This window comes from Polaromonas sp. YR568, from assembly GCF_900116715.1.
Taxonomy (GTDB): Bacteria; Pseudomonadota; Gammaproteobacteria; order Burkholderiales; family Burkholderiaceae_C; genus Polaromonas.
Genome location: NZ_FPBM01000004.1, coordinates 225,335 through 335,866, shown reverse-complemented (window position 1 = coordinate 335,866; position 110,532 = coordinate 225,335). Strand labels below are relative to the sequence as shown.

The 110,532-nt window shown below is 64.4% G+C and carries 108 protein-coding genes and 1 riboswitch (2 of these 109 only partly in view); of the genes, 45 read left to right on the top strand and 63 right to left on the bottom strand.

The annotated features are described in order from the left end of the window. Both BM408_RS11570 and alr read right to left on the bottom strand, forming a co-directional pair. On the bottom strand, nt 1–608 hold the 5' portion of the coding sequence (locus BM408_RS11570; protein WP_092129998.1) for a hypothetical protein. It extends 220 nt beyond the left edge of the window; 608 of the gene's 828 nt are visible here — the first part of the coding sequence; it begins with the start codon at nt 606–608; its stop codon lies beyond the left edge, outside the window. Beyond that, nucleotides 605–1,699, bottom strand: coding sequence for an alanine racemase (gene alr / locus BM408_RS11565; RefSeq protein WP_092130090.1), 1,095 nt, complete (start codon nt 1,697–1,699; stop codon nt 605–607). Before alr ends, BM408_RS11570 begins: the two co-directional genes overlap by 4 nt. Nucleotides 1,700–1,888: 189 nt before the next feature. Here alr and lplT point away from each other — a divergent pair, with 189 nt between their 5' ends. From lplT to BM408_RS11550, 3 genes are all read left to right on the top strand, one after another. Continuing rightward, the gene (gene lplT / locus BM408_RS11560) at nt 1,889–3,169 is read left to right on the top strand and encodes a lysophospholipid transporter LplT (RefSeq protein ID WP_092129997.1); all 1,281 of its coding nucleotides are present in this window, start codon (nt 1,889–1,891) and stop codon (nt 3,167–3,169) included. Beyond that, nucleotides 3,169–4,077 (top strand): DMT family transporter, encoded by a 909-nt coding sequence (locus BM408_RS11555; RefSeq protein ID WP_092129996.1) that lies wholly within the window; start codon nt 3,169–3,171, stop codon nt 4,075–4,077. The genes lplT and BM408_RS11555 overlap by 1 nt, the downstream gene beginning before the upstream one ends. A 109-nt stretch (nt 4,078–4,186) precedes the next feature. Then, the gene (locus BM408_RS11550; RefSeq protein WP_092129995.1) at nt 4,187–4,672 is read left to right on the top strand and encodes a glutathione peroxidase; all 486 of its coding nucleotides are present in this window, start codon (nt 4,187–4,189) and stop codon (nt 4,670–4,672) included. Nucleotides 4,673–4,768: 96 nt separating this feature from the next. Here the strand turns inward: BM408_RS11550 and BM408_RS11545 are convergent, their stop codons facing one another. Further along, nucleotides 4,769–5,455, bottom strand: a complete 687-nt coding sequence (locus tag BM408_RS11545) for a helix-turn-helix transcriptional regulator (RefSeq protein WP_092129994.1) — start codon at nt 5,453–5,455, stop codon at nt 4,769–4,771. 224 nt (nt 5,456–5,679) lie between these two features. On the opposite strand from BM408_RS11545, the gene BM408_RS22735 reads away from it, so the two are divergent. The 6 genes from BM408_RS22735 to BM408_RS11520 all read left to right on the top strand — a co-directional run bounded on the left by BM408_RS22735 (nt 5,680) and on the right by BM408_RS11520 (nt 9,229). Continuing rightward, nucleotides 5,680–6,240 (top strand): hypothetical protein, encoded by a 561-nt coding sequence (locus tag BM408_RS22735; RefSeq protein ID WP_139237336.1) that lies wholly within the window; start codon nt 5,680–5,682, stop codon nt 6,238–6,240. Nucleotides 6,241–6,270: 30 nt separating this feature from the next. Next, nucleotides 6,271–6,849, top strand: a complete 579-nt coding sequence (locus tag BM408_RS11540; protein WP_092129993.1) for a GNAT family N-acetyltransferase — start codon at nt 6,271–6,273, stop codon at nt 6,847–6,849. Nucleotides 6,850–6,864: 15 nt separating this feature from the next. Then, nucleotides 6,865–7,221 carry a hypothetical protein gene (locus BM408_RS11535; RefSeq protein ID WP_092129992.1) on the top strand — a complete coding sequence of 119 codons (357 nt, stop codon included), beginning with the start codon at nt 6,865–6,867 and terminating at the stop codon, nt 7,219–7,221. 93 nt (nt 7,222–7,314) lie between these two features. Next, the gene (locus tag BM408_RS11530) at nt 7,315–8,022 is read left to right on the top strand and encodes an aminoglycoside 3'-phosphotransferase (protein WP_217649428.1); all 708 of its coding nucleotides are present in this window, start codon (nt 7,315–7,317) and stop codon (nt 8,020–8,022) included. A gap of 74 nt (nt 8,023–8,096) precedes the next feature. Next, nucleotides 8,097–8,693: a helix-turn-helix domain-containing protein gene (locus BM408_RS11525; protein WP_092129990.1), complete on the top strand. Its 597-nt coding sequence runs from the start codon at nt 8,097–8,099 to the stop codon at nt 8,691–8,693. Then, complete coding sequence (locus BM408_RS11520; protein WP_092129989.1) at nt 8,690–9,229, top strand: GNAT family N-acetyltransferase; 540 nt, start codon at nt 8,690–8,692, stop codon at nt 9,227–9,229. The genes BM408_RS11525 and BM408_RS11520 overlap by 4 nt, the downstream gene beginning before the upstream one ends. Nucleotides 9,230–9,236: 7 nt before the next feature. On the opposite strand, the gene BM408_RS11515 is transcribed toward BM408_RS11520, so the two are convergent. Further along, nucleotides 9,237–9,929, bottom strand: coding sequence for a winged helix-turn-helix transcriptional regulator (locus tag BM408_RS11515; RefSeq protein WP_092129988.1), 693 nt, complete (start codon nt 9,927–9,929; stop codon nt 9,237–9,239). A gap of 209 nt (nt 9,930–10,138) precedes the next feature. Between BM408_RS11515 and BM408_RS11510 the strand changes: the two genes are divergently transcribed. Continuing rightward, nucleotides 10,139–10,465 carry a DUF1330 domain-containing protein gene (locus BM408_RS11510; protein WP_092129987.1) on the top strand — a complete coding sequence of 109 codons (327 nt, stop codon included), beginning with the start codon at nt 10,139–10,141 and terminating at the stop codon, nt 10,463–10,465. Here BM408_RS11510 and BM408_RS11505 read toward each other — a convergent pair. The 7 genes from BM408_RS11505 to glnK all read right to left on the bottom strand — a co-directional run bounded on the left by BM408_RS11505 (nt 10,452) and on the right by glnK (nt 16,927). Continuing rightward, nucleotides 10,452–10,985 (bottom strand): EVE domain-containing protein, encoded by a 534-nt coding sequence (locus BM408_RS11505; protein WP_092129986.1) that lies wholly within the window; start codon nt 10,983–10,985, stop codon nt 10,452–10,454. The genes BM408_RS11510 and BM408_RS11505 overlap by 14 nt on opposite strands. Beyond that, entirely contained in the window at nt 10,982–11,368 is a 387-nt protein-coding gene (locus tag BM408_RS11500) for a VOC family protein (RefSeq protein ID WP_092129985.1), read from the bottom strand. Before BM408_RS11500 ends, BM408_RS11505 begins: the two co-directional genes overlap by 4 nt. Nucleotides 11,369–11,448: 80 nt before the next feature. Continuing rightward, nucleotides 11,449–12,672 (bottom strand): glycolate oxidase subunit GlcF, encoded by a 1,224-nt coding sequence (gene glcF / locus BM408_RS11495; RefSeq protein WP_092129984.1) that lies wholly within the window; start codon nt 12,670–12,672, stop codon nt 11,449–11,451. Between the two features lie 8 nt (nt 12,673–12,680). Further along, nucleotides 12,681–13,781 (bottom strand): glycolate oxidase subunit GlcE, encoded by a 1,101-nt coding sequence (glcE, locus tag BM408_RS11490; RefSeq protein ID WP_092129983.1) that lies wholly within the window; start codon nt 13,779–13,781, stop codon nt 12,681–12,683. A gap of 92 nt (nt 13,782–13,873) precedes the next feature. Further along, entirely contained in the window at nt 13,874–14,800 is a 927-nt protein-coding gene (locus tag BM408_RS11485; RefSeq protein WP_092129982.1) for an SMP-30/gluconolactonase/LRE family protein, read from the bottom strand. A gap of 206 nt (nt 14,801–15,006) precedes the next feature. Next, complete coding sequence (gene amt / locus BM408_RS11480) at nt 15,007–16,548, bottom strand: ammonium transporter (RefSeq protein ID WP_092129981.1); 1,542 nt, start codon at nt 16,546–16,548, stop codon at nt 15,007–15,009. A 40-nt stretch (nt 16,549–16,588) separates the two neighbouring features. Next, the gene (gene glnK, locus BM408_RS11475; RefSeq protein WP_007873831.1) at nt 16,589–16,927 is read right to left on the bottom strand and encodes a P-II family nitrogen regulator; all 339 of its coding nucleotides are present in this window, start codon (nt 16,925–16,927) and stop codon (nt 16,589–16,591) included. A gap of 296 nt (nt 16,928–17,223) precedes the next feature. Here glnK and BM408_RS11470 point away from each other — a divergent pair, with 296 nt between their 5' ends. Beyond that, the gene (locus BM408_RS11470; protein WP_092129980.1) at nt 17,224–18,786 is read left to right on the top strand and encodes a YifB family Mg chelatase-like AAA ATPase; all 1,563 of its coding nucleotides are present in this window, start codon (nt 17,224–17,226) and stop codon (nt 18,784–18,786) included. A gap of 48 nt (nt 18,787–18,834) precedes the next feature. Here the strand turns inward: BM408_RS11470 and BM408_RS11465 are convergent, their stop codons facing one another. From BM408_RS11465 to BM408_RS11440, 6 genes are all read right to left on the bottom strand, one after another. Continuing rightward, nucleotides 18,835–20,151 carry an HdeD family acid-resistance protein gene (locus BM408_RS11465; protein WP_139237335.1) on the bottom strand — a complete coding sequence of 439 codons (1,317 nt, stop codon included), beginning with the start codon at nt 20,149–20,151 and terminating at the stop codon, nt 18,835–18,837. 40 nt (nt 20,152–20,191) lie between these two features. Continuing rightward, nucleotides 20,192–21,412 carry a M23 family metallopeptidase gene (locus tag BM408_RS11460; protein ID WP_175541762.1) on the bottom strand — a complete coding sequence of 407 codons (1,221 nt, stop codon included), beginning with the start codon at nt 21,410–21,412 and terminating at the stop codon, nt 20,192–20,194. Between the two features lie 148 nt (nt 21,413–21,560). Beyond that, the gene (locus BM408_RS11455) at nt 21,561–22,361 is read right to left on the bottom strand and encodes an outer membrane lipoprotein (protein ID WP_092129977.1); all 801 of its coding nucleotides are present in this window, start codon (nt 22,359–22,361) and stop codon (nt 21,561–21,563) included. Between the two features lie 239 nt (nt 22,362–22,600). Beyond that, nucleotides 22,601–25,354: a methionine synthase gene (gene metH / locus BM408_RS11450; protein WP_092130089.1), complete on the bottom strand. Its 2,754-nt coding sequence runs from the start codon at nt 25,352–25,354 to the stop codon at nt 22,601–22,603. A gap of 17 nt (nt 25,355–25,371) precedes the next feature. Next, nucleotides 25,372–25,474: riboswitch (S-adenosyl-L-homocysteine riboswitch) on the bottom strand. Between the two features lie 62 nt (nt 25,475–25,536). Next, complete coding sequence (locus BM408_RS11445; RefSeq protein WP_139237334.1) at nt 25,537–25,794, bottom strand: hypothetical protein; 258 nt, start codon at nt 25,792–25,794, stop codon at nt 25,537–25,539. 56 nt (nt 25,795–25,850) lie between these two features. Beyond that, entirely contained in the window at nt 25,851–26,897 is a 1,047-nt protein-coding gene (locus BM408_RS11440) for a homocysteine S-methyltransferase family protein (RefSeq protein WP_092129975.1), read from the bottom strand. Between the two features lie 68 nt (nt 26,898–26,965). Between BM408_RS11440 and BM408_RS11435 the strand changes: the two genes are divergently transcribed. From BM408_RS11435 to BM408_RS11405, 7 genes are all read left to right on the top strand, one after another. Next, nucleotides 26,966–27,358, top strand: coding sequence for a rhodanese-like domain-containing protein (locus BM408_RS11435; RefSeq protein ID WP_092129974.1), 393 nt, complete (start codon nt 26,966–26,968; stop codon nt 27,356–27,358). 208 nt (nt 27,359–27,566) lie between these two features. Next, complete coding sequence (gene recQ, locus BM408_RS11430; RefSeq protein WP_092129973.1) at nt 27,567–29,450, top strand: DNA helicase RecQ; 1,884 nt, start codon at nt 27,567–27,569, stop codon at nt 29,448–29,450. Nucleotides 29,451–29,879: 429 nt separating this feature from the next. After that, the gene (locus BM408_RS11425; protein WP_092130088.1) at nt 29,880–30,854 is read left to right on the top strand and encodes an amino acid ABC transporter substrate-binding protein; all 975 of its coding nucleotides are present in this window, start codon (nt 29,880–29,882) and stop codon (nt 30,852–30,854) included. A gap of 86 nt (nt 30,855–30,940) precedes the next feature. Further along, nucleotides 30,941–32,143, top strand: coding sequence for an amino acid ABC transporter permease (locus BM408_RS11420; RefSeq protein ID WP_092130087.1), 1,203 nt, complete (start codon nt 30,941–30,943; stop codon nt 32,141–32,143). Between the two features lie 16 nt (nt 32,144–32,159). Further along, nucleotides 32,160–33,263: an amino acid ABC transporter permease gene (locus BM408_RS11415; protein ID WP_092129972.1), complete on the top strand. Its 1,104-nt coding sequence runs from the start codon at nt 32,160–32,162 to the stop codon at nt 33,261–33,263. A 14-nt stretch (nt 33,264–33,277) separates the two neighbouring features. Further along, a complete protein-coding gene (locus tag BM408_RS11410) occupies nt 33,278–34,021 on the top strand; it encodes an amino acid ABC transporter ATP-binding protein (protein WP_092129971.1) in 744 nt (247 codons plus the stop codon). A 9-nt stretch (nt 34,022–34,030) separates the two neighbouring features. Next, the gene (locus BM408_RS11405; protein ID WP_092129970.1) at nt 34,031–34,864 is read left to right on the top strand and encodes a class II glutamine amidotransferase; all 834 of its coding nucleotides are present in this window, start codon (nt 34,031–34,033) and stop codon (nt 34,862–34,864) included. Here the strand turns inward: BM408_RS11405 and BM408_RS11400 are convergent. The 4 genes from BM408_RS11400 to BM408_RS11385 form a co-directional block, all read right to left on the bottom strand. Next, nucleotides 34,861–35,877: an ABC transporter substrate-binding protein gene (locus tag BM408_RS11400; protein ID WP_092129969.1), complete on the bottom strand. Its 1,017-nt coding sequence runs from the start codon at nt 35,875–35,877 to the stop codon at nt 34,861–34,863. The two genes, BM408_RS11405 and BM408_RS11400, sit on opposite strands and share 4 nt — an antisense overlap. An 18-nt stretch (nt 35,878–35,895) precedes the next feature. Continuing rightward, nucleotides 35,896–36,225: a 4Fe-4S dicluster domain-containing protein gene (locus tag BM408_RS11395; RefSeq protein WP_092129968.1), complete on the bottom strand. Its 330-nt coding sequence runs from the start codon at nt 36,223–36,225 to the stop codon at nt 35,896–35,898. Then, nucleotides 36,222–37,874 (bottom strand): FAD-binding protein, encoded by a 1,653-nt coding sequence (locus BM408_RS11390; protein WP_092129967.1) that lies wholly within the window; start codon nt 37,872–37,874, stop codon nt 36,222–36,224. Before BM408_RS11390 ends, BM408_RS11395 begins: the two co-directional genes overlap by 4 nt. Nucleotides 37,875–38,037: 163 nt before the next feature. Beyond that, nucleotides 38,038–40,401 (bottom strand): ATP-binding protein, encoded by a 2,364-nt coding sequence (locus BM408_RS11385; RefSeq protein ID WP_092129966.1) that lies wholly within the window; start codon nt 40,399–40,401, stop codon nt 38,038–38,040. A gap of 263 nt (nt 40,402–40,664) precedes the next feature. Between BM408_RS11385 and BM408_RS11380 the strand changes: the two genes are divergently transcribed. Then, nucleotides 40,665–41,867, top strand: a complete 1,203-nt coding sequence (locus BM408_RS11380; RefSeq protein ID WP_092129965.1) for a threonine ammonia-lyase — start codon at nt 40,665–40,667, stop codon at nt 41,865–41,867. Between the two features lie 20 nt (nt 41,868–41,887). Here the strand turns inward: BM408_RS11380 and BM408_RS11375 are convergent, their stop codons facing one another. Beyond that, nucleotides 41,888–42,370 (bottom strand): glycine zipper family protein, encoded by a 483-nt coding sequence (locus tag BM408_RS11375; protein ID WP_092129964.1) that lies wholly within the window; start codon nt 42,368–42,370, stop codon nt 41,888–41,890. Between the two features lie 147 nt (nt 42,371–42,517). Between BM408_RS11375 and BM408_RS22905 the strand changes: the two genes are divergently transcribed. Beyond that, a complete protein-coding gene (locus BM408_RS22905) occupies nt 42,518–42,682 on the top strand; it encodes a hypothetical protein (RefSeq protein WP_175541761.1) in 165 nt (54 codons plus the stop codon). Nucleotides 42,683–43,178: 496 nt separating this feature from the next. Then, complete coding sequence (locus BM408_RS11370) at nt 43,179–45,071, top strand: phosphoenolpyruvate carboxykinase (GTP) (protein ID WP_092130086.1); 1,893 nt, start codon at nt 43,179–43,181, stop codon at nt 45,069–45,071. Nucleotides 45,072–45,218: 147 nt separating this feature from the next. Here BM408_RS11370 and BM408_RS11365 read toward each other — a convergent pair whose 3' ends face one another. Further along, entirely contained in the window at nt 45,219–45,878 is a 660-nt protein-coding gene (locus BM408_RS11365) for a hypothetical protein (RefSeq protein ID WP_254774782.1), read from the bottom strand. Between the two features lie 191 nt (nt 45,879–46,069). On the opposite strand from BM408_RS11365, the gene BM408_RS11360 reads away from it, so the two are divergent. Then, entirely contained in the window at nt 46,070–47,026 is a 957-nt protein-coding gene (locus BM408_RS11360) for a LysR family transcriptional regulator (protein ID WP_092129963.1), read from the top strand. A 42-nt stretch (nt 47,027–47,068) separates the two neighbouring features. Here the strand turns inward: BM408_RS11360 and BM408_RS22900 are convergent, their stop codons facing one another. Then, nucleotides 47,069–47,242 carry an HU family DNA-binding protein gene (locus BM408_RS22900; RefSeq protein WP_175541760.1) on the bottom strand — a complete coding sequence of 58 codons (174 nt, stop codon included), beginning with the start codon at nt 47,240–47,242 and terminating at the stop codon, nt 47,069–47,071. Between the two features lie 257 nt (nt 47,243–47,499). Between BM408_RS22900 and BM408_RS11355 the strand changes: the two genes are divergently transcribed. Beyond that, nucleotides 47,500–49,008 carry a sensor histidine kinase gene (locus tag BM408_RS11355; RefSeq protein ID WP_092129962.1) on the top strand — a complete coding sequence of 503 codons (1,509 nt, stop codon included), beginning with the start codon at nt 47,500–47,502 and terminating at the stop codon, nt 49,006–49,008. Nucleotides 49,009–49,023: 15 nt separating this feature from the next. Here the strand turns inward: BM408_RS11355 and BM408_RS11350 are convergent, their stop codons facing one another. Continuing rightward, complete coding sequence (locus BM408_RS11350; protein WP_092129961.1) at nt 49,024–49,446, bottom strand: VOC family protein; 423 nt, start codon at nt 49,444–49,446, stop codon at nt 49,024–49,026. Next, nucleotides 49,443–49,862 carry a DUF1801 domain-containing protein gene (locus BM408_RS11345; RefSeq protein WP_092129960.1) on the bottom strand — a complete coding sequence of 140 codons (420 nt, stop codon included), beginning with the start codon at nt 49,860–49,862 and terminating at the stop codon, nt 49,443–49,445. Before BM408_RS11345 ends, BM408_RS11350 begins: the two co-directional genes overlap by 4 nt. Nucleotides 49,863–49,969: 107 nt before the next feature. Here BM408_RS11345 and BM408_RS11340 point away from each other — a divergent pair, with 107 nt between their 5' ends. Together BM408_RS11340 and BM408_RS11335 are read left to right on the top strand one after the other, a co-directional pair. Then, nucleotides 49,970–50,821: a metallophosphoesterase gene (locus tag BM408_RS11340; RefSeq protein WP_092129959.1), complete on the top strand. Its 852-nt coding sequence runs from the start codon at nt 49,970–49,972 to the stop codon at nt 50,819–50,821. Between the two features lie 301 nt (nt 50,822–51,122). Beyond that, the gene (locus BM408_RS11335) at nt 51,123–51,674 is read left to right on the top strand and encodes a hypothetical protein (RefSeq protein ID WP_092129958.1); all 552 of its coding nucleotides are present in this window, start codon (nt 51,123–51,125) and stop codon (nt 51,672–51,674) included. 135 nt (nt 51,675–51,809) lie between these two features. Here BM408_RS11335 and BM408_RS11330 read toward each other — a convergent pair whose 3' ends face one another. The 3 genes from BM408_RS11330 to BM408_RS11320 all read right to left on the bottom strand — a co-directional run bounded on the left by BM408_RS11330 (nt 51,810) and on the right by BM408_RS11320 (nt 58,043). Further along, nucleotides 51,810–55,511, bottom strand: a complete 3,702-nt coding sequence (locus tag BM408_RS11330) for a GAF domain-containing protein (RefSeq protein WP_092129957.1) — start codon at nt 55,509–55,511, stop codon at nt 51,810–51,812. Nucleotides 55,512–55,696: 185 nt separating this feature from the next. Further along, nucleotides 55,697–56,941, bottom strand: a complete 1,245-nt coding sequence (locus tag BM408_RS11325; RefSeq protein WP_092129956.1) for an ABC transporter substrate-binding protein — start codon at nt 56,939–56,941, stop codon at nt 55,697–55,699. 157 nt (nt 56,942–57,098) lie between these two features. After that, nucleotides 57,099–58,043, bottom strand: coding sequence for a LysR family transcriptional regulator ArgP (locus tag BM408_RS11320; RefSeq protein ID WP_092129955.1), 945 nt, complete (start codon nt 58,041–58,043; stop codon nt 57,099–57,101). A gap of 129 nt (nt 58,044–58,172) precedes the next feature. On the opposite strand from BM408_RS11320, the gene BM408_RS11315 reads away from it, so the two are divergent. Then, nucleotides 58,173–59,522, top strand: a complete 1,350-nt coding sequence (locus BM408_RS11315) for a D-amino acid dehydrogenase (protein ID WP_092129954.1) — start codon at nt 58,173–58,175, stop codon at nt 59,520–59,522. 17 nt (nt 59,523–59,539) lie between these two features. On the opposite strand, the gene BM408_RS11310 is transcribed toward BM408_RS11315, so the two are convergent. Then, nucleotides 59,540–60,490, bottom strand: a complete 951-nt coding sequence (locus BM408_RS11310; protein ID WP_092129953.1) for a helix-turn-helix transcriptional regulator — start codon at nt 60,488–60,490, stop codon at nt 59,540–59,542. Nucleotides 60,491–60,604: 114 nt separating this feature from the next. On the opposite strand from BM408_RS11310, the gene BM408_RS11305 reads away from it, so the two are divergent. Both BM408_RS11305 and BM408_RS11300 read left to right on the top strand, forming a co-directional pair. Continuing rightward, nucleotides 60,605–61,135 (top strand): hypothetical protein, encoded by a 531-nt coding sequence (locus BM408_RS11305; RefSeq protein WP_092130085.1) that lies wholly within the window; start codon nt 60,605–60,607, stop codon nt 61,133–61,135. Nucleotides 61,136–61,160: 25 nt separating this feature from the next. After that, entirely contained in the window at nt 61,161–61,796 is a 636-nt protein-coding gene (locus BM408_RS11300) for a LysE family translocator (RefSeq protein ID WP_092129952.1), read from the top strand. On the opposite strand, the gene BM408_RS11295 is transcribed toward BM408_RS11300, so the two are convergent. Next, nucleotides 61,793–62,215, bottom strand: coding sequence for a VOC family protein (locus tag BM408_RS11295; RefSeq protein ID WP_092129951.1), 423 nt, complete (start codon nt 62,213–62,215; stop codon nt 61,793–61,795). The two genes, BM408_RS11300 and BM408_RS11295, sit on opposite strands and share 4 nt — an antisense overlap. A 92-nt stretch (nt 62,216–62,307) precedes the next feature. Between BM408_RS11295 and BM408_RS11290 the strand changes: the two genes are divergently transcribed. Continuing rightward, entirely contained in the window at nt 62,308–62,874 is a 567-nt protein-coding gene (locus BM408_RS11290; RefSeq protein WP_092129950.1) for a flavodoxin family protein, read from the top strand. On the opposite strand, the gene BM408_RS11285 is transcribed toward BM408_RS11290, so the two are convergent. The 8 genes from BM408_RS11285 to BM408_RS11250 form a co-directional block, all read right to left on the bottom strand. Beyond that, nucleotides 62,871–63,875, bottom strand: a complete 1,005-nt coding sequence (locus tag BM408_RS11285) for a Bug family tripartite tricarboxylate transporter substrate binding protein (protein WP_254774781.1) — start codon at nt 63,873–63,875, stop codon at nt 62,871–62,873. The two genes, BM408_RS11290 and BM408_RS11285, sit on opposite strands and share 4 nt — an antisense overlap. A 38-nt stretch (nt 63,876–63,913) precedes the next feature. Continuing rightward, nucleotides 63,914–65,359 (bottom strand): amidohydrolase family protein, encoded by a 1,446-nt coding sequence (locus BM408_RS11280; RefSeq protein ID WP_092129949.1) that lies wholly within the window; start codon nt 65,357–65,359, stop codon nt 63,914–63,916. Further along, the gene (locus BM408_RS11275; protein ID WP_175541759.1) at nt 65,356–66,360 is read right to left on the bottom strand and encodes an ABC transporter ATP-binding protein; all 1,005 of its coding nucleotides are present in this window, start codon (nt 66,358–66,360) and stop codon (nt 65,356–65,358) included. Before BM408_RS11275 ends, BM408_RS11280 begins: the two co-directional genes overlap by 4 nt. After that, the gene (locus BM408_RS11270) at nt 66,357–67,370 is read right to left on the bottom strand and encodes an ABC transporter ATP-binding protein (protein WP_092129947.1); all 1,014 of its coding nucleotides are present in this window, start codon (nt 67,368–67,370) and stop codon (nt 66,357–66,359) included. The genes BM408_RS11275 and BM408_RS11270 overlap by 4 nt, the downstream gene beginning before the upstream one ends. Before the next feature lie 2 nt (nt 67,371–67,372). Next, nucleotides 67,373–68,296: an ABC transporter permease gene (locus tag BM408_RS11265; RefSeq protein ID WP_092129946.1), complete on the bottom strand. Its 924-nt coding sequence runs from the start codon at nt 68,294–68,296 to the stop codon at nt 67,373–67,375. Nucleotides 68,297–68,305: 9 nt separating this feature from the next. Continuing rightward, the gene (locus tag BM408_RS11260; protein WP_092130083.1) at nt 68,306–69,274 is read right to left on the bottom strand and encodes an ABC transporter permease; all 969 of its coding nucleotides are present in this window, start codon (nt 69,272–69,274) and stop codon (nt 68,306–68,308) included. A gap of 61 nt (nt 69,275–69,335) precedes the next feature. After that, nucleotides 69,336–70,922, bottom strand: coding sequence for an ABC transporter substrate-binding protein (locus tag BM408_RS11255; protein ID WP_092129945.1), 1,587 nt, complete (start codon nt 70,920–70,922; stop codon nt 69,336–69,338). A gap of 83 nt (nt 70,923–71,005) precedes the next feature. After that, complete coding sequence (locus BM408_RS11250) at nt 71,006–71,743, bottom strand: aspartate/glutamate racemase family protein (RefSeq protein WP_092130082.1); 738 nt, start codon at nt 71,741–71,743, stop codon at nt 71,006–71,008. 189 nt (nt 71,744–71,932) lie between these two features. Here BM408_RS11250 and BM408_RS11245 point away from each other — a divergent pair, with 189 nt between their 5' ends. From BM408_RS11245 to BM408_RS11235, 3 genes are all read left to right on the top strand, one after another. Continuing rightward, entirely contained in the window at nt 71,933–72,673 is a 741-nt protein-coding gene (locus BM408_RS11245) for a GntR family transcriptional regulator (RefSeq protein WP_092129944.1), read from the top strand. A gap of 11 nt (nt 72,674–72,684) precedes the next feature. Beyond that, nucleotides 72,685–73,866: a YbfB/YjiJ family MFS transporter gene (locus BM408_RS11240; protein WP_092129943.1), complete on the top strand. Its 1,182-nt coding sequence runs from the start codon at nt 72,685–72,687 to the stop codon at nt 73,864–73,866. A 66-nt stretch (nt 73,867–73,932) separates the two neighbouring features. After that, on the top strand, nt 73,933–74,220 hold the full coding sequence (locus BM408_RS11235; protein WP_092129942.1) for a hypothetical protein: 288 nt from the start codon (nt 73,933–73,935) through the stop codon (nt 74,218–74,220). A gap of 41 nt (nt 74,221–74,261) precedes the next feature. Here BM408_RS11235 and BM408_RS11230 read toward each other — a convergent pair whose 3' ends face one another. Continuing rightward, nucleotides 74,262–75,134, bottom strand: coding sequence for a M14 family zinc carboxypeptidase (locus BM408_RS11230; RefSeq protein ID WP_254774780.1), 873 nt, complete (start codon nt 75,132–75,134; stop codon nt 74,262–74,264). Nucleotides 75,135–75,306: 172 nt separating this feature from the next. Here BM408_RS11230 and BM408_RS11225 point away from each other — a divergent pair, with 172 nt between their 5' ends. Genes BM408_RS11225 through BM408_RS11215 form a run of 3 tightly spaced genes read left to right on the top strand, consistent with a single transcriptional unit; the run spans nt 75,307 to nt 77,910 of the window. Continuing rightward, the gene (locus BM408_RS11225) at nt 75,307–75,750 is read left to right on the top strand and encodes a flavin reductase family protein (protein WP_371327003.1); all 444 of its coding nucleotides are present in this window, start codon (nt 75,307–75,309) and stop codon (nt 75,748–75,750) included. Nucleotides 75,751–75,810: 60 nt separating this feature from the next. After that, entirely contained in the window at nt 75,811–76,707 is an 897-nt protein-coding gene (locus BM408_RS11220; protein ID WP_092129940.1) for a DMT family transporter, read from the top strand. Between the two features lie 9 nt (nt 76,708–76,716). Continuing rightward, nucleotides 76,717–77,910: a pyridoxal-phosphate-dependent aminotransferase family protein gene (locus BM408_RS11215; RefSeq protein WP_254774778.1), complete on the top strand. Its 1,194-nt coding sequence runs from the start codon at nt 76,717–76,719 to the stop codon at nt 77,908–77,910. Nucleotides 77,911–77,913: 3 nt separating this feature from the next. Here BM408_RS11215 and BM408_RS11210 read toward each other — a convergent pair whose 3' ends face one another. Genes BM408_RS11210 through BM408_RS11175 form a run of 8 tightly spaced genes read right to left on the bottom strand, consistent with a single transcriptional unit; the run spans nt 77,914 to nt 87,040 of the window. Further along, complete coding sequence (locus BM408_RS11210; RefSeq protein WP_092129939.1) at nt 77,914–78,723, bottom strand: SDR family NAD(P)-dependent oxidoreductase; 810 nt, start codon at nt 78,721–78,723, stop codon at nt 77,914–77,916. Nucleotides 78,724–78,777: 54 nt separating this feature from the next. Beyond that, nucleotides 78,778–79,521 carry an SDR family NAD(P)-dependent oxidoreductase gene (locus BM408_RS11205; protein ID WP_092129938.1) on the bottom strand — a complete coding sequence of 248 codons (744 nt, stop codon included), beginning with the start codon at nt 79,519–79,521 and terminating at the stop codon, nt 78,778–78,780. 37 nt (nt 79,522–79,558) lie between these two features. Then, complete coding sequence (locus BM408_RS11200) at nt 79,559–80,488, bottom strand: branched-chain amino acid ABC transporter permease (RefSeq protein WP_175541758.1); 930 nt, start codon at nt 80,486–80,488, stop codon at nt 79,559–79,561. A 30-nt stretch (nt 80,489–80,518) separates the two neighbouring features. Next, nucleotides 80,519–81,829: an ABC transporter substrate-binding protein gene (locus BM408_RS11195; protein WP_175541757.1), complete on the bottom strand. Its 1,311-nt coding sequence runs from the start codon at nt 81,827–81,829 to the stop codon at nt 80,519–80,521. A gap of 16 nt (nt 81,830–81,845) precedes the next feature. Then, nucleotides 81,846–83,210 carry an ABC transporter substrate-binding protein gene (locus BM408_RS11190; protein WP_175541756.1) on the bottom strand — a complete coding sequence of 455 codons (1,365 nt, stop codon included), beginning with the start codon at nt 83,208–83,210 and terminating at the stop codon, nt 81,846–81,848. A 41-nt stretch (nt 83,211–83,251) separates the two neighbouring features. Further along, nucleotides 83,252–84,154, bottom strand: coding sequence for an NAD(P)-dependent oxidoreductase (locus tag BM408_RS11185; RefSeq protein ID WP_092129937.1), 903 nt, complete (start codon nt 84,152–84,154; stop codon nt 83,252–83,254). 46 nt (nt 84,155–84,200) lie between these two features. Beyond that, nucleotides 84,201–86,144: a bifunctional 5-dehydro-2-deoxygluconokinase/5-dehydro-2-deoxyphosphogluconate aldolase gene (gene iolC, locus BM408_RS11180; protein ID WP_092129936.1), complete on the bottom strand. Its 1,944-nt coding sequence runs from the start codon at nt 86,142–86,144 to the stop codon at nt 84,201–84,203. After that, nucleotides 86,141–87,040, bottom strand: coding sequence for a MurR/RpiR family transcriptional regulator (locus BM408_RS11175; RefSeq protein WP_254774777.1), 900 nt, complete (start codon nt 87,038–87,040; stop codon nt 86,141–86,143). Before BM408_RS11175 ends, iolC begins: the two co-directional genes overlap by 4 nt. A 183-nt stretch (nt 87,041–87,223) precedes the next feature. Here BM408_RS11175 and BM408_RS11170 point away from each other — a divergent pair, with 183 nt between their 5' ends. Genes BM408_RS11170 through BM408_RS11155 form a run of 4 tightly spaced genes read left to right on the top strand, consistent with a single transcriptional unit; the run spans nt 87,224 to nt 90,353 of the window. Then, a complete protein-coding gene (locus BM408_RS11170) occupies nt 87,224–88,243 on the top strand; it encodes a branched-chain amino acid ABC transporter permease (RefSeq protein ID WP_092129934.1) in 1,020 nt (339 codons plus the stop codon). After that, nucleotides 88,240–88,983 carry an ABC transporter ATP-binding protein gene (locus tag BM408_RS11165; protein ID WP_092129933.1) on the top strand — a complete coding sequence of 248 codons (744 nt, stop codon included), beginning with the start codon at nt 88,240–88,242 and terminating at the stop codon, nt 88,981–88,983. Before BM408_RS11170 ends, BM408_RS11165 begins: the two co-directional genes overlap by 4 nt. Further along, complete coding sequence (locus tag BM408_RS11160; RefSeq protein WP_254774776.1) at nt 88,980–89,726, top strand: ABC transporter ATP-binding protein; 747 nt, start codon at nt 88,980–88,982, stop codon at nt 89,724–89,726. Before BM408_RS11165 ends, BM408_RS11160 begins: the two co-directional genes overlap by 4 nt. A gap of 6 nt (nt 89,727–89,732) precedes the next feature. After that, the gene (locus tag BM408_RS11155) at nt 89,733–90,353 is read left to right on the top strand and encodes an ATP-binding cassette domain-containing protein (RefSeq protein WP_092129932.1); all 621 of its coding nucleotides are present in this window, start codon (nt 89,733–89,735) and stop codon (nt 90,351–90,353) included. A gap of 26 nt (nt 90,354–90,379) precedes the next feature. Here BM408_RS11155 and BM408_RS11150 read toward each other — a convergent pair whose 3' ends face one another. The 9 genes from BM408_RS11150 to BM408_RS11110 all read right to left on the bottom strand — a co-directional run bounded on the left by BM408_RS11150 (nt 90,380) and on the right by BM408_RS11110 (nt 98,332). After that, nucleotides 90,380–91,366 (bottom strand): Bug family tripartite tricarboxylate transporter substrate binding protein, encoded by a 987-nt coding sequence (locus tag BM408_RS11150; RefSeq protein WP_092129931.1) that lies wholly within the window; start codon nt 91,364–91,366, stop codon nt 90,380–90,382. A gap of 75 nt (nt 91,367–91,441) precedes the next feature. Continuing rightward, nucleotides 91,442–92,509, bottom strand: a complete 1,068-nt coding sequence (gene dmpG, locus BM408_RS11145; protein WP_092129930.1) for a 4-hydroxy-2-oxovalerate aldolase — start codon at nt 92,507–92,509, stop codon at nt 91,442–91,444. Nucleotides 92,510–92,523: 14 nt separating this feature from the next. Beyond that, the gene (locus tag BM408_RS11140) at nt 92,524–93,474 is read right to left on the bottom strand and encodes an acetaldehyde dehydrogenase (acetylating) (protein WP_175541755.1); all 951 of its coding nucleotides are present in this window, start codon (nt 93,472–93,474) and stop codon (nt 92,524–92,526) included. A gap of 33 nt (nt 93,475–93,507) precedes the next feature. Then, the gene (locus tag BM408_RS11135) at nt 93,508–93,687 is read right to left on the bottom strand and encodes a 4-oxalocrotonate tautomerase (RefSeq protein ID WP_092129928.1); all 180 of its coding nucleotides are present in this window, start codon (nt 93,685–93,687) and stop codon (nt 93,508–93,510) included. Nucleotides 93,688–93,690: 3 nt separating this feature from the next. Beyond that, the gene (locus BM408_RS11130) at nt 93,691–94,458 is read right to left on the bottom strand and encodes a 2-keto-4-pentenoate hydratase (protein ID WP_092129927.1); all 768 of its coding nucleotides are present in this window, start codon (nt 94,456–94,458) and stop codon (nt 93,691–93,693) included. Next, nucleotides 94,455–95,246 carry a 2-keto-4-pentenoate hydratase gene (gene mhpD, locus BM408_RS11125; protein WP_092129926.1) on the bottom strand — a complete coding sequence of 264 codons (792 nt, stop codon included), beginning with the start codon at nt 95,244–95,246 and terminating at the stop codon, nt 94,455–94,457. Before mhpD ends, BM408_RS11130 begins: the two co-directional genes overlap by 4 nt. Continuing rightward, entirely contained in the window at nt 95,243–96,727 is a 1,485-nt protein-coding gene (locus BM408_RS11120; protein WP_092129925.1) for a 2-hydroxymuconic semialdehyde dehydrogenase, read from the bottom strand. Before BM408_RS11120 ends, mhpD begins: the two co-directional genes overlap by 4 nt. A 29-nt stretch (nt 96,728–96,756) precedes the next feature. Continuing rightward, nucleotides 96,757–97,467, bottom strand: coding sequence for a class II aldolase/adducin family protein (locus tag BM408_RS11115; protein WP_092129924.1), 711 nt, complete (start codon nt 97,465–97,467; stop codon nt 96,757–96,759). Nucleotide 97,468: 1 nt separating this feature from the next. Continuing rightward, nucleotides 97,469–98,332 carry a VOC family protein gene (locus BM408_RS11110; RefSeq protein WP_092129923.1) on the bottom strand — a complete coding sequence of 288 codons (864 nt, stop codon included), beginning with the start codon at nt 98,330–98,332 and terminating at the stop codon, nt 97,469–97,471. 152 nt (nt 98,333–98,484) lie between these two features. On the opposite strand from BM408_RS11110, the gene BM408_RS11105 reads away from it, so the two are divergent. Next, a complete protein-coding gene (locus BM408_RS11105; RefSeq protein ID WP_092129922.1) occupies nt 98,485–99,420 on the top strand; it encodes a LysR family transcriptional regulator in 936 nt (311 codons plus the stop codon). 6 nt (nt 99,421–99,426) lie between these two features. Here the strand turns inward: BM408_RS11105 and BM408_RS11100 are convergent, their stop codons facing one another. Further along, nucleotides 99,427–101,472, bottom strand: a complete 2,046-nt coding sequence (locus tag BM408_RS11100; protein ID WP_092129921.1) for an acetoacetate--CoA ligase — start codon at nt 101,470–101,472, stop codon at nt 99,427–99,429. A 55-nt stretch (nt 101,473–101,527) separates the two neighbouring features. Further along, nucleotides 101,528–102,373: an NAD(P)H-binding protein gene (locus BM408_RS11095; RefSeq protein WP_092129920.1), complete on the bottom strand. Its 846-nt coding sequence runs from the start codon at nt 102,371–102,373 to the stop codon at nt 101,528–101,530. 109 nt (nt 102,374–102,482) lie between these two features. On the opposite strand from BM408_RS11095, the gene BM408_RS11090 reads away from it, so the two are divergent. Further along, entirely contained in the window at nt 102,483–103,421 is a 939-nt protein-coding gene (locus tag BM408_RS11090) for a LysR family transcriptional regulator (protein WP_092129919.1), read from the top strand. A gap of 9 nt (nt 103,422–103,430) precedes the next feature. Continuing rightward, a complete protein-coding gene (locus BM408_RS11085; protein WP_092129918.1) occupies nt 103,431–103,874 on the top strand; it encodes a ribonuclease HI family protein in 444 nt (147 codons plus the stop codon). A 14-nt stretch (nt 103,875–103,888) separates the two neighbouring features. Here BM408_RS11085 and BM408_RS11080 read toward each other — a convergent pair whose 3' ends face one another. Continuing rightward, on the bottom strand, nt 103,889–104,665 hold the full coding sequence (locus BM408_RS11080) for a hypothetical protein (RefSeq protein ID WP_092129917.1): 777 nt from the start codon (nt 104,663–104,665) through the stop codon (nt 103,889–103,891). A 165-nt stretch (nt 104,666–104,830) separates the two neighbouring features. On the opposite strand from BM408_RS11080, the gene BM408_RS11075 reads away from it, so the two are divergent. The 3 genes from BM408_RS11075 to BM408_RS11065 all read left to right on the top strand — a co-directional run bounded on the left by BM408_RS11075 (nt 104,831) and on the right by BM408_RS11065 (nt 107,922). Then, the gene (locus tag BM408_RS11075; protein WP_092129916.1) at nt 104,831–105,451 is read left to right on the top strand and encodes a TetR/AcrR family transcriptional regulator; all 621 of its coding nucleotides are present in this window, start codon (nt 104,831–104,833) and stop codon (nt 105,449–105,451) included. Between the two features lie 229 nt (nt 105,452–105,680). Continuing rightward, a complete protein-coding gene (locus tag BM408_RS11070; protein ID WP_092129915.1) occupies nt 105,681–106,565 on the top strand; it encodes an alpha/beta hydrolase in 885 nt (294 codons plus the stop codon). A 70-nt stretch (nt 106,566–106,635) separates the two neighbouring features. Continuing rightward, nucleotides 106,636–107,922: a solute carrier family 23 protein gene (locus tag BM408_RS11065; protein WP_092129914.1), complete on the top strand. Its 1,287-nt coding sequence runs from the start codon at nt 106,636–106,638 to the stop codon at nt 107,920–107,922. A 92-nt stretch (nt 107,923–108,014) separates the two neighbouring features. Here the strand turns inward: BM408_RS11065 and BM408_RS11060 are convergent, their stop codons facing one another. The 3 genes from BM408_RS11060 to BM408_RS11050 form a co-directional block, all read right to left on the bottom strand. Beyond that, nucleotides 108,015–109,166, bottom strand: a complete 1,152-nt coding sequence (locus tag BM408_RS11060; RefSeq protein WP_092129913.1) for an ABC transporter substrate-binding protein — start codon at nt 109,164–109,166, stop codon at nt 108,015–108,017. Nucleotides 109,167–109,385: 219 nt separating this feature from the next. Then, a complete protein-coding gene (locus BM408_RS11055) occupies nt 109,386–109,718 on the bottom strand; it encodes a hypothetical protein (RefSeq protein WP_092129912.1) in 333 nt (110 codons plus the stop codon). 161 nt (nt 109,719–109,879) lie between these two features. Beyond that, nucleotides 109,880–110,532, bottom strand: the 3' portion of a protein-coding gene (locus BM408_RS11050) for an AsmA family protein (RefSeq protein ID WP_092129911.1). 673 nt of this gene lie beyond the right edge of the window; 653 of the gene's 1,326 nt are visible here — the last part of the coding sequence; its start codon lies beyond the right edge, outside the window; it ends in the stop codon at nt 109,880–109,882.

The following is a 110,532-nucleotide window of genomic DNA, read 5'->3' as shown; positions in this document are numbered from 1 at the left end:
ATGGCCACCGTCAACAGCACTTCCCACCCGAAGAACATCAGCATGAGGGCTCCCGCGCCAAAAAACACTGCAACGCCGATCAGGAAGATGGCCAGCACCGGGATGACCACCACCGCCCCTTCATCCGCGCCGCCAACGGCATCGAGCGCGCCGCTGGCAACGTCGCCCAGCCCGCCGCCCACATCGCCCACACTGAAGTCTCCGCTTGCGCCGCCCCCGCCAAAATCGCCGCCGCCACCTGACTGAAAGTGCGGCGAACTGCCGCCTCCGCCGCCGCCCTGAAAGTCGGGCAGGTTGCTGAAGAGATCAGGCACGTCACCCCCGCCATCGGCCGACGACGACCGCTTGTCACGGCCTAGCAGCTGCGCGGCCCACAGGCGGATCACCAGCAGGTAGGCCAGGTAGCCGGACCCGAGCGTGATCAGGTAGCGCCAGGCCAGCGACTCCATGCCCATGACCATTTGCAGGTGCGACACGCCCCACATCAGGCCCATCGTGACAAGCCCGATACACAGACCATGCAGACGCAGGCTGTGACGCCGGCGAAGCTCGCGCTCGATGCGGCCTTCCAGCACGCGAACCGAGCGCCAGTTCGACAGGTTCTTCATTCCACCTGGAAAGGAACGCGCTGGGCCACGGCACACATCAGTTCATAACCAACGGTGCCGCCGGCTTGTGCCACCTCATCGATGGGCATCAAGGCGCCGCTTGAGGCCTTGCCCCACAGCGTCACCTCGGTGCCTATACCCGCCGTGGGCACGGGCGTGAGGTCGACGGTGAGCATGTCCATGCTGACCCGGCCCACCATGCGGGTGCGCACGCCGCCCACCAGCATCGGCGTGCCTGTGCTGCAGTGGCGCGGGTAGCCGTCGCCATAGCCGCAGGCCACGATGCCGATGCGCATGGGGCCGTCGGCGGTGAAGCTGGAGCCGTAGCCCACGGTGTCGCCGGCCTTGAGCTCCTGCAAGCCGATGATTCTGGAGGACAGCGTCATGGTGGGCTGCAAGTCCCAATGGACCGCGCTGTGCTCGGGGAAGTCCGGCGCGCTGCCGTACACCAGGATGCCGGGCCGTATCCAGTCGGAGCGGCCGGCCAGCACGCTGCCGTGGCGCAGGCTGGCCGCGCTGTTGCTGAGGGTGCGCTCGCCTGGCAGGTCGTGTGTGACGGCATCAAAGGCCTTGAGCGCCGCGGCGATGCCTTTGGGGCCGTCGGCGTCGGAGAAGTGCGTCATCAGCGAAATCTCATCGACCTGCGGCAGCGCGTTCAGCCGCGTCCAGGCGGCGCGGTAACGCTCGGGGGTGAAGCCGAGCCGGTTCATGCCCGAGTTCATCTTGAGGAAGACGCGGTGCGGCAGCTGGGTCTTGTGGGCGGCCAGCATGTCGATCTGCTCATTGCAGTGAATGGTGTGCCACAGGCCTAGGCGCGAGCACAGCTCCAGGTCGCGCGCCTCAAAACAGCCCTCCAGCAGCAAAATCGGGCCGCGCCAGTCCAGCGCGCGCAGGCGCTGGGCCTCGGCAAAGTCCAGCAGGGCAAAGCCGTCGGCGCTGCGCAGGGGGTCAAAAACACGCTCGATGCCATGGCCGTAGGCATTGGCCTTGACGACCGCCCAGATGCGCGCATCAGGCGCGGCGGCTCGGGCGCGAGCCAGGTTATGGGCAAGCGCAGCGGTGTGGACGGTGGCGAGAATGGGACGTGGCATGGCGCAATGGAGGTTGGTGGTGGCGGCCAGCAATCGGTGCCCAATGCGGCCCGCCGGTGGCATATCGAGGGTCTTTAGGGATTCTGGCATCAGCCCCCATGCTATAAACCGGAATCGTCTGGAGACATTCACCTATATCTTGCCGCATCAGATTTGCTGATGCATTGATGCAGTGACAACAACAGTTTAATGAAGCGCGGTTTTTACACCATCATGGCAGCCCAGTTTTTCAGCTCGCTGGCTGATAACGCGCTGTTTGTAGCCGCCGTGGAGCTGCTCAAAACCAGCGGGGCGCCCAAGTGGCAGCCGGCGGCGCTGGTGCCCATGTTTGCCCTGTTTTATGTGGTGCTGGCCCCCTTTGTGGGGGCTTTTGCCGATGCCCGGCCCAAGGGCAACGTCATGTTTGTCAGCAACGCCATCAAGGTGGTGGGCTGCCTGATGATGCTGTTCGGCTCGCACCCGCTGCTGGCCTACGCCATCGTCGGGCTCGGGGCCGCCGCCTATTCACCCGCCAAATACGGCATCCTGACCGAACTCCTGCCGGCCTCGCAGCTCGTCAAGGCCAATGGCTGGATCGAAGGCCTCACGATTTCCTCCATCATCCTGGGCGTGCTGCTGGGCGGCCAGCTGGTCGGGCATTCGGTGTCGTCGCTGCTGCTGTCGTTTGATTTCCCCATCATCACCACCGGCATCGACACCGCCCCCGAAGCGGCGATCACCGTGCTGATACTGCTCTACATCATTGCGGCCTGGTTCAACACCCGCATTCCCGACACCGGCGTTGAAATGCGGCCCATGCCGCGCAACAAGCTGGAGCTGCTGCCCGATTTCTGGAACTGCAATTCCGCGCTGTGGCGCGACAAGCTCGGCCAGATCTCGCTGGCCACCACCACCTTGTTCTGGGGCGTGTCGGGCAACCTGCGCTACATCGTGCTGGCCTGGAGCGCCGCGGCGCTGGGCTACAGCACCACGCAGGCGTCTTCCCTGGTGGGCGTGGTGGCCATCGGCACTGCGGTGGGCGCGGTGCTGGCCTCCATGCGCATGCGGCTGGACCAGGCCACCAGCGTGATGCCGCTGGGCATCGCCATGGGCCTGCTGGTCATCTTGATGAACTTCATCGGCAATGTCTGGGTGGCGGCGCCCTTCCTGATCTTGCTGGGCGGCCTGGGCGGCTTCCTGGTGGTGCCCATGAATGCGCTGCTGCAGCACCGCGGCCACAACCTCATGGGCGCGGGTCGCTCCATCGCGGTGCAGAACTTCAACGAACAGGCCTGCATCCTGAGCCTGGGCGCCTTCTACAGTCTTTCCACCGGCCTGGGCCTCTCGGCCTTCGGCGCCATCACCGCCTTTGGCATTGTGGTGGCCGGCTTCATGTGGCTGATCCAGCGCTGGCACAAGAGCAACTGCATCAAACACAAAGAGCAGGTGGATCACCTGTTGAGCATCGCACGCAGCGATAAATCTCACTGATGGTGGATGCGACGACACACGGTGCCGCTCCACGCGACACCTCCAAAGCCGTTCTGGCGCTCACACTCAACGCCTTCATCTGGGGTGTGTCCTGGTGGCCGCTGCGCCAGCTGCACGGCCATGGCCTGCACCCGCTATGGGCCACAGCGCTGGTTTATGCGGTCGTCGTTACCGGCCTGCTGACGCTGCGCCCCACCGCCTGGCGCGGCTTTGTGGCCAATCCGCAGCTGTGGTTCCTGGCCGCAGCTTCGGGCATGACCAATGTCGGCTTCAACTGGGCCGTGACGGTGGGCGACGTGGTGCGTGTGGTGCTGCTGTTTTACCTGATGCCCGCGTGGTCGGTGCTGGTGGCCTGGGTCATGCTGGGCGAAAAGCCTTCGGCCGCTTCGCTGCTGCGCCTGCTGCTGGCCATGGCCGGCGTGTTGATTGTGCTGAAGGCGCCTGAGTCGCCCTGGCCGGTGCCGCAGGGCGCCGCCGACTGGCTGGCACTTATGGGCGGCTTCAGTTTTGCGGTTACGAACTCGGTGCTGCGCAAGTACAACCACACACCCAGCGAGTCGCGCATGCTGGCCATGTTTGGCGGCAGCGGCCTGATGGCGGCGGCCGCCGCGCTGGTCGGCATGACGCAGGCCGTGGTGCCGGGGCCCGCGCTGGCCGCGGCCGGCATTCCGGTGGTGCTGGCGCTCAGCCTGGCCTTTATGGCCAGCAACGCCGGTCTGCAATACGGCGCGGCGCGCCTGGCCGCAGGCACCACCGCCATCGTGATGCTGACCGAAATCCTGTTTGCCAGCCTGTCATCGGCTGCGCTGGGCGCCGCCGAACTCACGCCGCGCGTACTGTTGGGCGGCAGCCTGATCGTGCTGGCCGCGGTGCTGGCGGCCATCGCCCCCAACGCGAAGGCGCATTAGCGCCGCGGCGGCCCGGATTCCGCCCCGAGATTGCCCCCATTGACCACACCGGCCCGCCGTGGTCCCATATCCCATAGCGCCATAGCAGACAGACACCAGGAGACACACCATGAGCACCGTCTACGACTTCCACGCCCTCCAGATCAACGGCAAAGACATTTCCCTGTCGGAGTTCAAAGGCAAGGTCATGCTGATCGTCAACACCGCCAGCAAATGCGGCTTCACACCCCAGTTCGCCGGTCTGGAAGAGCTGTACAAACAATATGCCGGCAAAGGCCTGGCGGTGCTGGGCTTTCCCAGCAACCAGTTTCTCTCGCAAGACCCGGGCAGCGACGACCAGATTGCAGAGTTCTGCCAGGTCAACTACGGCGTGAGCTTTCCGATGATGTCCAAGATCGACGTCAACGGCCCCAGCGCGCACCCGCTGTACCAGTGGCTGGCAGCCGAAGCGCCCGGCCTGCTCGGCATCAAGTCCATCAAATGGAACTTCACCAAATTTCTGGTCGGCAAAGACGGCAAAGTCATACGGCGCTACGCCCCCAGCGACAAGCCGGCGGACCTGGCCAAAGACATCGAGGCGGCGCTGGCAGCTTGAGGGCGGCAATCCTGGCCAGCAAAGTTCTAGAACAAAAAGAGGCTGCGAAGCCCGAATGACGGGCGTAAGCAGCTCCCGAATCAATAGCAGAGGTTTTTAGCAGTCGCGTGACTTCATCACGCGCAGGTAGTCGGCCAGCGTGCGCCCCGCTTCGTGGCCGACCCGTGCATCCAGCACCTGCACAGAGGTCATGCGGTCCACGCGGAAGTTGCGAAAGTCATCGCGCACTTCACACCAGGCGCCCAGCGTCCAGACCTTTCCCCAGTAAAAGCAGCCCAAGGGCCACAGCACACGCTGGGTTTCGCGCTCCTCAACATCGCGGTAATGCACCTTGACCTTGCGGCGCGCATGCACCGCTTCGCGCAGCAATTGCAGGCTGCGCTGCGTGGCCGTGTCAGGCGCAAGCACCATCGCATACAGCGGCACACCCTCGGCCGCCGCACGCGCCGCCGGCGGCAGCACTGAAAAAATCTTGCCCCAGGCCGCCTCCGCATCACCGGCCATGGCCGGGTCCAGCCAGGCCTGCGCCAGCCGCACCGAAGCCGCCAGCGCATTGGCCTCCTGCTGCGTGAACATCAGCGGCGGCAAATCAAAACCCGCCCCCAACCGGTAACCCACACCCGTCTCACCTTCAATCGGCACGCCCTGGTGCTGAAGGTCCGCCACATCGCGGTAAATGGTGCGCTCCGACACCTCCAGCCGTTTGGCCAAAAATTCAGCCGTGCTGAGACGCCGGCCGCGAATCAGCTGGACAAGATGGAAGAGGCGGTCGGCGCGGCGCATGGTGTGTGGAATGGGGTTTGAATGGCAGCAGCTTACCGCGCCAAAGCAGCCAAAATTTTCGTCTCGCAGCTATAGTGCAAACATCGATTCGCGCTCGAGTACTTGTCGGCGGGAAAACTTGAAAGCAAATAAGCCAGCCACTCCCCAGAGGAAGTCATGATCGATTTAACCCATCGCGCCCAGCCTAAACCACAGGTTTTACGTCCCCACGAGGTTAGCAGCTGATGGGTCTATCTTTTGCCATCGTCTGGATAGGCTTCCTTCTGGTGGTTGCCTTTTTCTTGTTAATGGTGATAGTCAAATCTCTCAAATGGGGATTCTCGACGGAGGCGGGTCAAAGCAAAACGGCAGGACGCAGATTCGCCGCACTGTTGCTAGCACTCTTGGCCGCCGGTCCCTTTGTATATCCGTTCGCGCGTGATGGATATCGCGATGCACTGTGCCGTTCGGAGCCGCGAATACAGGTATTTGTTTCACCCGAGAATTGGGTCCCGACCTCAAAAAACACGCCCAAAGTTCACAGCTCGCAGCGCATTGGCGAAACGATGCGCGTTGTTATAGCGCCGGGATTAGCGGAGGACCATAGCCAGAACGCAAGAGGATTTGGTGTCTATGAACAGTCCTACACTTTTCTTGATGCCACCTCGGGGCAAAAACTGGCAACTACCACGACCTTTCATTCGCGTTTTGGCGAGCTGATTCCTCTCGGGTATGCGGCCGCTGTTGAATGCGATATTTCCAATACTCTTCCGCTTCGCTTTCAGTACATGGCGAAGAGTCGGTGAGATACCTTCACAGAGTGGTAGGTCGACCCCATGAAGCTCACCGTCCGCCCCCTCACGCCCGAGCGCTGGCCTGACCTGGAAGCGCTGTTCAATGCCAAAGGCTGTTCGGTGGCGCGTGGTTGCTGGTGCATGTTTTACCGGCGAAGCGGTGCTCGCGGGCCGCTGCCTTCGGGCACCACGGCCGCCCAGGCCAATCGTGCGGACCTGAAGAAACTCGTCAATGCCGGCACACCGCCCGGCCTGATCGGCTACCGCGGCAAGGTTCCGGTCGGCTGGGTGTCGCTGGGGCCGCGTGAAGACTACGCCAAGCTCAAGCGCTCGCCGGTGATGAAGCCTGTGGACGACAAACCCGTATGGTCGGTGATCTGCTTTGTGGTGCCGGCAGAGCATCGCGGTCAGGGCGTTGCGCGGGCCTTGCTGGATGGCGCGATCGCTTATGCCAAAAAGCAGGGCGCTACGCTGCTGGAGGCCTACCCTGTCGATAAACCCGGCCGGTCCCATGATGACTTCATGTGGTTCGGCGCCAAGTCCATGTACGACGATGCCGGCTTTGCAGAAGTCGCGCGACGCAAGCCGCAGCGGCCTGTCGTGCGCATCAAGCCCGCCTGAAATGCTCACCACACCATGGCCTACACCTATCTATTCTTTGAACCCACACGCCTGCCGCTGATCTCGCACGAATTGGGCGAAGCTACGGTGCGCACGCTGAACGATGCAGACGCCGTAAAGGCGACGCTTGCGCGAATCTTTCCCGCCATCGAGTGGGCCGACGCAGACGGCCGCCTGCTAGGCCGCACGCAGGTCGAGGCCGGTCCGGTTGAGTTCTGGCTGCCGGCGCCCGGCCACACATTGAGCATGCGGTGTTCGCTGCGGGCGGACTATTCAGCGGATGTTCAGCACCTGTGCGACCAGTCGGGCTGGCTGGCGTTTGACGAACGGCCTATGTGCTTGCAACCTGGGCAAGCACCCATACCTGCCTGATTGCGCCGCTGGCGTGTGGCGGTATCTCCGCACACCGCAGTTACAGGTAATCACTTCACTTTTCGCACAGGCACCATGGAGCACTCCGGCACTTTGACTCAACACCCCGTTCCACCCCTCGTACGCCAGCTCTCCGGCAGCAATGAACCACAACTCGTCTGGGCCAACGAACGCGGCGGCACTACCTTTCGCGCCGGCGACCGCTTTATCAAATGGAACCCGCATGGCTCGGGGCTGGACCTGGACGGTGAGCGCTTGCGGATGGAATGGGCCGTTCGCTGGCATGCCGTGCCGCGGGTGCTGGACTGGGGTGTTACCGATGAGGCGCAGTGGCTGGTCACGGCGGCGCTACCGGGTGATGGCGCCGTCACACCGGCGTGGATAGACCGGCCGGTAGAGGCCGCCCATGCCATAGGCCGGGGGCTGCGCATCCTGCATGAGGCATTGCCCGTGGCGCAATGCCCCTTCGACTGGTCGCCTGAAAAGCGCACCGGCTATCGCGTACCTGCCGACCGCCTGGGTATTCCGCCCATAGACAAACTGGTGGTCTGCCACGGCGACCCCTGCTCACCCAACACCATCATCGCGCCGGACGGCAGCCCGGCCGGCCATGTGGACCTGGGCTCGCTGGGTGTGGCCGACCGCTGGGCGGACCTGGCCGTGGCGAGCATGAACCTGGACTACAACTATGGCCCGGGCTGGGAGGACGAGTTCTTCAAGGCCTACGGCATTGCGCGCGATGAGGAGCGCATTGCTTTTTACCGCCACCTCTGGGACAACGAAGACAGCATAGGCGCCTGAGCCAAGGCCTCCTCACTTCGGTCCAGTTGGGGCACTGGACATCAATTCCAATATGATGGAAAATTAATTCCATCATGAAAGAACCCCTCCTCGACCTCAATCAGCGCATCGCCGAACGCGTGCGCGAGCTGCGCGCTGCCAAAGGCCTGTCGCTGGAGGCACTTGCCGCCCACAGCGGTGTGAGCCGCTCGATGATCTCGCTGATCGAGCGCGGTGAAAGCAGCCCCACCGCCGTGGTGCTGGAAAAGCTCGCCACTGCGCTGGGCGTGATGCTGGCCTCGCTGTTCGACGCCCCCACCGCCACCCAGACGCCCATCAGCCCGGTGGCGCGGCGTGCCGAGCAGACACAGTGGCAAGACCCGGCTTCCGGCTACCTGCGGCGCAACATCTCGCCGGCCGGCGTGCCGCAGCCGATGCAGATTGTTGAAGTGCATTTCCCGCCGGGCGGACGTGTGGCCTTTGAAACCGGCGCGCGCGATGCGCGTGTGCACCAGCAGGTGTGGGTGCTTGAAGGCGCGATCGACATCACGGTGGGCAATGCGCGCCACGCCCTGCGCGAAGGCGACTGCCTGGCCATGCAGCTGGATAGCCCCACCATGTTCCACAACCCCACGCGAAAGCCCGCACGTTATGCGGTGGTGATCGCGTCTGAAACCACCGGCAAACGATGAACACTTCTTCCAAACCCACCTGGAGCTTGCGGCGCCTGCACGCATTGACCGCCGCGCAAATTAACGAACTCGCCGGCGTGCTGGTTGATTGCGTCGAAGGTGGCGCGTCGGTGAGTTTTATGCACCCGCTGACGCACGAGCGCGCCGCAGCGTTCTGGCGCGGTGTGGCGCAAGGCGTGGCCGCGGGCGAACGCGCACTGCTGGTTGCCGAAGACGCGCAAGGCATTTGTGGCACGGTGCAGCTGGTGCTGGCCCAGGCCGAGAACCAGCCGCACCGCGCCGACCTGGCCAAGATGCTGGTGCACCGCCGCATGCGCAGCCAGGGCCTGGGAGAGGCTTTGATGCGCGGCGCAGAAACCCTGGCGCGGGATTGCGGCAAGACGCTGCTGGTGCTGGACACCATCACCGGCAGCACGGCCGACCGCCTCTACGAGCGCCTGGGCTGGGTGCGTGTGGGCGAGATTCCGGATTACGCATTGATGCCACGGGGCGGGCTGCGCGGCACGACGGTGTTTTACCGCCTGCTGGCGTCCTGACCTGAAATCACGCCGCCAGCTTCTTGATACGCGCAAACGGGCTCAGCCCCAGCCAGGATTGCATGGACTTGATGATGTCCTGCGGGCCGGATAGCTTGAGTCTGGCGCGCTCCTCGGCGACGGACGTCAGTCCCATCCAGATCGAAGTCATGGTGCGCAAATCCGTCGTCACATAAAGGCTGACCTCAAACCCCGGGTCGGCCCAGCACAGGTCGACCTCGCCTTTGGGCTCCACCACCAGCCACCAGTGGCTCTGGGTAGACGGCAGGTCGGCGTAGACGAACTGGATCACCGTGCGCTGGCGCGGCAAGGGCAGCGGGTTGAGGTTGCGCCGCATGTCCCACATCAGCAGGCTGGGGTCCAGGTGCTTGAGCGTCGCATCGGTGCTGACCCACTTCTGGCCCCAGGAACCGAGCGCTTCCACCACGCCAGCAAGCTCGCGCCCAGCCACCGTCAGGTGGTATTCAAAAACATCCTTCTCGGTAGGGATGCGCTTGCGCTCGACGACGCCGGAGGCCTCGAGTTCTTTGAGGCGCTGCGAAAGCAGCGTGGGCGACATCTTGGGCACGCCGCGCCGCAGGTCGTTAAACCGCGTGGAGCCGGCGATCAGCTCGCGCACCAGGACCAAGGTCCAGCGCGTGCACAGCACTTCGGCCGCCATGGCGAGGGGGCAAAACTGTTTGTAGCTGGCTTGTGTCATGGGTTTGCGTCCTTGGAGTCCAGGGACAGCATAGGCGCACCGCCGCGCAAAGGCCAGTCATAAAACTGTACTGGCCGCTCCAGTTCCGTGACTGGATGCGATCGCGCCATCGCCAGATACTTCAAAAAGAGGTGTGCAGACAGACCCGCCACTCTCCTGTTGTGCCGGCCTGCCGGCGCTTCAATTTTTCCTGAAAGACGCCAATTCCCATGAGTGCATTTTTAATCGCCGAAGTCAAAATCACCAACGACGCCTGGGTGCCCGACTACGCCACCCACGTCCACAAACTGGTCGCCAAACAAGGCGGAAAGTATTTGTCACGCAGCGGCAACATCACGTCGCTGGAAGGCAAGGGGCCGGACTACAGCCTGTCGGCCGTTATCCAGTTTCCGAACAAAGCTGCGCTGCAGGCCTTCGTCAATGACCCTGACTACCAGCCGTACGCCAAAGCGCGGCAGGCGGGCAGCGTCAGCCAGCTTTACATGATTGACGACACCGACGTCGCCGGAACCATTCCTTACCTCACGAAAGGCTAAGGCTCGCTTGCCGTAGGGAGGATGCGCCCGCGGTTTGCGCCGCGGGCGTTCTGGACAGCCTGAGCCGGGTCTCCAGGCCCAGCGCCGCCAGGTCGGCCCGCATGGCGCGCGCGATCATCCGTATGTCGTGATCGCTGATGTCAAAAAGGCCGAAGCGAAACTTGTAGCCCCAGCGCTGCGGATCTTCGACAAAATCGAACTGTTCGAGTAACGGCAGGATGGAGACTTCTTCAGCCGCCACATAAGCCACATCACGGCGAAAAGCCTTGAAGCCGTCGCCCATGTCCAGGGCATAGGGCGCACCCGGCTGGACCACGCCCAGCGAGACAAAGGCTTGCAGCCTGTCGCCGCCGCCCATGCGCTGCGTGGGTGCGTAGTAAGCCACAAGATCACCCGGCGACACGCGCTGCAGCGGCGCGCACTTGCCATGGCAAACCTGCATGAATCCGTTGAGCGGTTCAGCAGAGCCGCGCCGGGCGTGCTCGGCGCTGGCGACTGCAATCCAGTTCTTGCGGCTCATGCCAGTGCGTGCAAACCGACGCGGTTGCCGTCCAGGTCAAGAATGTGCGCAAAGAAACCCAGGCCGGGCGGCAGCGCCTGGCGCGGCAAGGCGATCTTGCCGCCGGCCTTGACCGCACGGGCCAGCGCGGCGTCGAGCGACGGCGAGGCATCGAGGTAGACCAGCGTGCCGGCGGCAGCGGGCGTTGCGGCCGTGGGCCCTGCGATGAGCGCGCCGCCGACGCCGGCATCGCTACCCTCGCCTTCCTGGTACGGAAAGATCGCGCCTTCAGACGGACCCATGGGTTCGCGGCGCAGTTTGCAGATCAGCACCGCTTCGTAAAAGGCCTGGGCCTTGTCCAGCTGGGTGCTGGGGATTTCAAACCAGGTGATGGCGTTTTTCATGGAAGGCTCTCTTTGTGTGAAGAAGCCTTGATGGTGCGGACCTGCTACTGACAACGTGATGTCAGTAGCTTGCTGAACACCTAGTTGAGCGCAGCGTCCAGCACTTCAACCCAGTGCCGCACCGGCGTTGCAGTGCCGCTTTGCAGGTGGGTGATGCAGCCGATGTTGGCGGAGATGATGGTTTCGGGCGCAGTAGCTTGCAGGTTGCCTAGCTTGCGGTCGCGCAGCTGGTAGGCGATGTCGGGGTTGAGCACCGAATACGTGCCAGCCGAGCCGCAGCACAGGTGCGATTCACTGGCGGCCAGCTTTACCTCAAAGCCCAGCGCGGCCATCAGCGTCTCCACCCCACCGCGCAGCTTCTGGCCGTGTTGCAGTGTGCACGGCGGGTGAAACACCATGGCCCCGGCGCGCGCCGTGACCTTGCCCTGCAGCTCGCCGACCAGCTCGGGCATCAGCTCGCTCAGGTCGCGCGTGAGGGCGCTGATACGCGCTGCCTTGGCGGCATAGGCCGGGTCGTCTTTCAGGATATGGCCGTATTCCTTGACGGTGACACCGCAGCCCGAGGCGTTCATGATGATGGCCTCTACCTCTTGGCCTTCCACATGCGGCCACCAGGCGTTGATATTGCGCCGCATTTCGGCCTTGCCGCCGTCCTGGTCGTTAAGGTGGAATTTGACGGCGCCGCAGCAACCTGCCTTGGGCGCAACGACGGTTTGAATGCCTGCCGCATCCAGGACACGCGCGGTCGCGGCGTTGATGTTGGGCATCATGGCCGGCTGCACGCAGCCTTCTAGCATCAGCATCTTGCGCGCATGCGTGCGCTGCGGCCACGCGCCAGTCGTTTGCTTGGCCGGCACCTTGTTCTGCAGCGCTGAAGGCAGCAGGCCGCGCAGCGCCTGGCCGGCCTTCATGGCGGGCGCAAACAGCGGTGACGGCAGACCTTCCTTAAGCGCCCAGCGCAAAGCGTTTTCACCCACCGGGCGTGGCACGCGCTCGTCGACCAGCTTGCGACCTATGTCGACCAGGTGGCCGTATTCAACGCCGCTGGGGCAGGTGCTTTCGCAGTTGCGGCAGGTCAGGCACCTGTCCAGGTGCATCTGGGTTTTTCGTGTGGGTGCTTCGCCTTCGAGCACCTGCTTGATGAGGTAGATGCGGCCGCGCGGGCCGTCAAGCTCATCACCCAGCAATTGATAAGTGGGGCAGGTGGCCGTGCAAAAGCCGCAGTGCACGCACTTGCGCAGAATCGCTTCGGCCTCCAGGCCGTCGGTGGTGTTTTTGAATTCGGGGGCGAGATGGGTTTGCATGGCTTGGCTTAGAAGTCTGCGTACATGCGGTGCGGGTTGAACACACCTGCCGGGTCAAACTGCTTTTTGAGTTCGCGGTGAATGCGGTCCAGCGGAGGCACCAGCGCAGAAAACACCGGCACGGATTTGCGGGCCGAGCGAAACAGGGTGGCGTGGCCTGAAGCTTGTTCAGCCGCTTTACGGATAAGCCCTGCGTCGCCGTCGGGCCGCTTGATCCAGCGCTGCGCACCGCCCCACTCCACCAGTGTTTCGCCCAAGTTAAGCGGGGGTGCGGTGTCGGGCACGCTGAGCCGCCACAGCGATTCATCAGCTTGCAGTGCAAAGAAGGGCTGGGCCTGCTCGCGCAGGGCAGTCCAGTGCCTGGCCGCGTCGCTGTCCAGAACTTCTCCACCCATGGATTTTTGCGCGGCGGCAACAGCTGCCTTCGCGCCACGCAAACGAACGTACAAGCGATCCTCCCGCCAGCAGGAGGCGTTGACGGGCAGCGGCATGGTGCCCCAGCGGTTGAGTTGTTGCAGGGCCGCCGCCTCGTCCATGTCGAAGACCAGCGTGGCCTCCATGGGCGCCACGGGCAGGACCTTGAGCGACACCTCCAGCAGCACGCCCAGCGTGCCGAGCGAGCCGGCCATTAGCCGCGAGACGTCGTAACCAGCCACGTTTTTCATCACCTGGCCGCCAAAGACCAGCCGCTCGCCCTTGCCGTTGAGCAGCACCACGCCCAGCATGTAGTCGCGCACGGCGCCCACGCTGGCACGGGCCGGGCCGTTCAGGCCGCCGGCGACCATGCCGCCCACCGTGGCGCGCGCACCGCCGCCGCCAAAATGCGGCGGTTCAAAGGGCAGGCATTGGCCTTGCGCGGCGAGCAGCGCCTCCAGCTCCGCCAACGGGGTGCCGGCGCGCACGGTGACGACGAGTTCGCTGGGCTCATAGCTGACGATGCCGGTGTAGGCCGTCATGTCCAGGATATCGCCCTCCAGGGCCTGCCCATAAAAGTCTTTGCTGCCGCCGCCGCGAATGCGCAGGGGGGTGCAGGCCGCGGCGGCGTTTCGCACGCGGGCAGCCAGGGAAGCGGTCACATCGTCAGTCTCAGAATCGATCTCTAAAGCCATGTGCGCGATGGTACGCGGCTCTTCCCGGCCGGTGTTTGATCTTTTTGCATGCGGCCTGTTCGGTTTTTTGCAGCGGCCGCTGGCCTGCCCGATCAGTCAGTGAAGAAATTGACCGGCAGGCCGGGCACATCCACCTGCATGGAGAACACGCAGCCCGAGTACGGATAGGCCGCCAGCTCGGTGGCGGGCCGGTTGTAGCGCGCGGTGGTGATGTAGAGCGTGCGCAGGTCGTCCCCGCCAAAGCAGGGCATGGTGGGGCACTGCGCCGGCACGGCGATGTCGGCCAGCAGCTCACCGGCCGGCGACAGTTTGAGAAGCCGCGCGCCTTCAAACATGGCCACCCAGTAATTGCCCTGCACGTCGACCGCCGCGCCGTCGGGCCGCCCGCCGTAGCCGCTCATGCCGAACTGCCAGCCCGCCGGTTTGCCCGGCCACTGGTGGAACACGCGGCGATTGGTCATGGCGTTGCTTTCGCGGTCCCAGTCCCAGGCGTGGGTGGTGTGCGTGGGTGTGTCCGTCCAGTAGACGGTGGCCGCGTCGGGCGACCAGGCCAGGCCGTTGGCGATGATGGCGCCACCGGCCTTGCGCTCGACCACCGGTGCAAGGCTGCTGCGGCAGTCGATGGAAAAAAGCTCGGCGACGGACTTGTCGCGCGGCTCATACATGGTGCCGGCCCAGAAGCGGCCCACCGGGTCGGCCTTGCCGTCGTTGAACCGGGTGGTGGCGGTGTCGTGCCCGGCCTTCATGAGCGGCTGCAGCTCGGCGCCCCACTCGCGGGCGCGGTAGATGCCGTCCCGCAATGAGATCACCAGCCCGCTGTTGTCGCTTCCTGTGCGGGCGGGCGCGATGCTGCCGGGCTCGGACGGCATGGCCCAGCTTTCCACCGTGCCCATGAAGACGTTGCAGCGGTGAATGTGTTTGCCCGGAATGTCGACCCAGTAGAGCATCTGCTCGTCGGGGTGCCAGAACGGCGACTCGCCCAGTTCGCTGGGCTGGGAGACAACGGTTTGCCAGGTCATGAGGCTTCCTTGGGTTGCTGAGGTGGATCAGCGCCCAAGGTTAGCACCGGTGGCGCCGCAGCCTGTGAAAGCCAAAAAAAAGCCCACCTGCTTGCGCCGGTGGGCTGAACATCCAAAGGAGACTCTCAGTAAAAAATTCAGTGCCGGTCAAACCCGGCGATAAGACCCGGCGGGAGCTGCTTCTTGCGAGCAGCCCCTCAACCCTTTTATCGGTTGTAAGCGGTTTCGCCGTGGGACGTGATGTCCAGGCCTTCGCGTTCGTCTTCTTCGCTGACACGCAGACCGATGGTCAGGTCAACAATCTTGTAGGCGATGAAGGACACGACACCCGACCACACCACGGTGATCAGCACAGCCTTGGCCTGGATCCAGACCTGGCCTGCGATGGAGTACGCATCGGGCGCCACCATGGCGACGGTGGTCCAGTCAGCAACAGCGCTGGGGCCGCCCAGGCTTGGCGAATTGAACACGCCGGTGAGCAGGGCGCCCAAAATACCGCAGACACCGTGCACGCCGAACACGTCCAGCGAGTCGTCAGCGCCCAGCAGTTTCTTCAGGCCGTTCACGCCCCAGAGGCCGGCGAAACCAGCGATCAGGCCGATGATGAGGCCGCCGCCGATGCCGACGTTGCCGGCTGCGGGAGTGATGGCCACCAGGCCGGCAACAGCGCCGGATGCAGCGCCCAGCATGGAAGCCTTGCCGCGCATCAGCGCCTCACCGATGCACCATGCCAGCACGGCAGCAGCAGTAGCACCCAGCGTGTTGATGAAGGCCAGAGCTGCGAAACCATTGGCCTCGAGTGCGGAGCCGGCGTTGAAACCGAACCAGCCCACCCACAGCAGTGCGGCACCGACCATGGTCAGCGTCAGGCTGTGAGGCGCCATGGCTTCCTTGCCGTAGCCGATGCGCTTGCCCACCATGTAGGCGCCGACGAGGCCCGCGACAGCGGCGTTGATGTGAACCACCGTGCCGCCTGCGAAATCAAGCGCGCCCATTTGCCAGATGTAGCCGGCCTTGCCGTTCATCGCGTCGACCACTTCCTTGCCGGTGTAGGCGTCAGGACCCATCCAGAACCAGACCATGTGGGCCATCGGTGCGTAGCTGAAGGTGAACCAGATCACCATGAACAGCAGCACGGCGGAGAACTTGATGCGTTCGGCAAAGGCGCCGACGATCAGCGCGCAGGTGATACCGGCGAAGGTGGCCTGGAAGGCGGCGAACACGATCTCGGGAATCACGACACCCTTGCTGAAGGTGGCGCCGTTGGCGAAAGTGCCCGCGACGTTGTCCCAGATGCCCTTCATGAAGAGCCGGTCAAAGCCGCCGAAGAAGGCGTTGCCCTCGGTGAAGGCCAGGCTGTAGCCGTAGATGAACCACAGCACGACGATCATCGAGAAGGTCACCATGACCTGCATCAGGACCGACAGCATGTTCTTGCTGCGCACCAGGCCGCCGTAGAACAAGGCCAGGCCGGGAATCGTCATCAGGATCACCAGGATGGTGGAGACCATCATCCAGCCGGTGTCGCCTTTGTTGGGCACGGGCGCTGGTGCGGCGGCCGCGGCGGGTGCCGAAGCTGCTGCTGCGGCAGCGGGGGCCGCTGCGGCGGCGGCCGGTGCGGCTGCTTCAGCCGGTTTGGCTTCTGCGGCGGCGGAAGCTGCGGGTGCTGCCGCAGGGGCCTGCGCCATGACGGCGCCGGTTGTCAGCAGGCTCAATCCCAGGACAAGGGAAGCGAGTAGTTTTTTCATGTCGATGTTCTCTTTATGTGGCTGTTAGATAGGAAGCGCCTTACAGCGCCTCCTTGCCCGTTTCACCCGTGCGGATGCGCACAACCTGCTCGAGGTTGTAGACAAAGACCTTGCCGTCACCGATCTTGCCGGTGCGGGCAGCGCCCTCTACCGCTTCGATCACGCGGTCCACGAGGTCGTCGGAGACGGCTGCCTCGATCTTGACCTTGGGCAGAAAGTCCACCACATACTCCGCGCCGCGGTAGAGCTCGGTGTGGCCCTTCTGGCGGCCGAAGCCCTTGACTTCAGTCACGGTGATGCCTTGCACGCCAATACCGGACAGCGCTTCGCGCACTTCGTCCAGCTTGAACGGTTTGATGATGGCCGTTACGAGTTTCATTTTCAGGTTTCCTCCAAGGATGAAAAAAGAGGCTGCCTCTCGGGGCCGCCCCAGCTGCTTACAGGGTTCTGGTGAGCGTCACTCTCGTCATGAATGCTCCAGGGATGCCGGGAAAGGGTTGTTAAATCCAACGGAGTCTCCATAGCACGTACCGTGCCAAAGTAGCCGGCCTTATCGGCGGCAAGTCCACCTGTTCCCTGTCTTGCACGTTAGGCAGCTGTCATCTAAAACATGAGAAGCACCAGATTGGGGCGCGCATTGCGCACAACTTTGGAGCATCAACAGGGAGTTAGTCAATGAGCTTGTCTTTAGTGCGCAGCCGCGCCCTTTTGGGTCTGGAGGCGCGTCCGGTGCAGGTTGAAGTGCACCTGGCCAACGGCCTGCCCAGCTTCACGCTGGTGGGGCTGGCCGAAACCGAAGTGAAAGAAGCCCGCGAACGCGTGCGCTCGGCCATCCAGAACACCGGGCTGGAATTTCCCGCTAATAAAAGAATCACCGTCAACCTCGCGCCAGCCGACCTGCCCAAGGATTCCGGGCGCTTCGACTTGCCGATCGCCCTGGGCATCCTGGCGGCCAGCGGCCAGGTGGACGCCCGCAAGCTCGAAGGTTATGAATTTGCCGGGGAGCTGTCTTTGGGCGGCGACCTGCGGCCCGTGCGGGGCGCCCTGGCCATGAGCCTGGCGCTGGCGCGGCCTCATCACCGTGACCGCCCGGACCGCCCCGTAGCCGAAAAACTGCCCAAACTGGTGCTGCCCGAAGCCAGTGCGCAAGAGGCGGCCCTGGTCCCCGGCGCCGAAATCTTCCGGGCGCACCACCTGCTCGACGTCGTCCGGCAGTTTTTGCCGGGCGATGCCGCCGTGGAGGCCCTGGACGGCTGGGCGCAAGTCAAACCGCTGGCCCTGCCGACGCAATCGGCCTACCCTGACCTAGCCGATGTGAAAGGCCAGGCCGCCGCCCGGCGCGCCCTGGAGATCGCGGCAGCCGGCGGGCACAGCGTGCTCATGATGGGCTCCCCCGGCTCGGGCAAGTCCATGCTGGCGCAGCGATTTGCCGGTCTTTTGCCCGCCATGACGACCGAGGAGGCGCTTGAAAGCGCGGCCGTCGCCTCACTGGGCGGCCGGTTTTCGATGGACAAATGGGCGCTGCGGCCTACCTGCGCACCGCACCATACGGCCAGCGCGGTGGCCCTGGTCGGCGGGGGCTCGCCGCCGCGTCCGGGTGAGATCTCGCTGGCGCATCGCGGTGTTCTTTTCCTTGACGAACTGCCGGAGTTCCCGCGCGCGGCGCTGGAGGCCCTGCGCGAGCCACTGGAGTCCGGCGCCATCACCATCGCGCGCGCGGCCCAGCGCGCCGAGTTTCCGGCGCGCTTTCAGCTGATCGCGGCCATGAACCCCTGCCCCTGCGGTTACCTCGGCTCCCCTTTGCGCGCCTGCCGCTGCTCACCCGACCAGATCTCGCGCTACCAGGGCAAGCTGAGCGGCCCGCTGCTGGACCGCATCGACCTGCATGTGGAAGTCGGCGCGATGGCGGCCGATGAACTGGTGAACACGCCGCCCGGCGAGGCAACCGACGCCATCCGGGCCCGCGTCATCACCGCACGCGGACGCGCCATTGCCCGCCAGGGCGGCACCAACCAGGCGCTGGAAGGCCAGGCCATCGACACCCAGTGCCGGCTTGACGACGCTGCCGTCAAATTCCTCAACACGGCCGCCGCCCGGCTGGGCTGGTCCGGCCGCAGCATCCACCGCTGCCTGAAAGTGGCGCGCACGATTGCCGACCTGGCCGGCGCGCAGGAAGTCGCCGTGCCCCATGTGGCAGAGGCGGTGCAGTACCGCCGGGCGCTGAAGGCGGCGCATTAGGGCCGGCGCCGGGCGCGGCCACGGCTTTTTGCAATCAGCAGCGGCGTCTCAGTGCACGTGGCGCTTGCGCGTCCTGCGCGCCTTCCACCAGCGCGACAGGTGCACCTTCAGGTCTTGCCGCGGATGGGTGATGCGGCGAATGGCGCTGACGTAGTCGAGCGCAAGGCCGGGCGTCCAGGCGATGGACTCGGCGCGCACCCGGATGCTGCCGGCCAGCCACATGTCGGGGTGAAACGCCAGGCGCAGCAGCGTGCGCCAAAAGGGCTTGCCGGCAAACACGCCTTCCATGGCGGCGTCGATGGCTTCGGTGACGACCACTGAGCAGTTGCGGTGGGTGAGGTTGTAGGTGTCGTCTTGCCGGTAGGCCTCCCAGAACGACTGCAGGTGGCTGCGGTTGAACTGGCGAAAGCGGATGCGAAAGGTGGAGGGGCGCGTGGCGCCGGCCTCCTGCTCATACGACGGCAGCCACATGCCCGGGTGGTCGTTGCTTTCGGTGGCGCGTATCTGGTCGATGAGGTTGTGCTGGGTGATGGTGAGCCGCACGCGCGGGTGGTGGCTGATGTAGAGCTCGGGCCCGCACGCGAGCGCGACATGGCCGGTGGTGACGCTGCCCTTGCGTGACAAGGCCGCGATGTAGCGGTCTATCAGCGGCAGCCGGATGCGCTCTTCGCTCTGGTCGATGGCGGTCCAGACGTGTACCACCATCTGTTCGGCGGAGGGGCCTGCGCCCGTGGGCTGAACGAGCGGTGGCCGGGTGGTACCCATCTCGCGCTGCCTTTTATACAGCTCGATGGCCGCCAGCCGGGAGCCCGGCGGCAGGCGGTGCAGGCGCAAGGCCCCGCGCATCACCAGATAGCCGCCGGCCATCATCGCCATACCGGTGCAAAAAGACACGTTCATGCCCGAAGGCACGGGCCAGCTGGTGACCAGTAGCAACGCCATGACCAGGTAGCCCCAACCGATGGCGTTGGACATGCGCCAGTTGGGGTAGCGAATCAACAGGCTGGAGACGATGCGGATCAGCCCGTTGAAGGTAAAGGCCGCGGCAAACAGAACGCCCGCGGCAATCGAGTTGTCCCAGGGAAAGTCCAGCAGCAGGCAGGCAAACACCACCATGGCCGCGCCGCGCAGCATTTCAAAGCGCCGGCGCGCTCGCGTATGGGTGGCGCCTATGGCCAGCTCGACCAGGCCCTGCAACAGCAGCACGGCGCCGAACACCCAGCCGGCCATGTCGGCCACTCCGTCGAGCAGGTCGCCCAGCACCACGGCGCCCAGCAGCAACACAAGCAGGCCCGCCCCAAAAAAAATCTTCCAGCGCTTCACGAGCGCGTCGCCGCCAAAAAGAGTTAACGCAAGTCTGAACATATTGCTAGGGTTGCCGGCCGGGGCGCGCGGCGCTGGGGCTTCACTTCAATGAGGGGAAATCAACTACATAGCCGTTCATCGGCAGGGTGGCGCGCTGCACGGCCTGCTGCTGCGGCAGCGCCGTCCACATCACCTTGCCTTGCTCGGTCACGTCGTTGGCCACACCCCTGGCGGTGAACGCATCGATCACATAGGGCACGCCCTGCGATGACAAGGGGCCGATGCCGTCGGACACATGGAAGTGCAGATGCGGCGCGGTGGTGTTGCCGGAGTTGCCGAGCAGCGCCAGCACCTGGCCTCGCTTGACGCGGTCGCCCACGCGCACCTTGAGCGAGCCGGGTTGCAGGTGCGCATAAAACGCGTAGTAGCCGCGCCCCAGGTCCAGGATCACGTGGTTGCCTGTGACGTTCTGCATGGTGGTGTCGGGCGGCAAGGCGTTGGGCACGCGCTCGGGCAGGCCGTCGAGCACGGACACCACTTTGGCGTCCATCACCGCAATGGCCTTTTGGCCGTAGGTGGGCCAGTTTTCGTTTTTATTGCTGTCGCCGTTGCTTTGCTGCGAGTTCGCGTCGATCTTGATCCAGTCGATGGCAAAACGCTGGCTGACAAAAAGAACACCGTTGACCGGAATGCCGGCGCGGCGGTGTGGCACGTCTTTGCAGCAGCCATTGAAGGCCACCCAGCCCGTGCCTTCCAGCGGCGGGCCGATCAGCGGGGCGGGCCGGGTGCTGACGGAGACATTGCCGCCGGTTTGTGTGGTCTGGACGCTCCCATCGCCGGAGGTTTTGACGGCCGCCGTGAGTTTGACTTCCGGCCCGGAGCTCACTACGCGGTGCGACAGGACTTTCGGGATGGCCTGGCCGGGCTCCAGCACCACATCGATCCAGAAGAAGCCGGCTTGCGCGGGGCCTACGCTGTCGCCGGCGGCGCCGCCCAGCAATGAAAAGGTGGCCGCGATATCCGCGCCGGAGACGGTGGAGAGCACCTTGCCGGAAGCGGCATCAAGGACCTCGAGCGACACCAGCTTGACCGGCACGGCGCGCGCGTTGGTAACCTGCAGCTCGTAGTCGATATGCACACGGCCATCAGCGCCGCGAAAGGGGATGGGGCGCGAGGCGGCGCTGAGCAATACGGGGGTGTTCTGGTCGCGGGCGCCGGCGAATTCGAGATTGTCCAGCCCGGCTTTGGGGCCGGCCGCGAAGGCCTGAGAGCTGCCGGCAAACATGAGCGGGGCCAGCAGGAGCATGAAAAAGCGCCGCATGCGATCCTCCTTGTGATGGGCCGGATGATCATAGCGCCAAGCCGCCGCAGCGGCACTGGCTGAAAGGCCGCCGGCCAGAGGCAAAAAGCCCCGCAACGCGAGGGCCGGCGTTGCGGGGCTTTGGGGGATTCGGTGAAAAAACGAGCGCTTAGCGGCCGCCGCTGTAGTAAGGCGAAGGCGCTGGCTGGGTGGCGACCGGCGCTGGCGGAGGTTTGGGGCCATATACCGCGCCGTCATGGCTGCGCAGCACATTGCCTTCGACCGTCACGCGGCTGCCGACGGCCGGGGCCTGGGCGACTTCGACCAGACGCTGCGAGCCGTCTTCCATGCGCACACCGACCTGGTAGACGGTTTCCTTACGCACATGGCCTTCAATCGCGTTGCCGGCAAAGCCGCCACCGACGGCGCCCAGGATGGTGGCTGCCGTGCGGCCGCCGCCATGGCCGATCTGGTTGCCGAGCACCGCGCCCAGCACGCCGCCGGCCACAGTGCCGATGCCGACACCGGCGGGCTTGGTGGAGCGCTCGATCGGCGTGACCGACTCAATCGCGCCGCAGGAATGGCAGACCGCCATGGGAACGGGTGCGGGATACGGTGCAGGTGCGGGCGAAACGCCTGCATAGCTGGGTGCGGGCACCGGCTTGGGCGTGGGTTTGACCACCTTCTTGGCGGGCACCGGCGCGGGTTTGGCGGGTGCGGCGGTTGGCTTTTCGGCCAGGTCGTCGGCCGCTGTGGCGGCGGCCGCTGCGGGCGGCGTTACTGGGGCCGTAGCCTGCGGGCTGGCCAGTGCGACCGGCGCCGCTGCCGCGGGCGGGTTGCGCATCTGGTAAATCATGGTGGCGCCCATGGCCAGGACGGCCACGCCCAAAATGCCGACGGCGGCCCACAAGGGCTTGCTGGCCGACGAGGCCTGCTGGCCGGGCTGGAGAGTTTCGGTGGATGTATTCATGTCAATTCCCCTCTGGTGAAATCAGTTTTGTGGCTTGATGCCGGTTCAGCGCCGGCCTGACGACTGGCTACTACCAGTTAACGTTTCCCATGCCGCAAAGGTAAACACGCTCTTGAAGGCGGCTGTGTATTTATGTGAACGCAGGTTATTTTCCGGCAAAGTCGCCGTAAACGCGAATTACAACGGTAACCCGGGAATTTGGGGTTCCCGGGGCCGCTCAGAGACCCGGCGAAGCGGTCTCAAAGGTTGGGCGCGAGGAGGCGCTGCAACTCTTCGGCCTTGAGGCCGCGCCGTTTGGCCAGGTCCTGCAGCTGGTCGTCGCCGATCTTGCCGACGTTGAAATACGTGCTTTCGGGGTGGCTCAGGTAGAAACCGCTGACGCTGGCGGCCGGCGTCATGGCCAGGCTTTCAGTCAGGGCCATGCCGATGTCACCGGCCTTGAGCAGCTCGAACATCTCTTTCTTGACGCTGTGGTCCGGGCAGGCCGGGTAGCCGGGCGCGGGGCGTATGCCCTGGTACTTCTCGGCGATCAGCGCGTCGCTGTCCAGCGCCTCGGCCGGCACATAGCCCCACAAGTCCTTGCGCACCCGCTGGTGCAGGCTTTCGGCAAAGGCCTCGGCCAGGCGGTCGGCCAGGGCCTTGAGCATGATGGACGAGTAGTCGTCATGGTCGTCGAGAAAGTACTTTTCCTTTTTCTCGGCGCCTATGCCGGCCGTCACGGCAAAAACGCCGATGTAGTCGGCAATGCCCTTGGGCGCGACGAAATCGGCCAGGCACCGGCTGGGGCGCATCACGCCTTCGACCGCGGTTTTTTCGGTTTGCTGGCGCAGGCCGAACCAGGTCATGGCCACTTCGCTGCGCGACTCGTCGGTGTAGATCTCGATGTCGTCGCCCACGCTGTTGGCGGGGTAGAGAGCCATCACGCCGTTGGCGGTGAGCCAGCGGCCTTCGACCAGGCGCTTGAGCATGCGCTGCGCATCGGCATACACACGCACGGCCTCGGTGCCGACGACCTCGTCTTTCAAAATGGCTGGGAAGGGCCCGGCCAAGTCCCAGGTCTGGAAGAAGGGGCCCCAGTCGATGTACTGGGCCAGCTCCGTGAGGTCGAAGTTCTTGAACACGCGCCGGCCGGTGAACTTGGGTACAGGCGGTGTGTAGCCATCCCACTTCATGGGCGTGGCGTTGGCGCGCGCCTTGGCCAGCGGCCACATCGGCACCTGCTTTTTGTTGGCGTGCTGGGTGCGCACCTTGTCGTAGTCGGCGTAAAGCTCGTCGATGTATTTGGCGGCCTGGTCGGACAGCAGGCTTTGCGCCACGCTCACGCTGCGGGAAGCATCAGGCACGTAGACCACCGGGCCTTCGTAGTGCGGCGAAATCTTCACGGCCGTGTGCACGCGGCTGGTGGTGGCGCCGCCTATGAGCAGCGGGATCTTCCTGATGCGGAAATGGTCGTCCTTCTGCATCTCGGCGGCGACGTACTGCATTTCTTCCAGGCTGGGAGTGATGAGGCCGGAGAGGCCGACGATGTCTGCCCCCTCGACCTTGGCCATGGCAAGGATTTCATGGCAGGGCACCATCACGCCCATGTTGACGACTTCAAAGTTGTTGCATTGCAAGACCACGGTGACGATGTTCTTGCCGATGTCGTGCACATCGCCTTTGACGGTGGCGATGATGATCTTGCCTTTGGTCTTGACGTCGCCGCCGGCCGCCTCGAGCAGCAGTTTTTCGGCCTCAATATAAGGCAGCAAATGCGCCACGGCCTGCTTCATCACCCGGGCGCTTTTGACCACCTGGGGCAAAAACATCTTGCCCTGGCCGAACAGGTCGCCGACGATGTTCATGCCGTCCATCAACGGGCCTTCAATCACGTGCAGCGGCCGGCCGCCTTCGGCCAGGATCTCCTGGTAGACCTCTTCGGTGTCGGTCACGATGTGCTCGTTCATGCCGTGCACCAGCGCATGCGACAGGCGCTGGCGCACCGGCAGGGCGCGCCATTCGTTCTTCTTGCTGTCGTCCTTGGCGCCGCTTTTTGCGGTTTCAGCGACTTCGATCAGGCGCTCACTCGGCGTGAGCTCGGGCTCGCCGGGTTTGTAGACCGGCGTGCGGTTGAGCACCACGTCCTCGACACGCTCGCGCAGCACCGGGTCCAGGTCGTCGTACACGCCGACCATGCCGGCGTTGACGATGCCCATGTCCATGCCCGCCTGGATCGCGTGGTACAGGAACACGGTGTGGATGGCTTCGCGCACCGGGTCGTTGCCGCGAAAGCTGAAGGACACGTTGGACACGCCGCCCGAGACCTTGGCGCCGGGCAGGTTCTGCTTGATCCAGCGCGTCGCGTTGATGAAGTCGACCGCGTAGTTGTTGTGCTCTTCGATGCCGGTGGCAATCGCAAAGATGTTGGGGTCGAAGATGATGTCTTCGGGCGGGAAGTCCAGCTCGTCGACCAGCACGCGGTAGGCGCGCTCGCAGATCTCGACCTTGCGCTCGTAGGTGTCGGCCTGGCCTTTTTCGTCAAACGCCATCACCACCGCCGCCGCGCCGTAGCGCTTGAGCAGCTTGGCCTGGTGCTTGAAAGGCTCCAGGCCCTCTTTCATCGAGATCGAGTTGACGATGCCCTTGCCCTGGATGCAGCGCAGGCCGGCTTCGATGACGCTCCACTTGGAGCTGTCGATCATGATGGGTACGCGGGCGATGTCGGGCTCGCTGGCGATCAGGTTCAGGAAGCGCACCATGGCGGCCTGGCTGTCCAGCATGGCCTCGTCCATGTTGATGTCGATGATTTGCGCGCCGTTTTCCACCTGCTGGCGGGCCACGGCCAGCGCCTGCTCGTACTCGCCGTTGAGGATCATGCGGGCGAAGGCTTTGGAGCCGGTGACGTTGGTGCGCTCGCCGATGTTGACAAAAAGCGTGCCCTCGCCGACCTGCACCGGCTCCAGGCCGGACAGCTTCATTGGGGGGACAGTGACGGGATTTTCGATTTCTGGCATGCGCTTCACCTTCGGGGGCAAGGTGAGCGTCGTTGCAAAAAGTCTGCCGTGGGGGGCAAGAATCTTGAAAACCCAAGCCTGACGAAACCAGACGGCTTCGCTGCAACGCTCCTTGGGGATGGCACTATTTTAAGCGCTCGCGCCGCTCTGCGCCTTTCCTGGCCGGAAATTTCCGGCGGAGCTCAGGGGTCGCGCAGCTCCAGCAGCATTTGCTCGACCGCATAGCTGCAATCTTTGGGGCCGCGCAGGCAGTGCTGGGCTATAGGCGCCACTTCGACGTTTTTAGACGGCATGCCGGGCCGGTCGACCTTGAGTTGGCCCGGAGCGGGCACCGTCACCGTGTAATTGGGGTACTGGCCGGTGATCTTGCCGGACAGCAAGACATCCCAGGACGGCGGGCTTTGCCCACAGCCTGCGAGCAGAGCCAGACAGGCGAGCAACAGCCAGGAGCAGGTACGGGCCGCCTTTGCCGCAAGGCAAGGCGCCCCTCGGGCTCTCACGCCGCCTCGCGGTAGAAGAATTTGGTGGCCACCGCACGCGAAGCCACGGGCGCCACGGCGTTGGCAATCGCCTGGATGTGGTCGGGCGTGGTGCCGCAGCAGCCGCCCACAATATTGACCAGGCCTTCGTCGGCAAACTCGCGCAGCAGGCGCGAGGTCACATCGGGCGTCTCGTCAAAGCCGGTGTCGCTCATGGGGTTGGGCAGGCCGGCATTGGGATAGCAGCTGATAAAGGTGTCACCGGCCACGCGGGCCAGCTCCTGGATATAGGGGCGCATCAAGGTCGCGCCCAGCGCGCAGTTCAGGCCGATGGCCAGCGGCGCGGCGTGGCGCACGCTGTGCCAGAAGGCAGTGACGGTCTGGCCGCTCAGGATGCGGCCGGAGGCGTCGGTCACGGTGCCGCTGATGATGAGGGGCAGGCGCTCGCCCGAGTTGTCGAAGTATTCGTCGATGGCGAACAGCGCAGCCTTGGCGTTGAGCGTGTCGAAAATCGTCTCGACCAGCAGTACGTCGCTGCCACCCTTGACCAGCGCCTCGGTCTGCTCGTAATAAGCCTTGCGCAGCTCTTCAAAGCTGGTGTTTCGCGCGCCGGGGTCGTTCACGTCGGGGCTGATGCTGGCCGTCTTGGGCGTGGGGCCCAGGGCGCCAACCACAAAGCGGGGTTTGTCGGGGGTGGAGAACTTGTCGCAGGCGGCGCGCGCGATGCGGGCCGACTCGTAGTTCATCTCGATGGCGAGGTCGGCCATGTCGTAGTCGGCCTGGGCCACGGTGGTCGCGCCAAAGGTGTTGGTCTCGATCATGTCGGCGCCGGCCGCCAGGTAGCCTTCATGGATGTCGCGGATCACATCGGGCCGCGTGAGGCTGAGCAATTCGTTGTTGCCTTTCACATCCTTGTGAAAGTCCTTGAAGCGCTCGCCGCGGTACTGGGCTTCGTTCAGCTTGAAGCGCTGGATCATGGTGCCCATCGCGCCGTCAAGGATGGCGATGCGTTTTTCCAGGATGGCAGGCAGTTGTTGCCCGCGGGTGTAGGTGATCGGCTTCATGACGCCATTTTAAGAGGGGCTCCGTTTTGCGGCAGACTTTCCTCGACAATAGGGGTATTGACTGCATCATGAAAAATTTTCAACCCAAAGAAGCCTGGACCTGGCTGCAAGCGCACCCCGACGCCCTGTTTGTGGACGTGCGCATGGAGATCGAGTCGCTGTATGTAGGCCGCCCGCCGGGCGTGGTCAATGTGCCGTGGTACGAATACCCCGACCTGCAGCCCGACGCGCAGAAGTTCGCCAATGCCGTGGCGCGTGAAGCCGCGGCCAAGACGCAGCCGGTGCTGCTGATCTGCCGCTCGGGCAAACGCACGCTGGACGCCGGCAAGGCGCTGGAGGCGGCGGGCTTCTCGGATGTGCAGCATGTGGTGCACGGTTTTGAGGGTGAGCTGGATGAGCAGTTCCAGCGCTCCACGCTGTCGGGCTGGCGTTTTGACGGCCTGCCCTGGGAGCAGATGTAAAGCCAGCTTGACACAAGCGCCTTGCGGCCCGCCAGCGCGCGGTAGAGGCCTGTTTCAGGCATCAAATTGGCCTCCAGCCCAATAAGCACGAGCGCAAGCAGCTCCTGATTTCATAGTAGCAAGCCTGGGCCTTTTCAGCGCCCTTCCGCTCTTACCGGCTTCTCTCTTACTATCGGCCCTACCGCTTTCCGACCTTCCGGCACACCCCTTGTCTTCATTACCCGTTTCTTCCCCTTCCACCCCTTTGCATGTTCTTGGCGAGGTGTTCGGCTACGACAGCTTCCGCGGCCCGCAAGAGGCCATCGTGGACCACGTGGTGCGCGGGGGCGACGCGCTGGTGCTGATGCCCACGGGCGGCGGCAAGTCGCTGTGCTATCAGATCCCGGCCATCGTGCGGCAGCAGGCCGGCCATGGCGTGACGGTGGTGATCTCGCCGCTGATCGCGCTGATGCACGACCAGGTCGGCGCGCTGCATGAGGCCGGCGTGTCGGCGGCCTTTCTCAATTCCACGCAGACTTTTGACGAGAGCAGCCAGCTCGAAAAGCAGTTGCTGCGCAACGAGCTGACGCTGCTGTACGCCGCGCCCGAGCGCATCAACACGCCGCGCATGAAGGGCCTGCTGGCGTCGCTGCACGAGCGCGGCCTGCTCAGCCTGTTTGCGATTGACGAGGCGCACTGCGTGAGCCAGTGGGGCCACGACTTCCGGCCCGAGTACCGGTCGCTCAGCCTGCTGCACGAGACCTTTCCGGACGTGCCGCGCATGGCGCTGACGGCCACGGCCGACGCGCTGACGCGGCAGGACATGATCGAGCGGCTCAGGCTGGAAGACGCCCGCCAGTTCGTCAGCAGCTTTGACCGGCCCAACATCCGCTACACCATCGTCGAGAAGACCGACCCGACGCGCCAGCTGCTGCGCTTTATCGAGACCGAGCACGAGGGCGAAGCCGGCATCGTGTATTGCCAGTCGCGCAAACGGGTGGAAGAAATCGCCGACATGCTGCAGGACGCCGGCCTGAAGGCGCTGGCTTATCACGCAGGCCTTGACTCCGGCCTGCGCCAGCAGCGGCAGGACCGCTTTCTGCGCGAAGACGGCATCGTCATGGTGGCCACGATTGCCTTCGGCATGGGCATCGACAAACCCGATGTGCGCTTTGTGGCGCACCTGGACATGCCGAAAAACATTGAAGGCTATTACCAGGAGACGGGCCGCGCGGGCCGCGACGGCCAGAGCGCCGACGCCTGGATGGTCTACGGCCTGCAGGACGTGGTGAACCAGCGCCGCATGATTGACACCAGCGAAGCGGCGAGCGAAGAGTTCAAGCAGGTGATGCGCGGCAAGCTCGACGCCCTGCTGACGCTGGCCGAAGACACGCGCTGCCGCCGCGTCAGCCTCCTGGGCTATTTTGGTGAAGACAGCCAGCCTTGCGGCAACTGCGATAACTGTTTGAACCCGCCGGCGGTATGGGACGCCACCGAAGCCGCGCGCAAGATGCTCAGCTGCATTTACCGCGTGCAGCAGGCCAGCGGCATCAGCTTTGGCGCGGGCCACATCATGGACATCCTGCGCGGCAAAACGACCGAGAAGATGACCCAGTACGGGCACGACAAGCTCAGCACCTTCGGCATAGGCGCCGACCTGGCCGAGGCGCAGTGGCGCGGCGTGCTGCGCCAGCTGATTGCCCGCAACATGGTGCGTGTGGATGCCGAGGCCTTCAGCACCCTGCAGCTGATGCCCGATGCGCGCCAGGTGCTCAAGGGCGAAGTCAGCGTGGTGCTGCGCGAGCAGGCCGCAGGCGCCAAAGCCGGCAGCCGCAGCAAGCGTGTGACCAAGACCTCGGTCAAGGGCCTGGCGGAAGCCGCGCTCAATGCCGGCGCGCTCGAACGCCTGGCCCGCCTGAAGGCCTGGCGCGCCGAGGTAGCGCGCGAGCACAACCTGCCGGCCTTTGTCATCTTTCATGATGCGACGCTGCGCGCCATCGCCGAACGGGCACCCGAAACCCTGGCCGACCTGGACGGCGTCAGCGGCATCGGCGTGAAAAAAAGCGAAGCCTATGGCGCCGAAGTGCTTCGGGTGTGCGCGGCGACCAGCTGATCCTGGGACCAGGCTCAGGGTTATCCCTTGTAATGCGGCATCTCGAGATGGTGCGCGCGACTGTTTCGCGGGCACGCAGCGCCCGGCTTTGGGGCATTCCCTCCATCGCTGACCCTCGGCTGAACTGCGGCTAAACGCAGCAACAGCACCCGCTGCCAGCTTTCACACCAGAGTTCAAGCGCCCTCTCATGCCGCCCCGGCATACCGAACAATGGTTAAGCTCATGACCCGTTTTTCGCAAGGGTTTATCCCGAGCGAATAAGCATCTTCCTTTACTTTGTGTAAGTGCACCTTCGGTTAGCATTCCCGACGCTGGCACGCATCGTGCTGGACATCGGAACGTACATTGACTGGAGAACTCCCGTGATCACATTCGCAAAGAAACATGGACTTGCCACGCTGGCAGTTGCCGGCCTCACCCTCGCAACCATGGCGCCCGCCCATGCCGGCAAGACGCTGGATGCCATCAAGGCCCGCGGCCAGGTCATTTGCGGCGTCAACGTCGGGCTGGCGGGCTTTTCGGCGGCTGACAGCGCCGGCGCCTGGACCGGTCTGGACGTGGATACCTGCAAGGCCATCGCCGCCAGCGTGCTGGGCGACGCCAACAAGGTCAAATGGGTTCCCCTGAACGCCCAGCAGCGTTTCACGGCGCTTCAGTCCGGTGAAGTCGACATCCTGGCGCGCAACACCACCTTTTCGCTGACCCGCGATGCATCGCTGGGCCTGCACATGACCGCCGTCACCTATTACGACGGCCAGGGCTTCATGGTCCCCGTCAAGAGCAAGATCAAAAGCGCCAAGGCGCTGAAGAACGCCACGGTCTGCGTGCAGTCCGGCACCACGACCGAGAAAAACCTGACCGACTTCTCCAAAGCCAACAACCTGGGCATCAAGCCTGTGGTGTTTGAAAAGCAGGAAGCCGTTAACGCCGCCTACTTCTCCGGCCGCTGCCAGGCTTACACCACGGACGCCTCCGGCCTGGCTTCCGTTCGCAACAAGGAAGCCAAGGTTCCAGCCGACCACCTGATCCTGCCCGAGCTGATTTCCAAAGAGCCGTTGGGCCCCATGGTTCGCCGCGGTGACGACGAATGGTTCGCCATCACCAAATGGGTGGTCTACGGCCTGATCGAAGCTGAAGAGTACGGCGTGACCCAGGCCAACGTCGATGCCATGACCAAGGACAGCAAGGACCCTGTGGTCATGCGCCTGACCGGCAGCGGCGAAGACACCGGCAAGCTGCTGGGCCTGGAAAAAGACTGGCTGGTGCGCGCCATCAAGGCGGTGGGCAACTACGGCGAGATTTTTGAACGCAATGTCGGCCCCAAGACGCCTCTGGCACTACCACGCGGCCAGAACAACCAGTGGAACAAGGGCGGCCAGATGTACGCCATGCCAGTGCGCTAATCGCCTGATTCCGATGCGATGAACGCAACGGGCCGCTCGCAACTCTGCGTTGCCGTGTGGCCCGTTTTTTTTGGGTGACCGCCGTTATGTCTGAGCAATCCCTGATTCCCCCGCGCCCAGCGCCTGCCCAGCGCCGCAAGGTGTTTTCCTGGCGCAGCAAGCAGGCGCGCGCCATCGTCTACCAGATACTGGCCGTCGGCCTGATCGTCTTCCTGATCTGGCTACTGGTGAGCAACACCATGGCCAACATGAAAACCCGCGGCATCCAGAGCGGGTTTGACTTTCTGATGCAGCCCGCGGGCTTTGACATCGGCGAGGGCTGGCTCCACTACGACTCGATCGACCCTTACTGGAAAGCATTCCTGGTGGGGCTGGTCAACACGCTGCGGGTGGCGGTGGTAGGCATTGTGCTGACGACTATCCTCGGCACGCTGCTGGGCATAGGCCGCTTCTCGCGCAATGCGCTGGTACGGGGCCTGTGCTACGGCTATGTCGAGACCTTTCGCAACATCCCGGTACTGCTGCAGCTGCTGATGTGGTACCTGCTTTTTACCGAGTACCTGCCCGCCATTGATGAAGCGCTGCATATCGGCAGCCTGGTCTATGTGAGCAAAAACGGCGTGTCTTACCCGACACCGGTGTGGCAGCTGGGGCAGACGCTTGCCCTGGTAGGCGCGCTGATCGGCCTGGCGGGCAGCTTCATTTATGCCGCACGCGCACGCCGCGCTTTTGACCTGACTGGCCAACCGCGCCCGGTGCTGTGGGTGTCGGCGGGCCTGGTGCTGGGTGGCGCCTTGGCTGGCTGGCTGGCCGGCGGTGCGCCGTCGGAATGGAACCTGCCCAAGCTGACGGAAGTGCAGGTTGAAGGCGGCGGCGCGTTGAGCCCCGAATACCTTGCCGTGCTGCTGGGGCTGGTGCTCTATACCTCGGCCTTTGTGGCCGAAGTGGTGCGCGCCGGCATTGCCTCGGTGTCACTGGGCCAGCATGAAGCCAGCGCGTCGCTGGGCCTGTCGCGAGGCCATTCGATGCGCCTGGTGGTGTTGCCGCAGGCGCTGCGGGTCATCATCCCGCCGCTGACCAACCAGTACCTGAACCTGACAAAAAATTCCTCGCTCGCGGTGGCCGTGGGTTACCCCGACCTGGTGTCGATTGCCAACACCTCGCTCAATCAGACCGGCCGCGCCGTGGAATGCATCGCCATCATCATGCTGATTTACCTGACCACTTCGCTGGCGACTTCAGCGTTGATGAACTGGTTCAACAGCCGCGCGGCCATCAAGGAACGCTGAACGTGGACGCCCACTCATGACACAAAATTTCGTCCCCATCGCACCACGCTCCGCCCCCGTCAAGATGGAGGGTGTGGGCCCCTGGCTGCGCAACAACCTGTTCTCCAGCGTCGGCAACTCCGTGGTGTCGCTGCTGGTGGTGGCCCTTTTATTGTGGGTGGCCACCTCGGCTTTTCACTGGGCGGTGCTCAATGCCGTCACCGCGGCCAACGCCGATGCCTGCCAGGCCGTGCGCGGCACCGGTGCCTGCTGGGGCGTGATCAATGAAAAGGCCCGCATCATCCTGCTGGGCCGCTACCCGCAGGGCGAGCACTGGCGCGCCGAGCTGGCGACCTTCCTGCTGCTGGGCCTGGTCGTTGCGAGTTGCAGCCGCTGGCTCTGGAAGCCCTGGCTGCCGCTGCTCTGGCTGGTGGTGCTGAGCGCTTTCTTCACGCTGATGAGCGGCGGCATTCTCGGGCTGGCCAAGGTGACCACCGACCAGTGGGGCGGTTTGCCGCTGACGGTCATGCTGACGGTGATTTCCATGACGGCGGCCTTTCCGATTGCGGTGGCCGTGGCGCTGGGACGGCGCTCCCACATGCCGGCCATCCGCACGCTCTGCGTGATTTATGTCGAGCTGATACGCGGCGTGCCGCTGATCTCGGTGCTGTTCATGGCCAGCTTCATGTTCCCGCTGTTCATGCCCATCGGCAAATCGCCCGACGTGCTGCTGCGCGTGATTGTTGGTATCACGCTTTTTGCGGCGGCTTATATGGCGGAAATCGTTCGCGGCGGCCTGCAGTCTCTCTCCAAAGGCCAGACCGAGGCGGCGGCCAGCCTGGGGCTGGGTTACTGGCAAACGCAGATCAAAATCGTGCTGCCCCAGGCGCTGGGCACCGTGGTGCCCAGCATCATGAACAACTTCATTTCGCTGTTCAAAGACACGTCCCTGGTGACCATCGTGTCGCTGTATGAACTGACGGGCGCGCTGTCTCTTGCCGTCGGCTCGGACCCGAACTGGCGGCCCTTCAAGATTGAAGCCTATATTTTTATTGCCGCGATTTACTTCACCTGCTGCTTCGCGATGTCGCGCTACAGCCTGTGGATTGAACGCCGTCTCGCCGTGGGCAAAGCCCGTTGAACAGGAAGAAGAACATGAGTGATCCCTCCATCCGCTTTGACAAGGTCAACAAATGGTATGGCAACAATTTCCACGTACTGCGCGACATTGACCTGGAAGTGAAGCAGGGCGAGCGCCTGGTGATCTGCGGGCCTTCGGGCTCGGGCAAGTCCACCATGATCCGCTGCATCAATGCGCTGGAAGACTACCAGGAAGGCAAGCTCACCGTGGCCGGGTCTGTGCTGGGTGACGACATCAAGGCGATTGACGCGGTGCGCCGCCAGGTCGGCATGGTGTTCCAGCAGTTCAACCTCTTCCCCCACCTGACGGTGCTGGAAAACCTGACGCTCTCGCCGACCTGGGTGGCGGGCCTCTCCAAAAAAGACGCCATCGAGCGCGCCATGCACCAGCTTGAGCGCGTGCGCATTGCCGAGCAGGCGCAGAAGTATCCGCTGCAGCTGTCGGGCGGGCAGCAGCAGCGCGTGGCGATTGCCCGCGCGCTGTGCCTCACGCCCAAGATCATGCTGTTTGACGAGCCCACCTCGGCGCTGGACCCGGAAATGATCAAGGAAGTGCTGGATGTGATGATGGAGCTCGCCAACCAGGGCATGACCATGCTGTGCGTGACGCACGAAATGGGCTTTGCCAAGGCAGTGGCCGACCGTGTGATCTTCATGGACCAGGGGCAGATCGTCGAAGAGAACACGCCTACCGAGTTCTTCAACCATCCGCAGACCGACCGGGCCAAGGATTTCCTGTCCAAGATTCTGGGGCATTAAACTACCCCTATGTGCCAGCTGTTGGGAATGAATTCGGTCAAACCGGCGGACCTCAGGTTCTCGCTGACCGGATTCGCCGCGCGCGGCGGCCTGACGGACCACCATGCGGACGGTTTCGGCATCGGTTTTTTTGAAGACAAGGCCTGCCGCCTTTTTGTCGACGCCCAGCCCGCGGCGACTTCACCGGTTGCCGAGATGCTCAAGCAGTACGCCATCAAGTCGCGCAATGTGGTCTCTCACATTCGCAAGGCGACCCAGGGCGACCCGATGCGGCTGGAAAACTGCCACCCCTTCACCCGCGAGCTCTGGGGCCGTCACTGGCTGTTTGCCCACAACGGCGACCTGATCGACTACCAGCCTGAATCGGCCGGCAACTACCAGCCCGTGGGCACCACCGACAGCGAACGGGCCTTCTGCGCACTGATGGAAGAGCTCAAACAGATCAGTCCGCGTGAACCCTGCTCACCCGACATCATCTTTGAAACGCTGTGCTCCTTGAGCGAGCGGACGGCCGAGTTCGGCGTCTTCAACTATCTGCTTTCCAACGGGCAGTCGCTTTACGCACATTGCTCCACGCGGCTGTGGTACCTGGTGCGCGAATGGCCGTTTTCAAACGCCAGCCTGGTGGATGCCGACCTGAGCATGGATTTTGCGCAGACCAATGACCCAGAGGACCGCCTGTGCGTGGTGGCCACCCAGCCGCTGACACGCAACGAAAACTGGCAGCAGTTGCAACCCGGGCAATTGCTCTGGATTGAGCAGGGCCGCATCGTGCGACAAGCGCAGCTTGAGGTCAGCGAAGCGGTGCGGAAAAAGCACGAGGCCAGCCTGGCCTGCGTTTAGTCAGCCCCGGCCACTGTCCATTGCGCCACGGCAAAGTCACGCCGTATCAGGTTCTCCGCCAGCAAAAAGCGCTTCACCTCCTCGATCAGCTTCAGCCCCTCGGCGGGATAAGCCGAGTCGGGAAACTGCGAGAGCGGATAAGACGCTTTCACGGCTTCGACTGGAAACCCGCTGGCTTCGGCGTGAAAGCCGTAGTACGCCGCGCTGTCACGGCGAATGTCCCGCAACGCCGTAGTGCGCGCGCGGCCCCAGGCGGCCGGCAGGCCTGGTGCGCCGGCCAGCAGCTGAGGCGCTGCGATGATGACCGAGGTGCCGCGCAGATTCGGATGCTTTTCAGCTTCGTCGATCACAGGGTAGCCGCGTGAGGCCAGCAAGGGGCCGGTGTTGATGGGCGCGGCAAAGGCCGCGACGGCGCCTCGCTCCAGCGCGGGCTCGCCATCACGCGGAAGCATGTGCACCACCTTGACGCTTTTGAGCAAGCCCGCCTCTTTGAGCAGGCCCAACACGTAGCGATGCATGTAGGAGCCCAGCGCAACGCCCACGGTTTTCCCCTCCAGCTCCCTGACGGTTTTCACGCCACCGCGCGGCGTGAGCAGCCAGACATTCATGCCCACGTTGTCAAAACCGAGCAGGCGCCCTTCAAAGCCCTGGGCGCGTGCGACGACGGCGGGCGTGTCGCCGTAGATGCCCACATCCAGATTGCCGGAGACAAAGGCTTCGTTGAGATCCGGCCCGTTGGGAAACACGCGCGTGACCACCTCGCTAAAACCCAGCGGCGCCAGTTCGCGCTGCAGCTGGCCCTGTTGCAGGGCCCAGCCGGTGGCCGAGGCCGGCTTTTTGCCGGGGCCGATAAAGCCCAGGCGCAATGGGCGGGAAGGTACGGTGGCCTGAGAACGGCTTACACCCGGCAGAGCAAGAGAAGCTGCGGCTGCGAGCGCCGCGCCCAGAAGCCTGCGGCGAGGCGTGAGCTGAGAGGCCTTCAAGCCGGTCCGTGCAAATTTCAAATCAATCATGTCGAATCTGTAGGCGCGTCAATGCGCCCGTTGTAAAAGTTCATAACTCGCGTCGGCCGCCGCGGTAGACCGCCGCCCCTTGCCCCAGCCGATGGCGCTGCGGTAGCTGCCCATCAGGGCCTGCGTGCCGGCCGCATGTTCATTGACCACCGCCGCATGGTCGGCGATAGGCGCGACATAGAGCGCATCCTCGGGGCAATACAGCTCGCACATAAAGCAGGTCTGGCAGTCGTCCTGGCGCGCGATCACCGGTGGGCCGCCGGCAACGATGTCAAACACATTGGTGGGGCAGGCATGCACGCAGATGTTGCAAGCCGTGCAGCGGGTGGCGCTGACGATTTCAATCATGCGGTGACTCCCGCCGGGGCTTGCACAGCATGCGCCGACGGCGCGTTGTCCACCGCGTGCTGGCGCACCCAGACTTCGTCCAGCCCACCGCTGACGAGGCGATGCCGCTGCAACGGGTCGCTGGCTGTGTGTTCTTTGCGCCTGTGCATGCCGCGCGTTTCGGTGCGCTGCAAGGCGCTGCGGTACATCCAGCGCGAAGTGGCGAGCATGGCTGCGGCTTCGCGGGCGCGCACCGCCTCTTGCGCATTGGCTGCCGGCGCGCCTGCACGCAGGCGATGCCAGAGGGCGTCGAGCCGCTGCAGCGAATCTTCCAACAGGTCGCCGCGCCGGTACCAGTTGCGCTCGTACGGAAACACTTCGGCCTGCACGGCGCGTATCACCTCGGCGCTGTCGGGCGCATGGCTGCCCTTGCCCTGCAAGGTGACACCGCCCGCACGCAAGGCCACACGTTGCGCTGCGCTGCGCGCACCGCGGCCGAAATCCGCCGCACCAGCGCCCGCCCAGAAGCCCGACGACAGCGCCCAGGCCGCGTTGTGGCTGCCGCCGCCGGTAAAGCCGCCGCAGATCAGCTCGCGCGTGGCCGCGTCGCCTGCGGCATACAAGCCAGGCACGGAGGTCGCGCATTGCTCACTCACGAGGTGCAAACCACCCGTGCCGCGCACGGTTCCTTCAAGCCGCAAGGTCACGGGGAAATGCTGTGTGAAGGGGTCGATGCCCTGCCGGTCAAACGAAACGAAAAAGTTGGGCTGGGCCGTGCGCATCCAGGCGCGAATGTCGGCATCGGCACGGTCCAGGCAGGCATAGACTGGCTGGGTCTGCAAGGTCTGCGCGATCACGCTGCGCCCGCGCGAGGAGCCCGCGCCTTCAATCGGCGAGCCGTCCTGGTAGTAAAAAGTCGCCCAGTTGTAAAACAGCGATTTGGTGACCGACGAAAATGCCGGGCCCAAACCATAGGCGTTGGAGAACTCCATGCCCGACAGCTCAGCGCCGACTTCAGCCGCCATCAAGTGACCGTCACCCGTGAGCACATTACAGCCCAGCGCGCGGCTGAGGAATGCGCAGCCACCAGTGGCGATGACCACCGCACCGGCGCGCGCCACCCAGGTCTCGCCGCTTTGCCGGTTGACGCCGGTGGCACCGCACACCGTGCCGCTGTCATCGACCAGCAACTCCAGCGCGGGGCTGTGGTCGATGATGCGGGCGCCGGCCGCCTTGACCTGCTTGCGCATCAAACGCATGTATTCGGGGCCTTGCAGCGATGTGCGGCGCAGCTGACCATCGGCATCGACCGGGAAGGGATAGCCCCATTCGGTCAGCAAATCCACATTGGCCCAGGTTTGCGCCAGCACGCGGTCCATCCAGGCATGCTCGGCCAGGTGCCCGCCCATGGCCAGCCGGCTGGCCTTGGCTTCTTCACGCGCGGCGCCGTCTGGAGAGACATGCCAGAGCCCGGTGCCTGAAGGCGCGGTTGCGCCCGAAGTGCCGCAATAACCTTTGTCGGCCAGCAGCACCGATGCCCCGGTTGCCGCCGCGCTGATGGCGGCCCAGGCGCCGGCGGGCCCGCCGCCAATCACCAGCACATCGACCTCATGCCGCACCGAGCCTGCCGCGTTCGACAGCTGCTGTAAATCCCAATCACGTGTTCCCATCACCTGCTCCTGAAGTCAGATATCGGCGGCATCCATCTGAAACAGCGGATGCCCGAGTTCGAACTCTAGGCAGGCCCGGTCCGCTTGCGAACGAAGCTTTCCGGCTAAAGATAGTTGGGAATGATTGGTCGGGCGAGCCCGCGAGGGTGCGGAGCGGGAAGCGCTACTGCAGGAAACCCATGTTGCGGCCTTCACGCACTTCGGGCTTGATGCGGTGCTCGGCTTCCAGCTGCGACAGGAATTCTTCCGCCGAAAACTCCGCCGCCAGGATATCAACCTGGCGTTTGACCGCCGCAAAGTCGCCGGGGCACAGCTGCGTCAGCTTGCCCAGCCTCTCGCGGATGGCGCCGGTCAGCAGGCTGGCATCCCCGGCCAGGGCCTCGACCGCAAACATGGTCTCGCGCTGCTCCCGGGTCAGGGGCATGAATTTGATCTTGAAGGTGAAGCGCCGAAGCGCCGCCTGGTCCAGGCTTTCAAGCAGGTTGGTGGTGCAGATAAAGATGCCGTTGTGGCGCTCCATGCCCTGCAGCATTTCGTTCACTTCGGTCACCTCGTAGGTGCGCTGGGCGCCGCGCCTGTCCTGCAAAAAGCTGTCGGCTTCGTCCAGCAGCAGCACGGCTTTCTCGGCTTGGGCCTCGCGGAACATGGCGGCCATGTTCTGCTCGGTCTCGCCGACATACTTGCTCATCAGGTCGCTGGCCTGCTTGATGATGAGGGGCTGGTCCAGCGATTTGGCGATGTGCTCGGCCAGCGCCGTCTTGCCGGTGCCCGGCGGGCCGTAAAAACACAGGCTGCCGTGGCCGCGGCTCTTGAGCGCCTCGACGATGCGCGGCACTTCAAACCGCGACTCGACATTGAGCATGGACAGGTCGTAAGTCGTGACACTGCGCCGGCCCGCTGTTTCTGATTTGTTGCCCAGCGCGACATCGGCGTTCTTGAGCTGCCGCTCGATCAACGACTCCATCAGCAGCGGCCTGCCGCCGGCGAGGATGGTTTTCATGCCTTCGGCGTCTATCTGCACATCCATCTTGTCTTCAGGCGCGCTGGCCAGCCGGGCAAAGCGCACTGCCGTGCGTATCTGCGCGGGCGTGAGGCCCTTGCGCGCTGTGAGCTTGGCCACAAACGCATCGCTCACCTGCACGCCCTCCAGTGTCTTGCGGACCACGCCCTCGCGCGCGCCGGGCGGCGGGGACCTCAGTTCAAGGTGATAGGCAAAACGGCGGCGAAAGGCCGGGTCGATCTGCTCGATGCGGTTGGTGACCCAGAGCGTGGGCACGGTGTTCGATTCCAGGATCTGGTTGACCCAGGCCTTGCCGCTGACCGAGCCGCTGGCCGGCACCGGCAGTTGCTCGGAGCGCGCCATCAATTGCGCGGCTTCGCTGGAAATGGGCGGAAACACATCTTCCACTTCATCAAACAGCAGGGCCGAATGCGTGCTGCCTTTGAGGAACACCTGGGCGATCTGCAGCGAACGGTAGCGGTCGCGCCCGCTCAGGGAATTGCCGTCACGGTCGGCGTATTCGACTTCAAACAAGTCCAGCCCCGCAGCCTGCGAGACAACCTTGGCCAGCTCGGTCTTGCCGGTGCCGGGCGGGCCGTAGAGCAGCACGTTGACGCCCTGCTCTTTGCTGGCCACGGCATTGCGCAACAGAGACACCAGCACCTCCGCATCCTCCTGCACAAAGGCGAAGTCGGCCAGACCCAGGCTGCTGTGCGCGGCGGGCCGGGTGAAGACGGCCATGAGTTCGTTCTGGTCGCGGTATTCGCGCATCAGCACGGGCGGCAACTTCTCGCTGACCTTCATCAGGTCGGCAAGGTCGGTGATGTTGTGTTCGGAGATCAGGTTCTCGACCATGCCGATGCGCTCCAGGCGCGAGCCGGCGCGCAGCGCTTCGGCAACCTCGGGTGCCTTGACGCCTGCGACATCGGCAATAGCCGCATAGGCCTCGGGCGCGTTGTTGACCTTGAACTCCACCAGCAGGGAGCGCAGGTCGCGCTGGTAGCGCGCCAGCGTGCCGTAAAGCAGCAGCGCGCGCTCCGCCCGGTTCAGTTGCAACAGGTTGGCGAGCGCGTCTATGTTTTTTTCGACCAGCGTGGATTGTTTCTTGAGCGCATGTGTGAGCCACTCACCGGTGGCGGCCAGCACCGACAGCAAATCCTTGGGCTGGTCTTTGGCATGTTCGTCGAGGTAGAAGAACAGCGTGCCTTCTTCGTAGGGGCCGCGCCAGGCGCCGTGGCGCGCCATGAACTCGGCGTCGGTCAGGCTTTCATGGCCGCGCCAGAATTCGTTGTCTTTGCAGCGGCGCCCCAAAAACTCACGCAGGCGCTGCAATGCAGGCAGGGGCCAGACCAGGTGCCGGCCCGAGAGTGACAGCAGGCTGTTGAGGTCGCGCCGTACATTGAACTTGGCGCCTTGCCTGGCGGCCAGCGTCAGCACGAAGTGCGAGCACATCAGGTCCAGCACCGGGGCTTCTTTCAGCCCGGGGGACAGCAGCGACTGCTGCTCGCTAACGGAACGCTTGCTCATGGACAAACCTCCCTTGTGCACCTGCACCGCTGGTTGACATGCCTGTAGACCTCGCTTGACCTTGCCCGGCCTTCTGTGTGTTTCATAGTAGCTATGAGCAATGAAGACGCCGTCTGGTTCAATGAGACTCCACCATAACGCAGCTTGAAGCATCATGGAAGACACTACTTGAACACGGCCGTGTGAAATGCGCCACAGAATCAAGCCCGAAGGCACGCAAAATTGACCCGGCACAATCTCCGTATTCGCCCCAGAGGAATCTCATGCTCAGTCTCAACGATATCGAACAAGCCGCCCAGCGCCTGCAGGGCCATTTGCTGGACACACCCTGTGTGGAATCCAAAACCCTGTCGCAGCTCACAGGCGCCCAGATTTACCTGAAGTTCGAGAACTTGCAATACACCGCCTCCTTCAAGGAGCGCGGCGCTTGTAACAAACTCGCCCAGCTTTCAGCCGACGAACGGCGCCGCGGCGTGATCGCGATGAGCGCCGGCAACCACGCCCAGGGCGTGGCCTACCATGCGCAGCGGCTGGGCATCCGGGCTGTGATTGTGATGCCGCGCTTCACCCCGGGCGTGAAGATTGAGCGCACCCGGGGCTTTGGCGCCGAGGTCGTGCTGCATGGCGACTCGCTGGACGAGTCCCGCTCGCACGCCCTGAAGCTGGCCGAGCAGGAAGGCCTGGTCTTTGTGCATCCCTATGACGACGAAGCCATCGTCGCGGGCCAGGGCACGGTGGGGCTGGAAATGTTGCATGCCGTGCCCAGCCTGGACACGCTGGTCATCGCCGTGGGCGGCGGCGGCCTGATCGCGGGGACGGCCACCGCGGCCAAGGCCATCAAGCCCGGCATTGAAATCATCGGCGTGCAGACCTCCCGCTTCCCCGGCATGGTCAACGCCATCAAGGGCACCAAACACCCGCAGGGCAGCAGCACCATCGCCGAAGGCATTGCGGTGGGAACACCCGGCCTGATCCCGCAGGCCATCATCGCCAAGCTGGTGGACGACCTGGTGCTGGTGGACGAGGGCGACATCGAGCAAGCCATGGTCATGCTGCTTGAGATCGAGAAAACCCTGGTCGAAGGCGCCGGCGCGGCCGGGCTGGCAGCGCTGCTCAAATACCCGGAGCGTTTTGCCGGCAAAAAAGTCGGCCTGGTGTTGTGCGGCGGCAATATCGACCCGCTGCTGCTGGCGGCCATCATCGAGCGCGGCATGGTGCGCGCCGGGCGCCTGGCGCGCATCAAGGTCAGCGTGCGCGACATCCCCGGCTCACTGGCCAAGATCACCGCGACTGTGGCCGATGCCGGGGCCAATATCGACGAAGTGCATCACCAGCGTGCGTTCACCATGCTCTCGGCGCAGAACGTGGAGATCGAGCTGGTGATCCAGACGCGCGGGCGCGACCATATCCAGCAGGTGCTGGATGCGCTCAACGCTGCGGGCTTTGAGGCGTCAGAGCAGCACTGAGCGTGCCGGATGGCTGGGCCCTAGTTCCAGCCAATCACTTCAAAGCCGCGCTCGCTGAGGCAACGCTGCACGAAGCTGCGGTAGACGCTGTTGGGTTTATCGTTGTGAAATGCGCCTGACACCGCGCCTGCGGAGCCGCCCACGGCAGCGCCCGCGGCCCCGGCGCGCAACACGCCCTCGCCGCCGCGCCCGGTGATCAACGCACCAACCGCCGAGGCGACGCCTCCGACGGCCGCGCCCTCACCGGCACGCCGGCCGACTTCGTTGCCGCTTTGAGACGGGCTGAGCCCGGCGGCCGAGGCACGCGACATGCAGGCATTGGCTTCGGCCTGGCCTTGCGCGTCGCCTACGCGGTTAAGCGTGGCGTTGGGATACAGCACCGGCCGGGCCGAGGCGCTGTTGGGGCCGCCGGTAGCGCAGGCTGACAACAAAGCCAAAGCGGACAAGGCAGCGCCGGCTGAAAAGAGGCGGCTCCAGGGCAGCGAAGAGGCTGGGGATTTCATGCATTCCTTCCAAAAACAGGCATGGCAAAGATGTCAAAGGGTAGCGCAAACCAGGCGTGCGGCATCTTTGTCGGCCGGTTCTTCATGTAACCATCTTCATGCGGGTAAAATCTGCCCAGACTTTCAAGCATTTCAGGAATCAACCCCATGTCCAGTCAAAACCACACCACCAATGCCGCCCACGACAGTGCCACCCCCGCCCAGGAGCAGGAAGCCGTCGATGCGATCGTTCCATTGATCCCCATTGTTCTGCCTGTGGTTGGCGGCGTGCTGATGTTCCTGCTGGCCTTTATCGCCATTTACATGGCTTAAAAGCAAACCACTTCCCCCAGAAGCCCGCGCCTTGCGGGCTTTTTTGTTTCCGGGCCTCTCTGGCCCGCTTCCCTCGCTTCTTCCCCTCCTCTTCAGCGGATTCATCGCAAACAGCCGTAAAACTGCGGCCAAAACGCCCCATCGCGGCATTAGTCACGCCGATGTCACGACTGCCGGAACCCCCGCATTGCATATGCATAACCCTATGCCGGTTATGCATAACTTTTGCCTGTAACTCCAAGGTAACCACGCCCGATCTTCTTAAAATGAATTCTCTGGCCGACCCGTGGAAGGTGAAAAAGCAGCGCAAAGAGCCGCTTTTTTGTCACTGCGCCGCAGCGCTTTCGCCGCTGCGGCACCGCCCGCCGACCGGGACTTGTTTGTTGCGCAAAAGAAGCTTTTTAGCCTTATTCCGGCAAACGTCTCAGTGTCACAACCGCCAGGTTGCCGCGCGACGTTTTCCGAAATAACGCTTTTTAACTTTGGAGTTTTTTCGATGAACCACCCCGCGATGCAAGGGCTGAACCTCAATACGCCCAGTTACGTCAAACATGCCAAGCTGATCGCCTGGGTCGCCGACATGGTGGCCCTGTGCAAGCCCGACAACGTTTACTGGTGCGACGGCAGCGATGCCGAATACCAGCGCCTGTGCCAGCAGCTGGTTGACGCCGGCACCTTCAAAAAGCTCAACGAAGCCAAGCGCCCGAACAGCTTCCTGGCCTGCTCCGACCCCACCGATGTGGCGCGTGTGGAAGACCGCACCTTCATCTGCTCGGCCAAAAAGGAAGACGCCGGCCCGACCAACAACTGGATGGCGCCCGCCGAAATGCGCGCCACGCTGCAACCCCTGTTTGACGGCTGCATGAAGGGCCGCACCATGTATGTGGTGCCTTTCAGCATGGGCCCGCTCGGCTCGCCCATCGCGCACATCGGCATTGAGCTGTCTGACAGCCCGTATGTGGGCGTCAACATGAAGATCATGACCCGCATGGGCAAGGCCGTGTTTGACGTGCTCGGCGTCGACGGCGAGTTCGTTCCCTGCGTGCACACCGTGGGCGCACCGCTGGCCGAAGGCCAGAAAGACGTGAAGTGGCCTTGCAACAAGACCAAGTACATCGTGCATTACCCCGAAACGCGCGAGATCTGGTCTTATGGCTCTGGCTACGGCGGCAACGCCTTGCTCGGCAAAAAATGCTTTGCGCTGCGCATCGCCTCCAACATGGGGCGCGCCGCCTCGCAAGACGGCTCCGGCAGCCCGGGCTGGCTGGCCGAGCACATGCTGATCCTGGGCGTGACCTCGCCCGAAGGCAAGAAGTACCACGTGGCGGCGGCTTTCCCGTCGGCCTGCGGCAAGACCAATTTCTCGATGCTGGTGCCGCCGGCCGGTTTTGAAGGCTGGAAGGTCACCACCATCGGCGACGACATCGCCTGGATCAAACCCGGCAAGGACGGCCGCCTCTACGCCATCAACCCCGAAGCAGGTTACTTCGGCGTGGCGCCTGGCACCAACATGCTGACCAACCCCAACTGCCTGCGCAGCCTGGACAAGAACGTCATCTTCACCAACGTCGGCCTGACCGATGATGGCGATGTCTGGTGGGAAGGCATGGAGCAGGACGCTCCCGGCAACGCTTTGCCGGCGCACCTGATCGACTGGCAGGGCAAGGACTGGACGCCGCAGATCGCCAAGGAAACCGGCGCCAAGGCCGCCCACCCCAATTCACGCTTTACCGTCGCCGCCATCAACAACCCTGCGCTGGACGCCACCTGGAATGACCCCGCCGGCGTGCCGATCGACGCCTTTATCTTCGGCGGCCGCCGCTCCACCACCGTGCCGCTGATCACCGAAGGCCGCAACTGGGTGGAAGGCGTGTACATGGCTGCCACCATGGGCTCCGAAACCACCGCCGCCATCACCGGCCAGGTCGGTGTGGTGCGCCGCGACCCGTTTGCGATGATCGCTTTTGCCGGCTACAACATGGCCGACTACTTCCAGCACTGGCTGAATGTGGGCAAGAAGCTGGAGGCCTCGGGCGCCAAGCTGCCCAAGATCTTCACCGCCAACTGGTTCCGCAAGGGCGAAGACGGCAAGTTCGTCTGGCCCGGTTACGGCGAAAACATGCGCGTGCTGAAGTGGATGATCGACCGCATCGAAGGCAAGGGCCAGGGCGTGGAACACATCACCGGCGTCAGCCCCCGTTATGAAGACATGAACTGGACCGGCCTGGACTTCAGCGCCGAGCAGTTCAAGACCGTGACCAGCATCGACAAAGCCGCCTGGCAAAAAGAGCTGGAGCTGCACGCCGAACTGTTCAAGCAACTCGAACACCACCTGCCAAAAGAGCTGGAGGAGACCAAAGCCGCCATCGAGCGCCGCCTGGCTGCCTGACCGGCACGCCATGCGACGGGGCGTTTCGCACAACCTGCGCGGCGCCCTATCCCTGGAGACTGACATCTTCAGGGCAAAAAAAAGCCACCGGATCCGGTGGCTTTTTTTGTGGGCCGCTTCGGGTGAAGCGGCCCAGCACTCAGGCGCTTAGATGTAGTTGCGTTGGTAAGCGCGCAGTTCAGCACCGCCCAGACGCCGAGCCCGCTGTGTCAGGCCGGCAGCAACCGCTTCAACAGCGGCAGGTGCGGCAACTTGCGCATCAGCCTTGGCGCTTTGCAGGTAAGCCTGCAGTTCAGCGCCGCCCACACGGAGGGCACGTTGCGTCAGGCCGGCAGGAGCCGATGCGGCGCCGGCAGGGGCAGCCACGGCAGCGTCGGCGACTTCGGCTTCAGCTTGTCCGCGCAGCAAGGCCATTTGCAGGTCGGCCATCACGCGGGGATCGTTCCTGGCGGCTTGCCACAGGCGCTGGTCGGCGCGGGCTTCTGCCATGCTGCGCGACCAGGCATCCAGGCCGGTCTTGAGGCTGACGGCTGCATTGCGCGCGGCGCCGGCGAAAAGTGCCAGAACAGCAAAAGCGACAACCCAGACGCCGATCCACATCACCAGCAGGTGGCCTTCGGTCACGCTGTCCATGACCTGGTAGGCCACAACCATGACGGCGGCGGCGATGGCGGACAAGAGCAGCGTGGCCAGGCCGCGGGTGCCGGAGACGGCATGCGCCAGCTGACGTACGGCACCAAAGGCCGACTCAGCGCGGACAACGCCGGGGTGCTGCGTGGAGTATTTGATATTGACGAAGCTGGTCATGATGAATTCCTTGGGTTAACACCGCTGAACCAAAATTGCAGCGGGTATGGGTATACTAGGGTTATCACTGATGTTACTCAACTTTATATTTATGATGAGATTCATTCATATTGGTGATAATTCAGACACATTCGGACGCTCCAGCCTCGCGTTCCGGTCCTGAGCCCCTTCCTTTAACCCGGCCAAAACCCTTGAACCCCCTCAATTTCCGGACGCTGGACCTCAACCTGCTCCGCGTCTTCGACGAGGTGATGGCCGAGCGCAGCCTGACGCGGGCGGCGCGCAACCTGTCGCTGACGCAGCCGGCCGTCAGCAATGCGCTCAGGCGGCTGCGCGAAACCCTGGGCGATGAACTCGTACAGCGCAGCGGCCAGGGCATGGCGCCCACACCGCGCGCCGTCGCCATCTGGCCGTCCGTGCGCGAGGCCTTGCAGCAGCTGCAGGAGTCGCTGATTCCCAACGAATTCGAGCCCGGCAAGGCCAACAGCACCTTTGTGCTGGCCATGGCCGATGCGACCGCGGCCGAGCTCATGCCGGGCCTGGTCGAAACACTGGACCAGGAAGCGCCCGGCGTGTCGATGCGGGTGCTGCCGCTCACCACCCGCGACCCGCGGCGCCTGCTGGACGAAGAAACCTGCGACCTGGCCGTTGGCTACTTTCCGTCGCTGCTGGCCGACCTGACCGCGCACGCGCAAAGCGGCGAGCCGCTGCCGTTTCTGCACCAGCGGCTCTATGACGGTGAATATGTGTGTGTGATGCGCAAAGACCACCCGCTGGCCACGGGGCCTTTCTCACTCAACCGCTTTTGCGCCGCGCGCCACATGCTGGTGAGTTTTTCGGGCCGGCCCTTTGGTTTTGTCGATGAGGCGCTGGCCTCACTGGGGCGCGAACGCCAGGTGGTGCTAACGGTGAACCAGTTTTTCACCGCCGGCCGGGTGGTGGCCAATTCCAATTTGCTGACAGTGCTGCCGCGCCACTTTGTGCGCGTGACCGGCATCGCCGATCAGCTGGTGCTGCGGCCCTTGCCTTTTGATGTGTCGCCAGTGCATGTGGATGCGGTGTGGCACCGCCGCTCGCAGCAGCGCAGCGCCCATATGTGGCTGCGGCAGGCGGTGGCGCGGGCCGCCGACAAGGCGTTTTCAGCCTGAAGCGCTATGAACCGCAATGAAGCGCCGTGAAGCGCAAAAGCTTCAGCGAACGACGCTGAGGTAGGCGTAAGCAGCGGTGCGCAGTTCCTGCGCTTGCTGTGGGTTGCGGCCGGCGCGGGCTGCACGCTCCATCAGGTTGTGGGCCACACCGTTGACGGGCGCCACACGGGTTGCGGCAGGCAGAAAACGGGCGATCTGGGAAATCAGGCTGTACATGTCAGGGTCACCCTCTTGGGGTGGAAGAGTTGCGGTGAATGAAGAATAAGGGTTTTCCCTAGGGTTTCAACCCTAAGTTGGGCCACTATTCATGCAAAACGCGCATAACCTGCCATGCAACCGCACATGTACTGCATGTCTAGGTGATTTCCGGGGAAAACTTCACAAGGCAGCACGGCTATGCTTGGCTGATGCCTTTTTGTCCTTCGTCACTCTCCTTCAAGCCGCCGCAAAGCGTCCAGCGTGGGAGTCCATGAATGGCTGAGGCGCAGGCGTCATCTCCAGGCGAAGCGCTGCTGCTGCTGCGGCAGATCGCCTCCAATATTGAAGCCATGCTGTGGTCCTGGGACCCGCAAACCGGCCGCATCAGCTATACCAACCCGGCTTTTGAAGCCTTCTGGGGCCTGTCCGCCGACACCCTGGGCGACAAGCCCTGGCAGTGGCTGGAGCAAGTGGACCCGGCCGACCGCGAACGGGTGCTGAGCCTGCAGACCAGCCCGCTCAAGCGCAGTGAAGAATACAAAGTCAACCGGCCCAAAGGCGGCGTCGCCCGGCTGAGCCAGCGGGCGCTGCCCATGCACAGTCCTTCGGGCCAGTTGCTGCGCGTCATCCACCTGGCCACCAACATCACCTGGCAGCTCGACACCTCCAAGCAGCTGAGCGTGGAGATCGGCCGGCGCACCGACTCCGAGGCCAAATACCGCGCGGTGGTTGAAAACGTCAGTGAAGGCATTCTGGTGACGGCCGGCGGGCGCATTCTCTATGCCAACCCCAAGGCGCTGGAGCTGACCGCGCTCGACGAAGAAACCGCCAAGTCCCGCCCCTTCATCGAATTCATCCACCCCGACGACCGCGAGAAGGTGCTGGGCAACCACATGAAGCGCCTGCGCGGTGAGCTGGTTGAAAACCACTACCAGTTCCGCGTGCAGCACAGCCAGAGCATCACGCGCTGGCTGGAGATCAGCGCGGTGATGTTCGAGTGGGAAGGCACGCGCGCCACGCTCAACTTCCTGACCGACGTGACGCGCAAGCGCCAGGCCGAGGAAGACATGCGCAAGGCGCTGGCGCACGAGCGCGAGCTGTCGGAGCTCAAATCGCGTTTCGTCGCCGTCGCCTCGCACGAGTTCCGCACACCGCTGGCCGCCATCCTGTCGTCGGTGGAACTGCTGGACACCTATGGCGCCAGCTTTCCGGCCGATGAGCGCCACGAGCTGCTGGGCCAGATCAAGACCGCCGTGGCGCGCATGAATGGCATGGTCGAGCAGGTCTTGCTGACCAACCGGCTGGAGCTGGGCAAGTTCAAGTTCGAAGCCAAGCCGCTGGAGGTGCCTGACTGGCTGGTGCAGATGATGGCGGAGCTCGAACGCGGCAACCCGCAGGCCGCGCGCGTCTCACTGACCTGCGACGCCCTGGACGCGCCGCGCACCGCCGACCCGCAGCTGCTGCGCCACATCGTGGTCAACCTGCTGGGCAATGCCCTCAAGTACTCCGACCCCGACACGCCGGTGGAGCTGGCGGTCAGGGGCGTGGACGACCAGTTGCACCTGCGCATCACCGATCAGGGCATAGGCATCCCCGAGGCCGACCTGCCGAGGCTTTTCGGCAGCTTTCACCGCGGCACCAATGTGGGCAGCATTGCCGGCACCGGCATCGGCCTGCACATCGTCAAGGAATGTGTGGACCTGCACCGGGGCGAAATCGAGGTGAGCAGCCAGCCCGGGCAGGGTACGACCTTCACGGTGCGGCTGGCAGCGCCGCTGGCCTGACCAGGCAAGCCCCGTCTAGTCGGCCAGTTCGAACTGCGGGTTCCACGCCACTTCCCACAGGTGGCCGTCCGGGTCCTGGAAGTAGCCGGCATATCCGCCATAGAAGGTCGCGCCGGCCGGCTTGACGACCACCGCGCCGGCTTTCGCAGCCTGGGCCATCACGGCATCTACCTCTTGCTGCGAAGACACGTTGTGCGCCAGTGAAAACCCCGGCGCGCCCCGCTGCGACAGCGCAAGCCCCGTGTCGTGCGCCAGGCTGGCGCGCGGCCACAAGGCCAGCTTGAGGCCGGGCTGCATATCGATAAAGACCACGGCGCCGTGCTCGAATTCTTCACCGACGATGCCGGGCGTCGCGAGCCCCAGGCCGTCACGGTAAAAGGCCAGTGCGCGCTTCAGGTCGTCAACGCCGAGGGTGATCAGGGTGATGCGAGGTTTCATGACGGTTTCCTGCGGTGATAAGTCAAGGCGGCCTGGATGCAAAACGCCAGCGCCTCGCGCGGCAACGCCTCGCCGGCTTCCAGCACGATGGCGCGGTTGCCGTCGTAGCGCAGCTCGTGCGGGAAGAGCGTGCGAAAAGTGTCCACCAGCGTGGTCTTGCAGTTGAAGTAAAGCGCGTACTGCGAGGGGCTGGACTTGACCGGCCCCAGGCGGATGGTGCTGCCGCTTTTGCTGACGGAGGTAAGGTAGGCCGGCTCGCCCCACTTGAGGGTTTCCTCGATCTCACCGACGCCGGGTGTCGCGGCCGCGGTGTCGAGCACCAGCCGGCGCAGCGCCAGCAGCTTGCGTTGCAGCGCCGGCGGGTAAGACGCAAAGGTGCGCGCGACATCTGCGCTGGGGATTTCTTTTAACGGCAAAAGCGGCTCCTGTGTTGCCCTGCGAGGGGAATCTAGCGCATGACCCCCCGGCGGCGCAACTCCTGCCCGCAAACCTTTACGCAGGTGCCGGATGACACAATGGCCGGGTGAACATCCAGCTCCTCTCCGACCTCCATCTCGAATCCAACCCCCATTTCACCGCGCAGCCGGTGCCCGGCGCCGACGTGCTGGTGCTGGCCGGGGATATCGGCTCCTACCAGCAGGGCTCGCGGCTTGAAGAACTGGGCGTGGCCGACTTCGGGCTGGCGCGGTTTTCGCCCCTGCCGGTGGAGCAAGGCGGCGCGGGCTGGCCGGTGCCGGTGCTCTTTCTGCCGGGCAACCATGAATACGACGGGCTGGACTTCGATGAGACCCACACGCGGCTGCGTGAAACCTGCGAGCGGCTGGGCATGGTCTGGCTGGAGCAAGAGAGCGTGGTGCTGCAAGGCGTGCGTTTTGTGGGCAGCACGCTGTGGACGGACTTTGACGCGCTGAGCGCGGGCGAGCCACAGGACGCGGACATCACGCTGGGCGAGCAGCTCAAGGCGCGTGAAAAAGCCTTTCGCGCGGCCAATTTCTACCTGAGCAAAAACCATTCGTTCCGCGATGGCCAGCCGCTACTGGCTGCCGATGTGCGTGAGCAGGGCCTGAAAAGCCAGGCCTGGCTGCGGCAGGCGCTGGCCGTGCCGTTTGACGGGCCCACCGTGGCGGTGACGCACTTTGCGCCCAGCCTGCTGAGCGCCGACCCGCGCTACGGTCTGGTGCCGGGCACGGCGGGTTTTTGCAATTCACTGGACGAATTGCTGCCGCTGGCCGACCTCTGGCTGCACGGACACCTGCACTGTGCGATTGCTTACACAAGCCGCGGTTGCCGTGTGGTGGCCAACCCGCTGGGTTATGCCCGCAAAGGCGAGCAAGAGGGCTATTTGCCGGATTTGCTGATCAGGGTAGACGCCTAACCCTATTTGGCCTGCCAGCTCCTATTTGACGGGCGCTGGCAGCTACCAAAACCATAGCAAGACGTCACCTCGGCGCCGGCTGCCACGGCCGCCCCGATGTGATGTATTCACCTTTGCGTCTGACTTTTGAACTTCCCGGCTGCGGCGCGACCCAACAGGCATCCGAAAAACCTTCACAAGCGCTTAACAAGGGCAACACTTTGTTCCAATTGTGGGTTTGCGCAGCCCCTGGCTTGCATGTATCTTGCAATAAGGGGTTTGTGCAGGATCTCTTGCACCAAACCCGTACCGGGAGAGCATCATGAAGAGCAATGTGACCTACCTTGGCGCCTGGCTGCTGGCCGTCGGCCTGGCTTTTGGGCTCGCAGTTGCGTCGCCCAGCGATTCCAGCGTGATGGGGCGCCTGCCGGACTTCATGGCGCAAACGCTGTTGCGCCAGCCTGTCACCGTGCCGCAAGGCCTACCTTCTGATCGCACGCTGGCCCTGATCACCTTCCAGCGCGGCAAGCATGCCGAAGTCGAGAGCTGGATCCAGGGTTTGAACCTGCGCAACGACCCTTCCATCACCTGGATGCGCATGCCTGTTGTCAACGATCCCGGCACCCTGACCGGCCGCAGCGAGGTTGAGAACCGGCTGCTTCAGCGCTATACCGCCGACAGGGAAAGAGCCAATCTGGTGCCGGTGTTCACCGACCGCGCCAGCTTTGTGCGCTCCGCGGGCCTCAACGGCACCGACCAGGTCTACGCCGTGGTGGTGAACCGCCAGGGTGAAGTGCTGGCCCGCGTTGAAGGCCAGTTTGACGCCGACAAAGCTCAAACCCTGCGCGAAACGCTGCAGCAACGCAGCTTTTAAGCCCCCACGGTCGCTCACTGCGTGTAGCTTCCTGCCCCCCGAGGGGGCCGCCCGCCCTGCGGCCCGGCAAAGCCGGTTCCGCGGCTCATGCTGGGTTAAGAATTCTTTGAGTACGACCAATCGGTAAGCACGGGCTCACAGCGTCTCCGCGCCGAGCGTGAAATAGAAAGTCGCGCCCTCACCGGGCACGGAGTGCGCCCAAACCTTCCCGCCATGGCGCGCCACGATGCGTTGCACGGTGGCCAGGCCGATGCCGGTGCCGGAAAACTCCGACAGTGAATGAAGGCGCTGGAAAGCGCCAAAGAGTTTTGCGGCGTAGGCCATGTCAAAGCCGGTGCCCTTGTCGCGCACAAAGTAGACGGTTTCACCGTCGTCGTTGACCTCGTGGCCGAAAGTGATGTCGGTGAGCGGCTGCTTGGCGCTGAATTTCCAGGCATTGCCGAGCAGGTTGTCGAGCACCTGCTTGAGCAGCCGCGAATCCCCCACCCCCATCAGGCCGGGTTCGATCTGGATCTGCACCTGCCTCGCGGGCTCGCGCTCGCGCCAGCCGTCGAGCACGGCCGTGGCCAGGGCGCTGAGGTTGACCGGCTCCCAGCGCAGGCTGGAGCGCGACACATGCGCCAGCGTGAGCATGGCGTCGATCAACTCCCCCATCTGCGAGACCCCCGCGCGTATGCGGGCCAGGTAGTGTCGGCTTCGCTCGGTGAGCGGACTGGTTTCGGCCTTGACCATGGCGCGCTCGAGAAGGTCGCTGAAGCCGTCGACCGCGCTCAGCGGGCTGCGCAAATCGTGCGACACCGAATAGGAAAAAGCCTCCAGCTGCTTGTTGGCAAATTCGAGTTGCGCGGTGCGCTGCTGCACCCGCTCTTCCAGGCTGGCGTTAAGCCGCATGATCTCCGCGGCGGCCTGGCGCGCGGCCTCCTGGGCGCGCCGGCGCTCCAGCCGTGCGCGCAGGCTGACGATGCCGAAGGCCAGGTTGTCGGCCAGCTCCTGCAGCAGCTTGATCTCGCCGCCGGTGAAGTGCTGGGCCTCGGCCGAGTAGAGGCACAGCACCCCGAAGCTGCGGGTGCCGTCGCGCAGCGGCAGGCAGATGGCGCTGCGGTAGCCGCGCGCCATGGCCGCCTCGTGCCAGTGAAAGTGGTTGTCGGCGCTGCCGATGTCGCCGCTTTGCTGCGGCTGGCCGCTGCGGATGGCCTGGCCCGCCGGCCCCTGCCCTGTCGCATCGTGGTCGCGCCAGCTCAGGCGTATCGCATCGAGGTAGCCGTCTTCGTCGCCGGCATGCGCCATGGGCCGGATGCTGCCGGCCTCGTCGTCGATGGCGTAGCCCACCCAGGCCATGCGGTAGTCGCCCACATCGACGGCCACCCGGCAGACCTCGGCCAGCAGGGCGGCTTCTTCGTCCAGCCGGTTGATGGCGATGCTGGAGCGGCTGAGCATCTGCAGCGCCCGGTTGGTGCTGGCCAGCGCCAGGTCGGCCAGCTTGCTGTCGGTGATGTCGCGCGCGGTGCCCACCACGCGCTCGAGCACGCCCGAGGCATTGAACACGGGGTAGGAGTGGTCGCGTATCCACCGCATCTTGCCGTCCGGCGACAGGATGCGGTACTCGATGTCGGAAATCTTGCCGGTGCGGTTGCGCTGGCGGGCGAGCTTGAGCAGGGGCTGGTCCTCGGCCACCGCCGCATCGGCATAAGACTTCGGGTCGGCATACAGGCTCTCGCGGCTGCGGCCCCAGATCTTCTCGTAGGCCGGGCTGATGTAGAGCAGGCGGCCGGTGCGCGGGTCCACGTTGTAGAAGACGTCGTTGATGTTTTCAGCCAGCTCGCGAAAACGCGCTTCGCTGCTGATGAGCGCTTCTTCCGCACGCGCGCGCTGCAGCGCGATGCCGGCCAGCCGGGCCGCGATGGCGATCAGCTCCAGGTCGCCGGCCTGGGGCCTGCAGGGATAGGTGCGGTAGATCGCGAAGGTGGCCAGCACCTCGCCGTCTGTCGACACCACGGGCGTGGACCAGCAGGCGCGCAGATTGTTCGTCTGCATCAGCTCGCGGAAGTCCTGCATCAGCGGATCCACCTGGGTGTCTTCCACCACCACCAGCGCATTGCGAAAGGCCGCGCTGCCGCAGGCGCCCACGTTTTCGCCGATCTGCAGGCCTTCGATGGCCTGGTTGTAGCTGTCGGGCAGGCTGGGCGCAGCGCCCAGGTACAGCTTCTGGCCCTTGAGCAGCAGGATGGAGCACAGGCTGTCGGGCGAGCTTTTTTCGATCAGCCGCACCACGGCCTCAAGCGACTGGCGCAGCGGCGCGCTGCCGGCGATCAGCGCAAGCACCTGCTCCTGCGCGAGGGCAAAGTTTTCTGCGGCCTTGAGCTCGGTGATGTCGTTGAACACCACGACGCCGCCCATGAGCGCGCCGCCGGCGTCCTGCAGCGGCCGGGTGCCCATGCGCAGCACCCGGTCTTCGGTGCCGGGCCGGCGAAACAGCACATCCCAGTTGTCGACGCTGACGCCGCGCACCGCCTTGGTCAGGGGCCGCTCGGAATCGGCGTAGGCGGTTTTTCCGTCCAGCATCAGGAGCTGATGGCCGCGCCGCCAGTCGTCAACCTGCATGCCCGCCTCGGGCGCGACGGAAAAGAGCTTGCGCGCCGTGGCATTGAAGAGCAGGAAGCGCCCCTCGGTGTCGGCGGCGATCACGCCCTCATTCATGCTGTTGATGATGAGGTCCAGCAGGCCGCGCTCCTTGTCGACGCGGCCCAGCGCGGCGTCAAGCTCCTGCTGGCGCAGTTGCAGCGACTCGGCCATGCGGTTGAAGGAGGTGCCGATCTGGCCGAGCTCGCCCTGGTAAAGCGGGCCCAGCTTCACGCGTGCATTCATGTTGCCCAGCGCCACCTCGTTGGCTTCCTTCAGGATGGCGTGGGCCGGGTTGACGATCAGCCGGTTGCCCAGCCACCAGGCGCAGGCCACGCCGAACAGCGCCACGGCCAGCAGCACCAGCAGCTCGACAAGCAGGTCGCGGCGGCTGGGCGCCGCGATCATCTCGTGCGGCACGCTGACCGCCACGAAGAGGCCGCTCGCCCCGCCGCCGGACACGGGGGCAACGGCATAGACCCGCGCCAGCCCCTGCGCATCGGCGCCCTGCAATACCGCTTGCTGGCGCCCTTTGACGGCCTGCTGCACCAGCGGGTCGGGGTGCACACGCCCCACCCACGACGGCGACTGCGGTGAAACGGAGAGCACGACACCGTCCCGGTCCAGCACCGTCAGGCGCGCACCGGGCATTGCGGGCATGTCCTCAAACGAGGGCGTCAGGCCCTTGAGCCCCAGCACGGCAAACGCGACGCCTCCGATCTGGCCGCCATCGCTGCGCACCGGCACCGCAAAGCCGACACCCGGCCGCCCGCTGTTGCGGCCCAGGGTGTAGTGCCCCACGGCAAAGCGCTGGCCCGCCATCACCTGCTGAAAGAACAGGCGGTCACTGATGTTGAAGTCGCCGCGTATGCCCTGCGCGTTGCAAAGCAGCTTGCCGTCGGCCGCGGCCAGACCCAGGTTGTTGAACTCGGGGTGCTCGGAATGGAGGTTCTTCAAATGCTGCCCACACAGGCCGGGCGCCGGGCTTTTGATGTGGGGGCTGCTGGCGACGCCGTTGAGCAGCTCGTACACCATGTCGACCGTGCGCTGCTGGCGCGCCGACAGCATGAGGACCTGCGACTGCAGGTTGGCGTTGGCAAGCTGCAGCGCCGCGCGGTAGCTTTGCTCGGCGGAGTAGACAAGCAGGCCGAACACGGGGAGCAGCGCAAGCAGCACCAGTAAAACCAGACGGGTACGCAGTCCCAGCCAACCCAGCATTCCAGTTACCTCGTGCCTTTTCTCTTCACTGCGGCGCGCAGCAGTCTGCGCACCATGTTGGAGTGTGCGGAAAGCACCGGATTTTGTAAATGGATGCGTGGCCCTTTATTGCAGTTTGCCGGTGGGCATGGCGGCCCAAGCAATACTATTGTTTGCTATTACCCGGCGTTGCTCCGTATCGCTCGCTATTGCTTGCGCTGCACAAACAGATTGCGCTTGGCGTCTTCCGGATAGGCAAAGGTGACCGCACCGTTCCTCACCATGCCCATGACCAGCATGTTCTGGGTGGTGGCGTCTTTGTCGAGTTTGCTGAAGGGCTGGTCATAGGTGGCGACCACGCCGTAGTAGGTGCGGCTCTTGCCTTCCAGCGCGGCCTTCACGGCCGGCCCGCCCAGGTTGCCGTCGCGGATGGTGAACAGCGAATACACCAGGATGTAGACCGCGTCATAACCCTGCGCCGCTGCCATGGGCACCGGTATTTTTTTCACATTGAACTTGCGGGCATAGCTGGTCAGGAAAGACGCACGGCGCTCATTGCTCGGCTCGGCGATAAAGGTCTGCGCCATCAGTGCGCCGTCGGCAGCCTCCTTGCCGCCGTCGATAAAAAACGGAAACGACAAAGGCCAGGCGCCGACCTGCGGGACCTTCCAGTTCAGCGCCTGGCGGCCGCGTGCGATCACCGCGTTCTCGGGGCCGACGGTGTAGCTGAACACCACGTTGGCGCCGGCAGCTTTTGCCGCCTTCAACTCTTCACCGAGGTCTTTCACGCCGAGCGGAAAGCGGGCCACGTAAACCGGTTTGAGCTTTTTGGCGTCCAGCGCCTTTTCCACGTCCTGCAGCCCGGCTTCGCCGTAGCCGCTGGTGTCGGCAAACACCGCGACCTTGTCCCAGCCGCGCTTGAGGATGTCGTCCACCACAAACGGCGCCTGGATGGCGTCTTTGGGCGAGGTGCGGAAGATGTAACTCTCGGGGCCAGGATATTTGGCGGTGAGCGGCGAGCCCGTGGCGCACGGAATGATCAAGGGAAGTTTGTTGTCCTGAAAAACGCCCAGTGATTTGGCGGCCACGCCGGTGTTGCAAAAGCCCAGGACGGCGCTGACTTTTTCAGCCACCAGTTCCTGCGACATCTTCAGGCCCACATCGGGGTTCGCCTGGTCGTCCTTGCGAACGATCTCGATTTTGCGGCCGAGGTAGCCACCCACGGCATTGATCTCGTCCACCGCCTGCTGGATGCCGTTGAGCATGGGCACGCCGAAGTCGGCGGACGGCCCGGTGAAGGGGCCGATGACGCCTATCTTCAAGGTATTGGCGCCTTGCGGTTCCGGCGCTGTCTGGCTCGCGGCTGGAAAGGCTGCGGCCAATGTTGCGGCTGTGAAGATGAGCGATGCGAAGCAGCGAATGCCCGCGGGGCGGGGCGTTTTTTTGAACATGGTTGTCTCCTGTACCGCCCGCAGGATAGGCAGGGCGGTGCCGCGGCCGCGCCAGGTTTTCCCCTAGAAACGGGCGCAGAGTCAGCCCGCCGTCAGGGGGCGAACAGTCAACCGATGTTCCGGCAGCGCCTTGCCGGAGCGCTACGACAGCAAAGGGTCAGGGAACCAGCGACTGCGCCGCCGACTGCTTGAGCGCCGCCGTGAGCGCATCCAGCACTTCGGACTCCAGGTTCCAGCAATGCCAGTAGAGCTGGATGGGCAGGGTGTAGCTGGGCGCCACGTTCACGAGCTGGTTCCCGTCAATCAGGCCTTGCGCCAGAAGGCGCGGCACCACGCTGACGCCCCAGCCTGCCAGCACGGCTCTCACCATGCCTTCGGATGAGGGCACAAACAACTGGTTCAGGGTGACGCGCTTCAAGCCAAAGGCCTTGCTCACAAAGTCGACCGGCAACTCGTCCTTGCGGTTGAAGGCGATGAAGGGCACATCGCGGAAGTTGTATTGCGTCAACGCGGGCGGTGCTTCCTTGTCGGCGGCGCCGTCGCGCAGGCCCAGCCGTTTTTGCGCAAATTCAGGCGTGGCCACTGCGATGTATTGCATTGCGCCCAGCGGCTCCACCTTGCAGCCGCGCAGCGCCTGCTTGAGCGTGGTGACGCAGCCCAGCACCTGGCCTTCACGCAGCCATTCGTGGGTGAAGTTCTGGTCGTCGTGGATGATCTCCATGGGCAGGCCCTGCTGGGCCAGCTCGGTCAGCGCCGGCAAGGCCCAGGTGGCGATGCTGTCGGCGTTGATGGCAATCGAGATGCGCTCTTCCTCGCGCGCGCCGCCCAGCGAGCTGGGCGCGAGCTCTTTCAAGTCCCGTTCGAGGTCGGCGCGCAGCAGGCGCAGCATCTTGGTGTGTTTGAGCAACAGCTGCCCGGCGGAGGTAGGCTTGAGCGGGCGGCTGCGCACAATGAGCACGGTGCCGACCTGGGCCTCCAGCGCGCGCAGGCGCTGCGACACCGCAGACTGGGTGATGGAAAGGCGCTGGGCGGCGCGCTCAAAACCGCCCTCTTCCACGATGGCGGCCAGGCACTCTAATGCATCAGGATCAAAAGTACTCATCCCGTATCCCCTATTTGTTGTCTTTGTTTACTGGCTCTATTAGCCGTACTGATGTTTTCACTGAGAGTTTAATTTTTCTATTAATTGAAAGCAACATCCTTCACACTTGATCCTTAAAGGGGTTTTGGCATGAAAGTCGTCGTTTTGGGGGCAGGCATCATTGGCGTGAGCACCGCCTGGCATCTGCTGGAGCGGGGCCATGAGGTGACCGTGGTCGACCGGCAGCCCGAGGCGGCGCTGGAAACCAGTTTTGGCAATGCGGCGCAGATTTCCGTCAGCTATTGTGAGCCCTGGGCCAACAAGGACGCCCCGCTCAAGGCCCTGAAATGGATGTTCCGCGACGACGCGCCGCTGCTGTTCCGGCCGCAGCTGCCCTTCGGTGAAGGCTGGCAGCAGTGGCGCTGGGGCCTGCAGTTTCTGGCGCAATGCAACGACGAGGCTTTCGAGCGCAATGTGCAGCAACTGGTGGCGCTGGGAGCCTACAGCCACGCAGCGCTTAAGGACGTGGTGGAGTCCACCGGCATTGAATACAACCGGCTTGAGCGCGGCATCGCGCACTACTTCACCGACCAGAAAACCTTTGACACCGCCGGCGAGGCTGCGGCCCTGATGCGCAAATACGGTGTGGCGCGCCGCGTGGTGAGCACCGCCGAGCTGCTGGCGATTGAGCCGGCCTTCAAATCCTTTGCGCACCGCATCGTGGGCGGCACCTACACCGCCAGCGACGAAAGCGGCGACGCCCGCGTGTTCACCCAGGCACTGGCGCAGCGCTGCGCCGACCGGGGTGCGCGCTTTCTGTTTGGGCATGACGTGGTGCGGCTGGAGAAAGCCGGCGGCGCGATCGAGTCGGTCGCCATCCGGCCGCGCTCCATCCGGGGCGAGAACGAAAGCCTGGCCTATCTGAAGGCCGATGAAGTGGTTGTGGCCTGCGGCTCTTACACAGCGCCCCTGCTGCGCACCGTGGGCGTCGACTTGCCGATTTACCCCGGCAAGGGCTACAGCGCCACCTTCAAATTGCTCAAGCCCAGCCAGGCGCCTTTTGTCAGCACCATCGACGATGAAGTGAAGTGCGCCATGAGCCGGCTGGGCGACAAGTTGCGTGTGGCCGGCACCATCGAGGTCGGCGGTTACGACCTCTCGCTGGACACGCCGCTGGCCAAGGCCCGCTGCAAGATGCTGGCCGACCGCATTGAAGAAGTGCTGCCGGGCGTGTGCGACACGCGCCTTGAAGAGCAAGGCGGCTCGCCGCATTTCTGGACCGGCTTGCGCCCCGCAACGCCCACCAATATTCCCTACATCGGCAAGACCAGGATCGGCCGCCTGTGGGTCAATGCCGGGCACGGCACGCTGGGCTGGACGCACGGCGCGGGTTCGGGCAAGGCCATGGCCGAGCTGATCAGCGGCGAAGTGCCGGCCATGGACTTCGGCTTCTACGGCCTGGACCGCGCGCGGGGCAAGCTGCAAACCAGCGCGGCCTGAGCGCCGCCAAGCGGTTTTCAGGCGGCGTGCTGCGCCAGCGTGCGCTGGGCGTGCTCGCGCAAAGCAACCCGCAGCTCAGCGGGTTCCTGCACATCAAACGAAAAAGACAGACGCATCAGCTGCCGCGCGAACCAGCCGAGGTGATCGGTCTGGCTGTGCAGCAGCACACCGTCTTCGCTGGGCTGGAAGACGCCCACGCTATCGGGCAGCTCCATTTGCGCGGTCTGCAAATCGGTGTGAAGCAAGAGGCGCACGGTGTTGCTGCGCGGCATGGTGGCCAGGCCCAGCGCCAGATGCTGCACGGCGTCAAAGTCGGCCGGCGGCGTGAACACCACATTGAGCGGCCGCACGTCCTGCACCCGGTCCAGCCGGAATGAACGCAGCGCGCCGCGCAAATGGCACCAGCCCGCCGCATACCAACGGCCGCGGCGAAACACCAGGCCGTAGGCGTCGAAGTCGCGCTCGGTCACATCGCCTTCGGCCGAGCGGTAAGCCATGTGCACACGCTGCCAGCCGTGCGCGGCAATGCTGAGCGCCAACAGGGCCGTGTTGTCGCCGGGCGCGTCGGCCTGGCGCATGTCCAGCGTCACGGTTTCGCCCAGCGCGCGGATGCGGTTTTTCAGGTTGTGGGGCATCACCCGCTCCAGCTTGGCCTGGGCGCTTTGTGCGGCGGGTGCAGCCTCAGCCAGGCCCAGGCCGCGCGCGGCCAGCAGCCCCAGGGACAAGGCCAGGGCTTCGTCGTCGGTGAACATCATGGGCGGCAGCTTGAAGCCGGCCACCAGGCTGTAGCAGCCGTAACGGCCGCGCTCGGCCACAACCGGGATGCCGAGTTGCTCCAGCTTGGCGATGTAACGGCGCAGCGTGCGGCCGTCGACCTCCAGCCGGCGGGCCAGCTCGGCGCCGCTCAGCCGCCCGTGGGACTGCAGCAATTCAAGCACCGTGAGCACACGTGTAGTCGGGGAATACATGGTGGAAAAGTCTATCCCTTAATTAGGGCCGAAACCGCCCTATTACGTTTTTAGACTGCTTTTACCGCCAACCACCCGGGGCGCCAAAAGCGCTTTCAACCCATGACCACCTCCATGACGACTTCCCTGCCCAAAACCCTGGACCTGTCACATATCCATGACGGCAACGACGGCCGCCACGACTTCAACTTCATCACCGGGCGCTGGCTGGTCAGCAACGAGCGCCTGAAAAAGCGGCTGCAAGGCTGCACAGACTGGGAACGTTTTGAAGCGGTGCAGGACGGTGCGCTGCTGCTGGGCGGGCTGGGCAACATGAATGACCTGGTCACGGAGGACAAGGGAAACATCGGCATGGCCTTGCGTTTTTTCAACCCGCAAGACCGGCTGTGGAGCATCTACTGGGTGAGCCAGAGCGACGGCTTGCTGCAGCCGCCGGTGGTGGGCGCGTTTGCTGACGGTGTGGGCCGCTTTGAAGGCAATGACAGCCACGAAGGCCGGCCGGTGCGGGTGCGCTTTACCTGGTCGGGCATCACGCCCGGCAGCGCGCGCTGGGAGCAGGCGTTTTCGGTGGACGGCGGCCGCCACTGGGAAACCAACTGGGTGATGAAGCTGACCCGGCCCGCCTATCACGTGGCGCACCACTGAATCACCGGCAAAGGCGCATCACACCATGGACCAGTTCGCCCATCTCTGGCTGTTTTTCCTGATGGTGCTGGGCATCATCATCCTGCCCGGCATGGACATGGCGTTCGTGATGGCCAGCTCGCTGACGGGCGGGCGGCGCTATGGGCTCTTTGCCGTGGGCGGCATCGTGGCCGGCGGTATTTGCCACGTTGTGGCCGGGGCGCTCGGCTTGGGCATCTTGCTGCAACTTGTGCCGGGCATGGTGAATGTGATGCTGCTGGCGGGCAGCCTTTACATCGCGTGGATTGGCTGGTCGCTCACGCGCAGCACCTCTGTTTTCGGCGCCCTGCCCGACATAGAGGAGCAGTCGCCATGGCGGACCTTCCGGCAGGCTGCGCTGACCTGTTTGCTCAACCCGAAAGCCTATCTGTTCATGCTGGCGATCTTTCCGCAGTTCCTGCGGCTTGAGTACGGCTCGCTCTGGGTGCAGGCTGCGGCGCTGGGCTTCATCATCGCGGTCACGCAGGCCGGCGTGTATGGCTCACTGGCGCTGGCCGCTGCCGGCGCACGCCAGTGGCTGGCAGACCGGCCTGGCGCCAGCGTGGCGATGGCGCGGACTGTTGGCGCGGTGCTGATTCTTTGCGCCGCCTTCACCGCCTGGCAGGGCTGGCGGCAGTTCTAGGGTTTGTAGCCGGCGGGCCAAGCCGGCCCCTTTAACTCCACGGTGTTGCCTTCGGGGTCGTTGAGGTAAATCGACGGCCCTTCACCTTCGGCGCCGTAACGCGACTCCACCTTGCCCGCCTCCACACCATGGGCCGCCAGGTGGCGGTGAATGGACTCGGCATCGAAGGGCTCCACGCGAAAACAGAAATGGTCGACGTTGCGCGCCTCCTTGCCGGGCGCCGCCCCGCCGGCCCGGCCCAACTTGCCGTCCACCGGCACCAGATCAACCAGCGAGCTGCCGGCACGCAGCTGCACCAGTCCGATCTCGTCCTGCCGGCGCTCGACGGTGCAGCCCAGCACCTGGGTGTAAAACTTTATCATCGCGTCCAGGCTCACCACCCGAAGGACGATATGGTCAATGTCGCGGATATGGATCATGGGAAGCGGCTCACAAAAGAGTTTGTCGATGAATTCATTCTGGCATGCGAGCCCCAACCCCGCGCGAGCAAAGACCGGCGGCTGCCGCTACCATGGCCGCCATGAATGCCAACCCTCGATTTCTCTTTCTCACCACCTCCACCCGTGAACCCGGCGCGCTGGGCAACACCGAATGGCTGGCGCAGCAAGCGGCTGCCGCATTGCCGGCCGGCACACCGCAAACCTGGCATCACCTGTCACGCCTGCAACTGCCGCCCTTTGTGGACCAGCGCCACACCAGCGGCAAATACGACATGCCGAACGGCGACATGAAGACCCTGCTGGATGCCACCATGGACGCCACCGACATCGTGTTTGTGGCGCCGGTGTACTGGTACAGCATCCCCGCGCCGCTGAAGATTTACCTGGATCACTGGAGCGCCTGGATGCGTGTGCCCGGCCTGCCCTTCAAGGAAGAGATGGCCAAAAAGACGCTGCGGCTGATCACCACCAGCGGCGACCGCACCAAGGCGCAGCCCATGGTGGACTCGATCCGGCTGTGCGCACAGTTCATGGCCATGAACTACGGCGGCGAGCTGTGGGGCAAGGGCGGGCCGCCCGATGCGGTCAAGGCCGATACGGCGGCCGTGGCGCAGGCCGCGGGCTTTCTGGCGGCCTAACCGCCCGCCTTCATCGTGGCGGGTGCAATGCTCTGCACGCGCTTGACCTCGTCGCGAATTCGCTGCGAGAGCCCTTGCGGCGTGCTCCCCTGGGCATCCACACCGGCCTTCTGCAGCTTTTGCCATACGGCCGGTTCGCGCAAGACCTCATTGAGTTCCTTGTTCAGACGCGCCGTGATGGCCGGCGGCATTTTGGCAGGGCCGAAGAGCGCGTTCCACAGGCTGATGTCGTAGCCCTTGAGCGCCGGTGTTTCCGACAAGGAAGGGATCTGCGGCGCCGCGCGGGAACGGCCCTGCGTGGTCACGCCCAGCGCCACCATCTTGCCCGTCTCGATATGCGGCAAGGCCGTGGGCGTCATGAAAAACGCCAGTTCGATATTGCCGCCTGCCACGTCAATCGCCATCTGCGCCGCGCCACGGTAAGGCACATGGCTGATTTTGGTGCCGGCCTTCTGGTTGAGCAGTTCGCCCGCCACATTGAGGATGGTGCCTACGCCGGAGGAGGCATAACTCAGCGCATTCGGGTCGCGCCTGGCTTTGTCCAGCGCTTCGGCCGCGGTCTTGAGCCCGGACCTGGGGCTGGCCACCAGCACCATGGGCACATCACCGACCAGGCCGATAGGCGTGAAATCAGTTTCGCCGTTGTATTTGACGGCGGGGTTGAACAGCCGGGCAATGGACACCTCGCTGCCCGAAGCCATGAAGAGGGTGTAGCCGTCGGGCGCGGCGTTGACCACCTTCTGGCCCGCGATGGTGCCGCCGGCGCCACTCAGGTTTTCGATCACGACCGGCGTCCCCAGGCGCTTGCCCAAAGGCTCGGCAACGGTGCGCGCAATCATGTCGGCGCTGCCGCCGGCCGGAAAGCCCACGACCATGGTGATCGGCTTCGCGGTGGGCCAGCCCTGGGCCTGTGCCAGCGGACTGGCGAGGCCGCACAGCAGGCCGGTGGCCACGGCCGCGGCGGAAAGAAACTGTCGCTTGGGAAGACGGAGGTAGCTCACATGAAATCCTGGTTTAAATAGATCGAACAGCCGCCACTTCAATAGTGGCTGGCATTCCACAGGCGCGCGGGCGACTGCGTCAGGTGGCGCAGGCCGCTGCGGTCCAGCATGCGTTCGCTGGCTTCCTGCACTTCTTCCAGAATCTCATTCTGGTTGACGGACAGCACCTTGTAGTCTTCCATCAGGATGCGCCCGTTCACGATGGTGGCGCACACGTCAGCCGCGTTGGCAAAACAGGTGACGCGGTAGACCGGCATGTTCAGCGGCATCAGGTGGGGCTTGAAGAGGTCCACCAGAATGATGTCGGCCTTCTTGCCGGCCTCCAGCGAGCCGATCTCGTGGTCCATCGACAGCGCGCGCGCCGCGTCAATGGTCACCATCTCCAGCACCTTGCCGTGCGGCAGCACGCCCGCGTCGCGGAAATGCCGGCGGTGGTAGTGCATGCACTGGAACATGTGGCGGAACATGTCGTAGCCGCGGTCGGGCGCCGAGCCGTCGGAGCCGATGGCCACGATGACGCCCGCATCGATGAGCTCGGGCACCGGGCAGCGCCCGCGTATCGACATCACCGCGCTCGGGTTGTGCACGATGCGGGTATTGGTGTCGCGCGTCACCGCGATGTCTTCTTCGTTCAGGTCGATGCTGTGCGACATGAAGGACGTGGGGCCCAGCAGGCCCAGTTCCTTGTGCGCCAGGGCCAGCGTGCCGGTGCGGTGGCCGTCCTGTGTGAAGGTCAGGCCGCGCTCTTTGGCCAGGCTGAAGTAGTCGCGCGCCTGCTTGTGAAAGAGCTCGCGCACCGTCTCATGCTCGGGCTCGTGCATGGGCGCGAACACCGGCAAGGTGACGGCAATGTTGAGGCGGCCATCGGCCCGGCCATGGTTGGCGTCGATGATGGACTTGCAGACATCCAGCATGGTCTCGGCATCAATATCGCGCGAGGTCGGCGGCTCGGTGGCCCAGTCCACATAACGCTTGGGCGCCGAGGGCCGCGAAGGGCCGACGGCCACCACAGAGCGCGTTCCGGCGCGCTCGACCGCATCGCAATGCGCCCTGGCGTACTTGGGGTCGTCCACACGCATGATGGAGTCGCCGCCGCCGAACAGCGACACGCCGGTGGTCACGCCGGCCTTGAGACGCTCCAGCGAGGTCATGGCCGACTCGGCGCGCCAGAACTGCTCGTCCGACGCCGAGGTGTAAATCACCGCGCAGGCATCCATCCAGGCGCCCGGGTCGCCCGCGCCCATGGTGCGCAGCATGCCGTGGCCGGCATGGGCATGGCTGTCGATCAGGCCGGGCAGCACGGCTTTGCGGTGGGCGTTGATGGTTTTGGCGGCGCTGTAGCGCGCACGCAATTCGGCGGTGGTGCCGACGGCGACGATGCGGTCGCCCTTGACCGCGACGGCGCCGTCTTCGATCACGCGGCGCTGGGCGTCCACGGTGATCACGGTGCCGTGTTCGATCAGGATATCTATCTGTTCAGTCATGCGGGAACTCCGGAAGCTAGGTGAGAGGATAAAGCGGCGCCCCGGGCCGCAGCCTGGGGCATGAAACGAACGGCCTGGCCGGCGGCCTCGACGGCGTGGCAGGCCACGGACGCGCCGTTGGCGACGGGCCTGAGCGCCGGCGCCTCGCGGCGGCAGACGTCCATGGCCGCCGGGCAGCGCGGGTGAAAGGTGCAGCCGGGCGGCGGCGCCAGCGGACTGGGCAACTCGCCGGCCGGCACGGCCACGGCACGCCGGCCCTGGCCTATGCGCGGAATGGCTTCGAGTAGAAGCTGGGTGTAGGGATGGCGCGGCGCGGCAAACAATTCGGCCGTGGGGGCGACCTCCACCAGGCGGCCCAGGTACATCACGCCGATCATCGAAGACACAAAACGCACCACGGCCAGGTTGTGGCTGATGAAGAGGCTGGTCAGGCCTTCTTCCTTTTCCAGGCGCTTGAGCAGGTTGAGGATTTGCGCCTGCACCGAGACGTCGAGCGCGGAGGTCGGTTCATCGCACACCAGAAAGCTTGGCTCGCCGGCCAGCGCACGGGCAATCGACACACGCTGCCGCTGGCCGCCTGAAAACTCATGCGGAAACTTGGCGGTGTCGGCCGCCGCCAGCCCAACGCGCACCAGCAAGTCCTCGACGCGTTGCTTGACCTCTGCGCGCGGCCGCAAATTCTGGAAGGTGATGGGTTCGGCAATCGCATCGCCGACGCGCCAGCGCGGGTTCAGCGAGGCGTACGGGTCCTGGAAGATCATCTGCGTGCGCTGCACGCGGCCGCCTGCCGGCGCGGCAAAGTCGAGGCTGCCGGCGCTGGGTTTGTCCAGCCCCGCCATGACGCGGGCCAGCGTGGTCTTGCCGCAGCCGGACTCGCCGACCAGGCTGAAGGTAGTGCCGGCCGGTATCTCAAAACTCACGTTGTCGACGGCGCGCACCGTGCGGCCCTGCGCCTTGAATTCGCGCGACAGGTTTTTGACGCTGAGGTAAGGGCTGCTCATAGGGCCTCCGCCATCGCGGTGTGCTGCTGGGGATGCCAGCAGGCCACCAGCGCATCCGCCTCGCGGTGCGGCACGGGCTGGGTGCTGACACATTGTGCGCTTACATGCGCACAACGGGGGTGAAATGCGCAGCCCGTGGGCCTTGACGCCAGGCGCGGCATGGCGCCGTCGATTTGCTGCAGCCACTGGGCATCGCTGTCCACCGGCGGGATGGAGCCCATCAGCCCCCGTGTGTAGGGGTGGCGCGGCCGGTTGACGATCTGGTCGACCGGGCCGGTCTCGGCGATATGGCCGGCGTACATGACGGCGACGCGGTCGGCGTTCTCGGAGATCACACCCATGTCGTGCGTGACCAGCAGCACGGCGGTGCCGCGCTCCCGGCATTGGGTGCGCAGCAGCTCCAGCACCTGGGCCTGCACCGACACATCAAGCGCGGTGGTGGGCTCGTCGGCAATCACCAGGTCGGGCTCGGCGCACAGGGCCAGCGCGATCACGATGCGCTGGCGCATGCCGCCCGAGAACTGGTGCGGGTAAGCGTCCACCCGTTCGGCCGGCGAAGGAATGCCGACTTGCCGCAGCCAGCCGATGGCACGCTCGCGCGCCTCCTCACCGGTCAGCGGCAGATGGGTGCGCATGGTTTCGGTGAGCTGGTCGCCGACGGTGAGCAGCGGGTTCAGGCTCAGCAAAGGGTCCTGGAAGATCGCGGCGATGCGCCTGCCGCGCAGCTTGCGCATCTGTGAGGCGGGCAGCGCGTGGATGGGTTTGCCGTCAAAAATGATTTCACCGGCGGCGATGTGGGCCGGCGCATCGAGCAGGCCCAGCACGGCCATGCCGGTCAGCGACTTCCCGGCGCCGGATTCACCGACAAAGCCGAGGATCTCACCACGGGCAATCTCAAAACTCACATCGTCAAGCGCGAGCAGCGGGCCATGGCGCGTCGGTATCTGCACACGCAGGCCGCGCACCGACAGCAAAGGCGCAGTCGCGGAAGAGGCATTGAAAGTGGTCATGGTTATTTCAATCGCGGGTTGAGCGCGTCGCGCAGCCAGTCGCCGAACAGGTTGACGCTGAGCACCAGGCCGACCAGCAGCAGGCCCGGTAGCACAGTGATCCACCACTCGCCCGAAAACAGCACCTCGTTGCCCAGGCGGATCAGCGTGCCCAGCGAGGGCGAGGTGGCCGGCACGCCCAGGCCCAGAAAGCTCAGGGTCGCCTCGGTCAGCACCGCCAGGCCGATGGACAGCGTGGCGATGACCAGCACCGGGCTCAGGATGTTGGGCAGCACATGGCGAAACAGGATGCGCGCGCGGCCCATGCCGATCAGCCGCACGGCATTCACATAGTCCTTGTCTTTTTCGATCATGGTGACGCCGCGCACCGTGCGCGCGTACTGCACCCAGTTGGCCAGCGCAATCGCCACCACCACGATCAGCAACGAGAGCTGCTCATGCACGGCGCGCGGCAGCACGGTGCGCGAGAGCCCGTCAATGAGCAGCGCCACCAGGATGGCCGGGAAGCTCAGCTGCACATCGGCAGCACGCATGATGAGGTTGTCGATGCGGCCGCCCACATAACCAGCCACCAGGCCCAGCGTGACGCCCACCACCAGCGACAGCAAGGTAGAGGCCACGCCGACCAGCAGCGACATGCGCAAGCCGTAGAGCATGACGGAGACCATGTCGCGCCCCTGGCCGTCGGTGCCGAACAGGTACTTGAGTTGGCCGCCCTCAACCCAGGCGGGCGGCAAGCGGGCGTCCATCAGGTCCAGCGCCGCGAGGTCAAACGGGTTTTGCGGCGCCAGCAAGGGGGCCAGCACGGCCATGCCCAGGTAGGCCAGCAGCACCAGCGCGGAGATCCAGGCCTCGGGCGAGCGGCCCAGGCTCCAGGCCAGGTCAGAGTGGCGCCAGCGGCGCGCGGTCAGCATCAGGGTTTTCATGCCGTGTCCTCAGCGCTGTGCGCGCAGGCGCGGGTCCACCGCGAAGTACAGAAGATCGACCACCGTGTTGATCACGACAAACAGCAGCGCGATCAGCAGCAGGTAGGCGGCAATCACCGGCACATCGCCGAAGCTGATGGCCTGGATGATCAGCAAGCCCAGGCCGGGCCACTGAAACACCGTCTCGGTGATGATGGAGAACGCGATCATGGAGCCCAGCTGCAGGCCAGCGACGGTGATGATGGGAATCAGCGTGTTGCGCAGCGCGTGGCGGTAGTTGATGGAGCGCTCACGCAGGCCGCGGGCGCGCGCGAACTTGATGTATTCGCTGCGTAGCACTTCCATCATCTGTGTGCGCGTCAGCCGCATGAAAAGCGTGAGCTGGAACAAGGCCAGCGTGATGGCCGGCATCAGCAAAGACTTCCAGCCGCTGGCCGTCAGGAAGCCGGTGCTCCACACGCCCAGCATGACGGTGTCGCCCCGGCCGAAGGACGGCAGCCAGTTCAGGTAGATCGAAAAAATCAGGATCAGGATGATGCCGGTGACAAAGGACGGCACCGAGATGCCGACCAGTGAGACTACCTGCAGCCCGCGCGTCAATAGGGAGCGCGGCTTGAGCCCCGCATAGACACCCATGGGTATGCCCACACCCAGGGCCAGCACGGCGGCCACCAGGCTGAGCTCCAGCGTGGCCGGCAGGCGGCTGGCGATCACGCGTGAGACCGGTTCGATGTTGCGGTAGGACACGCCGAATTCGCCCTGCACCGCGCGGCCCACAAACTTGAGGTATTGCAGCGGCAAGGGCTGGTCCAGCCCCAGCGAGCGGCGCATGGCGTCGCGCTCGTTCACCGTGGCGTTTTCCCCGACCAGGTTGCTCACCGGGTCGCCGATGAAGTTGAACAGGGAAAACGACAGCATGGACACCAGCACCATGACCACGGCCGCGTTGGCCAGGCGTCCCAGAAGAAAGCGCAGCATCATGATTGCTCCGGTGGCCGGGCGGCGTGCATCTGTGTTGACATGACGCCGCCCTGCCCCATCACTTGCTGTTGACCTGCACCAGCCACAGGCGCATCTGGTTGTCAGGCGCCTGTGAGAGCGAAATGCCTTTGCGCGCCGCCCAGGTCACGGGCTGCTGGTGCAGCGGAATGTGGGAGACATCGTTGCGCTCGATGGTGACGGCCTCTTCAATCAGTTTGGCGCGCTTGGCCGGGTCGATCTCGCCGGCGATTTGCGGCAGGTAGGCGTCGAACTTCGGATTGGAGTACTTGCCCGCATTGAGTGAGCCTTCCTTGCCGGTGCGCGTGGCGACCACGTCCTTGAGCAGGCCGTAAACGTCGGCCATGGGCAGGCCGGCATGGCCCACCATGTAGAGCGAGACATCGTTCGAGTTGAGGCGCACGCTCCACTTGACGGTGGGTTCGATCATCAGGTTGGTCTTGATGCCGACCTTGGCGAACATGGACGACATGGCCAGGCACAGGGCTTCGTCGTACACATAACGGTCATTGGGGCACTGCATGCCGACGGTGAAGCCGTTGGGGTAGCCGGCCTCCTTGAGCAAGGCCTTGGAGGCTTCCGGGTTAAAGGGCAGCAGGCGCTTGTTGAGGCTGACGGGTGAGCCGTTGAGGTAGGGCGACAGCAGGTTGCCGGCGGGCCAGGAAGCGCCACGCATCACCGAGCGCTTGAGCGCCTCCACATCGATCGCCTGGTAGAGCGCCTGGCGGACACGCAGGTCTTTGAACGGGTTCTTGCCTTTGACATCGCTGTAGAGCAGCTCGTCGCGGCTTTGGTCCATGCCCATGAAGATGGTGCGCAGCTCGGGGCCTTGCACCACGTCCAGCGTAGTGATGGACTTGAGGCGCGGCACGTCTTGCAGCGGCACGCTGATGGAGGCGTCGATGCCGCCGCTGATCAGCGAGGAGGTGCGGGTCGCGTCGGACTTGATGGGCTGGAACAGCACTTCGGTCAGGTTGTGTTTGGGTTTATCCCACCAGCCGGTGTTGGCCGCCAATGTGGTGCGGGTGTCGACCTCGCGCGCCACCAGCTTGAAGGGACCGGTGCCGTTGGCGTTGCGATTGGCGAAGTTTTCTTTTTGGCGGCCCAGGTCGCTGGCTTCGGTGGCGCGGTTCTGCTCGGACCAGCCTTTGTCCATGATGAGCAGTTGCACCATCTCGTTGTTCAGCGTGGGTAGCGGTGAGTGGGTTTCGACGTCCACCGTATAGGCGTCCACCTTGCGCACGTCTTTCAGGTCGCTGAGGTTGCCCTTGACCAGCGAGCCGGGCGTATTGACGCGCTGCCAGGAGAACACCACGTCGTCGGCGTCGAAGGTCTCGCCGTTGTGGAACTTCACGCCCTGGCGCAGGGTGTAGCGCCAGACCGTGGGGCTGACGACCTTCCAGGAGGTGGCCAGCGCGGGCTCGATCTGCAGCTTGTCGTTAAAGCGCACCAGCGATTCGTAGATGTTGCTGACGAAGGCGTTGGTAAAGCTGTTGTTGGTCGAATGCGGGTCCATGGACAGCGCGTCCAGGTTGGAGGACCAGGTGAAGGTCGCGGCGCCCGCGGTCGACATGATGGCGCACGCGGCAAGGCCCATGGCCGTACGTTTGAATAGGGAGAGCTTCATCGCGGAGTCCTTCTATGGGTTGGTGTTGACTGTTGACGTAAAGGAAGTGCTGTTGAAAATGAGAAAGAAAGAGGAACGCAAACTCAGACCGGCGCGAATTGCGCCATCACGCCGGCATAGGGTTTGATGGACGGCAGCGCGTAATCGCCCTGCTTGCTGGTGCGTATCCGCAGGACGGCCAGCGCCTCGGCCAGCTTCACGGCGGCGGTCACGCCGTCGATGACGGGCACGCCCAGCTGTTGGGTCAGTTCGGTGCACAGGTCGGCCATGCCGGCGCAGCCCAGCACGATGGCGCCCACGCCGTCTTCGGCCAGGGCGCGCCGGCATTCGTCGCCGATTTTTTGCCGCAGCAGGTCGCTGGTCTGCGCTTCGAGCTCCAGCACCGCGATGCCGGTGGCACGCACCCGGCGGCAGCGCGACTTCATGCCGTAGTCCTCCAGCAGGCGGTGCGCCGTTGGCACGGTGCGCGCCAGCGTGGTCACCACGCTGAAGGAGGCGGACACCAGGCAGGCCATCTGCATGGCGGCCTCGGCGATGCCTATCACCGGAGCGGAGGCTGTTTCACGTGCGGCGCGCAGGCCCGGGTCGCCGAAGCAGGCGATCACATGGGCATCGACACCTGCCGCCTCGCCGGCCCGGATTTGCGCCAGCAGGCCGGGCAAGGCCATGGCCTCATCGGTCGCGCTTTCAATAGACGCCGGGCCGGTGGCGGACTGCACGGCCAGGATCTGCGTCCCGGCAGCGGCAACCTCGCGCGCGGCCACCGCCATCTTCTCGGTCATGGCAGTTGTGGTGTTCGGATTAATCAGCTGGATTCGCATTTTTTCCCGGATTGTCACAATTTGGTGCTTACCTGTTTCCTGCACCAATAGAGGGATAGCAGGGTATTTCAGGGATTTATCGCCAAATTAATTGCCACATTTAATTTAATGATTGTCACAATAATTGAATAAATGGTGACCGTCAAGAAAATTTTGTGGCACCATCTAGCCTGGTTTGAATGAATTGCCATGGCCCGACCCCGAAAAAACCCACCCGCAACCGCCTCCCAGGACACCCCTTCCGAAGCCTCTCTCAATGAGCTGGCCGAGGAAAACCGCGTGCGCCACGCCATCGTGGAGGCCGTGCTGTCGCACCGCCTGCCGCCGGGCACGCGGCTGGTGGAGACGCGGCTGTGCGAGGCTTTCGGCGTCAACCGCTCGCTGCTGCGCCGGGTGTTTGTGCGCCTGGCGGGCGACAAGGTCATCGAGCTGCAGCACAACAAGGGCGCGATCATTGCGCAGCCCGGCCCCGAGGAAATGCGCCAGGTCTTCGAGGCGCGGCAACTGATTGAGAACGGCATCATTCGCGCGCTGGGCAAAAAGGCCTCGCCGGAATCGCTGGCAGCCGTGCGCAAGCTGGTCGAGCAGGAACACGCGGCCTACAGCGCGGGTGAGTGGTCCAAGTGGGTGCGCCTGTCGGGCGAATACCACCTGCAGGTGGCCCGGCTGCTGGGCAATACCGAGCTGGAAGACATCCTGCGCAGCCTGATCGCGCGCACCACCCTGATGATTGCGCTGTATGACTCGCTGGGCCACAACGTGTGCTCCTTCGACGAGCACAACGACATCCTGACGGCGCTGGAAACCGGCGACAGCGAACGCGCCTGCACGCTGATGAGCGCGCACCTGCACGGCGCCGAGGTCAAGCTGCAGCGCGACACCAGCGCGCCCGAGATCGACCTGGTCGCGCTGTTCACGCGGCCCGCCTGAGTTTTTTTGCCATGCAGGTGGATGCTCCCCGCCGCTGGCAGGGCCTGGGCGCGGCCCTGGGCCTGGCGCTCTCGCCGCTGGTAGCGCTCGGCTTTTCACGCTTTGCCTACGCCTTGCTGCTGCCCTCCATGCGGGCCGAGTTCGGCTGGAGCTTTGCCGAAGCCGGCGCACTCAATACCAGCAATGCCATCGGTTACCTGGCGGGTGCGCTGCTGGCCGCCTGGCTGGGCGCGCGCTTCGGCCGGCTCAAGGTCTTCACGGTGGCTATGGTGGCGAGCGCGCTGGCGCTGATGGCCACGGCATGGCCTTCCAGTTTTGCGCTTTTGCTGGGCGTGCGCGCCGCCGGCGGCCTGGCCACGGCCGTGGCGTTTGTGCTGGGCAGCGCGTTGGCGGCCAGCGCCATGCCGGGGCGGGCGGCGACTGCGTTGTCGATTTACTTTGCGGGCTCGGGTCTGGGTGTTGTCCTGGCCGGGACCCTGATTCCGCTGGCCCATGCCGGCGGCGCCGGGCCCAGCTGGCGCCTGGCCTGGCTGCTGATGGGCGTGGGCTCTCTTGCGGCTTCGGCGCTGGCGTGGCTGGCTGCGCGCCGGTGCATTCGGCCGGCACCCGACCGGCCAGCAGAAACCGCCACGCCGGTGAGCCGGACCATAGGCCCCAGCCTGCTGGCCAACCTGTTTTACGGCGCGGGCTATGTCGGCTACATGACCTTCATGATCGCGCTGCTGCAGCGCCTGGGCTTTGGCGCCGGGCTGACCATGACCTTTTTTGCACTGATTGGCGGCGCCTCGCTGCTGGCCAGCCCGCTGTGGGGGCGGCTGCTGGGCCGGCTGAAAACGGGGCACGGCTTTGCGCTGGTCTGCGTCATCGTGGCGGCGGGCACAGTGCCCGCGCTGGTCTGGCCCGAGCCCTGGGCCGTTATCGTCTCGGCGCTGATTTTTGGCGCCAGCTTTATGGCCGGGCCGGCCGCCGTGAGCGTCGTGGCCCAGCGCCTCCTGTCCACTGCATCGCTCACCTGGGGCCTGGCCCTGCTGACGGCCAGCTTCTCGCTGGGCCAATCGATTGGGCCGCTGCTGGCCGGCTGGATCACCGACCGCACTGGCTCGCTCAATGCCGGGCTCTGGCTGGGCCCCGCGCTGCTGCTCATGGGTGCTGCCGCTTCGTGGCGGCAGGCACCCGCGCCGCAAGGCAAGTGAATTTCCTACAGGCCCTGGCTTGAGGGGCTGACAGGGGCGGCGCGGTAGCGAGCGCAGAGTGTGCGCATGACCCGAAAAAACACGCCCCCGAACAGCACCACCCAGGCCGCATCCAGCAAAGGCATGCCGGCGAAGGAACCGCGCGAACAACGCTCACGCCCGGAGCAGCCGGAGAGCCCGAAAGACAGCGCTGTCGAAGCCAGCCTGCAATTGCCGCACGACCGCGACCAGTCGGTGGACATGACCAACGACAAGCCCAATCCGGTCGTCAAACAAGCCGGGCGCGATGTGCAGCGCGGCGTGAAAGACACGAGCAAGAGCGTGGAAATGGATCGCGCCTACAAGAAGCTCTAGGCTGCCCAGGTCGCTTAAAGCTTCGGCAGCCCTGCGGAAACTCAGGGCGCGCGATGGGATGTGGGCGCCGGCATGCCTGGCGCGACGCCGTTTTGCACGGCAACTTTTTCATGCACCCAGCGCAGCAAGTCCAGCCACATCTGCCGCATCTCGGCATCCAGCGGCGTGCGGGTGGAGTTGGGCAACTCGATGGTCACGACCGGCACGCCTTTGTGGATGCCGCCGTAGTTGCCCAATGAGCCGGGGAAGATGCCGACCTGGTCAAGATAGAGGCGCCCCAGCCTGGAGGGCGGAACGGACGGGCCGTCAAAGTCGAGAACCCCATAAGGCGCATGGATGCTGACGATGAGCTGGGGCTTGAAGCTTTGCATCTGCTCGTGCAGAAAACGCGATTCGGGTTCTGACAGCGGCTTAGGGCCGGGCCAGCGGCGCGGGTCTTTGCCGGTGCGTTTTTCCCAGTAGACCTTGGCGTCGCGCTCCCAGTTGGGTGTGGGGAAGTTGCGGTTCAAGTCCACGCCGTGCGCATTGACGCGACGCGGCGGCTTGGACAGCACGCCGTCGGGATTGAGCACCGGCACAAAGCGCCAGTGAATCACCTGGGGCGCATCCACCGGGGGCTGGGCCGCCATCTGGATCCAGTGCAGCGCCACCGCGCCGGAGGACAACTCGTCGCCGTGGATAGCCCCCACCACCAGCACGCGCAAGGTCGCGTTATCCGGCTTGACGTCGCGCACCCACAGCGCCTGCCCGTTCACCGATCGCGGCCCCGCCGGCTGCAGCTGGGCCGCCTCGCACAAGTCCCGCTTCACATTCGGCAGCTTTGCGGCATATTCGGCGCAAGGCGAATTGGCATGAGCGTGGGTAGCTACTAAATAGATAGCAATCGACCAGAAGGCTGAACGGGTAAACGGCATGCCCGCGAGTTTAACCGTCGCGGCAAGGCGGTTTGCAGCCGGTAGCCCAGACCCTGCCGCGCATGGGCCTGGGCCGCTTCAGTTAAATTACCCTTCTATGCCGACTCCTGCCACCCCTCGCCAAGCGAGCCGTCCCAGCTTTTCCCAGCGGGAGTTCAGGGCCTCGCTGGCAATGTTCGCCACCGGGGTCACCATCGTCACCGCACGCACGCCCGCAGGCGTGCTGGTCGGGCTGACCGCCAACTCCTTCAACTCAGTCTCGTTGCAACCGCCCCTGGTGCTCTGGAGCCTGGCGCAGGCCGCGGGCTCCATGCCCGCGCTCAGCACCGGCTCACATTACGCAATCAACATCCTCGCGGCCGACCAGAAAGAACTGGCGGAACGTTTTGCCAGCGGGCGCGCAGACCGCTGGCAAGGCGTGGCCTATACCGACGGCGCCAGCGGCGCACCGCTGCTGGACGGCGCGGCCGCCAGCTTTGAATGCTTTAACCGCAGCCGCTATGAAGAAGGCGACCATGTGATTTTTGTCGGCGAGGTAGAGCGTTGCACCCACCGCGCCGGCGCCGCGCCACTGCTGTTTCACGGCGGCAAGTTTTATACCGAGCATCCGCTGTAAAAGCGATGCCGCACGCCGGCGCCGCAGCTTTCACGCCCCGAGTTTCCAGGCCCTTCACCGATGACACGCAAGACCCATCTCGACACCCTCGCCATGACCCTGCTGCTGGGATGCTGCCTGTTCTGGGGCCTGCAGCAGGTGCTGATCAAAGCCACCATCAGTGAGATACCGCCCATGTTCCAGGCATCGCTGCGGCTGGTGGGCGCCACGGCCTTGCTGTGGCTGTGGTGCCTGTGGCGAAAAATTCCGCTATTCCGCGGTGACGGCTCGCTCAAAGCCGGCTTGCTGGCAGGCGCCCTGTTCGGTGCGGAGTTTGCCTGTATCTACGTGGGCCTGCAGTACACCAGCGCCTCGCGCCTCACGGTGTTTTTGTACACCTCGCCCTTCTGGGTGGCGCTGCTGGTGCCGCTGTGGGTGAAGTCCGAGCGGCTGCGCGGCCTGCAGTGGGTGGGCCTGTTTTGCGCTTTCGCCGCCGTGGTGTTTGCGCTGCGTGAAGGCTTCACCGGCGACCATGCGTCGACGGCGCGCGGCGACCTGCTGGCGCTGGCCGCCGGCATGTTGTGGGGCCTGACCACGGTGGTGATTCGCGCGACCAAACTGGTCAACATCTCGCCCGAGAAGCTGCTCTTCTACCAGCTGGCGGTCAGCGCCGCAGTGTTCCCGTTCTTGTCGCTGTACCTGGGCGAGCAGTGGTCGTGGCATTTCAGCCCCTTTGCCGTTACCTCCTTGCTGCTGCAAACCGTGATCGGCGCGTTTGCAAGCTACCTGCTCTGGATGTGGATGCTGGGCCGTTACCCCGCCACCAAGATTTCGGTGTTTGTGTTTTTCACCCCTTTGTTTGCCTTGCTCTTCGGCGCGCTGTGGCTCAAGGAAAGCGTCACCACCGGCCTGCTGGTGGCGCTGGCCACGGTGGCGGCGGGCATTGTGCTGGTCAACCGCAAGCCCGCAGGCGCATAATTTTTCGGCATGACGCCTCATAAACGCATCCCCGGCCATCGCTTCCTCCATTCACCCGGGCCCACGCGAGTGCCGGATGAGGTCATGGACGCGATGCGGCGCCAGCCCATGGACCTGGCGGATCCGCGGCTCGATGTAGTGATCCAGGCCTGCGAAAACGGCCTCAAGGCGCTGCTGCAAACAAGAGATGCCGACGTCTTTATGTATGCCTGCAACGGCCACGGCGCATGGGAGGCGGTGATCGCCAATCTGCTGGCGCCCGGCCAGCAAGTGCTGATCGCGGGCACAGGGCACTTCTCCGAATCCTGGGCCATACAGACCGAGGCCATGGGTGCGAACGTCATCCGCACGCCCTGGCGCGAGGGCTACCCGATTGACGTAGCGGCCATTGAAGCCGCACTGCGCGCCGACACGGCGCATGCCATCGTGGCCGTATTTGTGGTGCACACCGATACCGCCAGCGGCATGACCAGCGACCCTGCCCGAATTCGGCAGGTGCTGGACGCCGCTGCGCACCCCGCACTGCTGGTGGTGGATGTGGTCGCATCGCTGGGTGCAGCGCCCTTTGCGATGGACGCGGTGGGCGCCAACGTGGTGCTGGGCGCATCGCAAAAAGGCCTGATGGTGCCGCCGGGCCTGGCCTTTGTGGCTGCCGACGCCGCCGCGATGAAAGTCGCCGCCGCCAACCCCACGCCCCGGTTCTACTGGGACTGGGCACGGCGGCAAAGCCCGCTTTGTTACCGGAAATTTTGCGGCACGCCGCCGCAAAGCTTGCTCTTTGGCCTGGAGGCCGCACTGGGGCTGATCTTTCATGAAGGCGTCGAAGAAGTCATCGCCCGCCACCAGCTGATTGCCGGCGCGGTGCATGCCGCTGTCGATGCCTGGAGCGAGGGCGGTGCGCTGTGGCTGTTTGTGCGCGAACCGGCGGCGCGCTCGGTCTCGGTCACTACGGTGTCCGTTGCTGCCGGCATTGACCCCGAAGCCCTGCGCACAATTGCGCGTGAACAATTTCAGGTGGCGATTGCGGGCGGCCTTGGGCCCTTGGCGGGCCGCACATTCCGCATCGGCCACCTGGGCGACATGAACCCGGCCATGATCCTCGGTTGCCTGGCGGGTGTGGAAGCGGCGATGCGGGTGCAGGGCACTCCCATCGGCAGCGGCGGCATGCAGCATGCCGTTGCGGCGCTGGCCGGAAAGCGCTGAAGCCTATTGGGAGGCAGTGATGCCGCCGTCCAGGTAAAGCACCTGTCCGGTGACGAAGCGCGACGCGGGCGCTGCAAAAAACACCGCCGCACCGGCCACGTCCTGCGGGTCGGCCACCCGGCCCAAGGGAATGCGCTCCAGCACCTGCTTGCGCGTCTCGGGGTTCTCCAGCCAGTGGCGCGCCATCTCGGTTTGCACCACGGTGGGCGCAATGCCGTTGACGGTAATGCCGTGCGGCGCGAGTTCACTCGCATGCTGGCGGATCAGCATGACCAGACCGCCCTTGCTGCTGCTGTAAGCCGAATAACCGCGGCCGCGCAAACCCAGCTGAGCGCGCACCGACAGCAGATGCACCTGTGCGCCGCCCTTGCCGCCTTCAATCTGTTTTTTGGCGACGGCTTGCGCCAGAAACATCGCCGCCTTGAGGTTGACCTGCAGCACTTCGTCAAAGGCTTCCTCGGTCACCTCCAGCAAGGCCTGCTCGCGTTGCATGCCGACGCAGTTCATCAGGATATCGAGGCCGCCCCACTGCTGCGCTACCGCGTCGACGGAAGCCTGCATCTGCGGCACCGAGTGCGCATCCATGGCCAGACCCATGGCCTCGTGCCCCGCTGCGCGCAGCGCCGCGGCCACGGCGTCAGCCTTGTCTTTGTCGCGGCCCGACACCGCCACCCGCGCGCCCGCCATCGCCAGGCCCCAGGCAATGGCTTCGCCAATGCCGCCGTAGCCGCCTGGCACATACGCGGTTTTTCCTCGCAGGTCGAACAAACCTGAAAGCGCACTGCTGAAATCAATCTGGGGTGTGATGCTCATGGATGGTGAAATTGTGGGCGCAAAGCGGATAGACAGAGAAAGGGCTTTCCCTGCCTAGTCCATCAGCAAGCCACCATTCAAGTCAATGATTTCGCCGGTGATAAAGCCCGATAGCGGCGAAGCGAGGAAGCGCACCACGTGGGCAAACTCCTCGGGTTCACAAAAGCGGCCGACGGGGATATCTTTCAGCAACTTCTGTCGCTGCTCTTCAGTCAGCTGTTCGGTGATCATGGGTGTCTTCACATAGGCCGGCGCGACGGCGTTGGCCGTGACGCCAAAAGACGCGAGCTCTCGTGCCAGCGAAAAAGTCAATGCACTCATAGCGCCCTTGGACACCGAATACGCCGTGCCCGCCGTCAACCCGCCGGTCTTGGCGGCCAAAGAGCTGGTGTTGATGATGCGGCCGAAGCGCCTCGCCTTCATCGCCGGCACCACCTGCTGCGCAAGATAAAACGCGCCGTCGAGATTGGCCCCCATCACACGCCGCCATTCATTGGCCTCGGTAGCTTCAATTTTGTTGTTTGACAAAATCCCGGCGTTGTTGACAAGGATGTCGACCGGCCCGAAGGCCTTGACGATGAGCGCATGGCCTTCGCCGACGGCAACAGGATCGCTGATGTCAAACGAGAACGGCAAGGCGTGCTGACCCAGTTCATGCGCGAGCGCGCGGTTGCGCTCATGGCTCACATCCACCATCGCGACCTTGCAGCCGTCTTCCAGCAAGGCCTTGACGACGGCCAGGCCCATGGTGCCTGCCGCGCCCGTGACCAGCGCGACTTTGTTTTCAAGCGGTTTCATTCAAATAACTTTCTGCGGTAATCAATGACGGAGGGGCTCAAGCGTCGAGAACGCTCTTCTTGCCGAACAGACCTCGTGAACGGAAAGTCACCACAGCGATGAACAACAAATACATCGACATCAGCGACCACTCGGACGCATAGGAGCCCGTCAAGCCCACCACCATGCCAACCATCAGCCCGGCAATCACCGCGCCCCAGAGCGAACCGACACCGCCCAGCACGATGATCAGGAACGCCGGCACCACCGCATCCACCCCCACATGCGGGCGTATGCCCCAGATAGGCGCCATGACCACGCCCGCAATCGCCGCCAGCGCCACACCCAGGCCAAACACAAAGAGCCGCAGGCGCGAGAGGTTGATGCCCAGGGCGCGCACCATTTCGCTGTCGTGCGCGCCGGCCTTGATGATGGCGCCGTAGGGCGTCTTCTGCAAAAACACCCAGAGCAGCACGATCATGAGGACGGCGAATCCGCTGGCGAAGAAGCGGTACTTCGAATAGACCAGGTCGCCCATCAGGAAGGCGCCAGAGATCACCTCGGGCAGCATCAGCTGCTTTTCCGACGAGCCCCACACCAGGCGAATCGTTTCCTCAATCACCAGCGCCGCGCCAAAGGTCAGCAACAGGCCGTAGAGCGGGTCGCGGCCATAGGTGCGCCGCATGCACAGCTCCAGCAGCATGCCGAAAATACCGACCAGGATGGGCGCCAGAATGAGCGCCACCAGGTAACGCGTTCCGAGCGGCAAGCTCATGTACCAGGCCTGCAGGTCCGGAAACATGCCCAGTTTGGGCGCGATCAAAAACAGCGCAAAGTACATGCCCAGCGCAAACAGCGAGCCGTGCGCCAGGTTGATGGTTTCCATCACCCCCACGATGAGCATGAAGCCCAGCGCAATGAGCGCGAACAGCAGGCCCAGCGAGATGCCGTTAACAAGGTGCGGAATAAGCTGAAACAGAAAATCCATGTCGATCTTTAAAGGTTGGAAACTAAACGCTCAGGGCTCGTAACTGGGTGTGGCCGCATACGACTCCAGCTTGCATTGCTGGATGCTGTCCTTGTCTTCCACCTCATCGGGCCTGAGACGCCCGAGGATGCGGAAGATGTCGTCCGGCTGCTTGGGATAGGAGTTGTAGGACGCCATGTAGATGTTCTGCTGCAGCTGGTGCGTCAGCGGGTTCATGTAGGCGTCTTCATGCTGCATGCGCTGGATCGCCGGAACCCGCAGGTTCTCCAGTTCGCGGATGATCTTCAGGTTGTTGGTGGACCCAGCCCGTTCAATCGCGCGGAAGAGTTCATGCGTGGCCATATAGCCGTTGTAAAACACATTGCCCGGCACCTTGATGCGGTAGCCCTCATTGGCCTTCTGGTAACGCGCGACAAACTCTTTCACGCCCGGCAGGCCCAGGCCCCAATACCAGGTGGTGCCGAAGATGCCGAACATGGCTTCGCGCCCCAGCCCGTACACATCGGGCCAGTCGGCCTGGTTGTTGATCCAGCCGAAGCTGCGGTCCAGGCCGGCGCTGCGCACCTGGTCGCGCAAATACTTGAGGTCTTCACCGCCCACGGCTGTGGCGATCACGCCCGGCTTGAGTTTCTGGATCTTCTGCAGCTGCGCCGAGAAGTCGCGCGTGTTTTGCGGCACCAGCAGCTCTTCCACAATCTTGCCGCCGTTGCTTTCGACAATATTGCGTATGCCCTTGGCCGTGTTGTGGCCCCAGAGGTAGTCGCTGGTCAGCAGCAGCCAGTTGCGGCCAAAGCCCGTCATTGCGCCTTTGACAACCGAGGTCGAGAAGTTGGTGCCGTTGCCGTCCCAGACAAACTTGGTGCGGTGGCAGTCCTTGCCGGCTTCAGTCGGGCTGCTGGAGTTGGTGTTGAAGTAAATGCAACCCGATTTCTGCGCCACCTGCGAGATCGCATTGGCGGCGCCGGAATGCACGCCACCCAGCATGAAGGCCACCTCACCTTCGGCCATCATGCGCTGGGCCACCGCCGCCGCCTTTGCCGCATCACCGCCGGTGTCGGCGTGCACGGTTTCAAGACGCCTGCCCAGCACACCGCCGCGTTCATTGACCTCCTGAATCGCCATGGCAATGCCGCGCTGCTCATCCTGTCCGCTGGCCGCGTACTGGCCGGTGTCGTCGGTGGTCAGGCCAATCAGCAAGGGTTTCTTGCTTTTGGCTTGCGCCCAGGCGTGGTGCAGCGTCCAGGGGCCAAAAAAGCCCATGGCGGCGGCGCCCGCCCCGCGTATCAGTTGCCGCCGCCCGCGGCTGGGCCGCAAGCCGGCGGCTTTGCAATCGGAGTCCATGATGGCGATGCCTGGTTCAGACTTCGTAGCTGGGCGTCGCTTCGTAGCTCTCGAGCTTGCAGGCGCCCGTCGCGTCCTTGTCCATCACGTCCTTGGGCTCGGCCTGCGTGAGGATCTTGAAGATGTCGTCCTTCTCGGCGGGCTGGTCGTTGTAGGTCGCCATGTAAATCGTCTGCTGGCACTGGTGGGTGACGGGGTCCATCCACGCGTCGTAGTGCTGCAGGCGGTCGGCGGCGCTCATCTTGCGGCCTTCAAGTTTCTTGATGACGGCAATGTTGTTGGTGGTGCCGGCCTCTTCCACGCAGCGCAGCAGCTCGCGCGTGGCCATATAGCTGTTGTGATATACATTGCCCGGCACACGGATCGCCATGCCCGGGAATTGCTTCTGGTAAGCCGCCACAAACTCTTTCACGCCGGGCAGGCCCAGGCGCCAGTACCAGGTGGTGCCGAAGACGCCGAAGATGGCCTCCGGGCCCAGACCGTAGACATCAGGCCAGTCCTGCTGGTTGTTGATCCAGGCCATGGACTGGTTCATCTTGAGCTGCACGACCTGCTGGCGCAGCGCCTTGATGTCGTCGCCGCCCACTGCCGTGGCCACCACATTGGGCTTGAGCTGCTGCAGCTTGAGCAGGTAGGACGAGAAGTCGCGGGTGTTTTGCGGCACCAGCAGCTCTTCCACAATCTTGCCGCCGTTGGCCTCCACGATGGCGCGTGTCGCCTTGGAGGTGGTGTGGCCCCACACATAGTCGTTGGTCAGCAGCACCCAGTTACGGCCGCTCGCCTTGATGGCGTTCTTGACGATGGCGTTGGAGAAATTGGTGCCGTTGCCGTCCCAGACGAACTTGGTGCGGTGGCAGTCCTTGCCGGCTTCGGTCGGGCTGCTGGAGTTGGTGTTGAAGAAGATGGTGCCGTACTTCTGTGCGACCTGCGAGATGGCGTTGGACACACCCGAGTGCACCGCACCGATCAGGAAGGAAGCTTCATTGCGCGTGATCATGCGCTCGGCCACACGCGAGCCGGTGGCCGGCGTGGTTTCGGTGTCGATGTGAATGGCCTCGATGCGCCGGCCCAGCACACCGCCTTTGTCGTTGAACTCCTTGATCGCCATCATGGCGCCCAGGCGCTCTTCGGCGCCCGAAGCCGCGTACAAACCCGATGCGTCCATGGTCAGGCCGATGGTCAGCGGTTTCTTCTGGCCGGTCTGCGCCCACGCGTGGTTGTGCTTCCAGGGGCCCATGAAGGGCGCCGCGCCATAGAGGCCCGCGCCCACCAGCGCCAGGCTGGAGTGCTTGAGCAGCGCGCGGCGCGAAGTGGCCGTGGTGTCGGGCTTGTCGTCGGCCGGGGATTGGGGGGCCGTGTCGTTTTTGTTGATGTCGCTCATGGTTTTGTCTCCTGCTTGTTAATAGTTCGAACGGGGTTGGTTTAACGGGGAACGATCTTGACGTCGTTGAGTTTTTCCTGTGCTTCGAAAAGGGAGGCGATCAGCTTGTCGCCGAAGCCGGCGTTGCTGGCCTGGATCAGGCTCTGGTGCGTGGCTTCACCCATAAAGCTGGTAACGGGCAGCATCTCGGCCAGGTGCGTGTAGTAGCGCAAATCTTTCTGCGCATTGGCGATGCCGAACTTGAACCCGGTCACATCGCCTTCCTTGAGCGTCTTGGTCGCCATCATCTGGAAAATGCCGCAGTTCACGCCACCGGCCGAGATCACGTCATACAGGCGGTTGAGGTCCAGACCGCTTTTGGCTGCGACCGCAAAGGCTTCGGCAATCGAGGCCGCAAAGCTCATGGCCATCATGTTGTTGACCAGCTTGAGCACATGGCCGTGGCCGGGCGGGCCGACGTGAAAGATGTTTTCGCAAAAGGCCTTGAGCACTGGCTCCAAAGTCTTGAAGTCCGCTGGCTCCGCGCCCACCATGGTGTTGAGCCGGCCCTCCTCGGCCTCCTTCGGCGTGCGGGCCAGCGGCGCGTCGACCAGCTTGATGCCTTTGGCCGCGAGGTCGTTGCGAATGCGGGTGCTGGAGGCAGGCTCGGCCGTCGAGGTGTCGACCACGATCAGGCCGGTGCGGCCGCTGTCCAGCAGACCGTCTTTGCCGTAGACGATGTCTTCAACCTGGGGCGAGCCCGTCACGCAGATAAACACGATGTCGCTGGCCTGCGCGCATTCGGCGTTGGTCTTGGCCTCCTTCGCGCCGGCGGCGATCAGGTCGGCCAGGTTGTCCCTGTTGCGGTTGACCTTGAAGGTCAGGCCAAAGCCCTTGGCCAGCAGGTTTTTGGCCATGCCGTGGCCCATCATGCCGATGCCGATAAATCCAATTCGGGGTGTCATGTTGTCTCCGTCTTCTTTCTCGTTGTGATTTGTTTGGGGGCCTGGTTCAGTTCACGGCTTCGGCTGCGCCGGCTGAAACGCCGGCGCCCTTGCCCGTTTTGGCCTGGTCCCACAGCGTGATCAGCCGCGCATAGCGCTCGGCAATGTCCTTGACCACCGCCGCGTCGTCCATGGCGCCGGAGAACCAGCCGGTTGCGGCATCGGCAAAAATCGAACGCCCTACGGCAAAGCCGCGGCAGATGGCGTGCGGCGCCGCGATGCGAAAGCTCTGGTCGAGGTTTTCTTCGCTGGCCTCCAGGCCCAGCACCAGCACGCCGCGGCAATGCGGGTCATGCTGATGAACGACCGCCGCGATCTTTTCCCAGGCCGTCGCGCTGGCTGCGGGCGGCAGCTTCCACCAGTCGGGGAAGATGCCGGCCCGGTAAATTTGCTCGAGGGCCAAGGGCACGGTGTCGTCATCCGCCGGCATGTCTTTGGGCGGAATGACCTCGATCAGGAATTCATGAAAGCTGTCGACGCTGGCGCGCTGCAGGTCGGCCAGGCGGGCGAGCTGGTTTTCGCGCAGGGCCGGTTTGTCATGCGGGTGGTAATACACCAGGCATTTGGCGACATGCTCACCGGGCCAGGTCCGCATGGCGGCGCCCAGGCCGGCGCCGGCTTCAAACTGCAGCGGGCGCGAGCCCGGCAGCTCAACCGGCCTTGCGACCCACCAGCCTTTGCCGGTCACCGTTGGAAGCACCTCTTCGCCAAAGCGTCCATCGACAATCACGCCCACGCCGTCGCGCTGACCGGCGCCGCGCCGTGCGCCTTCAGCGATCAGGGATTTAAAAAGCGGGATGCGTTCGTTACCGGCGCCGTGGCGCGCCGCTACCTCTTCCAGTTGCATGCGGTGGTCGAATGCCAGAATGACCAGCTCTTCCCAGCGGCGCGTACGCGTGCTGACGCGGTGCAGGTGTTCGAGCTGTGCGTCTTCGCGCAGGCGCCGGGTGGTCGAGCCATGCACCAGGAAAAATTGCAACTCTTCCCAGCTCGCCATGGCCGGTGCGCAGCCATGGCGCGACACGACCAGCGCGCCGCAGGCGTTGGCATAGGCGCAGCAGCGTGTGAGCGGCTCGCCGGGGATCCAGCCGCGCAGAAAGCCCGACATGAAGGCATCGCCGGCGCCCAGCACGTTGTAGACATCGACCGGAAAGCCGGGGCCCTGCAAACCTTTTTCAAGCGAGTCGGGAATCGCGCCGTCGAACACCACACATCCCATGGGCCCACGTTTGACGACCAGGGTTGCAGCCGTCAACTCGCGCAGGCGGCGCAGGGCAGCGAGCGTGTCGGTGCTGCCGCCGGCGATATGAACTTCTTCTTCGGTGCCCACGATCAGGTCGCAATGGCCGACGATGGTCTGCAGGTGCGCACTGACTTCACCCGACGGTACAAAACGCTGCTCGCCCATACCCGGGCTGGTCAGGCCCCACAGCACGGGGCGGTAGTCAATGTCCAGCACCACGCGTGTACCCGCGGCTTTGGCCATCGTCATCGCCCGAACGCAGCTTTCATAAGTGAGCGGCTGCGACAGATGCGTGCCCGAAATCAGCAGCGCCTTGGCCGAGCCGATGAAGGCCGCATCGAAGTCCTGCGGGCTGATCGCCATGTCGGCGCAGTTGTCGCGGTAGAACACCAGCGGAAAAGTGTCGCGGTCCTGGATGCCAAGGAACACCAGTGCCGTCAGGCGCTTGGGGTCGGTGGCGACATGGCTCACATCCACACCTTCGGCTGCCAGGGTTTCGCGCACAAAACGGCCGTTGTGCTCGTCACCCACGCGGGTCAGCATGGCGGGCTTGAGACCCAGGCGCGCCACACCCACAGCGGTGTTGGCCGGCGAGCCGCCCAGGTATTTGGTGAAGCTCTGCATGTCTTCCAGGCGGCCACCGATTTGCTCACCGTATAAGTCCACGGCGGCGCGGCCCACGCAGATCAGGTCCAGAGGACGGCTCATGCGGCCCCCTTTCGCGCGGTTTTGGCAGGGGTCTTGCCTGCCGGCTTGCCCTTGGCTTTGGCCGGGCTTTGCTCGGCGAGCTGATGGCCGGTGCTGACCACCAGCGCCTGCGCCAGGCACAGCGGCGCGACCAGCGAGCGGAAAGGTTTGGAGGAGTCGTCGGCCAGCTCGAGGCACACCTTGGCGGAGGCCTTGAGCGGTGACAGCGGGCCGTCGGTGATGGCAATCACCGAAGCGCCCATTTTGGCGGCGATGGCGGCGGCCTCAATGACTTCGGGTGAGTAGCTGCGAAAGCTCGCGGCAATCAGCACGTCGCCGGGTTCGATGGAACGCAGGCTTTCGCGCAGCATGCCGCCCATGCCGTCGAGCAGGTGGGTGCGCAGTTCAAGCTGGCTCAATGCATACGCCAGGTAACCGGCTACCGGGAAAGCGCGGCGCTGGGCCAGTACATGAATGCGCGACGCCGAAGCCATGAGCTTGACGGCGGCCTTCAGGTCGGCCTGGGCAATGGTTTCTTCAAGGTGGCCGAGTTCGGCCACCGACTCACCGACCAGCTGGTGCAGGATGCCGGCCGGCGCGCGCTCGCCGTTGACCTGCTTGCGGCGCATCTGCTCAATACGCTCGCGGTAGCTGTCGGAGCGCTCCAGCAAATGGCCGCGAAACACCTGCTGCATTTCAGAGAAGCCGCCGTAGCCCAGCGCGTTGGCAAAGCGGATCATGGCCGAGGGTTGCACTTCAGTGGCCTCAGCCACCGTCGCCACCGTGCCCAGCGCCAGGTCGTTGGGTTGCTCAAGCGCGAAACGCGCGATGCGCTGCAGCTGCTTGGACATGTCCGGGTAAGTCCGGCCAATCAGCGCTTTCAATTCTTCGTAGGTTGTTGCAGAGTCCATAGTCATTGGTCGCCTCGGGAATGCGGCTGGGCCGCTTGGGCTTGCACAGCATCAAAATAGAATAAATGTTCTTGCATGTTTTAATAATAGAACGTATATTCTGTTTTGTCCAGCACTTATTTCAAGTTTTATTTCCAGCCCTGTCCAGCCCCCTTCCCTGTACCAACCACATCAAGAGACATATTTCCCATGCAACTCGCTTCCGGCCGCGCGCCGCTGATCCCCTTACCGATGCTCGTCACCCTATTGGTGCTGCTATCCACCCCGCTGTGGGTGGGCCGCGTCGGGCTCTACCAATACCTGGCCCTGGAAATCATGATCTGGGTGCTGTTCGCGATGGGCTACAACCTGCTGCTGGGCTTTACCGGCCTGCCCTCCTTCGGGCACGGCGCCTTCTTCGGCACGGGCGCCTACGCTTTCGGTTTGCTGCAGCTCAAGGTCTGGCCCAACCTGTGGTTTGACCTGGCCGGCGCGGTGCTGGTCACGGCGGCGCTGGGGGCACTGGTGGCGCTGTTTATCTCGCACCGGCGCGGTATCTATTACGCGCTGCTCACCATCGCCTTTGGCCAGGTGTTCTGGTTCATCGCCAACAAATGGCACACCGTCACCGGCGGTGAAGACGGGCTGCTGAACATCAAGCGCCTGCCGGCCGATTTCGGCTTCGTGTCTTTTAATCTCGCCGGCAACAACGCCCTCTTCTTCTTTTGCCTGGTGCTCTTCGCGCTGGTGCTGCTGGGCTTGTGGCGGCTGATCCATTCACCACTGGGCCGCATCTTCAGCGCCATCAAGCAAAACGAAACGCGCGCAGCCTTTGTGGGCTACAACGTCTGGCTGTACAAGTGGCTGGCCTTCACGCTGTCTACCGCCGTGGCGGGCCTGGCCGGTGCGCTGTTTGCGATGGCGCAGCAATCGGCCTACCCGAATGTCATGAGCCTGCACAACTCGGGCTTCGTCGTGATGATGGTGCTGATCGGCGGTGGCCTCGTGAGCTTCTGGGGCCCCATCATCGGCGCCACCTTCTTTATCCTGGCGCGCGACCTGCTGGGCGCCTACACCGAGACCTGGTTGCTCTGGTACGGCCTGGTGTTTATGGCCATGGTGCTGTTCAAGCCCGAAGGCATTGCCGGCGCGTGGCAAGCCTGGAAGGCCAGGCCAAAGCGCCCAGTGGCCGCCAAGCCCGCAGCCGCACCCGCAGGAGGTGCACTGTGAAGCTCTTCGAGGCCAGCGGCCTGTCCAAACGGTTCGGCGCCCAGGTGGTGCTGCAAGACATCACGCTCAGCTTCAAGGAAGGCGAGCTCAACGGCATCATGGGGCCCAATGGGGCGGGCAAAACCACCTGCTTCAATGTGCTGACGGGCCGCTACAAGCCCGACCGCGGTCGCGTGACCTTTGCGGGTGAAGACATCACCGGCCTGTCGCCGCGCGAGATCGCACGCAAGGGCGTGTCGCGCTCTTTCCAGATCATGAATCTCTTTGACAGCTATACCGCGCTGGACAACGTGCTGGTGGCCACGCCGCATGTGCGCCAGCAGGGCTTTAACCCCTGGCGCGACCTGGGCGCCGACAGCACGGCGCAGCAGCTGGCCGCAGCCGTGCTGGAGCGTGTGGGCCTCAAGGGCAAAGAGCATGTGCTGGCCAGCAGCCTTTCCTACGGTGAGCGCCGCGCGCTGGAGATCGGCGTGGCGCTGGCGGCCGAGCCGCGCATGCTCTTCCTCGACGAACCCACCGCCGGCCTGGGCGCCGAAGGCACGGCGCGCCTGATGGAGCTGGTGAAAGAACTCAAGCGCCAGCTCACCATTGTGATCATTGAACACGACATGAATTTCCTCTTCAAACTCGCCGACCAGATCTCCGTCATCCATTGGGGCCAGGTCATCACCCAGGGCACACCCGACCAGCTGCGCGAAAACGAATGGGTGCGCCGCTCCAACCTGGGAGCGCTGGCATGAGCGCAGTCCTGAAATCCGTCATCAAAACCGTGTCACCGCAGGCCGACATGCTGGCCGTGGACCGCATAGACACCTTCTACGGCGAAACGCAGGTGCTGTTCGACGTTTCGCTGAAAGTCGGCGCCGGCGAAGTCGTGGCGCTGCTGGGGCCCAACGGTGCGGGCAAGACCACGCTGCTGCGCTCCGTGCTCGGCCTCACGCCGCCGCGCAAGGGCAGCGTCGCCTTCGACGCACGCGACATCACACGCATGGCCACGCATGAGATCGCCAAGGCCGGCATGGGCTGGGTGCCGGATGACCGCCGCATTTTCCCGACGCTGACGGTGGCGCGCAACCTTGCCATTGCGCGCAAGGAAACACGTTTTCGCAAATGGAATGAGAAAGAGTGTTTTGAAATCTTCAGTGCACTCGAATACCTGATGCACCGTGAATGCGAAAACCTCTCGGGCGGCGAAATGCAGATGGTGGCGATCTCGCGCGCGCTGCTCGGCTCGCCCGGCCTGGTGCTCTTTGACGAGCCCAGCCAGGGCCTGGCGCCCAAGGTGGTGCAGGACGTGATGAAAACCATCAGCCGGCTCAAGGCCGAAGGCATTGCGGTGCTGGTGGTCGAGCAGAACGTGCAAAGCGCGCTGCAGGTGGCCGACCGTGCCTATGTGATGAACCAGGGCGTCATCGTCCACGAGGGCCCAGCGGCCGAATTGCGCAACGACGCCGCCCTGTGCCGGCAACTTTTGGGAGTTTGAGCCAGCATGAGCCATCCACTTTTACGTGTCGAAAACGTCGCCAAGCAATACCAGCGCGGCGTCTTCCACAAGACCACCACCTTTTCACTGAACGCCGATTTCGAAGTGCACAAGCCCTGTGTGGTCGGTGTCATGGGCCCCAACGGTTCAGGCAAAACCACGCTGTTTGAGCTGATCACCGGCAGCAACCTGCCCAGCGCAGGCCGCGTGCTGGTGAACGGCCAGGACATCCACCAGGTGCGCACGCGCGAGCGCGACCGGCTGGCGATCCACTACCACCAGTCCTACCAGGTGCGGTCTTTCCAGAAGACCAAACCTGACTTCATGCTGGCGCATGCGCAAAGCGATTCACCGCTGGTGCATTTGTTCGACGAGCCGCAGTTCAACACGCAGGACGGCTACATCGGCTTCATGCTGGATTTCTTTGCCAAGCTCAAGGCCAACGGCCGGCTGGTTTTTTTATGCCTGCACCCCAATGAGCCTTATCACGTCGACATCCTGCGGCAGTGCTGCGAGCGCTTTATCTTTGTGCAAAAAGGCGCTGTCAGCGAGGCGCCCGACTTCGACACCCTCGCGCAAGACGAAAAAGTGCGGACCTATCTGGGTGCGCTGGCCCCGGCGCGTTGACCGGGGGTTCGCTTAAGGGGGTTCGCTTAATCGTCCAGCTTCAGGTTCGCATCCTCAATCGTCTTCTTCCAGGTCTGCGTTTCCTGGCGGATCAGGTTGGCAAACTGGTCGGGGCCGAGGTTCATGTTTTCGTAGCCCAGGGTGCGGTAACGCTCCACAAGGTCCGGCGAGGCCATGGCTTCGGCCACATCGGCGCTGATCTTGTCGCGCACGGCCTTGGGTGTGCCGCGCGGTGCAAAGAGGCCCACCCAGGCATTGATCTCGTAGCCCTTGGTGCCGGGTGATTCGTTCGTTGTAGGCACGTTGGGGTAAAGCGGCGAGCGCTGCGCGCCGGCCAGCGCGATGAAGCGCACCCTGCCGCCCTTTTCCATGCCGCCCGCGCTGGCGACGCTGCCCAGGGCCCACTGCACTTCCTGTGTGGCGACCGCCGTGTAGAGCTGGCCCATGTCCTTGTAGGGCACATGCATCATCTGGATGCCTTTGAGCGACTGCAGCTTGAGGGCACCCAGGTGGCCGGGGCTGCCGACAAACCAGGAGCCGTAAGACACCGTGCCCGGTTTGGACTTAGCCTCCTTGATGATGTCGTCCAGCGTGCGGAAGGGGCTGTCTTTGCCGACCACCACAAAGAAGTCGGTCCGCAGGATGGGACGGATCGGCTCCAGGTCGCGCTGCGGGTCATAGGGCAATTTGCGAAAGGTGTGCGGATGCGTCGTCATGTGGTTGCTGTCCAGCGCCACCAGGTCATGGCCGCCCGGCATGGTCTGCTTGAACGCGCCCATGGCGATAAAACCATTGCCGCCGGGGCGGTTGTCGATCAACACGGGTTGCCCCCATTTTTTGCTGAGCTTCTCGGCAATGACACGCAGCGCAGCGTCCGGCCCGCTGCCGGCGGAGAACGGGGTGATGATTTTGACGGGCTTGCTCGGAAAGGTTTGCGCGCTGGCGAGCGGTGCAAACGTGGCGGCGAGGATGGCTGCGCCCAGCCAGGCGCTTGTCGTGATTCGGTTCAGCATGTTTGTCTCCTGCGAAAGTTCAGGTCGTGGTTTTTGTCGGGAAGCAAGGGGGAATGAAGCGGGTGATTGGCGGGGTCATCTCTGGGTGAGCCCTCCCGTCGATGCGGCGGCAAGCGGGGCAGTGCCCGCACCGGCCTTGAGCAGGTCCAGCGCCACGTCGACGATCATGTCCTCCTGCCCGCCCACCATGCGGCGGCGGCCCAGCTCGACCAGGATGTCGACGGCCTTGAGGCCGTACTTCGCGGCGGCGATTTCGGAGTGGCGCAAAAAGCTCGAATACACACCGGCATACCCCAGCGCAAGGGTTTCGCGGTCTACCCGCACAGGGCGGTCTTGCAGCGGCCGCACGATGTCGTCCGCGGCGTCCATCAGCCGGTAGAGGTCGCAGCCATGGTTCCAGCCCAGGCGCTCGGCAGCGGCGATGAACACCTCCAGCGGCGCATTGCCTGCGCCGGCGCCCATGCCCGCAAGGCTGGCGTCCACACGGTCGCAGCCTTCTTCGACCGCAACGATGGAGTTCGCCACGCCCAGGCTCAGGTTGTGGTGGGCGTGCATGCCGGTCAGCGTTTCGGGCTTGAGCACATCCTTCATCGCGCGGAACCGGTCGCGCACATCCTGCATGCCCAGCGCGCCGCCCGAGTCCACCACGTAGCAGCAGGTTGCGCCGTAGCTTTCCATCAGCTTGGCCTGCTCTGCCAGCACCTTGGGCGTCTGCATATGGCTCATCATCAAAAAGCCCACGGCCTCCATGCCCAGGTGGCGCGCGTATTCGATGTGCTGGCGCGAGATATCGGCCTCAGTGCAATGTGTGGCGATGCGCACAATGCTGGCACCCGCGCTGTGGGCGGCCTTCAGGTCGTGCACGGTGCCGATGCCGGGTATCAGCAAGGTGGCGATCTTTGCGTGCTGCACCACACTGGCCACCGCCTCGATCCACATCAGGTCGGTGTGCGCGCCGAAGCCGTAGTTGAAACTGGAGCCCTGCAGGCCGTCACCGTGGGCGACTTCAATGGAGTCCACCCTGGCGGCATCGAGCGCCGCCGCGATGCGCATCATGTCGGCCACGCTGTACTGGTGCCTCACCGCATGGCTGCCGTCACGCAGCGTCACGTCGGAGATATAGATTTTCTTGTTGGGGTTCATGAAGGTCTCCGGGGTCAGGCCAGCGCTGCTTGCGCCAGCATTTTTTCGGCCATGCGCTCGGCCGTCGCCAGCGCGGCGCTGGTCATGATGTCGAGGTTGCCGGCGTAGGCGGGCAGGTAATGCGCGGCGCCTTCGACTTCCAGAAAGATGGAAGTCTTCAGGCCGCTGACATGCCCCACGCCGGGAATGTTCAAGGGTGCGGCGGCGCCTATGCGTTCAAACTGCACCTTCTGCTTGAGGCTGTAGCCGGGCACGTACTGCTGCACCTCGGCCACCATGCGCTCCACCGATTGCGCCACCCGGTCTTCGTCCGCCATCTCGCTGAGGCAATAGACGGTGTCGCGCATGATGAGCGGCGGCTCGGCCGGGTTCAGCACGATGATGGCCTTGCCCTTCTTTGCGCCGCCCACTGCTTCGATGGCGCGCGAGGTGGTCTCGGTGAACTCGTCAATATTGGCGCGTGTGCCGGGGCCGGCGCTTTTGCTGGAAATGCTGGCAACGATCTCGCCGTACAGCACGGGCGCGATGCGCGACACCGCCGCCACCATCGGTATGGTGGCCTGGCCGCCGCAGGTCACCATGTTCACGTTGGGCGCATCCAGGTAGGCATGGCCGTTGACCACCGGCACACAGTAGGGGCCGATGGCGGCGGGCGTCAGGTCCACCATGCGGATGCCGGGCTTGAGGCCACGCAGGAAAGCATCGTTCACCACATGCGCCGCCGCGCTGGTTGCGTCGAACACGATGTCGACGTCGGCAAACACCGGCAGCCTGGCCAGGCCCTCCACGCCTTCGTGCGTGACGGCCACACCCATGCGCGCTGCGCGGGCCAGGCCGTCGGAGCCCGGGTCCACGCCGGCCATGGCGGCAATTTCGATATGCCTGCCGTGGCGCAGGATCTTGATCATCAAGTCGGTGCCGATATTGCCGGGGCCGATGATGGCGGCTTTGAGTTTTTCAGTCATGATGTTTCCTGTGCAATGTCCTGTGCAGTTTTTTTAGCCCTTGGGCACGCCGCCCACGCCCCAGTGCGCGGCCGGCACTTCCTGAACGATCACGCGCACGGCTTCGCGCGGTGCGTTCAGGCTGGCGACCGCCGCTTCCGTCAGCGTGCGTATGAGTTCGGCCTTGGCCTCCATGGGGCGGCCTTCGATCAAGGTGACCTGTATCAACGGCATGGCTTACTCCGTGGTGGTGAATGAGACGGCGCCAATGTGCTGCATCTCGCAGCGCACATGCACGCCGGGCGCCAGGGCTTCGGCGGCGGTGGCGCCACCGGCCATCACAATCGCGCCGGCTTGCAGCGGCTCGCCGGCAGCGGCGCAGATGCGTGCGGCCGCTACCAGCGAGCGCAACGGATGGCCGAGGATGCCGGCCGTGGAGCCGACCTGTTTGGGCTGGCCGTTCAGCGTCAGCACCAGGCCGAGGTTGCTGAAGTCCTGCGTCGGGTCTGCCCAGGGGCCGATCACAAAACCGGTAGAAGACGCGTTGTCCGCAATCACATCGGCCAGCGAGAACTTGAAGTCCGCATAACGGGAATCAATGATTTCCAATGCGGGCGCGATGGCTTCCACGGCCAGCAAGGCTTCAGCCAATGTGGCGTTGCCTGGCAAGGGCCGCGACAGCAGGAAGGCAATCTCGGGCTCGACCCGTGGATGCACATAACGCGACAGGAAAACCGGCGCGCCCTCTTCCACGGCCATGGCGTCGGTGAGCCGGCCCCAGATCATGTCGTGCACACCCATCTGCTGCATCTTGGCGCGGCTGGTAAAGCCCATCTTCATGCCGACGCGGCGCTCACCGCGCGACAGGCGCCGGGCGATCGATGCGGCCTGCACTTCATAAGCCTGTGCTTCGCTGAGCGTGTGTTCGTGCGAGAGCTGGGCAATGGCGGTGGCGGTGCGTGCGGCTTCGTCCACCCGCGCGGCGAGGTCAAGAATCAGGCTCATGCTTTGTCTCCAAATGCGGCGCGGACGGATCCGAGGCCGTTGATGCGGGCTTCCACCACGTCACCGGGCGACACCACGACCATGGGGCCGAGCGCGCCGGTCAGCACCACATCGCCGGCTTTCAGGCCACGGCCCAGCGAGGCCATCTTGTTGGCCAGCCACACGGCGGCGTTGTAAGGGTGGCCCAGGCAGGCGGCGCCCGCACCCAGCGAGACAGGCTCACCGCCGCGCTCCATCACCATGCCGGCCAGGCGCAGATCGAGCTGCTGCGGTTTGACGGGCGTGTTGCCGAGCACAAAGGCGCTGCTCGAGGCGTTGTCGGCGACCGTATCGACAAAACGGATGTCCCAGTTGGCGATGCGGCTGCCGACGATCTCCAGCGCCGGCAATGCAAAGGCGGTGGCGCGCAGCAATTGCGCGACCGTGATGCCGGGCTCGGGCAGGTCGTGCTCCATGACCAGCGCGACCTCGGCTTCGACCTTGGGCTGCATCAGCACCTTCCACGGAATCGGTTCGCCGTCGCAATAAGCCATGTCGGCAAACAGCATGCCGAAGTCGGGCTGGTCCACGCCGAGCTGTTTTTGCACGGCGCGCGCGGTCAGGCCGATCTTGCGGCCCACCAGCTTGCCACCGGCTTTGAGGCGGCGCTCGGTGTTGATGTCCTGCACGGCATAGGCTTCGTCAGCGCCGAAGTGTGCGAACTGCTCGCGCAGCGGGGTGATGGCCTGGCCGGTTTCGGCGGCCGACCACAGTTGCTCAGCCGCCGCGGCGATATCTTTGTTGTTCATGCAGGCGCTCCTTCCAGTTTGATGCAGACGTTGGACAGCTCGGTGTAGAACTCCAGCGAATGCACACCGCCCTCGCGGCCTATGCCCGACATGCCGGAGCCGCCGAAAGCCGTGCGCAGGTCGCGCAGGAACCAGGTGTTGACCCAGGCCACGCCGACCTTGAGTTTTGAGGCCACGCGGTGGGCGCGGTTGATGTCGCGGGTGTACACAGAAGCGGCCAGGCCGTAAGGCGTGTCGCCGGCCAGGCGCAGCGCTTCTTCTTCGGTGTCGAAGGGCATCACGTGGCAGCAGGGGCCAAAAATTTCTTCCTGCACCACACGAGCCGTTTGCGGCAGGCCGGTCCAGACGGTAGGTTCAATCCATGCACCGCCGCGCAGGGCCTCCGGCATGTCGGGCACGCCACCACCACACACCGCATGCGCGCCCTCCTCACGTGCCAGTGCGTAGTAACTCAAAACCTTCTGCTGATGCTCTCGCGAGATCAGCGGCCCCCAGTTGGCGGCGATATCGCCTGAGGCGCCGGGACGCAAGGCCTTGGCAGCGTCAGCCAGTTTTTGCACCACGGCGTCGAAGACCGGCCGCTCGACGTAAACACGCTCAGTGCCCAGGCACACCTGGCCGGTGTTTTCAAACACCGAACGCGCCAGCCCTGCAGCCACCACATCAAGATTGGCGTCGGCAAACACGATGGCCGGGTTCTTGCCGCCCAGCTCCATCGATACGGGCTTGATGCCATCGGCCGCGGCCTTGATGATGGCTGCGCCGGTGCGGGTTTCACCGGTGAAGGTGATGGCATCAACGCCCGGGTGAGTGGTGAGAAACTCGCCGGCCGAGCCGGGGCCGAATCCGTGCACCACGTTGTAGACGCCGGGTGGCACACCGACCTCGTTCATCACCTCGCCCAGCAAGGCGGCCGTTGCCGGTGTTTCTTCCGACGGCTTGACGATCACCGTATTACCGCAGGCGAGTGCCGGCGCCACCTTCCAGGTCATGAGCAAGAGCGGCAAATTCCAGGGGCACACCACCGCGATCACGCCCTTGGGCCGGCGCAGTGCGTAGTTCAGGCCGGGCTGGCCGTCGGGCGCGGTCATGGTGAAGCACTCGGTCGGCACGTTGCGCACCGCGTCGGCGAAGACGCGGAAGTTGGCGGCGCCACGCGGGATGTCGAGGTGCGAGGCGAGCTTGTAGGGCTTGCCCGTGTCGGCAATTTCCGCAGCCAGAAAATCTTTGGCGCGGCGGTCAATCGCGGCGGCGATGGCATACAGCATGTCGGCGCGCTGCGCGAGCGTGAGCTTGCCCCAGGGGCCGTCAAGCGCCGCACGCGCCGCTTTCACGGCTGCGTCCACATCGCTGCGGCCGGCTTCGCTCACCTGCGCGACACGATGCCCTGTGACCGGGTCGATGTCGTCAAACAGCTTGCCGCTGCCGGTGCGGTACTGGCCGTTGATGAAATTCAGAATAGTGGGCTTGGGGTCGGACATGGTTCTTCTCGGGTTCTTTTCTTCGTCAGTCAGTGATTCGTAGGAAGGCCCAGCTCGGCATCACCCGCCGTCAGGTGGTCCCACATGCGTTCGTAGATCAGGCCGGTGCTGGTCGCGCGCTCGGCGCAGGCCTGCCCGTCGAGCAGCACGGACTCACCCTCCAGGCCGGCGGCCAGCACATCCAGCTCCAGGCGCGCCGCGTCTTCCAGGTACCAGGTCAGCACCACGGCTTTAAGTAGCGAGTCCGCCGCCACCACCGCGCCGTTGCCGCGCATGACCAGCGCATTCAAGGCGCCGAGCTCCACCGCCAATGCGGCCGCAGCGGCGTCACTGCGCACCAGCTGCGGGTCGTCCCATAGCGCCACACCGGCGCCGAAGTAAGCGCCGAAGCCGTGTCGCGGGCGCGGCGTGCGGCGCGCGGTGCCCAGCGTCATCACGCTGCGCGGCATGCTGCGCACCACGGCCCGCACCTCGGGCCTGCGCTGGTAGATCTGCTGGTGAATGCGCACCTCGCCAAGCACGCCCTCCGGCAGGCTGCCGGACACCGGCACGACAACGCCGGCCTCACCGGGGGCAATCAGGCCCATGGGCTTGGCTGCGCACACCAGAAAGTGTTCGGCGTCCAGCCGCTCGCTGCAATGCCCGTAGGCATGCACCAGGCCGTGGCGCGACAAAGCCCGCGCGGCCAGGCGCACGCGGCGTTGCGCATCGGGCAGTTGAGAGAAATGCTGGGCCACCATGTCAGACCTTGAATTCAGGGATATCGGGTTTGGAGCCCCACATGCAGAAGGACGTGGTGTCCATGGGGAACTGGCGCGGCTGGTAGCCGGCCTCCTGCTCTGCCGTGATGTGGCGCACGCCGGTCGAATACTCATAGACCATGCCGTCCGGCCCCTCGAAGTAGAGGAAGCAGGCGCCCGAGGTCGGATGACGGCCTGGACCGAAGACGATGCGCACGCCGGCGGCCTGCAGGCGGTACCAGGCTTTCATCAGGTCGTTGATGGAGTCGACCTGGTGGTTGACGTGCTGCACCCCGGGCTTGCGCGAGGGGAAGAGCGCGATCTTGTGATGCACTTCGTCGATGCGCAGCAGCGGTGAAGGGCCGATGCGGTCGCTGACGCGCGCGCCGAGAACGCCCGTCCAGAACTGTTCGTCGCGCACCGGGTCGCTGGAGCACAGGCCGATGTGGCTGAAGCCGGTGATGCCGGTGTTGTGCGGCGGCCAGTAGTCGCGGCCGCTGTGGTGCGGCTGCACCACCAGGTCTATGCTGTTGCCGGTCGGGTCCTTGAAGTTGATGAAGGACTTGACGCGGCGCTGCTCGCATTCCGCCGCCGTGCCGGCGCGCACTTTCACGTCGCTGCGGTCCAGCAGCGTGGCGGCGGCCTCCAGCTCCGCCGCATCGCGCAGCTCAAAGCCCACGGTGTGGTCGGCCGGGTCGCCCTCGAAGTACACCAGTGTGTGGTCACGCCCATCGCTGCGAAAGTATTCGGCGCCGCCCTCCTGGCGGGCCGACTCCAGGCCAACCACCTGGCGCGCATAACGGCTGGCCGACGCGATGTCGCGTGTGCCCAGCCTGACGTAGCGGATATCCCAGAGGTTGATCATCGTGTCTCCTGTAGCGCACTCCTTTTTGGGTGTGCGTTGATGTGATGGACGCGACTATAGGCAGCCGTCAGGCATTTGAGAAATGAAAATATAGAATCTGTGATATCTGATTTGTTGATATCAGGAACCATGCAGACGCAAGGAGACGCACCATGCAGGCCCAAGGCAAACCGCTGACCCACCAGATTGACCTCAACCTGCTGGAGCTTTTTGACACCGTCTTTCGCACCAAGAACCTCACGGCCACCGGCGCGCGGCTGGGGCTGTCGCAGCCGGCGGTGAGTTACGGCCTGGCCAAGCTGCGCGAGTCGTATGGCGACGCGCTGTTTGTGCGCATGCAGCGCGGTGTGCAGCCCACGCCCTTTGCCGAGCAGCTGGCGCAGCCGGTGGCGGCAGCCCTGCACATCGTGCGCGGCACGGTGCAGAAAACCGCTTTTGTGCCCGCGCAGGCCACACGCACTTTTCGCATCGCGATGACGGATATCGGCGAGCGTTACTTCATGCCGCGCCTGTCGCAGTGGCTGGCGGTGCAAGCGCCGGGCATCACGGTGGAGACCTTGTCACCCAGCCTGGCCGAACTCTCCGAAGGCCTGGCCACCGGCGATGTGGATATGGCGGTGGGCTTCATCCCGGGCCTGGGCAAACAGGTGCACCAGCAGGTGCTGTTTCGCGAGCACTTTGTGTATTTGATGCGCCAGGGCCATCCAGCGCTGGCCGGCGCGCTCACCGTGGGGCAGCTGCGCCACCTGGGCCATGTGGTGGCCAGCCCGCCGGGAACACAGCATTTGGCGACGGTCGAAAAGGTGTTGGCCAGCCCGCGCGTGAAAGCGAAGATCTCGCTGCGTGTACGCAGTTTTTTGTGCGTGGGCCCCATCGTGGCCGAGACCGACCTGGTGTCACCCGTGCCGAACAACCTGGCGCGGCTGGTGGCCACGCACCTGGACTTGCGCCTGTGCCCGCCGCCCACCAAGTTTCCGGAATTTGATATCTCGATGTACTGGCACCAGCGCTACCACCAGGACCCGGCCCTGCTGTGGATGCGCGAGGCCATGGCGAGCCTCTTTGCGGCGGGCAAGAAGCGCGGCTGAAGCCGCTCAGCCCGCCAGGCGTTTTTGCGCGAAGGCTACGTACCAGTCCAGGCAAACCGGGTTGGCCATCGCGTCGCGGTTGACCACCTTTTCCAGCGGCTGGCCCAGCAGCAGTTTCTTGATCGGCAGCTCCTGCTTCTTGCCTGAGAGCGTGCGCGGGATTTCGGGCACGGCGAAGATCTCGTTGGGCACAAAGCGCGGCGACAGCGCCGTCTTGACTGCCAGGTTCAGGCGCGCCTTCATCGCATCGTCCAGCACATGGCCGGGCCGCAGCACCACGAAGAGCGGCATGTAACTTTCACGGCCCAGGTATTCAAGGTCCACCACCATCGAATCCAGCACCTCGGGCAAGGCTTCGATGGCGCTATAGAGCTCGCTGGTGCCCATTCGCAGGCCGTGGCGGTTGATGGTGGCGTCGCTGCGGCCGTAAATGATGCAGCTGCCCGAGGGCGTGACTTTGAGCCAGTCGCCATGCCGCCAGACGCCGGGGTAGGTGTCGAAGTAGCTGGCCAGGTAGCGCTGGTTGCCTTCGTCGCCGACGAAGTAAAGCGGCATGGAGGGCAGCGGTTGTATGCAGACCAGCTCGCCGACCTCATCGATGACGGATTCACCCTTGTCGTTCCAGGCTTCGACGGCGCAGCCGAGGATGCGGCATTGCATTTCGCCGGGGACGACGGGAAGTTCGCGGTTGCCGCCAATGAATGCGCCCGCGAAGTCGGTGCCGCCAGAGATGTTGCACCACCAGATATTGGGATTTCCAATCCTGGCGAACTGCGCAGTCCCCCAGCGCTGCGTGTCTTCGCTCAGCGGCGATCCAGTTGTGCCCAGAGTACGAAGCCGGCTCAAATCTCCGCACTGCGCAACGTCAACACCGGCCTTCATGCAAGTGGCAAAGAATGCAGCACCCGCACCAAAGAAAGTGGCACGCGCGTCGGCGACAAAGCGCCAGAGCGTGGTCCAGTCAGGCGCGTCCTTGCTGCTGCCCGCCGGGTTGCCGTCATAGATGCAGCAGGTCGTGCCGTTGAGCAGGCTGGCGGCCTGCACGTTCCACATGATCCAGCCGGTGGAGCTGTACCAATGAAAGCGCTCGGGATTTGCCGGGTCGGCGTAGCTGGGCGCCAGGTCGTTGTGCAGGCGCAGCAGGGCCAGCCCCACCAGCGCCACACCGCCATGGCCGTGCACGATGGGTTTGGGCAGGCCGGTGGTGCCGCTGGAATAGACGATCCACAGGGGATGGTCAAACGGCAGCCAGAGCGGCTCAAACGCCGCGGTTTGCGCATCATTTCGGGCAGTCGCCGAGGCGTAATCTGCGCTTTCAGCGATTGAATTGGCAGCGGGCAGTATGTTGTGAATGATCACATGCGTGATGCTGGGCAGCGCCGCCACCAGCTCGGTCACCGCATCCCGGCGGTTGATGTCCTTGCCGCCGTAGCGCACGCCGTTGCAGGCGATCAGCACCTTGGGCTTGATCTGCGCAAACCGGTCCAGCACGGCGGGCGTGCCCATGTCGGGTGCGCACACGCTCCAGACGGCGCCAATGCTGGCCACCGCCAGAAAGGCCACCATGGTCTCCGGCGTGTTGGGCAGGTAGGCGGCCACGCGGTCACCGGGCTGCACACCTTGCGCCTTCAGGTGCAGGGCCAGTGAGGCCGACTGGCGGCGCATCTCGGCCCAGCCCAACTCGCGCGGCGCTTCACCACTCGCCAGGCTGGCCTCGCCGTGGCTGACAAGTGCGGGCACGCCGGCCGCTTCGGCCGCAGCGACATGGCGAAACACCTGCTGCGCGTAGTTGCCTTGCGCGCCCGGAAACCATTCGGCCCCCGGCATGCTGCGCCGGCCCAGCACGGCGCTGTGGGCCGTAGGCGACTGCATTTCAAAGTAGTCCCAGATGCTTTGCCAAAAAGCATTGAGGTCGGTAACCGACCAGCGCCACAGCGCGTCGTAGTTATCGAATGAGAGGCCGCGTGTGGCCTGGAGCCAGTCCTGGTAGTGGCGGATTTGCGGTACAGGCAAAGGCAGCGGCATCGAAGGCCGGGCGGGTGCAAGCGTCATACAACAAGCTTACCCCGCACGGCCTTTGGGTGCGTCGGGGATTCCCCTGCGCCGGCTATAGCAGCGACCGCAGAACGGTCTCCAGTTCTACGCCTCCCTTGCGCGGCGTGTGCTCGAACGAAATCCAGCCTTCGTTAAAGCCGTCCAGCATGCGCATGCGCGGCTCCGGGTTCTTCATGCCCTGCGCGTTGAAGCGAGCCTGCCAGGTTTCGCGCGGCACGGCTTCCGCGCGCACACCGGTGCGCAGCAGGCGGGCCAGGCAAGCGGCAATGTCGTTCGGTGAGTAGTGCCCCGGCCCCTCAAGCTCGACAATGCGGCAGCCCGTCCACACCTCCTGCAGCAGCCCGGCGGCGGTGCGGCCCACATCGATAGTGGCAACCATGGGAATCGCGCGGTCCAGCGGCTGCAAAAAACTGGGGATAACGCCGCTCTCACGCGCGGGGGCGATGTCCCACACGGCGTTTTCCATAAACCAGGCCGCCCGCAAAAACGTGACCGGCATTGGCAGGTTGCCCAGGCTTTGCTCGAGCAAGCCCAGCTGGCTGAGCAGATTCGGCTGCTGCGCCTGCGCGCCCACCGTCGAAAGGCACACCACACGCTGTGGCCGCGCGGCTTGTAGGGCGCTGTGCAGCGCCGCAATGAGGCGGCGCGCTTCGGTGGAGCCGGGCGAGGGATCAAATTGCGGTGGCAGCAGCACAAACACCGCCTCGGCGCCCATAAAGGCTTGCGTGAGCGACTGCGCATCGTTCATGTCCGCCAGCGCGACTTCGCAGCCCCGGCTGGCCCACGCCTGGCCCTTGGCCGGGTCGCGCACGACGGCCCGCACGGCTTTGCCTGCCTCCAGCAAGGCCTGCGCAACGACGCCGCCCACCTTGCCGCTAATTCCTGTGATCGCATACATATTCGCTCCTGGTTGCTGCGGCAAACGCCGCGAAGCAACGAATTCTGGGCGCCGCGCACTCATTTGGCGATAACATGAATGGCATTTGATTCATGACACTTAGGCATGTATGACCGGATTTGATGAACGGATGCTCAACGGCATGGGCGTATTTGCGGCCATCGTCGACGCCGGCACCTTTGCAGCCGCCGGCGAGCAGCTGGAGATGTCGCAGCCCGGCGTGAGCCGTGCCGTGGCGCGCCTTGAAGCGCGGCTGGGCATACGCCTTTTTGACCGCACCACGCGCGCCATCTCGCTCACCGACGAAGGCCGCCGTTTTTACGAGCAGGTGATGCCGCTGATGGCGGGGCTGGAGGAAGCCGCGGCCACCGCAGCCGGCGGCGCGACGGCGGTGCGCGGGCGGCTGCGCGTCAACGTCGACCCCTTCTTCTCGCGGCTGGTTTTGGGGCCGCGGCTCGGCTCTTTCATGTCACGCTACCCGGAGCTGCAGCTGGACCTCGTAACCCGCGACCAGCTCGGCGATATGGTGGCCGACGGCTTTGACCTGGCGGTGCGCTTTGGCAACCCGGCCTCCTCCAGCCTGGTCTACCGCCGCCTGCTGGATTCACGCATGGCGACCGTCGCCAGCCCCGCTTACCTCAAGAAGTACGGCCGGCCGCTGACGCCGCAAGAACTGGACCGTGGCGGCGCGCATGTCTGCATCGACTTTCGCAACCCCGAGACGGGCAAGCCCTTTAGCTGGGAGTTTCACCGCAAGCGAAAGAAGATCGAGATCTGGCCGGGCGGACGGCTGACCGTCAATGACGCGGGCACGCTGCTCAGCGCCTGCCTTGCGGGCTACGGCATCGCGCAGATCATGACGCTGGGTTCGGAAGCCTTGCTGGCCAGCGGCAAACTCGTGGAGCTCTTTCCCGACTGGCCCGATGAGCACTTTCCGCTTTATGCCTTGCACCCGTCGCGCCACCATCCACCCGCCAAGACCCGGGCCTTCCTGGACTTTGTGGTGTCGCTGGTGCAAGAGCCGAAAGAGGCGCGGGATGTCGCGTAAAGGCGCCCGGTGAGCACCGAAGCCTGGACGATTTACTGCGACGGTAGCGCAGTGCCCAACCCCGGCCTCATGGGGCTGGGCGCTGTCATCATCGCGCCGGATGGCAGACGGCATCCGCTCTCCATCACCGCGGAAGGCCGGGGCTGCAACAACGAAGCTGAGTTGCGCGCGCTGATGACGGCCATGCAATACGCCGGGCAGCACGGTGCCACTGAGCTACTCATTCATTGCGACAACAGTGTGGTGGTTCAACAGCTGCTGGGCACCGCCACGGAGCCCTTTCTGCGCTTGACCCCGTTGTTTGACGAGGTGCGCACCGTGCTGCAGTCCTTCACATCCGCACGGCTGGTGTGGATACCGCGCCATCGCAACCGGGAAGCCGATGCCTTGGCCAGGGCGGCCGTGGGGCTGATGCCCAAAAGCACAGCGGCGCCCGCCAGGCGCCGCCGTTAACAGGATGACCCGGGTCAGGCGGCCAGAACCACTCGCGCAGGCTTGAGCCCGTCCAGCAAGTCGGCGACTTTCAGCTTGGAGCCGATCTTGTGGCCATGCGTCTTCAATTCAGCCAGGATGGCGGTGACTTCTTCTTTTTTGGGGCGCAGCGGATTCAAGGACTTTGCGAGTAGAGGCACGACGTCGCGCCGCATGAAACGCCTGCCGGAAACCGCGATCTGCCAGATCACCAGCACGATGCCGGCTGCCATCGCCACGAGCACCGCCACCTCGGCTTGGTCGGGGGCGACAACACGCGTCAGCGCAGGCACGGCGAGCAGAAGGCCGATGGTGGCCAGGACGGCAAAACCAACCTCCTTGTCCATGTGCGTCGAGGCAAACCGTTTTTCAACGGAGGGGGAAAGGACGAGAAAAGCTTCGCGCAACAGGCTTTTGCGCTCTTCGGCGGCAAGCAGCATGGGAGACGATTTCACCTTTTCTTCCAGCGACAGCCTGTCGGCCCAGTAGGCGGCAAAACCCGGAAAGGTCTTCCTCATCAGCTCTGCCAGGGGCGCCTGTTTCTTGGCCATGCTCTGGTATCTCGCCGCGTCCGCCGTATAGGATGTTCCGCAGGCTTGGCAGGTCCGGTCATACCCGACCAGCTCACCCTCGCCCACGGTAATGTAATAAACGTGCCCTGCCATGCCAATCCGGCGAACCAGGAACGGCTGTGCGCAGCGGCAAATGGTGCAGAAGTCGGCGACAAAGCCCAGCTTTTTGTAGACGGCTTTCTTTCCCCAAACAATGAACATGACAATCCCTCTGTTATTTAAATAATGTGATTGCAGCCCGCCACGCCGGGCATTTGGGCACGGTGCACGGGCTGTGGGCCCAAATATAAGCGCAGAATTTGACACCCTGAAACGGTAAAAACCGGCCCGCTTGCACTTTCGCACAATCGTGCTAATATTCGCCCCATGGACGCCAAAACCCAGAAAAGTGAAATGACCCGCGCCGCCATCATCGGCGCAGGCATTGACCTGGCCGCGGCGGACGGGCTGGAGGCCATCACCTTGCAGGCGGTGGCCGACCGCATCGGGCTTTCCAAGAGCGGTGTGTTTTCACGCATCGGCTCGCGTGAGGCTTTGCAAAAAGCCGTGATTGAAGAATTCGGCCGGCGCTTTATTGCCGATGTGTTTGTGCCCGCCATGCAGCAGCCCAAGGGCTTGCCGCGGCTGGAGACCATCGTGCAGCGCTGGATCGTGCGCACACGTGATGTCGAGGCCAAGTCGGGCTGTATTTACACCGCAGGCGCCTTTGAGCTGGACGACCGCGAAGGCGAGCTGCGCGACGCGCTCTTCAGTGAGATCACCCGCTGGCGTGCCGCGTTGCGGCGCACCGTGCTGCAGGCCATGGAGGCCGGCCATTTGAAGGCCGACACCGACGCCGAGCAGCTGGTGATGGAAGTGAGCAGTATTGCCATGGGGCTGCTGCACGATGCCCGTTTTCTGCGCGACCCCCGCGCGGCCGAACGGGCACAGGCATCCTGGGAGCGCCTGATCAAAAGCTACCAGACCGAGGCAGTCACCAACCAATAAGAGACAAAAAGAAGGCGAAAGGGGCAGCAGTGCCTTTTTCAGTGTTTGGGTAACTTTTAATTTCGCACGACCGTGCGGAGAAATGAGGAAATCATGTTGATTCTGATCATTGCTTTAAGTGTGTTTCTCGGCGTTCGCGCCGTGAAGGCGGCCCTGGCTTCGTTGCGCAGCTTGCCGCGCAGCAACGAAGACTGGATCTGGTACTGATATTCACCAGGGAAATCACGCCATGACACGCACATCCCTGCAGGCCACCACGGCCTTTTACAACGCCAGCCCCCTGACGCGGATTTTCCGCTGGGGGCTGGGCGCTTCCGAGCAGCTTTGGCCCGCGCTGGCTGTGCGCGCGGCACTGCGGCTGTTCGGCACACCGCTGCCGCCCAAATGGATCAGCCGCCGCCGCAAGTGGAGCCCCGAATGGCACATCGAGCAGTGGCCGTTTGAAGACGCCAGCCTGACGCTGTATTCGCGCCCCGTGGCGCCGCCGGGGCCGGTGGTGTTGCTGGTGCACGGCTGGGGCGGGCATGCCGGGCAGATGCTGGCGCTGGCGGACCAGTTGAGCGCCCAGGGCCTGAGGCCGGTGATCGTCGAGATGCCGGCGCACGGCCGCAGCAGCGGCTCGGTGAGCAACCTGCCGCAGTTTGCCCGCGTGCTCGACTACGTGACGGCCCGGCTGCAGCAGCAAGGCCACACGCTGCGCGCACTGGTGGCGCATTCGCTGGCCGCCAATGCCGGTGCGTATGCCGCCAGCCGGGGCCTGGCCGCAGGGCGGCTGGTGCTGCTGGCGCCGCCGGCTTCGCCGCTGGAATACACGCGGCTTTTTGCCCATGTGTTTGGCCTGGCCGAATCGACGCGGGCAGCAATGCAGCGGCGCATCGAGGCGCGCGAAGGCATCTTGATGCCGCAGTTTGAACCCGCGGCCGTGGGCCCGCGCATCACGCTGCCCACGCTGGTGGTGCATGACCGGCAAGACAGCATCAACCGCTTTGCCGATGGCGTGGCCTATAGCAACTCGATTGCCGGCGCGCGGCTGCTGGCCACCGAAGGCCTGGGCCACCGCAAGATCCTCAAGGACGATGAGGTGCTGCGGGAGGTTGCCGCGTTCCTGGCCTGAACTGAGCCGCTCTTGTGCGGGGCGGCCATTCCCCCTAGCATTGCCTCACTTTTATATTGAGGAGTGAGCGATGGGAATCTTTGACTGGACGGAAAAGAGCAGCGCGGTCTTGCAGCAAGGCGGCGTGATTGCACCCGACGAACGCCTGCCCTGGCCGCAAACCGCGGTCATGGGTGTGCAGCACGTGATCGCCATGTTCGGCGCCACGGTGCTGGCGCCTATCCTGATGGGGTTTGACCCCAATATCGCCATCCTGATGAGTGGGATCGGCACGCTGATCTTTTTTGCCATCACCGGCGGCAAGGTGCCTAGCTATCTGGGTTCGAGCTTTGCCTTTATCGGCGTGGTGATTGCCGCGACGGCCTACGCCGGCAAGGGCCCCAACGCCAACCTGGGCGTGGCGCTGGGCGGCATCATCGCCTGCGGTGTGCTCTACACCCTCATCGGCGTCATCGTGCAGGCTGTGGGCACCGGCTGGATAGAACGCTTCATGCCGCCTGTGGTCACCGGCGCGGTGGTGGCCGTGATCGGCCTGAACCTGGCGGGCATTCCCATCAAAAACATGGCGGCCAGCAATTTTGATTCGTGGATGCAGGTGGTGACCTTTGTCAGCGTCGCCCTGGTGGCGGTGATGACGCGCGGCATGGTGCAGCGCCTGTTGATCCTGGTCGGGCTGATCCTGGCCAGCGTGATTTATGCGGTGCTGACCAACGGCCTGGGCCTGGGAAAACCCATGGACTTTTCGGGCATTGCCAATGCCGCATGGGTGGGCATGCCGGGCTTCACGGCGCCGGTGTTTGAGCTCAACGCCATGCTGCTGATCGCGCCGGTCGCCATCATCCTGGTGGCGGAGAACCTGGGCCACATCAAGGCAGTGACAGCCATGACGGGCAAGAACCTGGACGTCTACATGGGCCGCGCTTTCATCGGCGACGGTGTGGCCACCATCGTCTCAGGCAGTGCGGGCGGCACCGGCGTGACGACCTACGCGGAGAACATCGGCGTGATGGCGGCCACCAAGATTTATTCGACTGCCGTGTTTATCGTGGCGGCGCTGATCGCCGTGCTGCTGGGTTTCAGCCCCAAGTTCGGCGCGCTGATCCAGGCGATTCCGCTGCCGGTGATGGGCGGTGTGAGCATTGTGGTGTTCGGCCTGATCGCGGTGGCCGGCGCCAAGATCTGGGTGGACAACAAAGTCGACTTCTCAGACAACAAAAACCTGATCGTCGCTGCGATCACGCTGGTTCTGGGCACGGGCGACTTCACGCTGCGCTTTGGCCAGTTTGCGCTGGGCGGCATTGGCACCGCCACGTTCGGCGCGATCCTGCTTTACGCGCTGCTCAATCGCAAGCGCTAAGCGCTGAGAAAGACAAAGCCCCGGCCAGTGCATAGACTGGCCGGGGCTTTTTTGATTCAAGCCTTGAGAGGGTTTGAAAGTGCGTTAACGGCTTAACCGATAAAGCGGCCGCCGGCGCCCAGCACGCCGAGCTCCACAAACTTCGAGCCGGCAAAAGGCGGCGCGGCGTAGTCGACGCTGAAGCCACCCAGGTCGAACTTCTGCAGGCCGGCCAGCGCGTTGCGCAGCTTGGCGCGCGTCACGTCGCGGCCGGCGCGCTCCAGGCCCTCAGCCATCACGTAGGTGTTGATGTAGCTCTCCAGGCTGCCGAGCGAGAACTCCTGCTGGCCGATGGCACGCATGGCGGCCTGGTAGTCGCGCACCACTTGCAGCTTGGCGCGGTAGGGGTCGGGGAACACCATGGTCAGCGCCAGGCCGGAGCCGGCGGCGCCCAGTGCCTTGATGCCGTCGCCGGCCAGCGTGACGCTCAGGCCTGCGATGGGCAACATCGGCGAAGCCTTTTTCAGCGCAGTGATCAGGCTGACAGAAACCGAGCCTGCGGTGCCCAACAGCACGGCGCCGGGTTTGCCCGCGACGATCTGGTTCACCACGTCATTGAGGTTCTTGCCGTCGACGGCCAGTGCGGCCTGCGCACCCACTTTCGCGCCCTGTGCCAGCAGCGCGCGGTTGACGTCGGCCAGCACTTCCTTGCCGTAGCTGTTGTCCAGGTAGACGACAGCCAGGTCCTTGATGCCCATGCCCACAATGCGCTGCACCAGGCGATCGGTTTCGTCGGTGAAGCTGGCACGCACATGGAACACATTGCGCATGCCGGGCTTGCGCAGCGACGACGCGCCCGAGCGCGGCCCGACGTAGGGCAGGTTGGAGGCCTCAATCACCGGCACGATGGCCGTATTGTTCGGCGTGCCGACGCAGGACATCAGCGCAAAAATGCTGCCGTCATCGATCATCTTCTTGACGTTGTCGGCGCTGCGCTGGGGCACGTAGCCGTCGTCCAGCATCTGGAACTGCAGCGTGCGGCCGTTCACGCCGCCCTTGGCGTTGATCTGGCCCATGGCCGCGTCCACGCCCAGCTTGAGCTCGGCGCCAACACCTGCCAGCGGGCCGCTGGTCGCACCCGTGCTGCCGATGGTGATGGCCTTGGCCGTCAAGCCCTCCTGGGCGTAGGCATTGCGGATGAAAGCAGGGGCGGCGGCAAGAGCGGCCATTTGAGGGGCGAGCGAAAGAAAGCGGCGGCGAAACATCGCGGGGAAATCTCCAAAGGGGACGGCCGTGAGGGCCAAAAGACCAAGGCCGTGCGGCCTTGCGGGGGTAAAAACCGCCTGCCAGCCAGCGCCATGAGGCGCCAACAAGACAGGTGAATCGTTTACATCTGAACGATTCTAGGTAGAAACCCTGACGAATTGATGACGCAGCGATGACCGCGGCATGACGGGCCGGGCATCACCCGGTGCGCCGGCGGCTTAGCGGGCCTGCGCTTTGGCCAGGGCCGCTTTGGTTTTGGCCAGCTCGCGCTCCAGGTCGGCGCGCTCGCCGATTTCCTGCTCCAGCGTCTGGTTGACCTGCGCGAGGTCTTCCGCCGACTCCTGGATGCGAACTTCCAGCTCGTCGGTTTTCTGCAGGGCCTGCGCCACCTCGCCGGTCTGTATGTGCGGCGGGACTTCCTGCTTGAGCACCGCATTGATCACCACCAGTTCGGCGGCCGATTGTTCGACGGTTTCTTTGACGGCCTCGTTTTGCCCGAGCGCGCGCTCGAGCGGCGTGGATGCGGGTGCGCTGGATGGCTGCTGGGACATGTCAGTAGGCCTTGGTGAGTGGGTGCGGGATGTTTGCCACCAGAAACCCCATGCATAAGCGAGGGCTCACAAACGGCGTATCCGGTGCGCGGACGATTTTACGTGCGAGGGGCACGCAGAGGCAGGTAAAGACTGCGTCCAATGCCGGGGTATCCACTTGTTCAGCGCGTTTTGGCGGGCGCGGCCGGTTTGGAGGCGCGAGGTGCGCTGGCGGCCGGCGACGGCCCCGGGCTGAAGATCTTGCCCAGGGTGGCTCCCACCCGCGCGCCTATCGCCGTGCCCACACCCGGCAGCACGGCGGTGCCCAGCACAGCGCCGGCGATGGCGCCGCTGGGCACCGAGAATTTCACGTCTTCCAGCGGGCCGCTGACCGTCAGCGGAACGCCGACGATGCCATCCACCAGGTCGACGGCGAACTCGGCCTCAATACGCCGGTGGGCGATTTTGGCTTCGCCCGAGGCGGTGAGCGAGCCGGAGACGGCTTTGATGCCGGTGTAAGCCACCACCATGCCCTGCGGCGTGTTTTGTGTATCGAGCCGGCCGGTGACGCTTTCCAGCGGCGTCTGGCCGTCATGCTCCTTGCCGGCGGTGCGCACGGCCTTGTCCAGGTCAAAGCGCAGCAAGGTGGATTTGCCCATGGTGAAAAGCGTCTGGGTGTGCAGCGATTGCGCCAGCTCGCCCACGGTGTCGCCGTTGGCCGTGAGTGTGGTGTCGCCCGACATGCGGCCTCCAATCACCGAGCGGCGGTTAAAAGCTGCCAGCGCGCTTTCGACCTCAATGTCTTTGGGCTGCAGCTTGCCCTCCAGGCGCATGC

Bases quoted from the DNA above. Each gene is read 5' to 3' on its own strand.
- alr (WP_092130090.1), bottom strand. From the start codon at position 1,699: ATGCCACGTCCCATTCTCGCCACCGTCCACACCGCTGCGCTTGCCCAT.
- lplT (WP_092129997.1), top strand. From the start codon at position 1,889: ATGAAGCGCGGTTTTTACACCATCATGGCAGCCCAGTTTTTCAGCTCG.
- BM408_RS11555 (WP_092129996.1), top strand. From the start codon at position 3,169: ATGGTGGATGCGACGACACACGGTGCCGCTCCACGCGACACCTCCAAA.
- BM408_RS11550 (WP_092129995.1), top strand. From the start codon at position 4,187: ATGAGCACCGTCTACGACTTCCACGCCCTCCAGATCAACGGCAAAGAC.
- BM408_RS11545 (WP_092129994.1), bottom strand. From the start codon at position 5,455: ATGCGCCGCGCCGACCGCCTCTTCCATCTTGTCCAGCTGATTCGCGGC.
- BM408_RS22735 (WP_139237336.1), top strand. From the start codon at position 5,680: ATGGGTCTATCTTTTGCCATCGTCTGGATAGGCTTCCTTCTGGTGGTT.
- BM408_RS11540 (WP_092129993.1), top strand. From the start codon at position 6,271: ATGAAGCTCACCGTCCGCCCCCTCACGCCCGAGCGCTGGCCTGACCTG.
- BM408_RS11535 (WP_092129992.1), top strand. From the start codon at position 6,865: ATGGCCTACACCTATCTATTCTTTGAACCCACACGCCTGCCGCTGATC.
- BM408_RS11525 (WP_092129990.1), top strand. From the start codon at position 8,097: ATGAAAGAACCCCTCCTCGACCTCAATCAGCGCATCGCCGAACGCGTG.
- BM408_RS11520 (WP_092129989.1), top strand. From the start codon at position 8,690: ATGAACACTTCTTCCAAACCCACCTGGAGCTTGCGGCGCCTGCACGCA.
- BM408_RS11515 (WP_092129988.1), bottom strand. From the start codon at position 9,929: ATGACACAAGCCAGCTACAAACAGTTTTGCCCCCTCGCCATGGCGGCC.
- BM408_RS11510 (WP_092129987.1), top strand. From the start codon at position 10,139: ATGAGTGCATTTTTAATCGCCGAAGTCAAAATCACCAACGACGCCTGG.
- BM408_RS11505 (WP_092129986.1), bottom strand. From the start codon at position 10,985: ATGAGCCGCAAGAACTGGATTGCAGTCGCCAGCGCCGAGCACGCCCGG.
- BM408_RS11500 (WP_092129985.1), bottom strand. From the start codon at position 11,368: ATGAAAAACGCCATCACCTGGTTTGAAATCCCCAGCACCCAGCTGGAC.
- glcF (WP_092129984.1), bottom strand. From the start codon at position 12,672: ATGCAAACCCATCTCGCCCCCGAATTCAAAAACACCACCGACGGCCTG.
- glcE (WP_092129983.1), bottom strand. From the start codon at position 13,781: ATGGCTTTAGAGATCGATTCTGAGACTGACGATGTGACCGCTTCCCTG.
- BM408_RS11485 (WP_092129982.1), bottom strand. From the start codon at position 14,800: ATGACCTGGCAAACCGTTGTCTCCCAGCCCAGCGAACTGGGCGAGTCG.
- amt (WP_092129981.1), bottom strand. From the start codon at position 16,548: ATGAAAAAACTACTCGCTTCCCTTGTCCTGGGATTGAGCCTGCTGACA.
- glnK (WP_007873831.1), bottom strand. From the start codon at position 16,927: ATGAAACTCGTAACGGCCATCATCAAACCGTTCAAGCTGGACGAAGTG.
- BM408_RS11470 (WP_092129980.1), top strand. From the start codon at position 17,224: ATGAGCTTGTCTTTAGTGCGCAGCCGCGCCCTTTTGGGTCTGGAGGCG.
- BM408_RS11465 (WP_139237335.1), bottom strand. From the start codon at position 20,151: ATGTTCAGACTTGCGTTAACTCTTTTTGGCGGCGACGCGCTCGTGAAG.
- BM408_RS11460 (WP_175541762.1), bottom strand. From the start codon at position 21,412: ATGCGGCGCTTTTTCATGCTCCTGCTGGCCCCGCTCATGTTTGCCGGC.
- BM408_RS11455 (WP_092129977.1), bottom strand. From the start codon at position 22,361: ATGAATACATCCACCGAAACTCTCCAGCCCGGCCAGCAGGCCTCGTCG.
- metH (WP_092130089.1), bottom strand. From the start codon at position 25,354: ATGCCAGAAATCGAAAATCCCGTCACTGTCCCCCCAATGAAGCTGTCC.
- BM408_RS11440 (WP_092129975.1), bottom strand. From the start codon at position 26,897: ATGAAGCCGATCACCTACACCCGCGGGCAACAACTGCCTGCCATCCTG.
- BM408_RS11435 (WP_092129974.1), top strand. From the start codon at position 26,966: ATGAAAAATTTTCAACCCAAAGAAGCCTGGACCTGGCTGCAAGCGCAC.
- BM408_RS11425 (WP_092130088.1), top strand. From the start codon at position 29,880: ATGGCGCCCGCCCATGCCGGCAAGACGCTGGATGCCATCAAGGCCCGC.
- BM408_RS11420 (WP_092130087.1), top strand. From the start codon at position 30,941: ATGTCTGAGCAATCCCTGATTCCCCCGCGCCCAGCGCCTGCCCAGCGC.
- BM408_RS11415 (WP_092129972.1), top strand. From the start codon at position 32,160: ATGACACAAAATTTCGTCCCCATCGCACCACGCTCCGCCCCCGTCAAG.
- BM408_RS11410 (WP_092129971.1), top strand. From the start codon at position 33,278: ATGAGTGATCCCTCCATCCGCTTTGACAAGGTCAACAAATGGTATGGC.
- BM408_RS11405 (WP_092129970.1), top strand. From the start codon at position 34,031: ATGTGCCAGCTGTTGGGAATGAATTCGGTCAAACCGGCGGACCTCAGG.
- BM408_RS11400 (WP_092129969.1), bottom strand. From the start codon at position 35,877: ATGATTGATTTGAAATTTGCACGGACCGGCTTGAAGGCCTCTCAGCTC.
- BM408_RS11395 (WP_092129968.1), bottom strand. From the start codon at position 36,225: ATGATTGAAATCGTCAGCGCCACCCGCTGCACGGCTTGCAACATCTGC.
- BM408_RS11390 (WP_092129967.1), bottom strand. From the start codon at position 37,874: ATGGGAACACGTGATTGGGATTTACAGCAGCTGTCGAACGCGGCAGGC.
- BM408_RS11385 (WP_092129966.1), bottom strand. From the start codon at position 40,401: ATGAGCAAGCGTTCCGTTAGCGAGCAGCAGTCGCTGCTGTCCCCCGGG.
- BM408_RS11380 (WP_092129965.1), top strand. From the start codon at position 40,665: ATGCTCAGTCTCAACGATATCGAACAAGCCGCCCAGCGCCTGCAGGGC.
- BM408_RS11375 (WP_092129964.1), bottom strand. From the start codon at position 42,370: ATGAAATCCCCAGCCTCTTCGCTGCCCTGGAGCCGCCTCTTTTCAGCC.
- BM408_RS22905 (WP_175541761.1), top strand. From the start codon at position 42,518: ATGTCCAGTCAAAACCACACCACCAATGCCGCCCACGACAGTGCCACC.
- BM408_RS11370 (WP_092130086.1), top strand. From the start codon at position 43,179: ATGAACCACCCCGCGATGCAAGGGCTGAACCTCAATACGCCCAGTTAC.
- BM408_RS11365 (WP_254774782.1), bottom strand. From the start codon at position 45,878: ATGACCAGCTTCGTCAATATCAAATACTCCACGCAGCACCCCGGCGTT.
- BM408_RS22900 (WP_175541760.1), bottom strand. From the start codon at position 47,242: ATGTACAGCCTGATTTCCCAGATCGCCCGTTTTCTGCCTGCCGCAACC.
- BM408_RS11355 (WP_092129962.1), top strand. From the start codon at position 47,500: ATGGCTGAGGCGCAGGCGTCATCTCCAGGCGAAGCGCTGCTGCTGCTG.
- BM408_RS11350 (WP_092129961.1), bottom strand. From the start codon at position 49,446: ATGAAACCTCGCATCACCCTGATCACCCTCGGCGTTGACGACCTGAAG.
- BM408_RS11335 (WP_092129958.1), top strand. From the start codon at position 51,123: ATGAAGAGCAATGTGACCTACCTTGGCGCCTGGCTGCTGGCCGTCGGC.
- BM408_RS11330 (WP_092129957.1), bottom strand. From the start codon at position 55,511: ATGCTGGGTTGGCTGGGACTGCGTACCCGTCTGGTTTTACTGGTGCTG.
- BM408_RS11325 (WP_092129956.1), bottom strand. From the start codon at position 56,941: ATGTTCAAAAAAACGCCCCGCCCCGCGGGCATTCGCTGCTTCGCATCG.
- BM408_RS11320 (WP_092129955.1), bottom strand. From the start codon at position 58,043: ATGAGTACTTTTGATCCTGATGCATTAGAGTGCCTGGCCGCCATCGTG.
- BM408_RS11315 (WP_092129954.1), top strand. From the start codon at position 58,173: ATGAAAGTCGTCGTTTTGGGGGCAGGCATCATTGGCGTGAGCACCGCC.
- BM408_RS11310 (WP_092129953.1), bottom strand. From the start codon at position 60,490: ATGTATTCCCCGACTACACGTGTGCTCACGGTGCTTGAATTGCTGCAG.
- BM408_RS11305 (WP_092130085.1), top strand. From the start codon at position 60,605: ATGACGACTTCCCTGCCCAAAACCCTGGACCTGTCACATATCCATGAC.
- BM408_RS11300 (WP_092129952.1), top strand. From the start codon at position 61,161: ATGGACCAGTTCGCCCATCTCTGGCTGTTTTTCCTGATGGTGCTGGGC.
- BM408_RS11295 (WP_092129951.1), bottom strand. From the start codon at position 62,215: ATGATCCATATCCGCGACATTGACCATATCGTCCTTCGGGTGGTGAGC.
- BM408_RS11290 (WP_092129950.1), top strand. From the start codon at position 62,308: ATGGCCGCCATGAATGCCAACCCTCGATTTCTCTTTCTCACCACCTCC.
- BM408_RS11280 (WP_092129949.1), bottom strand. From the start codon at position 65,359: ATGACTGAACAGATAGATATCCTGATCGAACACGGCACCGTGATCACC.
- BM408_RS11275 (WP_175541759.1), bottom strand. From the start codon at position 66,360: ATGAGCAGCCCTTACCTCAGCGTCAAAAACCTGTCGCGCGAATTCAAG.
- BM408_RS11270 (WP_092129947.1), bottom strand. From the start codon at position 67,370: ATGACCACTTTCAATGCCTCTTCCGCGACTGCGCCTTTGCTGTCGGTG.
- BM408_RS11265 (WP_092129946.1), bottom strand. From the start codon at position 68,296: ATGAAAACCCTGATGCTGACCGCGCGCCGCTGGCGCCACTCTGACCTG.
- BM408_RS11260 (WP_092130083.1), bottom strand. From the start codon at position 69,274: ATGCTGCGCTTTCTTCTGGGACGCCTGGCCAACGCGGCCGTGGTCATG.
- BM408_RS11255 (WP_092129945.1), bottom strand. From the start codon at position 70,922: ATGAAGCTCTCCCTATTCAAACGTACGGCCATGGGCCTTGCCGCGTGC.
- BM408_RS11250 (WP_092130082.1), bottom strand. From the start codon at position 71,743: ATGCGAATCCAGCTGATTAATCCGAACACCACAACTGCCATGACCGAG.
- BM408_RS11245 (WP_092129944.1), top strand. From the start codon at position 71,933: ATGGCCCGACCCCGAAAAAACCCACCCGCAACCGCCTCCCAGGACACC.
- BM408_RS11240 (WP_092129943.1), top strand. From the start codon at position 72,685: ATGCAGGTGGATGCTCCCCGCCGCTGGCAGGGCCTGGGCGCGGCCCTG.
- BM408_RS11235 (WP_092129942.1), top strand. From the start codon at position 73,933: ATGACCCGAAAAAACACGCCCCCGAACAGCACCACCCAGGCCGCATCC.
- BM408_RS11230 (WP_254774780.1), bottom strand. From the start codon at position 75,134: ATGCCGTTTACCCGTTCAGCCTTCTGGTCGATTGCTATCTATTTAGTA.
- BM408_RS11225 (WP_371327003.1), top strand. From the start codon at position 75,307: ATGTTCGCCACCGGGGTCACCATCGTCACCGCACGCACGCCCGCAGGC.
- BM408_RS11220 (WP_092129940.1), top strand. From the start codon at position 75,811: ATGACACGCAAGACCCATCTCGACACCCTCGCCATGACCCTGCTGCTG.
- BM408_RS11215 (WP_254774778.1), top strand. From the start codon at position 76,717: ATGACGCCTCATAAACGCATCCCCGGCCATCGCTTCCTCCATTCACCC.
- BM408_RS11210 (WP_092129939.1), bottom strand. From the start codon at position 78,723: ATGAGCATCACACCCCAGATTGATTTCAGCAGTGCGCTTTCAGGTTTG.
- BM408_RS11205 (WP_092129938.1), bottom strand. From the start codon at position 79,521: ATGAAACCGCTTGAAAACAAAGTCGCGCTGGTCACGGGCGCGGCAGGC.
- BM408_RS11200 (WP_175541758.1), bottom strand. From the start codon at position 80,488: ATGGATTTTCTGTTTCAGCTTATTCCGCACCTTGTTAACGGCATCTCG.
- BM408_RS11195 (WP_175541757.1), bottom strand. From the start codon at position 81,829: ATGGACTCCGATTGCAAAGCCGCCGGCTTGCGGCCCAGCCGCGGGCGG.
- BM408_RS11190 (WP_175541756.1), bottom strand. From the start codon at position 83,210: ATGAGCGACATCAACAAAAACGACACGGCCCCCCAATCCCCGGCCGAC.
- BM408_RS11185 (WP_092129937.1), bottom strand. From the start codon at position 84,154: ATGACACCCCGAATTGGATTTATCGGCATCGGCATGATGGGCCACGGC.
- iolC (WP_092129936.1), bottom strand. From the start codon at position 86,144: ATGAGCCGTCCTCTGGACCTGATCTGCGTGGGCCGCGCCGCCGTGGAC.
- BM408_RS11175 (WP_254774777.1), bottom strand. From the start codon at position 87,040: ATGACTATGGACTCTGCAACAACCTACGAAGAATTGAAAGCGCTGATT.
- BM408_RS11170 (WP_092129934.1), top strand. From the start codon at position 87,224: ATGCAACTCGCTTCCGGCCGCGCGCCGCTGATCCCCTTACCGATGCTC.
- BM408_RS11160 (WP_254774776.1), top strand. From the start codon at position 88,980: ATGAGCGCAGTCCTGAAATCCGTCATCAAAACCGTGTCACCGCAGGCC.
- BM408_RS11155 (WP_092129932.1), top strand. From the start codon at position 89,733: ATGAGCCATCCACTTTTACGTGTCGAAAACGTCGCCAAGCAATACCAG.
- BM408_RS11150 (WP_092129931.1), bottom strand. From the start codon at position 91,366: ATGCTGAACCGAATCACGACAAGCGCCTGGCTGGGCGCAGCCATCCTC.
- dmpG (WP_092129930.1), bottom strand. From the start codon at position 92,509: ATGAACCCCAACAAGAAAATCTATATCTCCGACGTGACGCTGCGTGAC.
- BM408_RS11140 (WP_175541755.1), bottom strand. From the start codon at position 93,474: ATGACTGAAAAACTCAAAGCCGCCATCATCGGCCCCGGCAATATCGGC.
- BM408_RS11135 (WP_092129928.1), bottom strand. From the start codon at position 93,687: ATGCCGTTGATACAGGTCACCTTGATCGAAGGCCGCCCCATGGAGGCC.
- BM408_RS11130 (WP_092129927.1), bottom strand. From the start codon at position 94,458: ATGAGCCTGATTCTTGACCTCGCCGCGCGGGTGGACGAAGCCGCACGC.
- mhpD (WP_092129926.1), bottom strand. From the start codon at position 95,246: ATGAACAACAAAGATATCGCCGCGGCGGCTGAGCAACTGTGGTCGGCC.
- BM408_RS11120 (WP_092129925.1), bottom strand. From the start codon at position 96,727: ATGTCCGACCCCAAGCCCACTATTCTGAATTTCATCAACGGCCAGTAC.
- BM408_RS11115 (WP_092129924.1), bottom strand. From the start codon at position 97,467: ATGGTGGCCCAGCATTTCTCTCAACTGCCCGATGCGCAACGCCGCGTG.
- BM408_RS11110 (WP_092129923.1), bottom strand. From the start codon at position 98,332: ATGATCAACCTCTGGGATATCCGCTACGTCAGGCTGGGCACACGCGAC.
- BM408_RS11105 (WP_092129922.1), top strand. From the start codon at position 98,485: ATGCAGGCCCAAGGCAAACCGCTGACCCACCAGATTGACCTCAACCTG.
- BM408_RS11100 (WP_092129921.1), bottom strand. From the start codon at position 101,472: ATGACGCTTGCACCCGCCCGGCCTTCGATGCCGCTGCCTTTGCCTGTA.
- BM408_RS11095 (WP_092129920.1), bottom strand. From the start codon at position 102,373: ATGTATGCGATCACAGGAATTAGCGGCAAGGTGGGCGGCGTCGTTGCG.
- BM408_RS11090 (WP_092129919.1), top strand. From the start codon at position 102,483: ATGACCGGATTTGATGAACGGATGCTCAACGGCATGGGCGTATTTGCG.
- BM408_RS11080 (WP_092129917.1), bottom strand. From the start codon at position 104,665: ATGTTCATTGTTTGGGGAAAGAAAGCCGTCTACAAAAAGCTGGGCTTT.
- BM408_RS11075 (WP_092129916.1), top strand. From the start codon at position 104,831: ATGGACGCCAAAACCCAGAAAAGTGAAATGACCCGCGCCGCCATCATC.
- BM408_RS11070 (WP_092129915.1), top strand. From the start codon at position 105,681: ATGACACGCACATCCCTGCAGGCCACCACGGCCTTTTACAACGCCAGC.
- BM408_RS11065 (WP_092129914.1), top strand. From the start codon at position 106,636: ATGGGAATCTTTGACTGGACGGAAAAGAGCAGCGCGGTCTTGCAGCAA.
- BM408_RS11060 (WP_092129913.1), bottom strand. From the start codon at position 109,166: ATGTTTCGCCGCCGCTTTCTTTCGCTCGCCCCTCAAATGGCCGCTCTT.
- BM408_RS11055 (WP_092129912.1), bottom strand. From the start codon at position 109,718: ATGTCCCAGCAGCCATCCAGCGCACCCGCATCCACGCCGCTCGAGCGC.